Genomic DNA, 113,619 nt, shown 5'->3' with positions numbered 1-113,619 from the left:
ATTGGATCTCACCTCACGGACTTGCTGATTGAGAAGGGGCACGACGTTGTTGTCGTGGATAACCTGTCTCGCGGCAGTTTGCAGAACCTGGAGCAGGCGAAGCAGTCGGGCAAGTGTACTTTTGTTGAGGCTGACATCCTTGAGTTGGATTTTGACAAGTTCCTGGCGGAGCACCGCCCTGAGGTGATTTTCCACCTGGCAGCGCAGATCGACGTGCGTGAGTCCGTGGCTGATCCGATTCACGATGCAACCACGAACATTATTTCCACGATCCGCATCGCTGAGGCTGCGCGGAAGAACAGTGTGCGCAAGATTGTGTTCACCTCTTCCGGCGGTTCGATCTACGGCACCCCAAGCACGTTCCCGGTAGACGAGTCCTTCCCGATTGATCCGCATTCGCCGTATGCGGCGTCGAAGAGCGCAGGCGAGATCTATTTGAACACGTTCCGCCACCTGTACGGCCTGGATTGCTCCCACATCGCGCCGGCGAATGTGTACGGCCCACGCCAGGATCCGCACGGCGAGGCTGGTGTGGTGGCGATTTTCTCGCAGCGTCTGCTCAATGGTGAGCCGACGAAGGTGTTCGGCGATGGTGGCAACACTCGCGACTATGTGTACGTCGGTGATGTGGTGCGCGCGTTCTACCTGGCTGCGGGGTCCAACGGCAGTGGCATGCGCTTCAATATCGGTACCTCGGTGGAGACCTCGGACCGTCAGCTGCATTCTTTGGTCGCCGAAGCAGCGGGTGCGCCGGATAATCCGGAGTTCGCGCCCGCACGGCTTGGCGACGTCCCTCGCTCGGCCCTCTCGTTCCAGCGCGCTCGCGAGGTGCTGGGATGGCAACCGGAGGTCACCATCGAAGAGGGCGTGGCCCGGACGGTTGATTACTTCCGTGGTCTAGTCTCTGCGTAACCTCTTTCCTGTGGCTCGCTTAGCTGCTGGCGAGTTGTTTTCCGCCTCGCCTTTGCGGTCTGACCAGCAGCAACCTTGCTGGTTTTTCTTCATGTGAGGCCCCGATCTGTCATCGTGATTCTTCCGGTGGTGGGTCCTGCACATGAAGGCCAGATTGCTCAGCGCGGTTTCTTGGCACATGGACCACGGCGTGACGTGGTGGGCATCGCACTGGCCTGCATGGATGTCGCAGCCGGGGTATTGGCACACCAGCTGCTCGGCCAACATGGCTACGCGCTGTTCAAACGAGGCGCTGCGCTTGGCCGTGATGAGCTTTTTCACGGCCCCTGTGTGCGTGTGGACGGCGATGTAGTCGGTGATTCGATCGGCGCCGAGTGCTGCGATCTCCAGGAGGTTGAGCGAGAAGGCTGTGTTAGTGGGGAAGCGCTGCAGCAGGTCAAGGTGGTCGTTTTCGGTGATGGACACGACCAGGGATGCGTGGCCAGTCCTTTCCACTTGCTCGCTGCTGGCGCGCTGTACAACTTCGGCAAAAGCGTCATGTTGGCGCTGGCGAACTGTGCGGAGATCGCCTTCCTGCTTAGACGCGGTGCTGAAGGCCTGGTCCATGAGTGATTGCAGTAGTGCCCCGATCTCTGGGGTGCTGTAACCGGAAAACTTGGCGCCTCCGTGTTCGTCAGGTTTGTGAAGCGTGAAGCGGCGCTGGGTGCGCGCCTGCAGGGGGTCTGTGGCAAGGCGCAAGTTTTCGGCAGCAACCAAGTCGCGGGTGAATCGCCAGGTTTGTTCTGGGGAGGTGGGACGGTTGTACCCGAGCACCTCGGCGGCAGCTTCGGTGTAGATTTCTCCGCCTCGGTCAGACGTCGGGCTAAGGCTGGAAAGTGCGCGCAGGATCTCATCCTGGTGCTCAGCCTCAACGCCGTCTTCCCATGTGCTTTCGGCGCGTTTGAGGAGAACACGGGCGTGGCGCGGATTGACGCCGGCGCCTGTGAGATCCGTGAGGTCGAGGTGGAATGCGAGGGAAGTTTCGAAGCGGGCAATGTCCTCGCGCAGTTGCTGGAGCTGCGCCATCGTTTCGGACAGTTCTATGTGGTTGTAAGGGTCTACGTCTGCCGCCGCCACGGCGATGTGACAGCGTGCTAGTTCTAAGTCATTCAAGGCTGGTGCTCCTTAAAGAGCGCTGGTCTGAAGCTGTTTCTTATGAACGTGACTACAGACTAACAACCGCGAAGGACACCAAATTAAGCCCTTAGAACATATGTTCCAAACCTACTGAACTGTCGCCGCCAACTGCTCAGAAATAGCAGTCTCAAAGGCCTCCACCGGCTGCGCACCTGCGATGAACTTGGTGCCGATCAAAAAGCCCGGGGTACCGGTGATGCCGATGCTGCTTCCGTACTGGGTAGCCTGCTCAATCGCAGCGTCGTACTTATTGGACTTGGCATCGGCCTTGAACTTCTCCATGTTTGGTACGCCTGCCTTCTGAGCAAAACGCTCGAAGTCAGCATCGCCGAACTCTGGGTGGCCATTCTTGGTGGCAGCCTCCGCAAAGAGGGCTTCCTTGAACTCATGGAACTTACCCTGCTCAGCAGCTGCACGGCCCGCCTTGGCAGCGGCTACCGCATGTGGGCCGTTGATTGGCAGGTCGTTCCATTCGATGCGGACCAGGCCCTTTTCCACGTAGTCCTGCATGATCTTCCCCTCGGTTTGAGTGGAGTAGCGGGCGCAGAATGGGCATTCGAAGTCGGAGAACTCAGAAATAACCACTGGCGCGTCGATGGCACCGATGGCGAATGGATCTTCCGCATTACGGCGGTGGACCTTGATGATGTCTTCCTTGGTCTTCAGCTCGCCACCAGGGCCCTGAATCGTGGCATTGTAGGTGCCATCTGGACGTGGCGTCGCCTCACGTGCACCGGCGCCTGGCTTGACCTTTGCCAGCTTCGACTTAATTGCGGTCGCGGAAGAAGGGTTATCTGCAATGAACCGCTCCTCGGCCACCTTTTCGCCATACATGTAGCCCGAAAGGCCGGAAATAGCAGCAACGAGGAGGATGATGGCGGAAAGGAGGGCGATGCGGGACCGGGACACTTAATTCAACTCTTCTTCAGGCTTAATGGCGTTCTTCAAAGCGATCGCGCGGGCAAGACGGGCGTAGCGCAGCTCCTGCTCGCGGAAACGAATGTAGGAGGACAAGGTAGTGAACATGAAAGCGACCACCAGGGCGTAAAGCAGCAGGTCAGTGCCGCGAGAGACACCGACCCAGTTCGCTACGATGGTGAGGTCGTCCGGGCGCAGCACGGCCCAAATGCAGGCGAACACGAACACAACGAAGCCGAGCTTCACGCCGGCCTTGGCTCGGGCTTTACGACGGTTCCCCAGGAAATAAATCACCAGGAAAGCCGTGGCGAGCAGCAACAAAATCTGGATAACGATGGTCATGGCAACTTCCTTGCGAGGAATCCGTCGGCCAGAATGTTCACGCCGTTGATCAGGGACTGGCCCTTGGACATCGAGTATTCGGTGTAGAGGATGTCCACTGGCTCTTCGGCGACTCGCCAGCCCAGTTCATCCATGGTGGAGACGAACTCGGATGCGTGGCTCATGCCGTTCATTCGGAGGTTCAGTTCCATGGCCACCTTCTTGTTGAAGGCGCGCAGGCCGTTGTGGGCGTCGGTAAGCCCGAGGCGGCGGGTGCGTGGGGACAGCAGCACCACGGTCTTGAGCACGACTCGTTTGATCCATGGCACCTGGTCGTCGGCGGAACGTGGGCGACCGAAGCGAGTGCCGACGATGATGTCGACCTCTTCGTTGCGGAGGCGGTCCACCATCTTGACAACGTCTTTGACCTGGTGCTGACCGTCGGCGTCGAAGGTGACAAAGTACTTCGCGCCCGGCTGCATGCGGGCGTATTCGACGCCGGTCTGGATGGCAGCACCTTGGCCGAGGTTGACCGGATGGTTCACTAAATGGGCGCCGGCGGCGTGGATGCGGGCGGCGGAGTCGTCGGCGGAACCGTCATTGACGGCCACGATGTTCGGGAAGGTTTTGCGCGCGTTCTCGATGACGTCCTGGATAACGGACCCCTCGTTATAGCACGGAATAACCAGCCAGGTGTCAGTGTTTTCCATGATGGCTAGTAGCCTAACGCACTTTCCTAGCGACGGTGGAACAACGCTCCGTATGCGCGCTGCAACGCAGCAGCAGGCAGTAGGCGATACGCCGTCCGCACCACGAGGTTCAGCGCCGCGCGCGGCTTGGAGACCAGTCCGTACGCCGCGAGGTTGCGCTGCATATGACGCTCCGCAGCAAACATGCCCTTGCCGGTGCGGCGGGCAAACTGGCTTTGCGACGTCCTAAAGTACGTCAGCGGCTCGGCAAGATTATGGAACTGTGCCCCCGACATCAACAAGCGCGCCCAGAGGTCGTAGTCCTCCATGTGGTGCACCTTCTGGTACCCACCAGCGTCCCGCACAGCTGCAGTGCGCATCATCACCGAAGGATGATTCACCGGCGTATTGATCCGGGCGTACTTCAAAATTGCTTCGTGAGTTTCCGGCAGCGCGCGAACTTTGCCCACCGATTGTTGCAAGTCACCGGTCTGGGTGAAGGTGCTGTCATCGAATTCGGTCACGGCGGTTCCGAGCACAGTGAGGCGTGGGTGCTGCGCAAAATAAGCCAGCTGCTTCTCGATGCGCTCCGGGTAGGCGAGGTCATCGGCGTCGATACGCGCGATGAAATCGGTGGTGATGGTTCCGAGCCCTGCTTGCAGCGCGGGACCTGCACCCTGGTTGCGGGCGAGACGCACGCGGCGCAGTTCTGGGTGGGTGGCCTGCGCGTCGTCGAGAACGCGCTCCAGTTCGGTGGTGAGCGGGCCGTCCTCCACCACAACTACCTCCTCGGCGGGCCGGGTCTGCGCCCACAAGCTGTCCAGCGTGTGCTGGAACTGGGTGGCGTCGGCGCCTGCGTAGACCGGGATGAGGAAGGAAACGGTGGAGGTCATGGTCCCTATCTAACCATGTCGATTGCTGCGCAACGCGCTGACATGAACGAATGCTCCAGTCAGCGGGCCGGCGAGCAACGCGGCGCACACATTGGTGGCGAGCGTGAACGGCAGGAGCAACACTGCGAACGCCACAGCGGAGGCCACAACCCAGCCGAGGACGTAGGCGCGGTGTGACTCGATGGCGAGGGTTGCGGTACCGGTGATCATCAATGCGCCGGTGCATGCGCTCGCGATGGTGAGCAACGCCAAATTAAGTCCCGGGACTGCGTAGTCCGGTCCCCACAGCGTCTCCATGATCCACGGTCCGATCAACCAGGCCAAAGCGCCACCGATGAGGCCAAGCCCGAACACAGCGCCAACCGGCTTGACCAAGGTCTTGAGAACGGCGTCGCGGTGCGTCACAAAGTTCACGATGAGCGCCGACTGGAATCGCTGCAACGGCACCAGAATCGGCGCCCTGGTAAGTGTCACCGCGTACATCACAGCAGCCATGGTTACCCCGCCGACCGGTGCGGGATCTTGGGTGGCCTTGATGAATGTCGGGAAACCCGTGATCAGCAGCGCCGTTGCGCCTGTAGCGAGCATCGCCGAGAAAGTATTGCGGCGAAAAACCTGTTGCACACAGTCCGTCGGAGCGCGCAGCACATCACGCGCCCAAAACAGGACCAACGCCCAGCTCAACGCGCCAATCACGGTCACGACCAGGAATGCGACGAGTCCCCAGCCAGCCCACCAAGCAAGCAGCACGAGCCCTAGGCGAATACCTGAATCAAGCGTGAGCAGCAGCGCGAAAACGGGCCACTTCTCCGTGCCACTCAAAATTCCCGAAAGCAACGCCTGGAACACATAAGACACCAGACCAATCGCCAACAGCGCAGTTGCCAGGCCAATGTGCTGAGTCAGCAGATGCGTCCACAACGGCGACGTCACCACGGCAATCAGTGCCAACGCCCCCGCAATCCACGATGCCGTCAGCCACGGATTCGCCCGGTCACCCATCTCTGAGGGAGCCTGCCGAGCGGAAGATACCGACCTGGTGGTTTCCTGCATGAGGCCGTCGATAAGCCCGGCGACGGCGAAGAACAGACCCCAGAACGCCATAAACTCCTCGACCTCGGCACGCGGCATGGCGTGTGGGGCGATGAAAATGACGGCGAAGCCCGAAAGCGCCGCGAAGATGGTCGCGAGGGAGAGGGTTTTCATGTGCGACACCTAGTGGGTAGGGAAGGACGGCAGGGGGACCTCGTGCAGCCAGCTGGACCACAGCTTGTCCACCGCGTGGGCGTCCGCGCAGCAGCCGAGGACTTCGCGACGCAGGTCGTGCGGTTCCACCACACCGTGCCGGCCGAACTCGACATAGGTGCGCAGCATGCGGAAGAAGGCCTCGTCACCGAGCAAAACCCGCAGGGAATGCACGGTCAGGGCGCCCCGCTTGTACACGCGGTCATCGAACATGTCGCGCGCGCCGGGGTTGGAAAGCAGCAGGTTCTGAGGCTTGCCGGCCAGCACCTCGTAATGCTCTGTGGCGAACTCACCTGCTGGCCTGCCCATTGAATGTTCGAACCACAGCCACTCGGCGTAGCAGGCGAAGCCTTCATTGAGCCAAATGTCGTTCCACTGCGCGAGCCCCAGCGAATTGCCGAACCACTGGTGAGAAAGCTCATGGGCGATGAGGCGTTCCCACTTCGGATCTCGGGCGTGGTTGGCGCCGAAAATCGACAGCCCGGCCGCCTCCAGCGGAATCTCCAGATCATCGGCAGTGACTACCACGGTGTAGGTGCTGAAAGGATAGTCGCCGAAAAGCTCCGAGTAGAGCGCGAGCATGTCCGCCTGGCGGGCAAACGTCGTGCGGAACTCGGGGATCAGCTGAGCTGGGACGTAACCAATGACGGGGACTGGCCCCTCGGACAGCACAACGCGCTGGTACTCGCCGACCATCACAGTGGCCAGGTAGGTGGCCATCGGCTGATCTAGATGCCAGTGGAAGGTGGTGCGGGAACCGGATCGGCTGGTCGAACGCAGCACACCATTGCATACTGCCGTGAACGGGTTATCCACCGTCACGTGGAAATCGTAGGTCGCCTTCTCATCCGGGGTGTCATCGCACGGGAACCAGCTTGGCGCGCCGCACGGCTGGTTTGCCACGAGGGAACCGGAGGAAGTCTCCTCCCAACCGATCTCGCCCCACGCTGTGCGTAGTGGCCGAGGCGTGCCCGCGTAGCGGATGGACAGGGAAAACTCGGTGTCCGCAGGCAGCGCCTCCGCGAACGTAATCCGCAGCTTGCCACCGGACTGCTTGAAACGAGCAATCTTGACCTGCGAACTATTGACCTTGGCTACCCGCAGCGAATCAGCCAGGTCAAGAGTCATTCCAGACAGTGGCTCGTAATTCTCGATGTCAATCGTCGCCACTGCATCCAACCGGTTCGGCATCACCCGATAGTCCAGGGTCAGGTCATAGTGGCTGACGTGGAATCCGAGGTTGAAGTCGACTCCCGTGTACTCGTCGCGGGTGCCGGGGATAGGGGTCGAACGCAGGCGCTGTGTGGTCATCGTTTACTTAGGGTACTCCACAGCCAGTTGTAGACGAGCGCCTCCATCAGCGCTACCTGCGCATTATCCGACGCCCCAGCGTGCCCGCCCTCGGTATTCTCGTGGTAATCCACCGATTGACCTGCATCTTCCAAGGCGGCGGCAAACAAACGTGCATGCGCCGGATGCACACGATCATCGCGCGTCGACGTGGTGACCAAACATGGCGGGTACGCGGGCTGCTTTGCGACGCCGTGCAGCGGCGACCACTTTCTAATCTGCGGATCTTTCGCTGGATCGCCATACTCAGCCATCCACGAGGCACCCGCACTCATGGTGTGATAATTCAACATGTCCGTGAGCGGGACTTGGCTGACCACTGCCCCCATCCGCTCCGGATACTGCACCAACGCTCCTGCGGTGAGCAGGCCACCATTGGAGCCACCACGAACGGCCAGCAGTTCTGGGGCGGTATAACCCCGAGCCACGAGGTCTGTGAGCACAGCCTCATGGTCTTCCCACACCTTGTGCCGATTCGTCTTTGTCACCTGGGAGTGCCAAGATGGGCCGAATTCACCGCCTCCGCGCAGGTTCGCCTCCACAAAGAGCCCACCCTTTTCCAACCAGCCCAATCCGCGCAGCGAAGAGTAGTAGGGAAGCAACGACACTTCGAAACCGCCGTAGGCATGCACCAATGTTGGCAACGGCCCCTCGGAGAACCGGCCCGTCACAAAGTAAGGGATCTTCGTTCCGTCCTTCGATGTTGCCCAGTGCTGCCGGGTTTCCATGCCGGAGGTGTCGAAAAGCGCGGGCGCATGCTTCACCGGCACGATGTCGCCTCCAACATGACCGTGGGAGAGCGTGGTAGGAGTGGTGAAACTCGTGGTGGTGAGCCAGATTTCGTCGTCGCGAAGCGGGCTCGTCCCGGCGACGGTGGTGGTTTCGAGGCCGTCGCGAAGCACGCTGTGTTCGGACCAGGAGCCGAGCGGGATGGTGACGATTCTGCTGGCAACATTGTGCAGCAAGCTTAGAACCGCGTAGTTCTTGGTGAATGTCAGGCCCTGCAGCGAGGTTTCGCTGGTTGGGGTGAACACGGGCGTGATGCTGCGATCCCCGGCGAGGAAGCGCTCGAACTCGATGACTCCCAGGCCTCCGGCTGGGATGCCTGCAAAATCGGTGCGGGGCGCGATGAACATCCATTCCCGGAAGGTGTTGAAACCGCAGTCCTCGGGGATGTCGATGAGCTGCAATCCATCGCGGTCGAGATAGGTGAGAGAGCGATAAAAGTCCAGGGAGCGGGTGACAAAGGTGCGCTCGAACCCGGGCATCGAATCATGCCAACCGCCGACCGCAACGTCCGAGGTCTCGCCCGCAAAAAAGAGCTCAGCCTGCTCCAACGCGTCGCCACGACGCAACAGGTAAACGCGCGCCGGGTAACCCGAATCAGTCAGCGACCCCTCGCCCATGTCGGTGCCGACGAGCAACGTGTCCTGATCCAGCCAGCTCACATCCGTCTTTGCCTCCGGAATGTGAAAACCACCCGGAACAAATCCCCCGCTGATCAGGTCAAACTCGCGAATCTCCGTAGCGTCGGCGCCACCCCGCGACAGCTTGACCAGGGCGCGATCATAAAACGGCGAGCGCACGTGCGCGCCCTTCCACACCCAATTTTCGCCCTCCGCTTCGGCGAGCTTATCGACGTCAATGAGCACGCGCCACTGTGGGTCGCTGAGATAACTTTCGAGCGTGGTGGTGCGCCACACGCCACGCGGGTGCGCAGCGTCGCGCCAAAAATTGAACAGCAGCTCGCCACGCCGACGAGTCATCGGAATGCGGGCATCGGTGTTGAGGGCCTCGAGGAGCTGTTGTTCCAAGGCCGGGTCCTGGTAGCGAGCCTTCGTCGCGTCTGAACGCTCGCGCACCCATTCGAGTGCGAGCGGTGAATTTATGCTGCGGAGGAAGTCATGAGGATCCGACATGACCCCAGTCTACTGAGGGGGCTGTGCTAGCCGAACGCCACTCGGAAGGTCTCCCAGGATCCGCGCAGATCTTCCTGCCAGTATGACCACGAGTGAGTACCCATTGGTCAGAAAACCCAGTCGGCCCCGATGCCCTGGCTGTCCAGCTTCACCTTGAGGTCGTGGGTGCATACGTTGGTGGCAGCTTCAATTCCGCCGCCCTCAACAGTGAGCTGGGTGACCTCAACAGAATTGCCCTTGGTGCGCGGGGAGAACCAGAGGTCGATATCGCCAGCGAGGCCGGAAGCGTTGGAGATCTACATGGCGGTTCCGCGCAGCTTCTCGGAGTTCTCCAGCGCGTCGTTCGCCGCCATCGCCGCCGTTGAGTCCGTACACGGTTGGACGTCCTGCGTTGTTCGCCTGGAGCACTACCAACGGCACCCAACGATCCATAGGTGGGGAGTACACCCACATTTCCTTAGCGCGCGGATCGCTCTCAACCTTCGCCCGCCAACTCGGAGCATTCTCGCCACGTGGGCCTTCGGGGATCAGAGGAAAATCCTGTGCCACTGCCATTGGGGCTGCTCCGAAAAGGGCGTCGCGCAGGTGAGGGTTGCGAGGATGAGTCGTGCCTTAGTCGTACGAATAACAAATTCCATAAAAATAACCCCCGCCAGGGAATTGGCGAGGGTTACTTGGTGAGGGGCTTAGATGCCGAAGGCTACGCGGAAGGTCTCCCAAGAACCGCGGAGGTCTTCCTGCCAGTAGGACCAGGAGTGGGTGCCAACTGGACGGAATGCCCAGTCAGCGCCGATGCCCTCAGCGTCGAGCTTGGCCTTGAGGTCGTGGGTGCACTTGTTGGTTGCAGCCTCGATGACGCCGCCCTCAACGGTCAGAACTGCAACGTTGGCGGAGTTGCCCTTCACGCGTGGGCTGGACCACAGGTCGTTCTCGCCAGCAAGGCCGGATGCGTTAGAGATGTACATTGCGGTGCCGCGCAGCTTGGATGCGTTAATCAGGGCATCGTTGTAGTGCCAGGTGCCGGTGCCCAGTGGGCCCCACATCTGCTCCTTGGTGACGCCACCGCGCTGCAAGGTCAGGTCAATTGCGGTCAGGCCAACACCCTGAGAGGTCTGAGCACAGCCGGAGAAGGAACCGATTGCATCGTAGAAGCCTGGCTGGTGCTGAGCGTAAAGCAGGGTGGTGGTTGCGGTCATGGACATGCCGAAGATCGCGCGCTGGGAGTTAGCGTTCAGGTGAGGCTCGATGCCTGCTGGGAGCTCCTTGGTCATGAAGGTTTCCCACATCTGCTTGCCACCGAGGTTTGGAGCTTCCTGCTGCCAGTCGGTGTAGTAGGAGAACTTGCCTTCCATAGGGATGATGACGTTGACGTCCTTGTCAGCGTAGAAATCAAGGATGTCGGTCTGCATGACCCAGTTCGCACGGCCTTCGCCACCGTCGCCACCGTTCAGGGCGTAAACGGTTGGGCGGTTAGGGCTGGTAGCGCGGATGACCACGAGTGGTACCCAGCGATCCATAGCTGCGGAGTATGCCCACATTTCCTCGGCACGTGGGTGAGCATCGACAGTGGCGCGCCACTTAGGGATGGTCTCGCCCATTGGGCCTTCGTGAATGTTGGCAGGGGTTACGCCAGCGGCAACTTCTGCAACAGGGGTGCCAGCGACAGCTGCAGGAGCGCCTGCGAGCAGGGTTGCGGTTGCGGCCACGCAAGCGGCGATGCGACGGAAGTTCTTCATTTATCCAGCTTTCCTTAAGACGGTGGGCAGTGGAGCTTCACGTTAAGTGTCGCAAAATGTTGCCCTAGCGTTAACAAACGACAATCTTTCCTTGGATTCAGGAATTTTTCAATAGGAATGGGTGGGAAATCATCCCTTTGGTTAAATTAGCACCATTTGTGTGGCGCGTGGGATTTTTGTGAACTATTGTTATAAATGTTGTTTGTGGGGCGCGTGTGATTCGCGTGTAACGAACCCGCGACACAGCACGTATAGATAGAAGTAAACCCCGTTCGACGCAAAGGAAATTCCATGCAGATCTTCGAAGCTCTGATCCTCGCCATCAACAACATCCTCGGCCCAGCTCTGCATGCTGGCTCTTCCGGATCTAGCCAGCTGTCCCTGGCCCTCGGCCTGATCTAGTTTTCTCTTCTTTAGACGTCGAAAAGCGCAGCTTACGTGCTTTTCGACGTCTTTTTTTCGCCTACTCTCCACATAAGAAGTCATGTTCAGTATCCTTGGGATTGTGACTGAACATTATGACGTAGTAGTACTCGGCGCTGGCCCTGGTGGCTATGTGTCCGCCATCCGTGCATCTCAGCTTGGCCTGAAGGTTGCAGTAATCGAAAAGCAGTACTGGGGCGGTGTCTGCCTGAACGTGGGCTGCATCCCATCCAAGGCGCTGCTGAAGAACGCAGAAGTTGCGCACATCTTCACCCACGAGAAGAAGACCTTCGGTATTTCCGGTGACGTCTCCTTCGACTTCGGTGCAGCTCACGCGCGTTCCCGCAAGGTATCTGAGGGCATCGTTAAGGGTGTCCACTACCTGATGAAGAAGAACGGCATCACCGAAATCGATGGCTGGGGCACCTTCAAGGACGCCAAGACCATCGAGGTTGACGGCAAGACCATCACCTTCGACAACTGCATCATCGCTACCGGTTCCGTCGTTCGCTCCCTGCCGGGCGTCGAGCTTTCCGAGAACGTTGTTTCCTTCGAAGAGCAGATCCTCAACCCTGTCGCACCGAAGTCCATGGTTATCGTGGGTGCCGGCGCTATCGGCATGGAGTTTGCGTACGTACTGTCCAACTACGGCGTTGACGTAACCATCGTCGAATTCATGGATCGCGTGCTGCCAAACGAGGATGCTGACGTCTCCAAGGCAATCGCCAAGGAATACAAGAAGCTCGGCGTTAAGCTGCTCACCGGCTACAAGACCACTGCAGTTCGCGACAATGGCTCCTCCGTCGAGGTCGACGTTGAGTCCAAGGACGGTTCCAAGAAGGACACCCTCACCGTTGACCGCGTCATGATCTCCATCGGCTTCGCACCTCGCACCGAGGGCTACGGCCTCGAGAACACTGGCGTTAAGCTCACCGAACGTGGCGCCATCGAGATCGACGATTTCATGCGCACCAACGTTGACGGAATCTACGCAATTGGCGACGTCACCGCGAAGCTGCAGCTCGCACACGTCGCTGAAGCTCAGGGTGTTGTCGCAGCTGAGACCATCGCAGGCGCTGAGACCATGGAACTCGGCGATTACATGATGATGCCACGCGCAACCTTCTGTAACCCACAGGTCGCATCCTTCGGCTACACCGAAGAGCAGGCAAAGCAGAAGTGGCCAGATCGCGAGATCAAGGTCGCTACCTTCCCATTCTCCGCAAACGGCAAGGCTCAGGGCCTCGCTGAGACTGCCGGCTTCGTCAAGCTCGTTGCCGACGGTGAATTCGGTGAACTCCTCGGTGGACACATGGTCGGCGCCGGCGTCTCCGAAATGCTCCCAGAGCTCACCCTGGCCCAGAAGTTCGACCTCACGGCGGAGGAAATCGGACGCAACGTCCACACCCACCCAACGCTCTCCGAGGCAATGAAGGAAGCTGCAGAAGGCCTCATGGGCCACATGATCAACCTGTAGTTCTTCCAGTTGGAAGCAGCCGCACCTGAAGGTTTTCGGGTGCGGCTGTTTTGTTTTCTGGTGAGGTGTGAGTTTAGGAACCTGAGTTTCGGAGGAAAACGGGCGATTTTGCTGCCTTTTCGACGGCTTTCGCCCGAAACTCGGGTTCCTAAACTCACGCTTTCCGGGCAAACTTGCCCACACCGAATAAACGGTGCAAAATAAACTCATGAATTCGGTTAGGAAGCACCATAATCCCAATCCGCAGTGCCCTATCCGATTCGGCGAACCCTGCACTGCCTGCCAGCCTGGCACCTCCGGCCCTAACGACTGTCAGTTAGTGCAATTGGTTCGTGAAGATCCGGACCTGAAGGAACTCATGGTCCGAATGATTAAAGATAAGCGTTCTAGTATGGCGCGATAGTCGACTCGTGTGCGTCGATGTGAATGCCGCGATGCACTGGCGGGAATGCGCGCTGCGCGCAATTGTCTCGCGTGCAAACTCGGCAGCCTGCGCCGATGGGAGTCGCGGCAGACATGTCTTCGATGTCGAGGCCCTCTGCGTAGACGGTTCTATCGGCATGCCTTGCTTCGCAACCAAGTCCAATGGCGAACAGCTTTCCGGGTTCGCCGTAACGACCACGGTGGTGACGAACCGTGCGGGCGACCCACAAATAGTTGCGGCCGTCTGGCATCTGCGCGAGTTGGCGCATGATCGTGCCTGGATTGGTGAAGGTCTCGTACACATTCCACAGCGGGCAGGTGCCACCCGAGTGGGTGAAGTGGAAACCGGTCGCTGACTGTCGTTTGGACATATTGCCTGCTCGGTCCACGCGCACGAAGGTGAATGGAATGCCTCGTAAATTGGGGCGTTGCAGCGTGGAGAGTCGGTGGCAGATGGTTTCGTATCCGACGCCGTACAGCTGGCAGAGGTATTCGATGTCGTAGCGGGAGCGTTCGGCGTCGCTGTGGAAGCTGCGGTAGGGGAGCATGAGTGCTGCGGCGAAGTACTGTGCGACGCCACGAAGGGCCAGCTCATAAGATTCAGGCGAAGTAAAGTGCCCGTCTTCTACGTGCTCGCGGATGGTGTCGGCCGCCTCTAGTTGGCCGAGCTCTGAAGCCATGCGGAATGCGCGCTGACCTGGGTCAAGTCGGGTGGACAAGGTGAGCTCGCGAGTTTCTGGATCGTAGCGGTGCAGAATTCCTTCTGCATTGCCATCGAACGTGATGTTGATGCCATGAATGCTGTGTAGGCGGTTGGCGATCGCGTCTTCGGTAGCGCGGATGTCGTGCGGGCCGATCTTCAATTCTTGCGCGATGCGCTCGGCCTGCGTGTCCACGCTGTCTAGGTAATTCTGGCGTGCGTAGAAGAAGTCGCGCACCTCCTCATGTGGCATAGAAAGTGCCTGCGCGCCCGGGGTGGGCGCGTGGCGCGTATCGACGGCCAAGTTCAACTTATCCCGGACATTTCGGTATCTCCGGTGCATGTCAACCATGGCTTTGGCCAGGGTTGGGTGGTTGTAGACCATCTCGGAAATTTCCTGCAGCTCGATTGAGGTCGGGCAAATTTCCTTGTCGAGCACCACATCCTGCACCTCGGCGAGGAGACGGGAATCGTCATCGCGGGAAAAGAAGGTGGCATCGACGCCGAAGGTCTCCGTAATGCGAAGGAGAACCGGGACGGTAAGAGGACGCACGTCGTGCTCGATTTGATTGACGTAGCTTGCCGAGAGTCCAAGGGTGGCAGCAAGTGACGCCTGGCTCAGATCTCGTTCGCGGCGCAATTGGCGCAGACGCGAACCCACATAAGTCTTTCCCATGAGCTCACCTTAGCGTGATGGGGGTCACCTTTGCATGAAAACTTCACAAAGTTTTACAAAGTAAATCTTGCAATGGAGGAAATTAACAAAGCTCCAGCTAGAAAAGGGAATTAGCGAGCAAAAACGTTGCTAAATTCGCAGCCTACAACTTCCATCTTTCGATTGAGTTAGAACGGGGGGTGGGCGGATATGTGTGACCAAGCGCACATTTGCGAATAATTTCACTAAAAGTGCCAGGAAGGTCGCAATTGTTACAGGTGAGACACGGTGCGGTTAAGAGAAGGGTTGCCTTCGGCCGTTGAAAAGCGCTGTGCCTGAATTCACATAACTCACTATTGAGTGGTTGTTTCTAGATCGTAGGCCTTAAAGTAGTTACGACACTGGAGGTGCCATGACTGTTAAATTTGATGACCGTGACGCAGTCGCTCACGGCAAAATTACTGAGAAGCCGCTTCGCGAGAAGCCAACCTTCCCAACTTGGGCGCTCAAGCTGACCATGGCGGTCACGGGCGTTATCTTTGGTCTTTTCGTACTGGTCCATATGATCGGTAACTTGAAGATCTACCTTCCTGACGTAGACGGCAAGAAGGACCTTGACATCTACGCAGCATTCCTTCGTGAACTGCTCGTGCCAATCTTCCCGCACGGTCTGTTCCTCTGGATTTTCCGCCTCGTGCTCCTTGCCTGCCTCGTGGCGCACGTCTACGCTGCATTCGTGCTCGTCGGACGTGCACACCAGTCCCGTGGCAAGTTCAAGCGCACCGGCCTCATGGGTGGTCTGAACTCCTTCACCACTCGTTCCATGATTGTCACCGGCATTGTGCTGCTGTGCTTCATCATCTTCCACATTCTTGACCTCACTGCTGGCGTCACCCCAGCTGCTCCAGAAACCTTCGAGCACGGTGCCGCATACGCAAACGTGGTCGCATCCTTCAGCCGCCCAGGCGTAGCGATCTTCTACGTCGTCGCCATGGTCGTGCTGTTCCTGCACTTGTCCCACGGCCTGTGGACCGCGGTCTCTGACCTCGGCATCACCGGCAAGCGCTGGCGTGCAATTCTCCTGTTCGTGTCCTACCTGATCCCGGCTGCCGTGCTCGTTGGTAACAGCACGATCCCACTGGGCGTCTTGTTCGGCTTGATCGGTTAGGTCGAAAGGAAAGAAATATGAACCTCAATAATGCAACCGCTGTAAAGCCAGAGTTCACCGCTCCTGCTTCCGTCGTTGAAGGCGTTTCCATCGGTTCCGTCCTTGAGAGCCACCTTCCAGAAGGCGTCTCTTCCAAGGAAGCATGGGAGTACCAGAAGGATCACTACAACCTGGTCTCTCCTCTGAACCGTCGTAAGTTCCGCATCCTCGTCGTCGGCACCGGCCTGTCCGGCGGTGGCGCAGCTGCAGCTCTCGGCGAGCTCGGCTACGACGTCAAGGTCTTCACCTACCACGACGCCCCACGCCGTGCGCACTCCATTGCTGCACAGGGTGGCGTCAACGCCGCTCGTGGCAAGAAGGTCGACAACGACGGTGCATACCGCCACGTCAAGGACACCGTCAAGGGTGGCGACTACCGCTCCCGCGAGGCTGACTGCTGGCGTCTGTCCTACGAGTCCGTTCGCGTCATCGATCACATGAACGCAATCGGTGCTCCATTCGCTCGTGAATACGGCGGCGCACTGGCTACCCGTTCCTTCGGTGGCGTGCAGGTCTCCCGTACGTACTACACCCGTGGCCAGACCGGTCAGCAGCTGCAGCTGTCTTGTGCTGCCGCTCTGCAGCGTCAGATCCACAAGAAGACCGTTGAGATCTTCACCCACAACGAAATGGTCGACCTGATCATCAACGAAGTTGATGGCAAGAAGGTCTGCCAGGGCGTCATCATGCGTAACCTGATCACCGGCGAGCTCACGGCTCACACCGGCCACGCTGTGATCCTGGCTACCGGTGGCTACGGCAATGTGTTCTACATGTCCACGCTGGCAAAGAATTCCAACGCTTCCGCCATCATGCGTGCATACGAGCGCGGCGCATACCTCGCTTCGCCTTCCTTCATTCAGTTCCACCCAACCGGCCTGCCGGTTAACTCTGAGTGGCAGTCGAAGACGATTCTGATGTCTGAGTCCCTTCGTAACGACGGCCGCATTTGGTCCCCAATCAAGCCAAACGACGACCGCCCAGGCAACGACATCCCAGAAGAAGAGCGCGACTACTTCCTCGAGCGTCGTTACCCAGCATTCGGTAACCTCGTCCCTCGTGACGTCGCATCCCGTGGCATTTCTCAGCAGATCAACGCTGGCCTCGGCGTCGGTCCACTGCACAACTCCGTGTACCTGGACTTCCGCGATTCCATCCAGCGCCTCGGCGAGGATGTCATCCGCGAGCGCTACTCCAACCTCTTCGAAATGTACGAAGATGCCATTGGTGAGAACCCATACAAGGTTCCAATGCGTATTGCGCCAACCTGCCACTTCACCATGGGTGGCCTGTGGACCGACTTCAACGAGATGACCTCCATCCCTGGTCTGTTCGCAGCCGGCGAGTGCTCCTGGACCTACCACGGTGCAAACCGCCTGGGTGCAAACTCCCTGCTGTCCGCATCCGTCGACGGCTGGTTCACCCTGCCATTCTCCGTTCCTAACTACCTCGCTGAACACCTCAACGAGCCAGTTCTGCCAACGGATTCCCCAGCTGCCGTTGAGGCACTGAAGAAGGCACAGGCACGCATCGACAAGCTCATGAGCATTCAGGGCGAGCACGGCCCAGAGTTCTTCCACCGCAAGCTCGGCGATATCCTCTACTTCTCCTGTGGCGTTGCCCGCAACGTCGAAGACCTGAAGAAGGGCATCGAAGACATCCGTCAGCTCCGCAAGGAATTCTGGTCTGGCCTGCGCATCACCGGTTCCCCGGAAGAGATGAACCAGGTTCTGGAATACGCAAACCGCGTTGCAGACTACATCGACCTCGGTGAACTCATGTGTGTCGACGCTCTCGACCGCGACGAGTCCTGTGGTGCTCACTTCCGTGAGGATCACCTCTCTGAAGAAGGAGAAGCAGAGCGCGATGACGAGAACTGGTGCTTCGTCTCCGCTTGGGAACCAGCAGGCGAGGACAAGTTCATTCGCCACGCTGAGCCTCTCTACTTCGAAGCCGTCCCGCTGATGACAAGGAATTACAAGTAATGAAACTGACTCTTGAAATTTGGCGTCAGGCTGGACCGAACACTGAAGGTCACTTCGAGACTGTCCAGGTCCCTGATGCAGTTGAGCAGATGTCCGTCCTCGAGCTCCTCGACCACGTCAACGAAGGCATGATCGAAGCTGGCAAAGAACCATTCGCATTCGCATCTGACTGCCGCGAAGGCATCTGTGGTACCTGTGGCCTCAACGTCAACGGCCGTCCACACGGCGCTGACAAGAACAAGCCTGCTTGCCAGCAGCGCATGTACAACTACAAGGATGGCGACACCCTCAAGATCGAGCCACTGCGCTCCGCCGCCTTCCCTGTGATCAAGGACATGGTTGTTGACCGTTCCGCTCTGGACCGTGTCATGCAGCAGGGTGGTTACGTTTCCGTGGATGCTGGTACGGCTCCTGATGCAGACACCCTGCACATGAACCACCAGACCGCAGAACTGGCACTCGACCACGCAGCCTGCATCGGCTGTGGCGCATGTGTTGCTGCTTGCCCTAACGGCGCAGCACACCTGTTCACCGGTGCAAAGCTCGTTCACCTCTCCCTCATGCCAATGGGCAAGGAAGAGCGTGGCAAGCGTGCCCGCCAGATGGTCGACGAGGTCGAAACCAACTTTGGCCCATGCTCCCTCTACGGCGAATGTGCCGATGTCTGCCCTGCAGGCATCCCACTGACCGCAGTGGCTGCAATCAACAAGGAGAGGGCTCGTGCTTTCTTCTCCGCGAAGGACCACTAAGCTGTAAGCAATTGCAGCTTGTATGAAAGGCGACTAGCACCAATGAACGACAGCAAAGCACTTCAGGATTTCCCAGTGTACGAGGGAAGCATCGAGTCTAACTACGTGGAGGGCTACCTCCCAGTAAGCTACGAAGCTCCGCACTCCTCGCTGCACAAGTCCGCTACCTGGGTAGGCATGGGCCTCGTCCTCGCTTCCCTGGCAGGCTTCGGCACCCTGATCTTCGGCCTGGCATCCCAGACCGTCGGATCTCAGGACAACTGGGACATGTACGCCATGATCGGTGGCGTAATGGCCGCAGTGTTCCTGATCGGTGGCTTTGGTGCTATCGCCGTGGGCCGCAAGGACGTCAAGGCTTGGCGTGCCCGCACTGGTCGTAACGACTAGTTCGTAATCCTTCTCTGTAGCCCCGCTCGCGCTTGTCGCAGCGGGGCTACAGTGGTTTCCATGGACAGTCGCGCACTCATCATGATCCTGATTACCCTCATCACCTTGCTCTCCGTTTACCAGATCGCCACGATGGTGTTCTAATCAGCAATAATGGCAGGTATGTCTTTCACTGCCATGCCAGAGCCCGCGGACGCAGCCGAGCGTCGGGTCACGCTACGCAAGTACAAACTTCTGGCCACATCGTTGCTCATCCTTGCGGCGATCATTTTTCTCACCTGCCAATACCTCCAGCAAAAGCTCGGTATTGATAACTTCTGGATCGGCCTTATCCGGGCCGGTGCCGAAGCCGGCATGGTCGGCGGCCTCGCCGACTGGTTCGCAGTCACCGCCCTGTTCAAATACCCAATGGGCCTGAAGATCCCGCACACGGCGATCGTGAAGAACAAGAAAGACCAAGTCGGGGCAGCAATGTCCGACTTTGTGGGCGACAACTTCCTGAACGCCGAACTCATTACAGAAAAGGTCCGCGAGTTCGGCCTCGCCGAATGGGCAGCGAACTGGACCCAAGATCCTGCGAACTGCGCAAAGGTCTCGCATGAGGTCGGCCAGGTCATTACGTTCATCCTGGAGCGCATGGAGCCCGCCGAGGCCGAGCGGTTGATCAAGGCTCTGCTCGTCGACAAGGCAACGGAACCAAACTGGGGACCGCCACTGGGGCGCCTGCTTGAGCAGCTCATTGAGGACGGAAAAACCGAACCTCTGGTGGAAGAGGTCGCGCAGTGGATGCACCGTAAGGCAATGGCGTCGGAGGCCAAAGTCGTTCATGTGGTGGATGATCGGTTGCCGACGTGGGCGCCGCGATTTGTCCAGGACCTGGTTGGTGACAAGGTCTACCGCGAGCTCGTCGCGTGGACTTCCGCAGTTGCTGCGAACCCCGAGCATGAAGCACGGCAGGGGATTAGGCGGTTCATCGGACAGCTCGCGCATGACCTGCAAGAGGACGAGGCGCTCATTGCCCGCGTTGAGGATTGGAAGGGCGAAATCGTGGGATCCAAGCCCGTCCAGGCGCTTCCCGCTGCGCTGTGGGCCTCGGCCTCCCAAAATTTGCTGGCTGCAGCTCAGGATCCCACGTCGCTGCTACGCAGGAAGCTGGAGCTGTTCACCCAATCCATCGGCGATAAACTTCGCGATGATTCCGAGTTCCGCGAACAATTCGACACGTGGATAACGCGCATCACCCGCGCGGTGGCTGATTACGGCGCCCCGCACATCAAGGAGATCATTTCCGAGACTGTTGAACGTTGGGATGCCGATGAGGCCTCGGACAAGATTGAGCTCATGGTGGGCAAGGATCTGCAATACATTCGCCTGAACGGTACGGGTGTGGGTGCGCTTGTCGGCATCCTGATTTTCACGCTCTCGCAGCTTCTGTTCGGCTGACTGTTACTATGAGCTTTTGATTGATGAAACACTCTTTGAGGAGGCCACAGCCATGCCTGTTATCGCAGCGACGATCCTCTGGTACGTAACCGTTGGATTTAGCTTAGCTATCGCGGTCGCAGGCATCATTGGTGCCATTGAGGCGGCCACCACTCGTGAGGACGCTTTCGAAGCCGCTGACCGTCAACCAAAGTGGGTCTGGTGTGGCATTTTGGTCGCCTCGGCCGCAGTAGTGAGCTTCCAGATGCCGTTGCTGAACTGGATCGGCATGGTCGCCATCGGCATCTACTACTTTGATGTTCGCCCGCAGGTAAAAGACATCATCAACGGTACGTACCGCTGGTAACTGGGGGAGATAAACATGATTGAGTGGGCTGTTCTGGACAAGTTCGCCACGCCAGCGGACGTCGTGAAGCGCGCGGAGGAGGCGCAGGGCGCTGGGCTGTGCGTGGCTCCTCACCTGCTCGCGTCGGTGCCGGAGACGGTGGCGCGGGTGTCCTCGGTGTGCGGTTACCCGGACGGCACGCACCATCCGCTGATCAAGGCTACCGAGGCGCGGTTCGCGGTCCAGAATGGGGCGGTGGAGATCGCGCTCGTGCCTAATCTCGGTGCGGTCCGCGCGGGCGATATGAACGCACTGCTCGCGGAGGTCGTCGCGGTCCGTGAGGCCATCACCGAGCACGTGGAACTCACCGTCATTTTGGAGCCGGACCCGAACCTGCGCGACGCGATCGACATGGTGGCCAAGGCAGGCGCGACCTGCGTGCAAGCAGGCACACGCTTATCGACGCCCACCGCCCTCGCGCCCTACCTCGGCAAGCTTCCTGTCAAGGCAGTTGGTACCGCAGCACAGGCCGAGGACTTGCTCGCTGCCGGCGCTAGCCACGTCCTGATGTTGGACGCTGTGGCTCCCCGGTGCCCTGAAGATCATTAAGAGGGACATTGTCGCCTGCTAGGTGAAGCAGAATCTTGTCATCCTGCACATCCATGCCCTGAACCTTCAGCAGACCAGAAAGCTCCGTGGACTGGCGCTCCAGGCTCTTTGTCAGCACATCGGAAACCTCGCCGGGGAGATTCATACCAAGCAAGCTGGCGTCCTCCGCAGCGAACTTCAGCGTGCCATTCTCCACCTTCGGACGCAGCGTCAGAGTGGCAGCACCGTCCGTGAACTCCACCTTCAAAGACTGGTCCGCTGCGACGGTATCTACCTTCGTGATCTTCACCAAGCCCTGAATCAAGTTCGTAGCCAAATCACCACTTTTCACCTTGTTACCCGCCATCGACGCCTGCGCCTGAGCCAGCAAGAAATCCTCCGGCAACTCAGTATTGACGTCCAAATGGCCCGCAACAGGATTGTTCTGATCCTTGATATTCAAATCCTTGATATCAACCTTTGTCGCAGGAGCCCCCGCCACTCGCGGCGCCCCATTCGGGCCATCAGCGATGCTCACCGTGGAAGGCGTATCCAACACAACATGCGGAATAGTGCCCGTAATCTGAGACAACAGCACAGGGGTAGGACCGAAAGAAATCTTCGGCTCCTCACTGGCCTGCCCCGTCGCAGCGAAATCATTCTTCATCTGATCACTGATCATCCAGCGAACACCGAACTCCGCGGCAACAACAAGCAGCAGCACAACGAGTGCCAGGCTGACGAGAACTTTCCAAATTTTTGTAGTCACGCTAAACCAGTGTGGCAAAAGCCGCCCCAGTTCGCCAGGAAATCTTTCCCGTCTAAGGGATGCTTTTCTGGTGTTTTCCCAGGACGCCAGGCACAAATAGGGGATGTTTTTTGGGGCGGGGGAAATCCTTCCCGTCTAAAGGACGCTTTTCTAGCGTTTCCCCAGGACTGCCGGTTCAAATACGGGAAAGATTTCCCTCTTGCCGAAATCCTTCCCCCAGAAATCCCGCCTGAAACCTATTTCCCCAGGACGCCAGGCCCGAATACGGGAAAGATTTCAACTGACTAGATCCCAGGGAACGGTGATTACGTTGTCCCTGATGCGTCGCCGGATGGGTTCCATGGGTAGGTCAAGGAGTGCGCGGGTTTCGCGCCAGCGGACGCGTGGTCCGAAGGTGGCGTAGCCGGCTGCGCGTTCCCAGGCGTCGTCTAGGGCGGTCAGGAAGTCGTGTACTGGGGTGCCGGGGTGGTTGAGGTGGATGAGTTTCTTGGGGAGTCGTTCGGCGAGGTCGCTGGGTTTGGAGACGTCGAAGGGGTCCCACGCTAGGGTGAGGGAGAGGGGACCTTTGGCGTCGAGAAGCACCCAGGTGGAGCGGCGGCCGAGTTCGTCGCAGGTGCCTTCGACGAATAGTCCGCCGGGGGCGAGGCCGGAGCAGACGAGGGCCCAGGCGTCGTCGACTTGGGCGACGTCGTATTGGCGCAGCACGTTGAAGGCGCGGACGAGTTGCGGGGTGTATCCGGCGAGTTCGAAGCCGCCGAGTTCAAAGGTGACGCCGTCGCGTGGTGGTAGGACGCGCTCGGGGTTGATTTCGAGGCCTTTGACCTGCACGGATGGGTTCACTCGGCGTAGCCAGCCCGCCCATTCGACCGTGGTGGTGTGGGAGGCGCCGTAGCCAACATCCAGTGCCAAAGGTGAGGAGCCGGACAGCGCTGAGGTAACTAGTGGGTTGTATCTGAGCCAGCGGTCGCAGCGACGCAGGCGGTTGATGCCGGTGGTGCCACGGGTGATAACGCCAAGAGGCCGACCACGCGATGCGGAAAACCGCAGATTGTGTGCGTGATCGGCCATGGTTAAAGCTGGAAATTAGCCCTGAGTGGAGATCCACTTTTCGGTGAGGGCTGCCTCGTTGTTGAAGAAGTCGACGAGTGCTTCGGCGACCTTTGGCTCGATGGCTGGGCCCATGAATGGGATGTCCACGGTGACGACGTTCTCGTAGGTCAGGGTGGCGGTGTCTTCGCCGGAGAGGGTGATGTCGCCCTTGAACTCGACTGGGGTGCCCTTGACGTCGGCAATGTAGGTGCCCTTTGCTACGCCGTCGACAAACGGGCCCCAGGTGATGGTGCGCTTGACCTTGAGAGCCTGCGAAATCATGGCGCGGGCTGCTTCTGGCATGAGCTCCTGTGGGAGGATTTCGTACAGGACAACCTCGACGCCACTGTCGGTCTGGTTGAACTGGTTGACTTCGCCTGGTTCGGTGGAGAAGTTCGCCACGTTGTACGCCCAGTAGTCGGCGGAAGTGTAGGCCTCGAGGACCTTTGCCGGTGGGAAATTAATGATTGCGGTGTTCTCGCTACGCTTAGCCATGCATACAGACTACCGTTATTGGTGTGCATGACCTACTGCTGACCCAGAAAATCGCCGAGATTCGTCCTGAGATCGACAAGATTGCCGAGCTCACCCTGTCCGACACGCCCCTCGCAGACCTCACCACGCTGCATCTGGGCGGTCGGCCGGTGCTCACCGCGCACTGCCAGTCACAGGCGGCCGCGACGCAGCTTGTCACGCTTCTCGACGCCCATTCGATCCCCCTCCTCATCGTGGGCGGTGGCTCAAACCTGGTTGTTGCCGACGGCGACCTAGATCTCGTGGCGGTCGTCTTGGAGTTTGACGACATCTCCGTCAACCCATCCACCGGCGTGATCCGTGCCGAAGCGGGTGCCATTTGGGATGACGTCGTGTCTGTCGCAGTGGACGCAGGATTGGGCGGCATTGAGTGCTTGTCCGGCATTCCGGGTTCCGCGGGGGCTGTACCCGTGCAAAACGTCGGTGCATACGGAGCAGAAATCTCCCAGGTGCTGACGCAGGTGTGCCTGCTCGATCGCGCTACCGGCACCGTTGAGTGGTGCCCGGCGTCTTCGCTGGAGCTGTCCTACCGATACTCCAATCTAAAGTTCACCGGACGCGCGGTAGTTCTAGGCATTGAATTGCAGCTGAACCCGGACGGGCTGTCTGCACCACTGCGTTTCGGCGAGCTGGCTCGGGTACTCGGCGCAACTGAAGCAGGGGAGCGCAAGCCTGTGGCCCAGGTGCGGGAAGCCGTGCTCAACCTGCGTCGCGGCAAGGGCATGGTGGTGGATCCTGCCGACCACGACACGTGGTCCGCCGGCTCATTCTTCACCAATCCGACCGTCGATAATCGCGTTGCTGACTACGTACGACGCGTGACGGGCGAGACTGACATGCCGTGCTACCCGGTGGCGGGGACGGAGGAATCGAAGCTTTCGGCGGCGTGGCTCATTGAGCGGGCAGGCTTCCCAAAGGGATTCCCTGGTGGCGATGCGCGGGCGTCCCTTTCGACCAAGCACACGCTGGCTCTGACCAACCGCGGCTCAGCCTCAACCGAAGACTTGGTGGCGCTGGCGCGCACGATCCGCGACGGCGTGGACGAGAAATTCGGCGTCCAGCTCGTGCCTGAGCCCGTGTGGGTGTGCGTCGAGCTGTAAGAAGGCTAGTCATGGAACTTTCTGATCTTTCCACGAGTCACCAAAATTACGTTAAGGCCATTTGGGGATTGCAAGAATGGTCAAACGAGCCGGTGACCAAGAGCGCCCTCGCGCAACGGGTAGAAGTGAAACTATCTACGGCTTCGGATGCTGTTCGTAAGTTGACCGAGCTGGGGCTGGTGCAAGATACCCGCTACGGAGCCGTCTCCCTGACCGAGGTGGGCGAAGCTATTGCACTGCAAATGGTCCGTAGACACCGCTTAATCGAGTCTTACCTCGTTCAAGAATTGGGTTACAGCTGGGACCAAGTGCATGTGGAAGCCGAAGTTCTCGAACACGCTGTCTCTGATTTCTTGGTGAATCGATTGGAAGAGAAACTAGGCTTTCCAATTCGTGATCCGCACGGAGATCCAATTCCGCGTGCCGATGGAAGCATCGAAGAGGTAAAGGCAATTAACCTCGACGAGCTACGGGTGGAAACTCCGGCAAAGGTTGAACGCATTAGCGACGAAGATCCAGAGCTGTTGAAGCATGTGGCGCGCATTGGATTGAAGCCAGGGACTGTTGTTGAAAGAGCGGAAACCGGTAGATTTTCTCCAGGTGTGAGCATTCGATTCGCGGGAAGTGGGGAATCGGCTGTCCTCAATGCAGAGGTTGCCCATTCGGTTTGGGTACGACCTCTTTAATGCTGGCCTCGTAGGATAATGATTCCTTCAGTCGTGAGGTGCCCGGGAAATCGATAGGAGCTTTCCTGATTGCATGGATCGACAAAGATAACCTCGACTTCCGTTCCGCTGTAGCTTTCGGCTACCAGTTGTGACGATGGGGGAAGTTGTAGCGTGTGGTTATTGATCACTGCCAATTCGGGTTCGTGGAAGACTCTGTTTTCATCGGCAATTAATGCGATGTGTGACGACGCTAGTTCACTTATGGATGGGGCATGGGTGAGCGATGGGGGAATGCAGGGTGGAGGCATTTTCCGTGCGGTTTCTGCAAAAGCCTCAATCACATGTCCGTCAACTGTGTTGAAAAAGCAATGGAATAGGCGGCCGAGGCCGTAGAGGGCCGTGGCGGGGTCGGATGACGAATCTAGGAGGGAAAAAGCTTCCTCGTAGTTGCCTTCTCTTATTTGCTCGAAAAGAGTGATCGATTCGAGCCAAGTCCCTTCACCGGTTTGCATAAAAGACCTTTCTCTCAAACAAACTACGTCTTGCCGTACTTTTAACTACGAACTACCGTAGTGTAAGTTCTTATTGAAATCCAGTGAGATTAACGGGAGGTGAAGGGAATTAAGTCAGGCACCGTAAAAGGCAGCATTCTCGAACTGCCACGAGAGGAGTCGCCAGAACTGGTGTACTTTTCCAGCGTCTCTGGCAATACCCATCGTTTTGTGGTGCAGCTTGAGAAAACTGCGAAGCGAATACCGCTGAACCTCAGAACCGAACCATTGTTCCGGGTGTCTCGCCCATATGTCCTCATCGTGCCGACCTATGGCGGCGGGGACCGCAGAAAAGCGGTTCCAAGGCAAGTAATCGCATTCCTCAATGACCAGGTCAACCGGACTTTTCTTCGGGGTGTGATCACATCGGGAAACACCAACTTCCACGACGACTACTGCATCGCAGGGCCCATTATCTCGGCCAAGTGTCAGGTGCCGGAGCTTTATCGATTTGAATTACTCGGCACTTCGGAAGACGTCAGCAAAGTCAAAACAGGACTCGACGAGTTCTGGAAAAACAATCCACGCTAGAAAGGAGAAATTGGTGTCTGAAGATCGAGGAAAGAGCTCAATTTCGCCACCTCAATTTCGCCGCTGGCCGCATGCACCCATGCGTCCCATTAACTGGAATCGCATCCAGGATGATAAAGACCTCGAGGTATGGAATCGGCTGACTGCAAATTTTTGGCTGCCGGAAAAGGTACCGCTCTCCAATGATCTTGCTGATTGGAACCGGCTCAGCGCGATTGAACGCACCCAAACAATTCGTGTGTTCACCGGCCTTACGATGCTCGATACCGTGCAGGCGACAGTCGGCGAAGTATCCCAAATCTCCGATGGGCTTACCGATCATGAACAGGCTGTTTACACAAACATTTCCTTCATGCAATCGGTTCACGCCAGGTCGTATTCGTCGGTCTTCTCAACCCTGACCAGTACCGCGGACATCGACGATGCGTATCAATGGGCGATACACAATGATGTGCTTCAAGAACGAGTACGCGCAGTAATGGTCCACTATTTCGGAGCCGATCCGCTGAAGCGAAAAGTGGCGACGACGCTGTTGTCTTCCTTCTTGCTTTATGCCGGGTTCTACCTTCCGCTTTACTTTGCCGCGCATGGGAAACTCACGAACACGGCGGACATGATTCGGTTGATCTTGCGAGACAAAGCGGTGCATGGCTACTACTCAGGGTACAAACTGCAGCGCGGTCTGGAATTGCACGGAGCACGCCGAACAGGCGAAATAAAGGATTTCACCTTCGATCTCCTTGACCGGCTGTATCACCTTGAACTGGAGTATTCCGAGGAACTCTATGAGCCTCTCGGGCTCTATTCGGATGTCGCCAACTTTGTGCGATACAACGCCAATAAAGCGCTCATGAACCTGGGCTATCCGACCCGGTTTAGAGCGACGGAAACAGAAGTAAATCCCAAGGTTTTGGTCGCCCTCGCCCCTGGTGCCGATGAGAATCACGATTTCTTCTCGGGTTCTGGCTCCTCCTACGTGATCGGGCAAGCCGAACTTACATCTGACGAGGACTGGGATTTCTAACCTCAATGAGAAAGGAAAGAGAAATGAAAGACTATCAAGTAAGTGTGTTGGTGGGAAGCTTGCGAAAGTATTCGTATGCTCGACAAATTGCCCGGAACGCCATCGCGATGCTGCCACCGAACGTCGAGGGGAGCATCGTTGAAATTGGGCACCTACCGCTGTACAACTTCGACTACGACGATCCAGAAATGACGGAGTTTTCCGTGCCAACTAGCTACACGAGTTTTCGGGAAACCATCAAGAATTCCGACGGGATCCTCTTCGTGACGCCAGAAAACAACCGCACCATTCCAGCATGTTTGAAGAATGCGATTGACATCGGCTCAAAGCCCAATAGTGATGTGGCGTGGAAGAACAAGCCGTGCGCCATCATCAGCCATTCAGTGGGAAGAATGGGCGGATATTCATCGCAGAAAAACTTGCGGCTCGCGCTGTCCTACTTCGACATGCGCATGCTCGGCCAACCAGAGGTATTTCTGCCTCAGTCACCGACTTTGCTCGGGGAAGATGGCAGGTTTAACCAAGAGAGCACCGAGCAATTTGTCCGAAAGCATGTGGGCAGGTTTGCCCAGCTCATTCAGGAAGACAAGTGACACAACGCTCCCGAGGGCACAACCAACGCCCAGCAGCTACTTGGCGTAGCGCTGAATCAGCTGCTCTCGCACTTCTCGACGGCGAATCTTGCCCATCTGGTCCTGTGGCAGATCCTCGAAGTGGTAGAACGTGCGAGGCACCTTGTAGCGAGTCAGCTGCTCGCGGCAGTAGGCCTTGAGTCCTTCTGGATCCATCGCTGCGCCCTCAACCAGGGTGACGGCGGCGCACACGTTTTCGGAACCGTCAGCGCGTGGGATGCCGACGACAGCGCATCCTGCGACGTCAGGGTGGCTGTTCAGCACTTCTTCAACTTCCACTGGGTAGACGTTGAAGCCACCGGTGATGATCACTTCCTTGATGCGGGCAACCAGCTTGATGAAGCCGTCTTCCTCCATGATTCCGACGTCACCGGTGCGGTACCAGCCGTCGTGGAAGGAGTTTGCGGTGGCTTCTGGCTGGTTGAGGTAGCCCTGGAACACCTGTGGTCCCTTGGCCAGGACTTCGCCTTCGACGCCATCTGGCTGGGTTTCATCCAGGTTGTCTGGGTTTGCGATGCGGATTTCCACATCAGGGAACGGCAGGCCGATGTAGCCGGGGCGACGTCCACCGTCCATCGGGTTGCCCACGAGAATCGGGGAACATTCGGTGAGCCCGTAACCCTCGACGAGGCGGCCACCAGTCAGCTTTTCCCAACGCTCGACGATCGCCACTGGCAGGGTTGATGCGCCCGAGAAGGAGTTGCGCACGCCGGTGATATCGACGTTCGCCTCCTCTGCAGCCTCCGCGATCTTCTCGTACAGAGTTGGTACGCCTGGCAGGAAGGACGGGGTGTCCTTGCGCATGATCTTCATGATCAGACGCATGTCTGGCGATGGCAGCAGCATAAGCTCAGCGCCACAGCTGATGCCGATGAGAATGTTCGTGGTCAGGCCGTAGGCGTGGAACATCGGCAGCGCAGCGAGGAAGCGTTCTTTGGAATCGCCGAGTCCTGGCACCCATGCCAGCGACTGAATCACGTTGGACATCAGGTTGCCGTGGGAGAGCTGGGCGCCCTTCGGAGCGCCAGTTGTGCCCGAGGTGTAGAGAATCAGAGCGATGGTGTCCTTGGTGACCTCAGGGGAGTTCTCCAGCTGAGTACCACTGCCACCAATCGCATTGCCGATCAGCAGCTCCCATGGCACCGTGTTTGGCGCTTCCGCAGTGAGCTTGTCGCGCATCTTACGCAGCTGAGGCACTGGCAGGCGCAGCGCGAACTTCTGGGCGTTCGGCATTGCCTCAATCATGTTGACGGAAACGATGGTTTCCAGGGACGTCGTCCCGCGCAGCTTCTCCAGGGTGGAGGCCGCCTTGTCCCAGCAGATGGCGATGCGGGCGCCGTGGTCGTGGAATGGGTGCTCGAGCTCGTGCGCGGTGTAGAGCGGGTTGTGCTCGACGACGGTCGCGCCAAGCTTCAGCACGGCGTAGAACGCAGCGACGTGCTGTGGGCAATTGGGCAGAGCAATGGCTACGCGGTCGCCTGGGCGAACACCGAAGGCCTTGAGGCCTGCGGCTGCGCGACGCACCGTCCGGTCAAGTTCGGCGTAGGTTTGGGTGCGGCCGAAGAAATTCGTGGCGATGCGGTCGGCGTGTTCCTTGACGGTTGCCTCGTAGGAATCCAGCAGCGTAGTGTCGCCGTATTCGAGGTTGTGTGGGGTCCACTCCGCGTAAAGATCGAGCCATGCCTTGGATTCATATGCAGACAACGCGAGCTACCTTTCCTGATCAGTTTTCTGCAGGAAAGTATAGCGCTTAGCGATTGTGGCGGGCGAGGAGCTGCTCTTGCACCTCTCGACGACGAATCTTGCCCAACTGGTCGGCCGGAAGCTCCTCGAAGTGGTAGAACACGCGAGGGACCTTGTAGCGGGTGAGCTGCTCGCGGCAGTATTCCTTAAGAGCATCCGGGTCCATGGCTGCGCCTTCTGCCAGCGTAATTGCTGCGCAGACGGTTTCCGAGCCATCGGAACGAGGCATACCCACGACGGCGCACTTCTCGATGTCAGGATGTTCGAGGAGGACCGCTTCCACTTCGCCCGGGTAGACGTTGAAGCCGCCGGTGATGATGACTTCCTTGATGCGTGCGACAAGTCTCACAAAGCCGTCTTCTTCCATGACACCGATGTCGCCGGTGCGGTACCAACCGTCGTGGAAGGACTTTTCTGTGGCTTCGGGCTGATTCAGGTAGCCCTTGAATACCTGTGGGCCCTTGACCAAAACTTCGCCCTCCACGCCGTCAGGCTGGGTTTCATCCAGGTTGTCAGGGTTTGCGATGCGCACCAACGTGTCTGGGAATGGCACGCCGATGTACCCAGGGCGACGGTTCCCATTCATCGGATTGCCGGTGACAATTGGGGAGCATTCGGTCAGGCCATAGCCTTCCACCAGGCGTCCGCCGGTGAGCTTCTCCCACTTCTCCACCGTGCTGACTGGCAGCGAGGATGCACCGGAGAACGAGGCCCGTACGCAAGAAATATCCACGTCGTTTTCTACCGCTGCCTCGATGATCTTTTCGTACAAGGTAGGTACGCCTGGGATCCAGGTCGGGCGGTACTTCTTCATCGCCTTCATGATCAGGTTCATATCTGGTGAAGGCAGGAAAATGATTTCCGCGCCCACGTAGACGCCCTCCAACACGAGGAAGGTCATGCCGTAAGCATGGAAGAACGGCAGCGCTGCCAGGAAGACTTCCTTTTGCTCGCCAAGGTTCGGCACCCACGCCTTGCCCTGGATGACGTTGGCCATCAAATTGCCGTGCGTGAGCTGCGCGCCCTTTGGAGCGCCGGTGGTGCCGGAGGTGTAGAGGATCAGCGCAGTCGTGTCCTTAGTGACGTCCTTCGGAGACTCGATTTCACTACCGTCGCCTCCGATTGCCGAGCCCACCAGGGCCTCCCATGGCACAGTGTTCGGGGCATCGGCGGTGATCTTGCTGCGCATCTTTCGCAGCTGCGGGATTGGCAGTTTCAGTGCGGTGCGCTGCAGGGCAGGCATCGCCTGCGTCATGTCCACAGAAATGATCGTCTCGAGTGGCGTCGTTCGGCGCAGCTTTTCCAGCATGCCGGCAGATTTGTCCCAACAAATCGCGATGCGTGCGCCGTGATCCTGGAACGGGTGTTCCAACTCGTGAGCGGTGTACAACGGATTGTGCTCCACCACGGTCGCGCCAAGCTTCATCACGGCGTAAAACGCGATGAGGTGCTGCGGGCAGTTCGGCAGCAGGATCGCCACACGATCACCCGGGCGCACACCGAAGGCCTTCAAGCCCGCTGCAGCCCGGCGTACCTGGCGATCCAACTCCGCATACGTCTGCGTCCGGCCGAAGAAATTCGTCGCAGTCTTATCCGGATTCTTGGCCAGGTTGTTGTCGTAGCAATCCAAGATGGTGGTGTCTGCGTAATCCAGGTGGTGAGCGACCCAATCTGGGAAATACTTGAGCCAAGCTTCGGATGCGAGGGCAGACATGAAAAGACCTTTCCGTAGGGTGTCCTATCAGTATAGGAACCTATCAGCCGAATTTGGTTAAGCAAACAGTCAAAACCTGGGTATTCCTACGGTCTGCCTTACCAAATCCGTGCCCACTACACTGGACTCATGCGTATCGCCATGATCTCCATGCACACCTCGCCCCTCCAGCAGCCCGGTTCCGGGGATGCGGGCGGCATGAACGTCTATGTCCTCAATACCGCGAGGGAGCTGGCCGAGCAGGGGATTGACGTTGATGTATACACCCGCGCGACGCGTCCGAGCCAGGGCGAGATTGTGCAGGTCAGTAAGCATCTCCGGGTGATCAACATCGTGGCTGGTCCCTATGAGGGACTGGCGAAGGAAGAGCTGCCGACCCAACTCGCAGCGTTTGCCGGTGGCATTTTGGTGTTCGCGCGCTGCCATCACCTGGTGTACGACCTGGTCCACTCGCACTATTGGCTCTCTGGCCAAGTGGGTTGGCTGCTGCGCGATGTGTGGCGAGTGCCCCTCGTTCATACGGCTCACACCCTTGCTGCTGTGAAGAATGCGCATCGCGCTGACCATGACACCATGGAGTCGGAGGCCCGCCGGATTTGCGAGCAACAGATCGTCGATAATGCCGATTTGCTGGTGGTCAACACGCACGAAGAAGTCAAGGATCTGATCAGTCACTATGACGCGGATCCGGACCGGATTTCCGTGGTCGCGCCGGGCGTGAATGTGAAGCTGTTCAACCCGGGCAACGATCGTGCGACGGAGCGTTCGCGCCGCTACCTGGGCATTCCGCTGCACACGAAGGTGATCGCGTTCGTGGGGCGCTTGCAGGTGTTCAAGGGGCCGGACATTTTGATTCAGGCGGTGGCCGAGATGGTGCGTCGCGATCCGGAGCGCAATTTTCTGGTGCTCATTTGCGGTGGCGCGTCCGGTTCGGCGGCGCAGGCCAATACCTATGTTGACCTGGTGCATTCCTTGGGACTTGGTCGCTACATTCGTTTCCTGCCTCCGCGCCCGCCGGAGGAGTTGGTGAGCGTGTATCGCGCGGCTGATGTCGTCGCAATGCCAAGCTACAACGAGACGTTCGGCCTGGTTGCGATGGAAGCGCAGGCCTCGGGCACGCCGGTTGTTGCCGCGCGCGTGGGCGGCCTGCCGATTGCGGTCGCGGAGGGGGAGACCGGCATGCTCGTCGACGGTCACGACCCCACCGACTGGGCCGATGCGCTCGAGAGCATGCTTGACGACGACGAAGCTCGCATTCGAATGGCCGAGGACGCCGTCGATCACGCATCGCAATTCTCTTGGGAAGTGACGGCCGAGCGTCTGACCAGCGCCTACAACGATCTCCTCACTGAATCCCCGTCCGGCTGCTACGACAGGCAAGCTGAAGGGGCCTAGTCCCGGCGGGATTCCAGCCGGGGGCATTCCTCAGCGCGTCACCCCAATCCCTGGCAAAATAGATCCTATGACTACTGGAAAGCTGATTTTGCTGCGTCACGGCCAGTCTGAGTGGAATGCTTCCAATCAGTTCACTGGCTGGGTGGACGTGAACCTGACTGAAAAGGGCGAGGCTGAGGCTAAGCGCGGTGGCCAGATGCTCAAGGAGCAGGGCATTCTCCCTGACGTTCTCTACACGTCTCTCCTGCGTCGTGCGATCCGCACCGCTAACATCGCTCTCAACGAGGCTGACCGTCACTGGATCCCAGTGATTCGTGACTGGCGTCTGAACGAGCGTCACTACGGCGCTCTGCAGGGCCTGAACAAGGCTGAGACCAAGGAAAAGTACGGCGAGGAGCAGTTCATGGCGTGGCGTCGTTCCTACGACACCCCACCACCAGAGCTCGCTGAGGATTCCGAGTACTCCCAGGTCGGCGACGTTCGTTATGCAAACCTGGACAAGGTTCCGAACACCGAGTGCCTGTTGGACGTTGTGAAGCGCTTCGTACCTTACTTCGAGGAGGAGATCCTCCCTCGCGCTAAGCGTGGCGAGAACGTCATGATCGCAGCGCACGGCAACTCCCTGCGTGCACTGGTCAAGCACCTCGACGGCATCTCCGACGAGGACATCGCTGCCCTCAACATCCCAACCGGTATCCCACTGGTCTACGAGATCGATGAGAACGGCAAGGTGCTGAACCCAGGTGGCACCTACCTGGATCCAGAGGCTGCTGCTGCCGGCGCTGCTGCTGTGGCAGCTCAGGGTGGCAAGTAACCCCTTGTAGATGTCGGTCTTCTTCGGATTTTTAGCGGGCGTAGCTGTGGCTGCGCTCGCTTTTCCGGCTGCCGATTTTCTGAAGAAGCGCTACCGGCGCGCCAAGGTTGCGAGCACCCTTTCGACTAACCAGGTCACCACGGTCAGCCAGGTGCTGCACCTTGCGGTCCAGGGTTCACCCACTGGTGTTGTGGTGGTGGATCGCTCGGGGGACGTGATCCTCTCCAATGGCAAGGCTCATGACATGGGCATTGTCCACGAGCGAACCGTGAACCCGCAGGTCTGGTCGGTGACGCAGGAGGTTTTCGAAGATCAGGAAACCCGCACGGTTGACCTGACCATTCCGAAGCGTCGAACCGGCTCCCGCGTGACGGCGGTGCAGGCGCACATTCAGCCCCTCACCCTCGTTGACCTGCGCTACAACGTCATCTACTCCACCGACGAATCCGAAAACGTGCGCATGGAGTCCGCGCGTCGCGACTTCGTGGCTAATGTCTCCCATGAGCTCAAAACGCCCGTTGGTGGCATGGCTTTGCTCGCCGAGGCGCTCCTCGAGTCCTACGACGACCCCGACTCCGTCCAATACTTCGGCACCCGCCTGCACAAAGAAGCCCACCGCATGGCGGACATGATCAACGAGCTCATCTCCCTGTCCAAGCTGCAGGGCGCCGAAGCTCTGCCGGACATGGAGCCTGTGCTTGTCGACGACGTCGTCACTGATGCCATTGCCCGCACGCAGCTCGCTGCTGACAATGCCAACATCCGCATCGGGGCGGGGCGACCTTCCGGCGTGTATGTGCTCGGCGACCATAGTCTCTTAGTAACTGCTGTGGCGAACCTCATCAGCAATGCGATCAACTATTCGCCACAATCGACGCCGGTGACTGTGTCGCAGAAAGTCACTGGTGACGGCACTATTTTGATCCGGGTTACTGACCGAGGCATTGGCATTAGCGCTGAAGATCAGGCACGTGTATTCGAGCGATTCTTCCGCGTCGATAAGGCGCGGTCCCGCAGCACGGGCGGAACTGGCCTTGGACTCGCTATTGTCAAACATGTGGCGCACAACCATGGTGGCACAATTAAGTTGTGGTCGCGGCCCGGCACCGGGTCGACGTTCACATTGGAACTTCCGATCCACGATCCCGATTCTGAGGCTCAGCAGGCCCCTGAATTGGCTCCTGAAATTCCTGCTGCTCGGCATAGTCGCGTACTATCGCGACGAAAGGACGAAAGCGTAAATGACTAGCATCTTGATTGTTGAAGACGAAGAGTCTTTGGCTGACCCACTTGCGTTCCTGCTGCGCAAAGAGGGATTTGAGACCACGTGGGCTCCAGATGGTCAGACTGCGCTTGTTGAGTTTGAGCGTGGCGATTTTGACATCGTCCTGCTGGACCTGATGCTCCCAGGCATGTCCGGCACCGATGTATGCAAGCAGATCCGCACGACCTCCACGGTTCCAATCATCATGGTGACGGCTCGTGACTCGGAGATCGACAAGGTTGTTGGCTTAGAACTCGGCGCCGACGACTACGTCACCAAGCCATATTCCTCCCGCGAGCTCATCGCCCGCATCCGCGCAGTCCTGCGCCGTGGCGGGGAACAGGAATACATGGACGAGGTCGACGACCAAATCCTCGAAGGCGGTCGCGTGCGCATGGACGTTGAGCGCCACATCGTCACTGTTGCCGGCGAACAGGTCCCAATGCCGCTGAAGGAATTTGACCTGCTGGAATACCTGCTGCGCAACGCCGGTCGTGTCCTCACCCGTGGCCAGCTCATCGACCGCGTCTGGGGCGCCGACTACGTCGGAGACACGAAGACCCTGGATGTGCACGTCAAGCGTCTGCGTTCCAAGATCGAGGAAGAACCATCCCGTCCTCGCTACCTAGTGACCGTGCGCGGCCTGGGCTACAAGTTCGAGGCTTAATTCGCGCTAGGTTCGCGTACTCGCGATGTAGTACTACTACGAAAATCGCTTGAAAATAGGTGTTTTTAGCCCGGAACGGTAGTAGTACTACTTCCTCGGTACATGCCACGGCCCTTCTAACCATTGGGAGCCGCGGTTGCGCGACGCTCCACGTATTTTTGCTTCTGCCTGCAGGCTGTGGTGGCGAGTTTGTGTACTTGCGATGTAGTACTACTACGAAAATCGCTTGAAAATAGGTGTTTTTTAGCCCGGAACGGTAGTAGTACTACTTCTTGAGTACGCCCGAAACGCCCGAAACACCCGAAACACCTGAAACACCCGAAGCGGCAGCCGCAGTCGCGGGATGCTCAGCACCCTTGAATCCGGTCTCAGCCCGCGCCTCGCAGTAGGCGGCCAGTTTCTTGTAGGACGCCTCGCCGATGAGCGCAGTCAGCTCGGCTGCGCAGGACTTCCAGATCGGCACCCCAGAGGTGTGGCAGCCTGGCGCGGTGGTGCAGTACCAATCGAAATCCTCGCCACCGTTGCCCCAGCCCCGGCGGTCGTATTCCGTGATCGTGGTGCGCAAAATTTCGACGCCATCGGCGCGATCTTCGTAGGCTTCCAGGCGACGCAGCGGTAGCTGCCAACACACTTCTGGCTTCACGACGGTCAGGTCTTCACCGGTTGCGACCGCCCATTGGTGCAGGGCGCAGCCCGCTCCGGATCCCCAACCTGGGCGGTTCGCGAAGATGCAGGCGCCGTCAACCAAAACGGTTTTGAGAGCTGGTTCGGGGTTGCCGTCTTCGTCGTCGAGCTCGTCCCATTCCAACCAGGGCTCTAGGTCTCCGGACTCTAAGTCAGCAGGGCGGTGTTGCCAGAAGGATGCGGGCATTCGATTCACGGCGTCGACAAGCTGGGCACGGTCGGTGTCATCGGTGAGGAAAGCGCCGTGGTTGCAGCAGCCCACGGACGGGTTGGTCGACAAAATTCCCTTGCAGGCGGGCGTGCCGAATCCGCATTGCCAGTGAGATTCAACCCAGGTGAGGTCGATGACGATCTGGTGGAGTGGGTCCTCGGGATTTGTGAATTCATACCATTCGCGGTCGAAGTCCGGCGGGAGCTCGTCGCCACGCCGAATCGAATCGGCGGCAGGGGACTGGGCCGGAAAACCAAGAAATACTGGGGGATTCACACTTTGACAGGGTAGACCGTCTAATCTGGAGGGGTGCGATTAGGTGTATTAGACGTGGGCAGTAATACGGTCCACCTGGTAGCGGTCGACGCCCGCTCCGGTGGCCACCCGACCCCAATGTCCGACTGGAAGACCACGATGAAGCTCGTGGAGCATCTCGACGCCGATGGCAACATCGACGAAAAAGGTGTGAAGAAGCTGGTCAAGGCCGTCAGCGAAGCCGTTGAACTGTCTGAGACGCTGGGCTGCGGAGAGATGATCCCGTTTGCCACCTCGGCGATCCGTTCGGCAACGAACGGCAAGGACGTCATCGATCTCGTGGCCAAGGAAACCGGTGTGCGCCTGGAAGTGCTCTCTGGCGCGGATGAAGCTCGCCTGACATTCCTGGCTGTACGACGTTGGTACGGCTGGTCTGCAGGGCGGATCACCAATCTGGACATCGGTGGTGGATCCCTCGAGCTTTCTACCGGCACAGACGAAGAGCCAGAGGTCGCGTTCTCTCTCGACCTCGGCGCCGGACGTCTGACCCACAACTGGTTCGATACCGACCCACCTGAGCGCAAGAAGATCAACATCCTGCGCGACTACATCGACGCTGAGCTGGCCGAGCCTGCTCGCCAAATTCGCGCAGCTGGAACCGCAGACCTCGCGGTCGCAACCTCGAAGACTTTCCGCACTCTCGCACGCCTCACCGGTGCGGCCCCGTCTTCCGCAGGTCCTCGCGTCACCCGCACCCTGACTGCACCAGGTTTGCGCCAGCTCATCGCATTCATTTCCCGCATGACCGCTGCCGACCGCGCTGAGCTTGAAGGCATCAGTTCGGACCGCTCGCATCAGATTGTCGCGGGTGCTCTGGTCGCGGAAGCGTCCATGCGTGCACTAGGTTTGGAACAGATCCAGATTTGTCCCTGGGCTCTAAGAGAAGGCGTCATCCTGCGCCGCATTGATAAAGGTTTGGAATAAGGAACATGTCTGAGAAACAGCTCACCGTTGCTGAATTGATGGCGCGCGCCGCTGCTGAGGGGCGCTCTGATGCCCCGAGGCGTCGTCGACGTCGCAGTCTGGAAGATGGTGGCATTTCCGTTGCTGAGCTCACTGGCAGCTTGCCGAAGGTTCAGGCCAAGCCCGAGGAGCCTCGCCACACCAGCGAGCCAATCGACGCGCCGAAGGCTGAGCCTGCAAAGCCTGAACCAGTAAAGGAAGAGCCAGCTAAGCCTGAACCTGTAAAGCCGGAGCCGGTTAAGAGCGAGCCTAAGCAGTCGGTTCCTCCGGTGAGCGTCATTCAAGACAATGATCCAATCCGCCTCACCACTGATTCCTTCCCAGCACAGAAGGCGCCTGAAAAGCCTGCTGTGGAAGAAAAGCCTGCTGTAAAGGAAACTCCAGCTCCAGCGGTTGCTTTCAAGGAAGCCCCTGAGGAGCGCACTGCGCAGATCCCTCCGGTAAAGGAGGCAGCGCAGCCGATTTCGCAGGATGCCGAGGACACCGGTGTCATTCCGGCTGTGGTTGAAGAGCCTTCGGCCGTCGAAAAGCCTGTGGCCGTCGAGGATGAGGACGAGGATGACGAGCGCGTCTCCATCGTGAGCGTCCTGCTCATGGTCGTGGCTGGTCTGGCGATCGGCGCAGCGATCTTCCTTGGCTTCAAGGAGCTGTGGGCAAATGTGAATCCGATGCTGACCGGCGCGCTTGCTGGCGTGATGACGCTCGGCATCGTGGGTGTTGTGCACGCGCTTCGCACCGAGCGTGATGGCCTGTCCATGGCGCTGGCCGCGGTAACTGGCCTGGCGGTAACGTTTGGGCCACTGCTGATCGTCGGTCTGTAAGGTTCCTGCTGGCCGTTGTATGGTGGTCAGCATGACAAAAATTGCGGTAATCGGCGGCGGTAAGATCGGCGAGGCTCTGATTTCGGGCCTCGTCGCGGGCGGTCACAGCCCGAAGGATATCCACGTCGCTAATCGACGCCCAGAGCGAGGCAAAGAGCTGGTGGAAGCCTACGCGGTCACCGACTATGCCGACGTCAAACAGTGCGCCGAAGAAGTCGATGTCGTGTTCCTGTGCGTAAAACCAAAGGACACCCTGTCACTGCTCGCTTCGCTGTCCGACACGCTGGACAACAATTCCCAAGACACAACCGTCATTTCCATGGCGGCCGGCATCACGCTCAAGGCGCTGGAAGAGGTTGTGTCTGCGGGCACCCCGATCGTGCGTGTAATGCCTAATACGCCAATGCTGGTGCGTCGAGGCACCTCTGTGGTTAGCCCGGGCCGTTTCGTGGGGGAGGAACAGCTTGAGGCGATTAGCGAGCTGCTCGGCGCCGTTGGCGACGTTTTTGTGGTCGATGAAGCACACATGGACGCAGTAGTAGCGCTTTCTGGTTCCTCTCCGGCCTACTTCTTCCTGTTTGTCGAGGCAATGATCGATGCCGGAATCAATCTGGGGTTGCCACGCGAAGTAGCGAAGAATCTCGCTATCAGCTCGCTCGTCGGTTCTGGAGCGCTCATGCAGGAAACTGGCGAGGAGCCAGCTGCGCTGCGCGCCAACGTGAGCTCGCCAGGAGGCACCACGATTCGTGCCATCCGCGAATTCGAACAGTCCGGCATGCGAGGCATGGTGTTCCGCGCCACCGAGAAGTGTGCGCAGCGTTCCGCAGAATTGGGGACCATGCGCACCACTGTTGCGGATGAGGATGCTGATTAATGTCATTGCTGTTGAAGATGTGACAATTTTTATATTCTGCGCACTAGCTGGGCAAACGGTTCGGAAACATGAGTTTGTTTCCGAACCGTTAGATTTTTTTTAGCACTCATGTCGCAATAGTCACATGCTTCACGGTAAGCTGACACAAGCACGTGCGTGAAAGTTCTGCGGGAGGGGAAGCCTGCAGCGCGTCTCGTGTGCGAAGGGTTAGATGAATTATGGCTAATGAAGACAACGGCACGTTCCTGACAGTTGCTGAGGTTGCGGACATCATGCGTGTTTCCAAGATGACCGTTTACCGACTCGTTCACTCCGGCGAGCTTCCTGCCGTTCGCGTAGGTCGCTCCTTCCGTGTGCACCAGAGCGCTGTTAACGAATACCTGGATTCTTCCTTCTACAACGCTGGCTAAAACAGCGTCAGAAGCGCTCCTTACGAGATTCGTGAGGAGCGCTTTTGTATATCGTTCCCGCGCAATTGCCGAAATTGCGCAGAATTCAGCAACTTCACGGGGACGATTCGCGCGCCCAAAAGTCAACAGGGGCAATTTTTGAACTCAGCGGGCCAGGCGGTAGGATATAACGCATTCGTGTCAGCGAGCCGGTTCGGTGTGCGCGCTTAATAAACCAGGCGTGCATTTCGACGGGCGAAGTGCACTCGGTCGTCGGCAAGTTTGTTTCAAGCCGAATTGCACGTTGGCAGGTTTTGTACGTACAACTTCTATCAAAGCGAGGTAGCCCTATGGGTTCCGTGATCAAGAAGCGCCGCAAGCGCATGTCCAAGAAGAAGCACCGCAAGATGCTGCGCCGTACCCGCGTTCAGCGTCGTAAGCTCGGCAAGTAAGCCTTCCTGGCAAAACGCCCCCGCCTCCCCATCAACATGGGAAGCGGGGGCGTTTTCGCGTTAAGCAAAGATATGTGTGTCCGGGTGGCGTGTTGTCGGCCGGACGATGTGTGTCTTTAGCCGAGTTTAGGAACCTGAGTTTCGGGGGCGGAAGCGGTTGATTTGCCCTCTGCTGGAGGGATTTCATCCCTAAACTCGGGTTCTTAAACTCAGGCTTCTGAGATAAACCCTGAGGCCAACCCTGTGTTTAGCAATGAAAAGTGCGTCTAGCTGGTGGTGCAGTTTCTGCGAAAGTGCGGGGTCACCTGTGCGGTTTCAATCGCGGAATCTAGCAAGATGTGTACGGCTATGACACCCTGCGCAACATGAAGCACGCATGCAGGATCTACGGACACACTTTCCGCTGCTTATACGGACTGCTTGCCCTTCCACCACCGGAACAGGCCAAATGCGGCCGTCGCGAGGGCGGGCAAGCCAAAGGTGCGCACTGCCTTGCGGACGGAGCGGTAGTCGCGAATCTCCCAGCCCTGCAGCTTGGCCACCTTGAGTAGGTCGCGGTCCGGGTTGATTGCCACTGCCGTGCCCACCATGGAGAGCATCGGTACGTCGTTGATGGAATCGGAGTAGGCGGTGCATCGGGACAGGTCCAAGCCTTCTAGCGAGGCAAGTGCCGCTACCGCGTGCTTCTTGCCGGGGCCGTGCAGAATATCGCCCACGAGGCGCCCGGTGAACCTGCCATCCTTCACCTCGGCCACTGTGCCCAGGGCGCCGGTGAAGCCGAAGCGTTGTGCCAGGATTTGTGCCAATTGCACGGGCGTTGCGGAGACGAGCCAGACCTGCTGGCCGGCGTCGATATGCATTTGAGCAAGCGCACGGGTGCCCGGCCAGATTTTTTCCAGCATGTTGGTGTCTACGATGTCTTCGCACAGCTCGACCAGTTCTTCTACCGTGCGGCCCTTGATAAATTCCAGGGCTTGCTGGCGGCCTTCCGCCACGTCGGCAGCGTTTTCGGAGCCGGTGACGCGGAACTTGATCTGCTTCCAAGCCACGGGCGCGATGTCGCGGACGGTGAAGTACTTGTGGCGGTACAGGCCAATGGCGAACATGATGATCGAAGCGCCCTGGATAAGCGTGTTGTCAACGTCAAAGAACGCAGCTGCGCCGGTGTCCTGCGGAATGTCAGGATCCGGGTGTGTCACGAGGCGGCCGCCAGCGGCTTCGAAGGCGCCTCCGACGGAGTCCATGCCGGCGGTGAAGTCGGAAAGGTCGATGTCATAGACCGAGCGGACGGCGGAAGCGACGGCTGCTTCACCTGCCACCTTCTGGCTTGCCTCATCAACAGGAGGTAGTGCGCGATCTTCCAGGAAGCGACGCAGGTTGCCCCGGGATGCGCTCCAATTGGCGAGGAATTCCTCGGGTGTGAGCGCGAAACCATCCATCGGGGTCCCTTTCAAGCGTGTCGGAAGTACGATATTCAATCGTAAAACAAAAGTATAAAGAATAGGGGTGCGCATGCTGGTTGAACTCATGGTTCGCGAGTCCTGCGGCTCGTGCAAGCGAGTGAAAGAACAGATCGAGCCGGTCGTGCGCGACGCGGGGGCCAAGTTGCTGGTCGTGGACGTCGATGAGCAGGGGCTCGCAGCGGAATATGGGGACCGGGTGCCCGTCGTCGTGATCAACGGGGAGGAATTCGCGTGCTGGGAGGTCGACAACGACGAGTTGAGGGCAGAACTCGGGGGATAAACTTGGACTCCCGTCATCAATAGGGCTACTGTGAAAGATCGAATGTTGAGCCTGTCGGGGTCAATCAAAGGTTTGATGGGAAAGCGGTGAGAGTCTAGCGTGAGCGTACTGGTTGTCGGTATGTCCCACCGGTCCGCGCCTGTGAAGGTGCTGGAACAAGTAAGCATGGACGACGCCGTTCGTGATCAAACCGCGATGGCGCTGGTAGATCAGCCATCCCTGTCGGAAGCGATGATCGTCTCCACGTGCAACCGTGTCGAGGTATACGCGGTCACCAACAGCTTCCACTCCGGCGTCAACGAGGTCGTGGAGGTGCTCCACCAGCGCAGTGGCGTGGACATCGACACCCTCCGCGAGCACCTCTACGTCCGCTATGCCGATGCCGCCGCCGAGCACATGCTCACCGTCACCTCGGGCCTTGACTCCATGGTGGTCGGCGAGCAGCAGATCATCGGCCAGGTCCGCACCGCCTACCAGCGCGCCGGGGAGATCGGCACCGTGGGACAGGCCCTCCACTCGCTGACCCAGGTCGCCCTCCACACGGGCAAGCGCGTCCACTCCGAAACCGACATCGACGACGCCGGCGCTTCCATGGTCAGCTTTGCGACGGCTAAGGCCCTCCAGCTCATGGGCCTGCCGGAATCTGACAAGCCACTGGTCGGCAAGCGCGCCCTCGTCCTGGGCGCTGGCGTCATGTCCTCCCTTTCTGCCTCGCACCTGAGCCGCTTGGGTATCTCTGAACTAATCTTTGCTAACCGCACGCGCTCTCGCGCCGAGGTATTGGCTGAGCGCTCTAGGGACCTTGGCATCGATTCCCACGCGGTGGATTTTGATGATCGCGCGGAGGCTATTGCGCACGTGGATCTAGTGGTGTCCGCAACGGGTGCTGACGTTTACACCATCGATGCCCGCCACATTCCGCGCACCGCCATGCCCCTGATGCTCATCGACCTGTCCATGCCTCGTGACATCGATGATGAAGTCGCCGCCGTCCCAGGCATCCAACTGGTCAACATTGAACGCCTCCACGAGGAAAAGGAGACCAAAACTAATGGCGCGCAGCAAGAAGCACGTGCCATCGTGGATGCCGAGCTCAAGCACTACATTTCCGAGCAGCGCGTGCGCAATGTGGTTCCCGCCGTCGCAGCGCTGAGAAGGCACGCCAATGAGATCGTGACCGTGGAACTCGATCGCCTGACAACTCGCACTCCGACGATGGGGGACGAGGAACGCGACGAGGTTGAGCGTGCGGTGCGACGGGTCGTCGATAAGCTCCTGCACCAGCCAACCGTGCGGGTCAAGGAGCTCGCGGTGACCTCCGGCAGCGTGTCCTATGAGACCGCGCTGCAGGAATTGTTCGGTTTGGAACCGACCAGATCCGCGCACGTTGCTGCGAAAGACCTGCCCAAGGAAGACATTCCGAAGTCCGCCACCACTGTGAACGAAACGCAAGGGGAGAAATGATGCTGAAGATCGGTACCCGAGGCTCGAAGCTGGCCACCACTCAGGCTGGCCACATGCGCGATGCACTGATCGCCGCTGGTTATCCTGCGGAGCTGACCATCATCACCACCCCGGGCGACGTCAACATGTCCCCAGTCGAGCGCATCGGCGTGGGAGTGTTCACCCAGGCGCTGCGCGACGCGATGGAAAAGGGCGAATGCGACATCGCGGTGCACTCCTTCAAGGACCTGCCAACCGCACCCGAAGAGCGTTTCCACCTGGTCGTGCCAAAGCGTTCCTACCCTTTTGACTGCCTGATCTCGCGCGATGGCCTGAAACTGAAGGAACTTCCGGAGGGCGCGCGCGTGGGCACCTCCGCTCCTCGACGCGTCTCTCAGCTGCGCGCCGTACGCCCTGACCTGGACATTCAGCCATTGCGTGGCAATATCGATACCCGCATGGGCAAGGTCACTTCTGGCGAACTCGACGCAGTGATCCTTGCAGCTGCCGGCCTAGCACGTATCGACGTGCTGGATCGCGCGACGGAGATCCTAGATATTGACGTGATGGTTCCAGCCCCAGCTCAGGGTGCGCTGGCCGTGGAATGCCGGGCAGCCGACGCCGAGATCGTCGAGGCATTGAATACCTTGGCCGATCCGCTTGCAATGGCGGAAGCAACCGCCGAGCGCCAGGTGCTGCGCACGTTGGAAGCCGGTTGCACCGCTCCAGTCGCAGCTTATGCGAACGCCTCCGGGGACCAGATGCTGCTTGTCGCTGGTGTATTCGCGGAAGATGGCTCTCGCCAACTGCGCGAGCAACTCACGGGTCCAACCTCCGAAGCTGCAGCGCTCGGTGAAAAGCTCGCGCAGCGCCTGCTGGAACTGGGCGCCGCGGATCTGATGAGCTAAGTAGAGGTTTTCCTAAAACTCGTCCCATGCTTTAGGGTTGACCTAGCATACGAGGACCCCGCGGTTACGCATGGGGTCACTGTCCGGTTTGGTAAAGACGCTAAAAGTTTAGAAAAGACATACATGAGCAAGGCCCCACAGGCTGAAAAGCACAATGAACTCGGCACGGTCATTTTCGTCGGTGCCGGTCCTGGCAATCCCGACCTGCTGACCGTCCGCGCCCGCGAGGTGCTGGGCGGAGCCAGTCTTGCCGTTGTCGACGCCGCAGTCCTAGCGGGCGTTCGGGGGGTCGTGGGCACTGACCTGCCCATTCCGGAAGAAAAGCAGAAGGCCTTCGACGAAGAATACGAGCGGATCTGCGCTGAGGCGAAGGCCAACGGCGCTCGTCGACGCCCACCGAAGCCTCCGGGGCCGTCGGCCGCCGACATCGTTGAGGTCATTAATGGTGACGCAACCGCGGTAGCGCAGCAGCTCGCCGAGCTGGTTGCCACAGGCGTAAACGTAGTTCGCCTGGTCACCGGCAATCCGCTGTCCAGCAATGCGGTTCTCGCGGAGATTAATGCAGTCTCCGCTGCCGGTCTGGAATTCAATGTGGTGCCGGGCATGTCCCTGCCTGCCACCGTGCCAACCTTCGCGGGTATCGCACTCGGCTCTACCTACACGGAAACCGACGTGTCACAGGACGATGTCGACTGGGACGCCCTCGCCGTTGCACCGCAGCCACTCGTGCTGCAGGCAGAAGCTGGCGATCTGCCGACCATTTCTGCAGAGCTCAAGGCACGAGGCCTCACGGCTGAGCTGCCAGCTACTGTGACCGTCAACGGCACCACCCGCCTGCAGCGCACTTACGACACCACGCTTGGCACCCTCGGCAAGATCGACGGCGAACTGCCGGGACGCATCGTGGTGACCCTGGGCAAGGGCGTGGACAACCGCTCCAAGTACTCCTGGTGGGAAAACCGCAGCCTCTACGGCTGGCGCGTGTTGGTGCCACGCTCCAAGGAGCAGGCCGGCCCAATGTCCACTCGTCTCGCCAGCCATGGCGCGATCCCACAAGAAGTGCCAACCATCTCCGTGGAGCCACCGCGCAACCCGGCGCAGATGGAACGTGCCATCAAGGGCATCGTGGAGGGCCGCTACCAGTGGATCGCGCTGACCAGCGTCAACGCCGTGAATGCGCTGTGGGAGAAGGTCACCGAATTTGGCCTCGATGCCCGCTCCTTCGCTGGCGTTCACATCGCCTGCGTCGGTCACAAGACCGCTGAGGCCGTCAGTGCGCTGGGCATCACCCCAGAGCTGCTGCCGAAGTCCACGGAGCAGAACGCTCAGGGCCTGGTGAACGTCTTCCCTGAGTACGACGAAGAACTCGATCCAGTTGGTCGTGTGCTGCTGCCGCGCGCTGACATTGCCACGGACGTCCTCGTTGATGGCCTGATCCAACTCGGCTGGGAAGTAGACGACATCGTCGCCTACCGCACCGTGCGCGCCGCCCCGCCTTCTGCGGAGGTGCGCGACATGATCAAGTCCGGTGGTTTCGACGCGGTGTGCTTCACCTCGTCTTCCACCGTGGCCAACCTGGTAGGCATCGCTGGCAAACCACACCAGCGCACGATCATTGCCTGCATTGGCCCAATGACTGCCGCCACTGCGAAGGAACTTGGTCTTAGAGTAGATGTAGTTCCAGAAGTCGCGGGCATCCATGAACTGGTGGATGCACTGGCAGAGCACGTAGCTGGACTGCGTGCCGCCGGTCAGTTGCCGCCACCACGGAAGAAGCGACGCGCGCGTCGAAAAGCTGCAGAATAGGAGAAACAATGTCACGATCCATCACCCGCCGTCCTCGCAGGCTCCGCACTAGCCCAGCGATGCGCAGTTTCGTGGCAGAGACCTCCCTGCGCCCGGCGGACCTGATCCTGCCGATGTTCATCGCTGATGGCATCACCGAGCCGAACCCAATTGCGTCCATGCCGGGCGTTGTCCAGCACACATTTGAGTCGCTGCTGGACGCCGTGGCGGAGGCTAGGGAAGTGGGCATCAAGTGCATCGACCTGTTCGGCGTGCCGCTGGATATCGATAAGGACGCCGAAGGCAGCCAGGCTTGGGCCGAGGACGGCGTGCTCAACCGCGCGATCAAGGCTGTGCGCGAACGCTTTGGCGACGACATCCTGGTCATGGCCGACACCTGCCTGGACGAATTCACCTCCCACGGCCACTGTGGTGTGCTGGCAACGGATGCTCATGGCGCGACCATCGTGGACAATGACGCCACCCTGGAGCGCTACCAGAAGATGGCCGTTGCCCAGGCGAAGGCCGGTGCCCACATTGTGTCCCCATCGGGCATGATGGACGGCCAGATCGACGCGATCCGCGAGGCGCTCGATGAGGCGGGCTACCAGGACGTAGCCATCATGGCTTACTCTGCCAAGTACGCCTCCGCGTTCTACGGCCCGTTCCGCGACGCCGTCGGCTCCTCCCTTGAAGGCGACCGACGCACCTACCAGCAGGATCCGGCGAACATCCGCGAGTCCCTGCTTGAGGTCGAGCTGGATATCGCGGAGGGCGCGGATTTCATCATGGTCAAGCCTGGCCTGCCGTACCTAGACGTACTGCGCGCTGTTGCGGAGATCTCGCCGGTGCCAGTTGCCGTGTACCAGGTCTCAGGCGAGTACGCGATGATCAAGGCAGCTGCGCAGAATGGCTGGCTCGATGGCGACGCGTCCATGATGGAGGCGCTGGTTTCGCTTAAGCGCGCCGGCGCGAACCAGATTCTGACCTATTTTGCAGTCGAGGCCGCGCGGATCCTGCGCGCCCAGTACTAAAGGGCCCGTAGTGGAAGAAAAGAAGCGCCCAGAGGCGGTTGATCTCGCCTGGAAGTTGTGGCTGGCCGTGGTCGCCGGTGAGTGCCTGCACCAAATTCTCAACGTGGTGACGGGCTTCTTCGGCATCGGTGAAGTCAAGCAGGCTGCGCGCGAGTCTATGAACTCGCAGCAGCTGGAAATGCTCAGCGAGGCCCAGCTCACCACCATCGCAGGCTTCGCCCTCATCATCGCAGGACTCATCGCCATGACCGTGATGGTCGTGGTCGCCTGGACGGCCCGCACCTTCCTCAAGGGTGGCCCGAAGGCTGAGGGCTCTCGGCGCTTCCTCACCTTCTTCGCCGCCTACTTCGCGTTCCGTGGCGTGTTCGTTTTCGAGCTCGCGCTCACCTCAACCGTCCCGCTCGCCCTGGTGCTTAGCGACGGCATCGCCCAGCTTCTGGTAGCCGTGCTCGCGGTGCTCGCAGCCCTATTCGGTGGTAAGAAAGAATCCGTTGAGTGGGCACGCGCAACGCCTGCCGAGACCCCTTAAGGATCCCTGCAATGCCAAACATGTTCCCCACGATGTACCGTGGCGACGACGATCGCGCTGGACACCCCCAGACGGAATCAGATCCCCGCGTTGAGCCGAAGGCCCTGCGCGTGGGCTACTGGTGGTTGATCGTCACCGCAGGCATCACCATCTTCTTTGGCCTCGTGGTGGCCACGGCTGGCTACACCGGCGATCCGAACGTAGATCCTCGGCTGATGGCTGCCGTGGAAGCGAATCAGCGCGTGGTGGGCATCATCAACATCGTTGCGGGCTTCGTGCTGGCCATGCTGCTGACCCAGGTGCGTCGCGCCGCCAAGTACGCCCGCCGTTGGACTGTAGCAATCATCTTGCTCTTGGTGATCGTTGACCTCGTAGCTTTCACCGTGAAGGCCGCTGGCGTGGGCATCGCGATCATTCCGCTCCTGCTCACCATCGGCGCCCTGATCATTTACCGCCCGGCAGTAAACCGGTATGTCGCCTACCGAAACGACGAGCTTTTCTATGAGTAGCACCGACGAAACCCCAACTCACCTGCAAAACTCGGCCCGCCAGGTCGATGAAGCCATCGCCGAGGCGAAGAAGGCCGCCGTTGAGGCAGGTATTGAAGGTACCCCGGAATCCAACGAGTCGGCGCATGTGCGCCTTGCTCGTCGACAAGCTTCCGCACACACCTCCTTCGCGCTCGAGCTCGAGGGGCTGGAGTCGGCGCTGCACGTCAAGGACATCGAGCAGCGACTCAGCCAGAACCCGGGCATCCGCGCGACCGTGGTGTACGAGTCCGCTACCGCCTGGATCACCGCGCCCGATGACGTCAAACCCGACGACATCATCGCGATCTTCGCCGATTTCGGGGTGAAGGCGAACCTGACCAACGCGTCGCTGCGACGCCGCGCCGAACGACTCAGCCAGCAGAAACGACCGGTTCCAGTGCGAGGCCGCAAAGAATCGCTGTCGGTGCGTGCCGTGCGACTGCAGCGCAACCGACGCCGCCGGGCCGAGCAACAAGTCGACCAGGCTGCCAGGCGTGCGGGCAGGCTTCACGACGTCCATGTGGTCCGCCAACCCGATCAAGAACCCACCGAGGTGCTGTTTACCGCCAAGGAGCTGCTGACCCGTGGGCGACTGATCGTGAGCTTCCTTTGCAGCTTGCCGATCTTCGTGCTGTCCTACGTCACCGACCTGCAGTTCGACTACTGGCAATGGGTGTGCCTCGCATTCGCAACCCCCGTGGTCACCTATGGTGCGTGGCCGTTCCACCGCGCGATGGCAGGTGGTTTGCGCAGGGGCATGTCGGCGCTCGATGCTGCTAGCTCTGCTGCTGTGCTCACCTCGTACATCTGGTCCGTGTTCCTGCTTGTCTTCACAACGGCTGGGCACCCTGATTGGCGCTTTCAGCCACAATGGCTCGCGCACAATTACAACCGCGTGGCCCAGGGCGAATTCTTCCTCGACGTCGCCTGCGGCGTGACGCTCATTATGCTGCTCGGCAGTTTGTTCACCAGGCGCACGCGTCCGGACCTTATGGACGAGTACAACGCCAACATCGTGGGCGAACTCAAGACCGTGACCGTTGTGCGCAAGGATGCTGCGACCGGCAAGTCCGTGCACGTGGAAATTCCGCTGCAGGAAATCCGCGTGGGCGACGACATCATCGTTCCAGGTGGATCCACCATTCCAGTGGACGGGCGCGTCATCGGTGGCGCTGCCGAGGTCCGGCCCGGCATGTTCTCCGACTATGCCGGTGGCACCGAAAAAGTAAAGGTGAATTCCACCGTCCACGCAGGTGGCTTCCTGCTCAGTGGGCCGCTGAAGATTCGCGTGCAAAAGACCGGCTCACAAACGCGCATCGCGGCCATCCACCGCTGGGTGGACGAAGCGTCCTACCAGCAAAACCGATCGGCTCAGCTGGCGACCAAGACTGCATCGCTGCTCGTGCCGTGGGCGCTCGGCCTCGCGCTGTTGGACTTCTTCCTGTGGTGGCTGATCGGCGCCAACATCAACGCCGCGGTTGCCTCCGCCTTGGCGATTCTCTCCGGCGTCGCCCCCGTGGCACTTGCGCTGTCCACCAACCTGGCGATGAAGCTCGGCATCGAACAGTTTGCCCGTCACGGCGTGCTCGTCCGCAATGCGGAAACCATCCGCGAGCTGGACGAAATCACCGCCGTGGTGTTCAACCGAGTGGGCACGCTCACCGAACGAGACATGTCCGTTGAGACCATTTCCGTTGCCGAGGGCGAGAACCCAGAACTCGTGCTGCGTGTTGCTGGCGCGCTCGCAATGGAAAGCGAGCACCCAGCCTCGAAGGCCCTGGTCCGTGCTGCTCGCGAGGCCCGCGACGCAGGCACCGGCGGCGAAGAGATCCCGCACTGGATTGAGGTGGGCCACCCGCAGGTCATGGAAGATGGTGGTCTTACCGGTGGTATCGAAATCCCAATGAAGGACTCCTCCGGCGAGATGGAGATGCGCCAGGTGGAAGCCACCCTCGTGCGACCACACGACCTCTCCGGGCTGTCCAGCCGCCTGTCCAATGTGGCAGTGTCCGGTGGCATCCCTATTGTGGTCAGCTGGAAGGGCCAGGCTCGTGGCGTGATCACTTTGCGCCAAGACAATAAGCCTGATGCGCTGGATGCGATTGGTTCGCTGGAAGACATGGGCATCGAAACCATCATGATCACCCGCGACATGTACCCAGTCGCCCGCCGCTTTGCTGACAACCTCGGCATGAGCCGCGTCCTCGCAGGCATCGCCCTGAAGAAGAAAGTCCTGGCAGTGCGCTCCGTTCACACCCAGGGTGAACAGGTAGCAATGGTAGGCGGCCTCGGAGTGCGCGAATGCCTCGACGTGGCTGACGTGGGAATCTTGATGCAAAACAACGTGTGCCTTGACGCCCGCGAAGCCGACGTCGTCCTCCTGCGCACTGACGTCAACGTGATCCCAGAAACCATGGGCCTAGCCCGCCGAATCTCCGCCCTCGTCGACCGGAACATTCTCCTGGCCTGGGGCTACAACGCCATTGTCATGGTCCTCGCGATCGCAGGCCTGCTGCACCCCATGGCAGCAACTCTCCTCACGATCGCAATCACCCTCATCATCGAAGCCCGCGCGAACAGCGTGAGGAGGTTCTAGCTTTTACCCATCAGGATCATTACCGTGAGGTTGCCGGATTTCTTGGGGGCGTGCTCGAGCGACTAAGACTCTGAAAAGCTCCCAATCTTCTCAATGCAGTCAATAGACCCGAGATTCCTATTGGCAACAGAAGCAATATGATAAAACCCCCGGCCAAGATAGGGCTGCCACGGTATCTCACCAATACTGCCAGTGCAACTAATCCTAAGGCAGTCAGCGTCAAGTCAAACTTGAAATTATTCACAGCGATTAAATTGAGGCTAAAAGAACTGACTAAACTTATTGGGCCAAGAATTAGGCACACGGCGGCTAAATCACTGATAGGGTTTGTCAACCCAAAGTATTCAAACAATTGACCTAGAACGCCAAAGAGAATGGCCGCAAACTCCACAAATGGAATGCGCCACCCCTTTATTGATGCCAGCGGTTTCGCGTCGATCGAATGTGGGTGTTCTTTCAAAATCGATTCACCAGCCATTGCTAATTCTTGACCGTTTGATACATTGCATCAGCATCGTTTCGGCAAAATTGTTTCGTTTCACGATGGACATACGTCAGGGAACAAACCTGTTTTAGATTCTCTCGAAGAAGCTTGTCACAATTTTCGACCCTGTAACCATAGTCGGGATTTGCGTAGCATATGTCGTGGATTGCGCATGGCCCCCTTCATCTCCGAGATCAAGCGTGTTGCCGGAGCTCAAGAAGGTGAAGCTCGACATCGTCTAAGCTCTGCCTGACTTTTCGGGCATTCTGATTGCTCCAGACGAGCCGGGCGTGTGCGCCGAGGCCTTCGCTCTGGCTTCTAAGAAGGGGCCACACCTCGGTGAACGTGGGGAACGCTCGTGCGTGCCTCCTTCGGGCGCTTTGGCGACGATGCCCTGGTCCGCGCCGACGAGGATGACCTTGTCGACTACGCGCTGGATGACCTACAGAAAATCACCGGATTTGATGGTCGTGCAGCCGGGCTTTCCGAGATTTTCGTGCAGCGCTGGTTCGACGGCATCCCGTGCTACAACGACACCCACCTGGAAACCGTGGCAGCTGTGCGCGCTGCACTCGCAGATGTAGAAGGCATCGAGGTAGCCGGTGCCTGGGCTGACGGTGTCGGAATTCCGAATGTTATTGCTGGTGCTCGCGCTGCGGCTGGGCGGTTGGTTTAGTCTCGGGGCAGTGTTCGCAGTGCGCCAAATCTCCTGAGCAAGGTCAAGAAAGCGGAAATTGGCGAAGCAAGAAAAGGGAGGATAAATAAGAACCCTGTTTGTGCCGTTTCGTAATTGAATTGTTTGGTCGATACCCATGCGATACTGCCGAAAATGAATAGGAATAAATCGTATCGAAACTTGCCGATTGCAATTTTGTTCAAAAGTAGCGATTGGATAAGGCATATCGGTGCGATCATGAATCCAAAGACTTGAAAAAACATCGAGATTTCATCTTCGTAACGCATTACTGACCCAGTACCTATTGAAGTCAAGACCGCAATGATGATGAAAAGGATTTCGATGACCGGGACTCGCCAATATCGAACTGAAGATAGCGGCGAGTTTCGAGTCGTTGGCGCTAGAGACTCTACCAATTTGAGACATACTCTCCGGTCTGTACTACTGCAAATCGGGTGTGGGCTTCCGCAATGCATTCCTGTGCAACTGACTGCGATGTGTACACTCCTCGGCAATTTTCAATCCTAAGTTCCTTGAACTTAGGATTGCAGAACCTTGTTCTGTTTTCTCAGTCGTCATATCTGATGAAGCATTGATCGTGGATTGCGCATGGGCCTCGGAAATCTGCAATTAGAAGAGCTTGTGGGGCTCTCCCTCCCCAAAGGTCCGTCGACCAAGTGCAGAAATCATGCACTTTCCTGCGAATTGCAGGCAAGGTACTTGGCTCAGCTTGGCTGTGATGCACCCTCACCATGAAAAAGGTTGGCAATTCCTGGCGCTCCTTGAGTTGTATAAGGTACGCGCCATCGGAATAGAACAATAAGAATCATTTGGCGAACTTCGCGCGGCATTGACCGGCATCGGTTGAAGTTTCGGATATGTCAGTGGCGGCCCGAGTCTTCACATTCCGATCAGTAAGAAGTTTTGAGCTCGGTCGAAAGACGCGCCTTAAGTTACCATTCAGCTTGAGAACCTCCAGTTGTCTGGAAACGTACGTGGTCTTTCCAACTTGAAAGGTGAGAGTGCGAAGGTGCTGATCCAGGGAACTTTGAGGACCCATACATCTTCCCATTCAAATTCAGTTGATCTAGATATGTATGCCTCGCAAGCACATTTAGAACTAAAAGCAATGATTCCAACTGGGTCAGAAAAGTCAAGGGCTTCGCAATCATCTTGAGTCATTCCTCCCTGAAAGACAATGAATACTTTGTTGTCGGGATCTGGTTGTGTACCGTGGCAAATTAATGGAATTGTTTCCCAGGTAATGAGGTATTTGAATTTTCGAGCTTTGCGTTCAAGTTCTATGGCATCGCTTTCTTTGGGAAAAGCGGCGCAAAAGACATCGAATCGCTGATCGGAGACAGCACGGCCTTCCTTAAAAGCAGTTCTTCGCCTGTAGCACAGATGAAGATCCATTTTTATCTCGTGCATTATGGAATCTCGCATTCGAGCCGAGTAGGTGAGCTGTACGCCCGGGCATAGAAGACTCCTTCTGCGGTTTGAATTGTCCCTTCAGTCACGCCAATCAGGCTTGTCTTTACATTTCCTTCGCATTGCTGTTCAACGTCCTTAGAAATGTATTGAACTGTGAATCCTCGCTGCTGATGCTTGGGTTTCGTACTTGTGTATTTCGTAACAATGGCTGTTTGATCTGCTGCGTCGGGCGCTTTCTTCCACAGATGATAATATTTGTAACGGAGGGTGCTCTTGTGTTGAACAGAGTTAATCGGATACTCGCACCTCGTAACCGGTTTGAATCCGACCTTGTTCCAATCTCCACTCTTTCGGAAGTGAATGTTTTCAACTTGAAGCTCACAAGGACCGTATCTTTTTGTTCTGGCTCCGGCCGTTTGGGTTAGGTAATTTGTGGACGGTGTTGAACTGCTTATTCCTAATTCGGACAGAGGAATAAGCCCTTGCTCCAAAGCATCAAAGAAGTCGTGTGCCTCTTTTTCGCTGGGAAATAAGAGGTAAGGTATGTTTCCGATGCTGGCCAAAAGATTCACCCAAGGAACTTCGAGTGTCCCATTTTCGAAAGACTGAACGAAGTAATCCTCCTGTTTTTGCTGATCGCTGGTTGGATATCCAAATTCGCTAATTTCATAACCGGCCTCAGACCAGGTCCTTAGAATGGGTTGCAAGATTGGGTGTGCTCCGTGTTGTGGGTGCCAGTAGATCATGCCGAGGGCGAAGCGGTTGAAGCGTCCTATTCCGTCTGGGGTGCCTTCTTCGTCGGTTGCTGGGTATCCGAGTGGGCCCTTTTCTTCTCCGGTTTCGATCCATTTTTCCAGGATTTTGCCTTCGATAGAGACGTGTCCGGACAGTGTGCCGTAGATGCGTCCGCGTTGGAAAGATTGTTTGCGGCCGACGTTATCGCCGGTGCCGATTTCATCGGAGGTGGGGTAGCCGAGGCGTCCTTGTTCCCAGCCGTTGCGTGCCCAGACGATGGAGTTATGTGTTGTTACTGACCATGCTCCGGTGTCGGGGTGCCAGTAGATGAATCCGTTGTCGAATTCGGTGCGTTTGCCCACTCCGTCAGGATTGGTAAGTTCATCAGAGCGGGGAAGCCCAAGGAAGTTGATGGGGTTTTGGCCAGCCCATGCAATGGCCATGGATTCGTATTTTTCCCGGATGGCGCCGCAGACTTGGTGTTCTCTGGGCCAGTAGGTGCGGCAGTTCTCTGCTGCCATGGGCTGGATGAGGGGTTCTTCTCCTGGTTTCGTGATGCCGCGTTGCTTGGCTTCTAGGACTTCTGCTTTGTCTGCTTGTTCTTTCGTGACGCCGTCGGGAAGTGGGATTCGATCTGATCGCATTTTCCCTGGGATGATTTCCGGCTGTGGTTCACCCAAATCGGTCGGAAGGGCGTGTTCGTAGTAGTGGTTGTCGATGTTGTTTTTGTTCATGCCGGGCTCATTGAAGTCCCAGTCAGAGGTGTCAACATCGTAGATGTCCCGTTCACCAGGGGCGCGCAATTCATCGAGGTTGGTGGTTGGCGCGACGGGGTCTGCAGTGGCCGGGTCAAACGCCTCTGGCGCGGTTACCTGTGTGGTGAGCTCTGTTTCCTGCGCTGACGCAGGAACAGGATTAAAAGCAATTGTGGCGAGCACGGTTATCGTGGCACCGAGTTTTTTTATGGCGGCTGTCATGAGCTGGTCCTAATGGAATCCGATGGGCTAGTTGTTGACGTATTGACATTAACTGTCGTTAGTCAATTTCCGACTATATAGTATTGCCATCAAAAGTTCTTGCCGATGAAAGCTGAACTTCCTAGGCTGCGACCCATTCACCGGTGATACGCCAGGTAGGGCACAATAGAGGGCATGACAAAGAACGCCCCGCTTCTCGATGCCATCGCAGGCAAGACCCCTTCCCGAACCCCTGTCTGGTTCATGCGCCAAGCTGGACGCTCCTTGCCGGAGTACCGCAAGGTCCGCGAGGGAATTTCTATGCTGGATTCCTGCTTCATGTCGGAGCTGCTGGCGGAGATTACGCTGCAGCCGGTGCGCCGTCATGACGTTGATGGCGCGATCTTGTTCTCTGACATCGTGGTGCCACTGAAGGCTGCGGGTCTGCCGATCGATATTGTTCCTGGTCGCGGCCCTGTTCTTGCCGATCCGATTCGCACGATGTCAGACATTCAAAATCTTCCGATCTTGGAGCACGACGTAAAAGAGGTGCAGGAAGGTATTCGCATCATCCAGGAAGAACTGACGGATCAGCAGACCCTGATCGGTTTCGCCGGCGCGCCATTTACCTTGGCCAGCTACCTGATCGAGGGCGGTCCTTCCAAGAATCACGAAAAGACCAAGGCCATGATGCATGCTGAGCCTGAGGTGTGGCATGCCCTGATGAATCGTCTGACACCGACGATTATCAATTGGCTGCGTGGTCAGATCGATGCTGGCATTGAAGCGATGCAGCTGTTCGATTCTTGGGCTGGCTACCTCACCGAGCGTGACTACCGTGAATTCGTCTTGCCTTACTCCACCGAAATCCTGGAGTCGGTGAAGGACATCCCGCGCATCCACTTCGGCGTGGGCACGGGCGAAATCCTCGGCGCAATGAGCGAAGCAGGGTCCGAAGTGATGGGTATCGATTGGCGAGTGCCACTCGATGTTGCCGCCAAGCGAGTGCATGCAAAGGTGCTGCAAGGCAACCTAGATCCGGCAATCCTTTTCGCAGGCACCGAAGCTATGGCCAAGGAAATCAACCGGATCAAGGACGAAGCGCAGACCGCCATTAATAATGGTGACGCCATCGGCCACATCTTCAACCTGGGCCACGGCGTCATGCCAAACACTGACCCAGATGCCATCACCGAAGCAGTCCGCATTATCCACTCCTAGGAGAAACAATGAAGTACGCCATCATCGGAGCTGGCCTCGCGGGTCTCACCGCTGCCTACGAGCTGCGCCAACTCGATCCGCAGGCTGAAATCGACGTGTTCGAAGCCGATGAGCGCATCGGTGGCAAGCTCTACACGGTGCCATTCGAATCCGGTCGCACCGATATGGGCGCCGAGGGCTTCCTGGCGTTCCGCAAGGATGCTGTTGAGTTCTTTGAAAAGCTCGGCCTCGGGGACGCCATTGTCGCACCATCCGGCCTCAAGTCACTCTTCTACTGTGGTGGCGAGCTTCATGCGATTCCGATGGGCGGTGCAATGGGAATCCCCGCGAAGTCTGACGGCCTCGACGGACTTATTTCAAACGAAACCGCCCAAAAGATCGATGCAGAAAAAGACCAGCCAGCCATCGATTGGCAGCGGGGCAAAGACATGTCGGTAGGCAAGCTCGTCCGCGAGCGCTACGGCGATGACGTTGTTGACCACATCGTGTCCTCACTCCTCGGCGGCGTGTACTCCTCTGCAGCAGATGACCTCGGCATCCGGGCAACCATTCCGCAGCTGGCGATGGTGTTCGACAAGATGGTCGCCGAAGGGGAAAAAGTGACGCTGGCGGGAGCCGTCGAAAAGCTTGATGCTGCGCGGGCCAAGAGCACGAGCACCGGGCCGGTTTTCGGGGCGTTCAAGGATGGCTACGCGCAGCTGTACGAGGAGCTTGCTGAGCAGTCCGGTGCGCGGATTCACCTGGACAGCTTCATTTCCGGCATCAAGCGTGTGGCGGGCGGTTTCCAGCTGGAGAAGGCGGAGGGCACCTTTGATCGCGTCCTGGTGACCACCCCGGCACCGACAGCAGCCGCGCAGTTGCGCGCAATCGCGCCGGAAGCTACCGCTGCGCTGCGGAATGTGAAGCTCGCGTCGTCCGTGGTTGTGGGCATGAAGTTCGACTCCGCCGAAGGACTGCCCGACAACTCCGGCATCCTGATCGCCGCCGACGAGCCCGGCGTGCACGCCAAGGCCTTCACCTTGGCGTCCAAGAAGTGGCCTCACCTCGGCGAACGTGGGGGAGCGCTCGTGCGTGCCTCCTTCGGGCGTTTTGGCGACGACGCTCTTGTGCGCGCCGACGAGGATGACCTTGTCGACTACGCGCTGGATGACCTACAGAAAATCACCGGATTTGACGGTCGTGCAGCAGGGCTGTCCGAGATTTTCGTCCAGCGCTGGTTCGGCGGCATCCCGTGCTACAACGACACCCACCTGGAAACCGTCGCTGCGGTGCGCGCGGCACTCGCAGATGTGGAAGGCGTCGAAGTAGCCGGAGCCTGGGCCGATGGCGTAGGAATTCCGAATGTTATTGCTGGTGCCCGCGCTGCGGCGGGGCGGTTGGTTTAGCGTCGGGGCAGTGTTCGCAGTGCGCCAAATCTCCTGAGCAAGGTCAAGAAAGCGGAAATTGGCGAAGCAAGAAAAGGGAGGATAAATAAGAACCCTGTTTGTGCCGTTTCGTAATTGAATTGTTTGGTCGATACCCATGCGATACTGCCGAAAATGAATAGGAATAAATCGTATCGAAACTTGCCGATTGCAATTTTGTTCAAAAGTAGCGATTGGATAAGGCAGATCGGTGCGATCATGAATCCAAAGACTTGAAAAAACATCGAGATTTCATCTTCGTAACGCATTACTGACCCAGTACCTATTGAAGTCAAGACCGCAATGATGATGAAAAGGATTTCGATGACTGGGACTCGCCAATATCGAACTGAAGATAACGGTGAATTTCGAGTCTTCCGCTCGAGAGGATCAACCATGGCTCCAGCCTAGGCGAATCCCAAAAGAGCAGGGCACGAACTGGAGAAACGTCTAACCTATAGGTATGTCCCAAAAAGCTCTGCTGATCCTCACCTTCGGCCTCCAACTCCTAGCGGGCGTGGCCTTCTTCGGCTTTAGCGATTCGGTCAAGACCACGAATTGGCTCGTCGCGGGAGCTTTTGGCATCGTGTCCGGGTTTTTCGGCATTGCCTACGCGCTGAAGCGGAAGTGGGATAAGGCCAGCCGGTTCTGGTTCATCATCGGCAGTATCGGCGTGATGATCGGCTGGGGTTCCTGGGTTTATATCGCGCAGAATGCGACCCCAAGCGACCCGATCATCAACATCACGTGGTTCGCAGCAACGCTGGGCTGTTTCATGCAATTCCTCCTGGCTAGCCAGAAGCCTGCCCAGGGCCGTCGATAAGCCCGCGCGTTTGCCCGCGTCTACAACTTTTGGATAGGGTGGTACACGCTTAAGCTGCGCCAACTTTAGGAGCCTTCATGTCTGTGCCTACCTCTGCAAATACCGCACAATCGGCCGCGTGGTTTGACCGCGCCCGCCTGCTCACCCCGGGTGGCGTGAACTCGCCGGTGCGCGCGTTCGGCAGCGTCGGCGGCCAGGCCCGCTTCATTAAGGAGGCGAAGGGCAGCACGCTTATCGACGTCGATGGCAACGAATACGTTGACCTCTTCTGTTCTTGGGGCCCGATGCTCATGGGCAACGCTCACCCAGAGATCGTCGCAGCGGTTCAAGACGCTGCGACCAGGGGATTGTCCTATGGTGCGCCGACTGTCGCTGAGGTTGAACTCGCAGAGATGGTTGTTGAACGAACCAGCGTAGATGAGGTGCGCTTCGTCAACTCCGGTACCGAGGCCACGATGTCGGCAGTGCGCCTGGCACGCGGTTTCACGGGCCGTCCGAAGATCATCAAGTTTGATGGCTGCTACCACGGCCATGTCGACGCGCTGCTGGCTTCTGCTGGTTCCGGCGTTGCCACCTTCGGTCTGCCAGATTCCCCGGGCGTGACCGGCGCTGCTGCTGGCGACACCATCGTGGTGGAATACAACAATATTGAGGCTGTCCGCGCTGCATTTGAAGCGCATCCTGGCGAGATCGCAGCCGTGATTACCGAGGCCGCCGCGGGCAACATGGGTACCGTTGCGCCACTGCCTGGTTTCAATGCTGCGCTCAAGGAACTTGCTCACGAGCACGGCGCGCTGCTGATCATGGATGAGGTCATGACTGGTTTCCGTACCTCCTACTCCGGTTGGTACGGCGTCGACCAAGTTGCTGGCGACCTCACTACCTTTGGCAAGGTCATCTCCGGTGGCCTGCCTGCAGCTGCGTTCGGTGGCCGCAAGGACATCATGGAGTACCTCGCACCAAACGGCCCGGTCTACCAGGCAGGCACCCTCTCCGGAAACCCTGTCGCGATGGCTGCGGGCATGACCTCGCTGAAGCTCGCGACCCCTGAGGTGTACGAGACCGTGAATCGCAATGCGGATCGTATCGCTGCCCTCATCGGCGATTCCCTAAATAAAGAAGGCGTTGTCCACCACATCCAGCGCGCCTCCAACATGTTCTCCGTTCGCTTCGCAGAGGGCGAGGGCCACAACTTCGCGGACATGAAGAACGCCGATACCTTCCGCTTCCCAGCCTTCTTCCACGCCCTGCTGGATAACGGCGTGTTCGCCTCCCCGAGCGTGTTCGAAACCTGGTTCGTTTCCTCGGCGCTCACCGACACCGACTTTGAAAAGATCGAATCTGCCCTGGCAGTGGCCGCAAAAGCAGCCGCAGCAGCAAAGAAAGAGGCCTAAGTACATGACCGCCACTATCGTTCACCTGCTGCGCCACGGGGAGGTCTACAACCCAGACAAGATCCTCTACGGTCGTCTGCCTGGCTACCACCTCAGCAACCGTGGCCACGAAATGGCAGAGCGCGTTGCCGAAACCCTGAAGGACCACGACGTCACCTACCTCGCAGCATCTCCGCTGCAGCGAGCACAGGAGACGGCACTGCCACTGTCTCGTGTTCTCGGCCTGGATGTGGACGTCGACAAGGGCCTCATTGAAGCTGGCAATCGATTCGAGGGCCTGCGCGTGAAGTCCTGGAAGTCACAGCTGTGGAACCCGGTTCGCTGGCCTCTCATGGCCAACCCAAGCGAGCCAAGCTGGGGCGAGCACTACGACGTCATCGCAGCCCGCATGATGGACGCGGTGGAACGCGCCCGCGTCGCAGCGGAAGGCCACGAAGCGGTGCTGGTCAGCCACGAGTTGCCGGTGGTCATGGTGCAGCGCACCGTGATGGGCAAGCCTCTGGCACACAACCCAGCGATGCGTCAGTGCCGCCTCGCGTCCCTGACCTCCCTCGTGTTCAAGGACGACGAGATCACCGACATCTACTACTCCGAACCAGCGCAGGACCTCTACTGATGAAGCGAGTTATCGCTGCCACGCTCGTGGCCCTCAGCCTTGCCGGCTGCTCCAAGGACGACACCGCAGGTCAGGACGCTGTCGCTACCGGCGGCACCTGGACCTTCGTGGCGCCGGGCGGTCAGACGGACATCAAGTACCCGGAAAACGAACGAAAGCCGATCAAGGAGTTCTCCGGCGAATCCCTGCAGGGCGGCACCATCAACCTGTCTGACTACAAAGACCAGGTCGTGGTGATCAACGCGTGGGGCCAGTGGTGTGGTCCGTGCCGTTCCGAATCGGATGACATGCAGGAGATCCACGAAAAGCTGCAGGAAACCGGCCATGGCACGGTGCTCGGCGTCAATGTGAAGGACTACCAGTCGCAGATTTCCAAGGACTTCATGAAGGACAACGGTCTGACGTACCCATCGCTGTACGATCCGCCGTTTAAGACGGCTGCAGCCATGGGTGGCCTGCCGGCATCGGTCATCCCGACCACGATCATTCTGGATCGCCAGCACCGCCCAGCTGCCGTTTTCCTGCGCGAAGTTACCGCGAAGGACATCCTTGAGGTCGCATTGCCACTGACCAACGAGGCATAAATGGGGCATCAACTTGCAGAGATCGCCACTAGTGGCCCTCTTCTACTCGGGGTGCTCGCGGCCGCGCTTGCCGGACTCGTGAGCTTCGCCAGCCCGTGCGTCGTCCCACTGGTTCCGGGCTACATGTCCTACCTCGCGGGCGTCGTTGGTTCCGATGTGGAACTGAAAGATGGGGAAGTAGTGGCCACGAAAAAGTGGCGCGTCGCTGGTGCCGCATTGCTGTTCATCGCTGGTTTCACTGTCATTTTTGTGCTGGCCACAGCCACGGTGTTCGGCGCGATTTCCACGCTGATGCTGAATCAAGAGCTACTGCAGAGGATCGGTGGCGTGGTCACTGTCCTTATGGGCCTGGTGTTCATGGGACTCGTCCCAGCTTTGGACAAGGACACCCGGCTTCAGCCGCGACGCCTCAGCACCTGGATCGGCGCGCCCCTGCTCGGAGGCGTCTTTGCGCTGGGGTGGACGCCATGCCTCGGCCCAACCCTCGCGGCGATCATCTCTGTTTCCGCAGGTACCGAGGGGATGACGGCGTTGCGTGGTGTCATTCTGATTATCGGCTACTGTCTCGGTCTTGGCCTGCCCTTCCTCTTGGTAGCGCTCGGCAGCGCGAAGGCGATGCGTGGCGTTGGCTTCCTGCGACGCCATTCCCGCACCATCCAAATCATCGGTGGCATCGCCCTCATCATCGTTGGCCTGGCCCTACTGACTGGTCAATGGGCACTGTTCATTAACGTGGTTCGTCAATGGACCGTCAACTACGGCACGACCCTGATCTAGGAGAACAGACATGTTGAAACTTGCTTGGCGCTGGCTAACCAGCATGCGCACCGCTCTCATGCTGCTCTTCCTGCTTGCTCTCGGTGCGATCCCAGGCGCGCTCCTGCCGCAGCGCTCGCTCAACGAGTCCAAAGTAGACGAATACATCAAGAACAACGGCGAGCTCGCCCAGTGGTACGACAAGCTCCAACTCTTCGACGTCTTCTCCTCCCACTGGTTCACCGCCATCTACGTCCTCCTTTTCGTCTCCCTCATCGGCTGCATCCTGCCCCGCTCCTGGGATCACTACAAGGCGTGGAAGGCCGACCCGGTTAAGGCTCCCAAGAACTTTCAGCGCCTGCCACATCATGGGGCTGGGGTCGTCGATAAGCCACTTGAGCAGGTGGAAGAGGAGGTCCGTGCTGCGCTGAAGGGCTGGCGCGTGGCGTCCTACACCGCCGAGGAAGACCGCGACGGCAAGCGCTCCTTCGCCGCCGAGCGTGGCTACTCCCGCGAGCTGTTCAACCTGATCTTCCACCTCGGCCTCGTCGGCGTGCTCGCCACGGTTGGCGCAGGCAAGATGCTGTACTACGAAGGCCAGGTCATCGTGGTCGCGGGCGCGGACAACAGCGAGTTCTGCAACACGGCCGTCGCCAACTTCGACAGCTTCCGCGCCGGCACGCTTGTCGACGGCACCGGCCTGACTCCCTACTGCGTGAACGTCAATGACTTTTCCGCCGAATACCTGCCGAACGGGCAGGCCAAGATGTTCACCTCGAATGTGGACTACGCTGCGGGCGATGACATCACGAAGCCGCACTCTGAGTGGGACAAGTACACCCTGAAGGTCAATCACCCTCTGCGCATCGACGGCGATCGCATCTACCTGCAAGGACACGGCTTCGCGCCACGATTCACGGTGAAGTGGCCGAACGGCGAAACCCGCACCCAGATGGTGCAGTTCCGTCCCGATGACCCGACGTTCTTCCTCTCCTCCGGCGTGATGCGTTTCGACCCACCGGCCGGCATGTACCCGGACCTGCAGGAACGACGCACCAAGGGCATCGCCATCCAGGGCCTGTTCGCACCGACCGCGCAGTGGACGGGCGAAACTGGCTCGCTGTTGCAGTCGGCCTACCCGGCGATGAAGGACCCTGCCGTTGCTATCGATATTTACCGCGGCGACGCCGGCCTCGACTCCGGTCGCGGCCAGTCGATCTTCACCCTCGACCCAACCCTCATGCATACCGGCGCGCTGCAGAAACTGGAGCGCGTGAACCTCAAGGTAGGCGAGTCGATCACGCTTGACGACGGCACAGTTGTCACCTTCGATGGCGCCAACGAATTCGCGAACCTGCAGATCTCGCACGACCCGACCCAGTTCTGGGTACTGGTCACCACCCTGATTTCCCTCGGTGGATTGGTTGGTTCTCTCTTTGTCAAGCGCCGCCGCGTATGGGTACGCCTGTCACCTTCCGGCACTGGAACGCTGATCGAAACTGCAGGCCTCGCGCGTACCGACCGTGCGGGCTGGGGCGAGGAATATGACCGCATTCACCGCCGTCTCCTGGGGCTACCGGAGCCGGAGGAGGATTAAGGCGCGTACTCAAGATGTAGTATTACTCCTTCCAACGCCCAGAATTGCCCAAAATTTTGCCCTTGAATGTAGTACTACTACATCGCCGGTACCCCATTGCGTCTGTCGGTCACCTATCAGAACTTGAATCCCCAGGCTATGCCCCGCTAAGGTACCTTTATCCATCGAAAGTTTGATTTCGTCTCCAGGAAGGCCCCATGCCGGTCAATCACACGCTCGCGAATTACTCGGACCTTAGCTTCAAGACGGCTTTTGTTATTTACGTTTTCGCGCTGATCTTGTCGATCGTGTACTACGTCAAGCAGTCTCAGGTACTCGCAGAACCAGCGAAGGAGCTTGTGGGCGCGGGTGGGCCTTCGGTCGTCGAAAAGCCAGAGCCTGCAGATAGCGGCGAGAAGTGGGCGGGCATGACCCAGTCCATGATCTGGCTGGCCATCATCTTCCACGGGGTGTCGGTGGTGTTGCGCGGTATGTCCGCGTCGCGTTTCCCGTTCGGCAACCTGTATGAGTATGTCGCGATGGTGACTTTGGTGGCCATGGCGATCGCCGCGTGGGTAATCCAGCGACGTGAACTGCGTGCGATGTGGCCATGGGTGCTCACACCGGTCATTGTCCTACTGTTCTACGGAGGCATGAAGCTCTACGCGGCCTCTGCGCCGGTGGTGCCTGCTCTGCAGTCTTTCTGGTTCCCGATCCACGTCTCTACTGTGTCCATCGGCGCTGGTGTCGGCATGATTTCCGGTATGGCATCGCTGCTGTACGTGCTGCGTATGCACCAGCCAAAGGGCTCTGAGCATGGGATTTTGGGTGCGATTCTGCGCCCGCTGCCGTCCGCAAAGACCCTTGACGGTCTTGCCTACAAGGCCGCTGTCTGGGCGCTGCCGATCTTCGGTATTGGCGTTGCACTCGGCGCCATCTGGGCCGAGTCCGCATGGGGACGCTTCTGGGGCTGGGACCCAAAGGAAACGATCTCCTTGGTCACCTGGGTGCTCTACGCCGCGTATCTGCACGCTCGTGCGACCTCCGGCTGGAAGAACTCCGCCGCGGCGTGGATCAACATTGTCGCCTTCGGCATGATGGTGTTCAACCTGTTCTTCATCAATATGGTGGTGTCCGGCCTGCACTCCTACGCGGGGCTGAACTAAGCACGAAATTTGGCGCGCGGATGGGACGCAGTCGTCCTGTTCGTGCGCTTTCGTCATTTAGACTCGGTGGTGAATAGAGGTGCATTATGACTGAAAAGCTTTACGCCCCGATTCATCCGGGTGAGGTGTTAATGGAGGATTTCCTCAAAGAGTTTGAAATTACGCAGCACAAGCTCGCGGTTTCCATTGGTGTCCCTCCGCGCAGGATCAATGAAATTGTTCATGGCAAGCGTGCGATTACTGCTGATACCGCGCTTCGTCTTGGGAGGTTCTTTGGCGTGGAACCTCAGTTTTGGTTGAACCTTCAAAGCCAGTATGAGCTGGAGCTCGCCGAAGAAAAGGTGGCAGATCAGCTGCAGGAAATTCAGCCAGTTCAGGTTGCCTAGCATCCGGCGGGATATCCTAGAACCATGAAAATCCTGGTCACCGGCGGCGCCGGCTTCATCGGCTCTAACTTCGTGCACCGCACTCTCGCGACGCACCCCGAACACGACATCACCGTGCTCGACAGCTTCACCTACGCCGCCAACGAGGCCAACCTCCCAGCGGACATCGAGGTCCTCCGCCAGGATATCCGCGAACCCCTGACCGGTCGCTTCGACCTCATCGTTCACTTCGCCGCCGAGAGCCACAACGACAACTCCCTCCGCGACCCCTTACGCTTCATCAAGACGAACGTCGAGGGCACCGCTCAGCTGCTCGAGTACGCACGCCTTAACGACGCCCGGTTCCACCACATCTCAACGGACGAAGTCTTCGGGGACCTGGCCCTCGACGACCCTGCCCGCTTCACCCCTGAAACTCCGTACAACCCGAGCAGCCCCTACTCAGCCTCGAAGGCTGCCAGCGACCACTTGGTGCGCGCCTATGTGCGTTCCTTCGGGGTGCAAGCCACGATCTCGAACTGCTCCAATAACTACGGCCCGCGCCAGCATCCGGAGAAGTTCATTCCGCGCCAGATCATTAACCTGCTGCACGGGGAGAAGCCACGACTGTACGGCGATGGTTTGAATGTGCGCGACTGGATTCACGTGGACGACCACAATGACGCGGTCTGGACGATTATCAAGAAAGGCTCGATCGGCCAGACCTACCTGATCGGAGCCAATGGCGAGCGCTCAAACAAGCAGGTCGTGGAGGACTTGAACCGAGCCTTCGGTCGCTCCCCAGACGACTACGTGCACGTGACTGACCGCCCGGGCCACGATCGTCGATACGCCATTGATCCAGCATCGACGAAAAGCTTGGGTTGGAGCGCGTCGCGCACCTTTGACCAGGGTCTGCGGGAAACCATCGACTGGTACCGCGAGAACCCTGAGTGGTGGGCGGAGTCGCGTGCGGCGTCGGAGGCAGGCTACGCAAAAGTAGAGCGCGAACTACACTAGACAGCATGTTGAAGCCTGTTGCTGAAGTTCAAGGTGTGTTCCTCTCCGAGCCGAAGATTTTCCCGGACAACCGGGGGACGTTTAACGAATGGTTCAAGGCCTCCGAGTTTGAGGGAGCAATCGGTTATCCGTTTGACCTGCAGCAATCGAACATTTCTTTCTCTAAGAAGGGTGTGCTCCGCGGCCTGCACTTCGCGGACATTCCTCCTGGACAGGCCAAGTTCGTTACCTGCATGTCCGGCGCCATCCTGGACGTGGTGTTTGACTGTCGCGAGGGGTCGCCGACCTTCGGCAAGTGGTTTGCAGTCGAATTGACCGCGGAGAATCGCAAGAGCCTCTACCTGCCGATTGGCGTGGCCCATGGCTTCCTGGCCCTGGAGGATGCGACGGTCGCGTACCTGGTGTCCAGCGAATATGAGCCGGCGCTGGAGCACACGATTGACCCATTTTCGGTGGGCATCGACTGGCCACAGGCGGACTACATCCTCTCCGACAAGGACAAGGAAGCACCTTCCCTGGAAGAAGTGCAGCTGCCACAGTTCGCGGACTGCGCCGAGTTCGAGAAGATGCTGCGCGAAGGCTGGGCCGAGTGAAAGGCATCATTCTCGCAGGTGGCACGGGTTCGAGGCTGCGCCCGATTACGCTAGGCGTCTCCAAGCAGCTCGTCCCGGTCTATGACAAGCCGATGATCTACTACCCGCTGTCCACGCTCATGCTCGCGGGCATCCGGGACATCCTGATCATCACCACGCCCGAGGACCGACCTTCATTCGAGCGCTTGCTTGGCGACGGCAGCCAGTTCGGAATCAATCTGACGTTCAAGACGCAGGACGCGCCCCGCGGTCTCGCGGAGGCATTCATCCTGGGGGCCGACCACATCGGCGATGACTCCGTCGCCCTCGTCCTCGGCGACAACATCTTCTATGGCGCAGGCCTTGGCACTCAGCTCCGCCGCTTCCAAGACATCGATGGTGGCGCCATCTTCGCCTATTGGGTGGCCGAACCATCCGCTTATGGCGTTGTGTCCTTCGACGAGGAGGGACGTGCCACTGGCTTGGAAGAAAAGCCCGCCAACCCAAAGTCGCATTACGCGGTACCCGGCCTGTACTTCTACGACAACAACGTGGTCGACATCGCCCGTGGCCTCACCCCAAGCGCTCGTGGCGAATTGGAAATCACGGACGTCAACAACGCCTACCTCGAGTCCGGAAAACTGCAGGTGGAGGTGCTCCCGCGGGGGACTGCATGGCTGGATACGGGAACCGTCGATATGCTCATGGCCGCCGGCGACTTCGTCCGCACCATCGAGCAGCGCCAAGGCCTCAAAATTGGAGCGCCGGAAGAGGTGGCGTGGCGCATGGGCTTTATCGACGACCACCAGTTGCAACAGCGCGCGGAGGCCCTGAAGGCGTCCGGCTACGGCGATTATCTGCTGCAGGTGCTGCAGCGGGGCTAATTACTTAATGATGTCCGAGGCGAGCGTCTCGATACACGTAAACAGGCGCTCGTTCACGGAGTAGTAGGCCCACTTGCCGCGCTGTTCGCGCTTTACCAGGTTCACCGCGATCAGCTTCTTCATGTGGTGAGTGACAGTTGGTGCAGAAACCCCAAGAGCTTCAGCGAGCTCAAGCCCACACACATCTTCGCAGCCCTTCTGTGCAACGAGATGGAGAAGACGAAGACGGGTTGGATCGGCCAGCGCCTTGAAAACTCCCACGATGTGGTCGAAATCAGGGTTGTCCGAAACAGGCCGCCAAGGTCCATTTATTGTCGCCGTGGCGAATGGGCTTGCAGTCATATCATCGATACTACGCCTCTGGGCCCTGCTCCTTTTTGCGCTCCTCTTCACGACGCTTTTTGAAGCGTTCCTTCTCCAATTTCCAGAGGAATTCCTCGTCGTCATCCGGGCCCTTGATCATCGGAGGTTCAGGGCGAGAGGCGCCACCAAGAGACTGAGGAGCAAAGGCCTTCCAGAGCAGGACGATCGCCACAATGATCAACAGGAGTAGAAGTAGTCGTCCCAAGGTTTTAGCTCCCTCGTAGGCCTCTAGTATGGTCATGGATGTGAATCAAGAACCGATCCTCGATAAGTCCCTGCGAAACAGGGCATGGCGAGACATCGCTCTCTACGGGCTGGCACGATTGGGCCTCTTCATCGTGCTTACCATTGTCATTCAGTCTGCAGCAATCCTCATCGGCGCGCCAGTACCCCTGCTCATCTCATCATTGCTGGCGCTGCTGGTCGCGTTCCCGCTGTCGATGTTCGTATTCAAGGGACTGCGCCTGCGTGTGAACCAAGAAGTCGCCGCCTGGGATGAGCAGCGTAAGGCTCACAAGGCATGGGTCAAGCAGGAACTAGCCGAACGTTAGTTTTCCAGTTGTCCCTCCCGGAGGAATGTGTGCCCTAGGTGTAGGTTCCTCCGGGTTTTTGCGTCTTGTGCTGGGGAATGCGTTGGAAAGCCGGGGAAATTTGTCTTGCGTTTTAAATTCCTCCGGGTGGTGACAGCCCAGAGGTGGTTTGAAGCCTGGCGAGGTTTCAGATCCTTGGCGTCCCGGAGGAATGTGTGCCCTAGGTGTAGGTTCCTCCGGGTTTTTGTGTCTTGTGCTGGGGGAACAGTTCCAAAAGCCGGAGGAATTTGTCTTTGAGGTCAGATTCCCCCGGGCAGGCCCCCGGGCAGGCCCCCGGGCAGGCCCCCGGGCAGGCCCCCGGGTGAGCCCCCGGGCAGGCCCCCGGGTGAGCCCCAGCCAAGCCTCCCTAAACCCCGATGCTTACTGCAGTCAGCACTGCCCACACCAGCATGGCTCGTCCGGTCAGACCCAACACGGGGATGAGGGCGGGGCCGACCGCACCGGAAGTGATCGGCTTAGAAGCCGGTACCAGAAGAAGTCCGGCTGCCAGTCCTACCAGGGCCCACGGAGTGCACAGGATCGCCAGGATCACGGTCACCACTAGTGGCATCGACGCGAGAACAAGCCATAGGCGACGGGTGCCGGCATCGCCCAGGCGCACCGCCAGGGTGATCTTCCCAGAAGCAGTATCGGAGGGGATGTCGCGGAGATTGTTGGCCAGGTTGACGGCGGCGGAAATAGATCCGACGGCTACGGACGTCGCAAAGCCCGCCCAGCTGATCCGGCCCGTTTGAGTCAGCTCTGTGCCGCAGACGGCGACCAGGCCGAAGAAGGTGAAGACGGCGACTTCGCCAAGTCCGCGGTAACCGTACGGGTTTTTACCGCCGGTGTAGAACCAGGCGGCGAGGATGCAAAGCAAGCCGACCAGGATCAGCCACCAGTAGGAGGCTAAGGAGAGGGCGATGCCGAAGACTCCGGCGATGCCGAAGGAGATGAATGCCGCGCGCTTGACCGATGCGGGGGCAGCGAGTCCGGAGCCGGTGAGACGCAGGGGGCCGGTGCGGTCATCGTCGGTGCCCTTGATGCCGTCGGAGTAGTCGTTGGCGTAGTTCACGCCGATAATCAGCGCCCAGGCGACACCGGCCGCGAGCAGCGCGCGCCACCAACTGAATCCGCCTTGGAAGGCTGCGACGCCGGAGCCGGCGATGACGGGTGCGAAGGCATTCGCCCAGGTGTGAGGGCGGGCGGCCTCCCACCAGTCGGCAACAGTTGCTTGTGACATAGCTACCATTGTGCCCGTCGCGGTAGTGTGTGTAGAAATTGGCCACTAAATAAGAAAGCGAGCGTGTTCGAAGCGATGATGTGGATCGGCTATACCCTCGGGCAGATCGCCAGCTTCTTCCTCACGTGTTTTCGCATCATCCCGCTGTGGCTTGCGAACCGCCTGTCGCGCACCCGCATTCCGCAGGACGGCGATGTGGTCATCTCCCTCACCACCTATGGCAAGCGCCTGCCGAAGGTATATCTAACACTCGAATCGATCGCCCGCGGTTACGTCAAAGCGCCGATCATCCTGTGGCTCGACGAGCCCGACTTCAACTCCGAATACCCAGACACCCTCAAGCGCCTCATCAAACGTGGCCTGCAAGTGCGCTGCTCCGACGGTCGCTACGGCCCCCACACCAAATACTGGGGCCAATTCCGCGAGGTCTACGGCACCAACACCCGCGTCGCCACCATCGATGACGACATGATCTACCCAGAGTGGTTCCTACAGAACCTCCTCTTCATCGGCGACCTGCGCAACGACGTCGTCATCGCCTACCGTGCTCACCGCATCGAGCTTCGCGACGGCCACATGCTGCCCTACGCCAAATGGAGCGCCGCCGACACCTGCCAGGCCTCCTACCTGCACTTTGCCACTGGCGTCTCCGGGGTCCTTTATCCGCCAACCTTCATTTCCTACGTGGTGGCTCAGGGCGATGTCTTCATGCAGCTCACCCCACGGGCCGATGATGTCTGGCTCCACGCCTGCGCCCTACGCTCGGAACACCCAATCCGCCAGGTGTACGCGCAGCCCCGCCACTTCGCAGTCATCCCATCGACACAGGTCGGAGCCCTCGTCGTGGGCAACACCCTGATGGGTGGCAATGACGAGCAGATCAACAAGGTCTACACGCAGGAGGACCTGGACAAGTTGCTGGAGGCCTCGTCTCGGGAGGACTAGGGGGTTCTTTGAGGGCCCCGCGGCAGCGATAATCCCCTTTAGATATTGGCCACTTCAAGAGTGCTACTGGCCCATTATCTAACGGGGATTATCGTCCTCGCGGAAAAGGCTGCCCGCCGAACCCCCCCCAACCGAAAGCCTCTAAACACCTACCCAAACATCTTCCCGACCTTCACTCGGTCCACTTTCCCGGGACCCGTCAGTGGCAACGCCTCTACGCTCTGCAATTCCCGGGGCAACTGCCATCTAGGCAGCTCGTCCAACGCTGCGATAACTTCCCCCGGATTCAAGGAGCCTGTGTAAGCAGCCACGATCTTTTGCCCAAGTCGCGGATCGGGCACTCCGACTACGCATGCTCCGGTAACTCCCGGCACATCCAGCAATGCTTGTTCCACTACTTCGGGGTGGATTTTCAGCCCGCCGGTGATGATGACATTGTCGAGTCGCCCAGTTACTCGCAAAACACCGTCTTCCAAGACTCCCGTGTCAGAGGTGGCGAACCACCCCGGTTCTTCAAAAGCCGACGAAGAGGGCACATTCCGGTATCCCGAGGCGATCATCGGCCCGCCGAGGTGAATCCTTTCGCCCACGAGGCGGATTCGCGCGCCGGGAATTGGGCGCCCGTTGTAGACACAGCCTCCGGAAGTCTCCGAGGACCCGTAGGTGGTCACCACGTTGATTCCCATTTCGCGGGCTGCCCGGAGGATGTCGCGGGAAATGGGTGCGCCGCCGACCAGGATGGCGTCGAAAAGCCTGAGGGCGTCGATACCTTGCAGGGTGTCCATCGCTTTGATCAGCTGGTTGGGCACGAGGGAGGTGTAGCTGCGGTCTCCGGTGGAGGCGAGTTCGGCGGCGGCGCTGGCGAAGGCGGGGATGGAAAAGCCGGCGCTGACGTCCTGAAACGTCGGCTCGATTCCCGCGACCAGCGAGCGGATGAGCACTTGAATCCCGGCGATGTGGTGGGCCGGCAGCGCGAGGTGCCATTGTCCGGTGCCACCGAGGAATTGGTGGGTGGCGTCGGCGGAGCTCACGAGGTTGGCCGGCGAAAGCAGTGCGCCTTTGGGAGTGCCGGTGCTTCCCGAGGTTGCCATGACGAGTGCGGCCTCGCACTCCTCGCCCACGCTTTGCGACGACCGAAGCGTTGCCGCGCGCCCCTGATCATGGTCGGGGAGGGGCAGCAGGGAGCGAGTTCCGGAGATGGCGGCTTCGAGGTCGTCGAGGATCCGAACGGGGTTGTCGCTGGGTACGACGAGGGGCTCGAGAATTAAGTTACTCACGGCTTTCAAGTGTAGTGGCCCCCACAATTGCGGTCACTATTCAATAACGTTTGCGAAATGTCCCTATAAGCGCAGTGGGGGAGGGGTGCCACTCAAACTGAGTCCGAGGCCAACTCAAGGTAAAACCCCAGGTGTGAGACCTTTTCGTGACCTATTGAAAATGAGTTAATTCATTCACCTGCTTAACCTTGTCTTAAGCAAGCGGCGTTACTGGGCGTCGCACAGACATAAGGGAATAACCGTGTTTAAGAAGTCCATAAACATTGCTATGGCATTCGTCGGAGTTGTTGTTGGCGCAGGTTTCGCCTCGGGTCAGGAAGCGCTCCAGTTCTTTGTCGCGTTCGGCCCGTGGGGCATCGTGGCTGCCGTGTTCGCCGGAATCATGCTTGGAATCGCCGGCATGATCGTGCTCAAGTTCGGCTCCTACTTCCTCGCCGATGAGCACAACGCTGTGTTCAGCAAAGTGACCTACCCAGTGCTGGCCCGAGTCATCGACTATGGCATCATGGCCACCCTGTTCGCCGTCGGCTTCGTGATGTTCGCTGGCGCCGGCGCCAACCTGCAGCAGCAGTTCGGCCTTCCGATGTGGATGGGTGCGGTGATCATGCTGGTGCTCGTGGTCGCAACCGGATTTCTTGATGTCGATCGCGTCAGCCAGGTGATCGGCGCGGCCACCCCATTTATCATCTTCTTCCTGGTCCTGGCCATGTACTTCGCTATTCGCCAGGCACCGGCCGACCTGTCGACCCTGCAGCCGTACACGGAGCAGGTGGCAACGGAGCTGCCTAACTGGTGGGTTTCCAGCATCAACTACATCGGTTTCAGCATCATCGTTGCCGCATCTATGTGCATCGTGATCGGTGGTGCTCATCATGACACCCGCGCCGCCGGTTGGGGCGGACTGCTTGGTGGCGCCATCTACGGCCTGCTTCTGACCGGCCTGGTCGTTTCTCTCTGGGTGGCGCTGCCAGTCGTTGGAAACCAGGCAATGCCAACGCTCGCCCTGGTCGATAGCGTAAATCCTGTGCTCGGCGACATCATGGCCATCGTCATCTTCGCCATGATTTACAACACCGCGATCGGTATGTTCTACGCGATGTCGCGCCGATTGACCGTCGCAAAGCCTACGCGTTTCCGCGCGGTATACGTCGCGATGTGCCTCGTCGGTTTCGTCCTCAGCTTCGTCGGCTTCAAGACTCTCGTGTCTTACCTTTACCCGCTGCTCGGCTACGTCGGCGTGGTGCTGATCGTGGTGCTTATTGTTGCCTACCTGCGCGGACGCTCCCGCATCAACGCCGAAATTGAGCGTCGTGAAACCATCCGTGGCCTGCTGATGCGCAAGCTGAACCCTAAGGTCGCGTTCACCAAGATCCACGCGCGCAAGCTCAAGGCCGTGGTCGCCGCCTCCCCTGCGGAGGACGCCACGCTGGAGGAATCCATCACCAGTGACGTCACGCAGGAGCTTATCGACGACGGGCACCTCGAACTCGCGGATATTGAACCCGTCGACGAGGCGCCGAAGAACTTGGTGACCCGCTAGTAGTAGTACGGGAACTCGGACCAGTCCGGGTCCCGCTTTTCCAAGAAGCTGTTCTTACCTTCCACGGCCTCATCGGTCATGTAGGCAAGTCGGGTGGCCTCGCCCGCGAAGACCTGCTGGCCCATGAGGCCGTCGTCGGTCAGGTTGAAGGCGAACTTCAGCATGCGCTGCGCGGTAGGGGACTTGCCGTTGATCTCTCGGCCAAGCTGGATTGCTTCGTCCTCGAGGTCTGCGTGATCAGCGACGATGTTGACGGCACCCATGCGCTGCATCGTTTCGGCGTCGTAGGTGCGGCCGAGGAAGAAGATCTCGCGGGCGAACTTCTGGCCCACCATCTTGGCCAGGTAAGCCGAGCCGTAGCCGGCATCGAAGGATCCGACATCAGCGTCGGTCTGTTTGAACTTGGCGTACTCGCGGGAAGCAATCGTCATGTCGCAGACCACGTGCAGGGAGTGGCCGCCGCCGGCCGCCCAGCCATTAACAACAGCGATAACGACCTTCGGCATCGTGCGAATCAGGCGCTGCACCTCGAGGATATGCAGGCGTCCGCCTTCAGCCTTGGTGCGCATCTCATCTACCGTGTCAGCGGTTTCACCGGAGGCGTAGCGGTAGCCGGAACGTCCGCGAATTCGTTGATCGCCGCCGGAACAAAACGCCCAGCCGCCGTCCTTTTCCGATGGGCCATTGCCGGTGAGCAGCACCGTTCCCACATCTGGGGTGCGGCGGGCGTGGTCGAGAGCGCGGTACAGCTCATCCACGGTGTGTGGGCGGAACGCGTTGCGCACCTCAGGGCGGTCAAAGGCGATGCGGACGATACCGTCGGCACGCGTGTCGCCAATGAGGCGGTGGTAGGTGATGTCGGTGAGGTCTTCGAAGCCCTCGACGGGCTTCCATAGTTCTGGCTTAAAAGGATTAGTCATGCCTCTACTTTAGGTGTCCCCCGGCCTCTCGCCGCGGAAGCCTGATCCCCCGATGGCTTCCGCGGCGTGCATGAGAAAAGCATGTCCAGCTGGTTCTCCCCCGAGTCCCCCTTAAATGGCCTGCTGGCGCATGCGATCTGCGACGGTTTCTTGTCGGAGCACTCCCGCTTCCCCCGTGCGGCGTCGCTGTGATGCTCGTCTCTATTATGACTTGTTGATAACGCCTATCAGAGCTGCACCTTAGGAATTGCTTCAGTGTGATTTCTTTTCCCGCGGTGTTGGTGATGAAAATCGACAAGAAGCTGAGGAATGTTGAACCGAGGGGGTATGAAGCCCGATTATCGGGGGTGTAAAGCATCACTTGAGGGTCCTGCTTAGACTTAATGACATGACAATAAACCCTGCTGATGCCCACGACATTATCAAAGTTCGTGGCGCTCGCGTCAACAATCTCAATGATGTCGATGTGGACATTCCGAAACGACGCCTCAATGTCTTCACTGGCGTCTCCGGTTCCGGCAAGTCGAGCCTCGTCTTCGGCACTGTCGCCGCGGAATCCCGCAGGTTAATCGATGAAACCTACTCCACCTTCATTCAGGGGTTCATGCCAACTCTTCCTCGCCCCGAGGTGGAATCGCTAGAGAACTTAAGCCCCGCGATCATCATCGACCAAGAGCGCATGGGAGCGAATTCCCGCTCTACTGTAGGTACCGCGACGGATGCGCACGCCATTTTGCGCCTGCTGTTTTCCCGCATGTCCGAACCGCATGTGGGCACCTCCAGCGCCTTTTCATTCAACCTTCCCGACGGCTGGTGCCCGACCTGTGAGGGCTCCGGCCAAGCAGCAACGCTCGATGAATCCAAGATCATTGACGAGTCGAAATCGTTGAACGACGGCGCCATCATGGCACCCGGCCACAACGTGGGGGAGTGGTACTGGAAGACCTACGGCGAAACGGGCCTGTTTGACCTGGACAAACCGATTAAGTGCTTCAGTAAGGATGACCGCGACATGCTCATGTACGCGGAGCCCCAAAAGATCAAGGTCAACGGCAAAAACACCTCCTACGAGGGCCTGATCACCCGCGTGCGTCGCCTCTGGATTGATCGCGCCGAGCCACCAAAGGCGAAGCAGATCGTGAACTTCGTGGCCGAGATTGCCACCACCTCTACCTGTCCCGATTGCCAGGGCACCCGCCTGAAGGAAGCGGCCCGTACGGCAACCGTCAATGGGAAAACCATCGGCGAGTTGGCTTCCATGCAGGTGAGTGACTTGCTGGGCTTCGTCGAAAAGCTTGGGGCTGAGGTTGGGCCGGCGCGCGACAACCTGCTCGGCATCCTGCGGTCCATGGTTGATATCGGCCTCGGCTACCTCAGCCTGGATCGCGAGGCGGGCACCCTGTCCGGCGGCGAGGCGCAGCGCGTGAAGATGATTCGGCACTTGGGATCTCCGCTGTCGGACGTTACCTATGTCTTTGACGAGCCGACCATCGGCCTGCACCCGCACGACATCGCGCGCATGAATTCGCTGCTTCACGACATTCGCGACAAGGGCAATACCGTCCTCGTGGTCGAACACAAGCCGGAGGTCATCCTGGCCGCCGACAACATCATCGACATCGGTCCAGGCAGTGGTAGCGATGGCGGCACCGTCGTGTTCACCGGCACCCCGGAAGAACTGAAGAGCTCCTCTTCGACCACTGCGCAGTACCTGCACACGCCACTGGCGCTCAAAGAGCCACGCACCCCAACCGGCGAGCTGACCATCGAGCACGTCACCCGCAACAACGTCCGCGACGTTACCGTCACCTTCCCGCTCGGCGTCCTCACCGCGGTTACGGGCGTGGCAGGTTCCGGCAAGTCCTCTCTGGTCGCGGCCGCGCTGGAGGGGCGTGACGACGTCCTCGTGGTCGACCAGTCCGCTATTCGCGGTTCCCGCCGCTCGAACCCAGCTACCTACACCGGCATTTTGGACAAAGTTCGCGCGAAGTTCGCCAAGGACAATGGCGTAAAACCAGCACTGTTTTCTTCGAACTCTGAGGGCGCTTGTCCAACCTGTAAGGGCCTCGGCGTGGTGTACGTGGACCTCAGCTTTACCGCGGGCGTGTCCACCACCTGCGAGGAGTGCGGTGGCAAGCGATTCAAGGATGAAGTGTTGCAGTACAAGGTCGAGGGCAAGGATATTTCCGAGGTGCTCGACATGTCTGTCGGGCAAGCTGTGAAGGTATTCAAAACGGGCGAAATTAATAAGGTTTTGAAGCGCCTGATTTCCGTGGGTCTGCCCTACATTAAGCTTGGCCAACCATTGACAACCCTGTCTGGTGGTGAACGTCAACGACTCAAACTCGCAGCTCGCATGATAGAAAAGGCGCCTATCATCGTTTTGGATGAGCCAACCTCCGGCCTCCACCTTGCTGACACCCAGACTCTAATTCAGATGATGCATTCCCTCGTCGACGACGGCCGCACCGTCATCGCCATCGAGCACAATCTGGCCGTGATGGCCGCCGCTGACCACATCATCGACATCGGCCCAGCAGCCGGACACGACGGCGGTCAGATCGTCTTCGAAGGATCCCCGAAGGATATGGTGAAGGCACAGACCACCACTGCCGAATACCTAAAGAAAGCGATCTAAATGATCCCCAGCCTGGACGACCTCATCGAGCGCTCTCACGTTGTCAGCCTGCCCCTGCGCGTGAAATTCCGTGGCATCACCACTAGGGAAGCCCTGCTCATTGAAGGTCCCGCAGGCTGGGGCGAATTCAGCCCTTTCAAGGAATACGGCCCGTCGGAGGCCTCACACTGGCTCGCCTGTGGCATCGAGATGGCCTACCAGGGCCCACCTGAGTTGCAGCGCGACAAGGTGGAGGTCAACGGCACCATCCCAGCGATCGAACCGGAGCGAGTCCCCGAGCTGCTGGAACGCTACCCAGGCTGCATGACCATCAAGGTGAAGGTAGCGGAAAAAGGCCACACGCTGGAGATGGACCGAGCCCGCGTCGAAGCTGTCCGGCAGGCTCGGCCAGGCGCGAAAATCCGCATCGATGCCAACACCGGCTGGAGCATCGACCAAGCGGAAGAAGCGGCCAAGACCTTTGGCCCCCTCGACTACCTGGAACAACCCTGCGCCACCCTAGAAGAACTCAAAGAATTGCGCACCCGCCTGCAACGCCAGGGCATCTTCCAACGCATCGCAGCAGATGAGTCCATCCGCAAGGCCGACGACCCCTTCAAGGTGGTCGATATGCGCGCTGCGGATGTGGGAGTGGTGAAGGCCGCTCCGCTGGGTGGGGTGAGGCGCCTGTTGGCCGTCGCCAAGCACCTGCGCAGCCACGGTATGGATGTGACGGTCTCGAGTGCGCTGGATACCGCGGTGGGACTGAATGCCGGTATCGCTGCGGTAGCGGCGCTGCCGAGCCACGATGACGACGACCTCATCGACGTACCACCCGCACCCGCAGGACTCGGAACAGGCAGTTTGTTCTTGGAAGATGTGGCGGAGCCCCGCGAACTGTACGACGGATTTTTGGACGCCGCGCCGGTCGTGCCAGATCGTGCCCGGCTCGCCGAGTTCAAAGCTGACGCAGAGACAACGCGCTGGTGGCTCGAAAGGCTGCGAGCAACGCATGAGGAGCTCGCACGCCACACCCACTAAACTGGGGTCCCATGACTGCTGTGGATGTTGCTTCCGCCCTCGTTGCCGAACTTCGCGCTCAGGGGATGACCGACGTTGTTGCCTGCCCGGGCTCGCGAAATGCGCCGCTTTTGATGGAGCTCGCCCGCTCCGACCTGCGCCTGCACATGCGTATCGACGAGCGCAGCGCCGCCTTCCTCGCCCTTGGCATCGCCCGTGTTCAGCGTCGCCCGGTCGCCGTGGTGATGACTTCGGGTACTGCCGTTGCCAACACGTTGCCCGCTGTGATCGAAGCTCGCCTGGCCGGTGTTCCGCTGATGATCCTTTCCGCGGATCGCCCGCGCCACTTCGTGGGAACCGGTGCCAGCCAAACCATTGAGCAGTTTGGACTGTTTGAGCCGTATGCGACCACCTTCGGCATTGATGTTGATACCCGTCCAGAGGTGGCTGCCGCGACGCTTCGACGCGCGCTTTCTTACCCGCAGTCGCACGTCAACGTTGCGTTCCGAAACCCGCTGGTCGGCGCACCGGAAGAGACACCTGCGGAGCACCGCGAAATTGCTCAAGGTGCCACTGACTGGGGTGAGGTCGAGCTTGACCTCAGCGAAGACACCCTGGTCATCGCAGGCGATGGGGCGTGGTCCGTCCCAGGCCTGGAGGACGTTCCAACGATCGCCGAACCTACCGCTCCGGCGCCACACAACCCGATTCACCCGCTGGCTGCGTCTGTGTTCAGCAAGCAGCAGGTTTCCGGCGAAGGCTACGTGGTGGACACCAAGCCAAAGCACATCGTCATCGTGGGGCATCCGACCCTGCACCGCGAAGTGTTGGCATTGGCCCAGGACAAGGACATTGACATCACTGTGCTCACTCGCACGGCCGACTATCACGACCCAACTGGTGTGGCGCGCCGGGTAGCTTCCCGTGTGAAGGTCAGCGGTGAGCCGACGAAGCAGTGGCTGAAGATCGCCGAAGCAGCCTCGGAACTTGCCATCGAAGCAGTACGAGAAGGACTGGAAAAAGTCGAAGAATTTACGGGCCTGCACGCTGCGGCCGCTGTGGCCGATACCCTCGGCACCGGCGATACCATCGTGATCGGTGCCTCCAACCCGATTCGCGATATGTCCTGGGTAGGCATGCCTTTTGATGGTGTGAGTGCTTACGCTCCCCGTGGCGCCGCTGGTATCGACGGAACCGTTAGCCAGGCCGTCGGCGTCGCGCTTGCCACCCAAGCTATGCACCCAGCTGAGATCCGCGCCCCGCGCACCGTCGCGCTGCTCGGCGATGTCACCTTCCTCCACGACATCGGCGGCCTGCTCATTGGTCCCGATGAACCGCGCCCGGAGAACCTCACCATTGTGGTCGCCAACGACAACGGCTGCGGCATCTTCGAAACACTCGAACAGGGCGCCGAGGAGTACCGCGACCGCTTCGAGCGCGTCTTCGGCACCCCACACGACGCCCAGATCGAGGACCTTTGCACCGGTTACGGCGTCGCCTACTCTCGCGCCGAATCTCTTCCCGAACTCATCGAGCAGCTTGTCGACGCCATCGACGGCCCACCCGAGTTCCGCGTGATTGAGGCAGTGACGGTGCGTTCGGGCAGGCGCTCGTTGCATGAGTCCATCAAGAAGTCTGTGGCTTGGTAAGGCACGCATGCTGAGATTCCATCGTCGCCTTACCCAGCTGGTGCTCATTTTGTACCTGTGCATCGTGGTGGGCTGCTTTGCCCTGGTAGTGGGGCCACTCATTGGTGACCGTGAAATCAACGAACATCACGGCCGGGCGCTGGCCAGGGTGACGTCGGTGTCGGCTTTTCGCACGACGGTCGATTATCAGGATGAATCGGGTCTCTACCACTCGCCACGCACAGGCGTGCTGTATCCCGGTGGCCTTGGTGAGGGACAGCGAGTGTGGGTCGACTACTCGAAGAAGAACCCTGAGCTAGTCAAAGTGGAGGGGCGTACCTGGAAGCTCGCGCTGTTGCCTGCGACCAGTGTGTTTTTTGTCTCTTCTGCACTGTTTGCCCTGATCCTGGTTGCGCTTGGCCGTTGGCGACGGGCGCTGGAGCGCGTGGTTGAGGTTACCGCGCGGGGGTAGGGTCTAGGATGGCCTGGGTTCCAAAGCGTTTTCAAAAATTCGCTTGGACTTAACCTGCCGACAAGGTGTTGGTGGCTTTCAAAGGAGAATATGGCTCACATGCGTGTCGCAATTGTTGCCGAATCATTCCTGCCAAATGTCAACGGAGTGACCAACTCCGTGCTGCGGGTGCTGGAGCACCTGCATGCGAACGGCCACGAGGCCCTGGTTATTGCGCCGGGCGCCCGCGACTTTGAAGAAGAAATCCCTGAATACCTGGGTTTTGAGATCTTCCGTGTTCCGACCATCATGGTCCCACTGATCAACTCCCTGCCTGTCGGCGTCCCAATTCCGGCGGTTACTCAGGCACTTCGCGCTTTTGACCCAGACATCATCCACCTGGCATCCCCATTTGTGCTCGGTGGCGCAGGCGCTCTCGCTGCGCGTCAGCTGCGCATTCCAGCGATCGCGATCTACCAGACCGATGTCGCGGGCTTCGCCACGAAGTACAAGCTCACCATGCTGGCAGCAGCGAGCTGGGAGTGGACCCGCACGCTGCACAACATGTGCCAGCGCACCCTGGCGCCGTCCTCGGTCACCATTGCCGAGTTGGAGAGCCACGGCATCAATGAGATCTACCACTGGGGACGCGGCGTCGACACCGTCCGTTTCCACCCTTCGAAGCGTTCCGAGGAACTGCGCCGCGCCTGGGACCCAACCCGCTCCAAGCGCATCGTCGGCTTCGTCGGCCGACTGGCGGCGGAGAAGGGTGTCGATAGGCTCGAGGCCCTCGCACACCGCTCCGACCTGCAGCTGGTCATCGTCGGTGACGGCCCGGAGCGTCAGCGCCTCGAAAAGCTCTTGCCGACGGCCGTGTTCATGGGATCTCTCGGCGGTGAAGAACTTGCTCGCGCCTACGCCAGCCTCGATCTGTTTGTTCACACCGGCGAATTTGAAACCTTCTGCCAGGCCATCCAAGAAGCGCACGCCTCCGGCGTCCCAACGATTGGCCCTCGCGCCGGTGGCCCGATTGACCTGATCACCCCGGGCGTGGACGGCGACCTTCTGGACGTGGAAACCTTCACCGAAGAACTTCCTGACGCCGTTGACCAGATCCTCGATCCGCGTCGCTACGACCGCTACGCTGCCGCCTCCCGCAACACGGTGCGCACTAAGACGTGGGAGAGCCTGTGCGAGCAGCTGCTCAAGCACTACGCAGCCGTTATCGAAGAGTCCAAGCGCGTCCCTCTCACCATCTTCGGTCCTCGCCCAGAGCTACCACTGTGGGCAGCCAAGGCACTCGGCGCCCGCGTGGACTAGTACGCTTGAGGCGTGGCTAAAAAAGGAATCAAGGCAACGCTGGACAAGCAGCCTATCGACGTCGCTCGGATGTTTGACCAAGTAGGCAAAAACTACGACATCACCAACACCGTCTTGACGATGGGCATCGACGCCCAGTGGCGTCGCCGCACGCGCGAACGCCTAGCCCTCAAACCCGGCGAACTCGTTCTTGACCTCGCCGCCGGCACCGCCGTGTCCACCGAAGAACTCGCAAAATCGGGCGCTACCTGCATCGCCTGCGATTTCTCCCTCGGCATGCTCGCCGCCGGCACACACCGCGACGTCCCCAAAGTAGCCGGCGACGGCATGAAGCTGCCCTTCCCGGACAACACCTTCGACGCCGTCACCGTCTCCTACGGCCTCCGCAACATCCACGACCACGAAGCCGCCATCCGCGAACTCGCTCGCGTCACCAAACCAGGTGGTCGCCTCTGCATCGCCGAATTCTCGACGCCCATCATCCCGGTATTCTCCCAGGCCTACGCACTCGTGCTCCGCGTACTCCCAGCAATCGCACGAGCAGTGAGCTCCAACCCCACCGCCTACGAATACCTCGCCGACTCAATCCGAGCCTGGCCAGATCAAGAAGAACTAGCGCGCCGCATCAACCGCAACGGTTGGGAAGGCGCTGGTTGGCAGAACCTCACCTTTGGTGTTGTTGCTCTGCACTCCGCCACCAAGCCTGTATAAGGAAATCTTTCCCGTCTTTGGGCTACCCATCCTGGGGTTTTGCCCCAAAACCTGTCCAAACAGGGGATGTTTTTCCTTCCGCCCGAAATCTTTCCCGTCTTTGGGCTACCCATCCTGGGGTTTTGCCCAATTTCTGGTCCAATTACGGGAAAGATTTCCCCCACAGCGGCGCTTCGGAGCGCGCCCCGCTGAGATACTTCCCGGCTTTCCGCCAGCTCCAGGACACTACGTCTTTGTCTTCCTCGGTGACGAGGTTGCCCATGAGTCGCGCTGCTGATTGCATGAGCACAGGTACGCGCAGTCCGATTGGCCCGAATACAGGCAGGAATTGTGGGTAGGTGAGTGCGCGGGCGAGGGTGCGTGCCAGGAGGAATGCTTCGCCGTAGTGTTCTCGCAGCACGTGTGGCCATACGAGGGTCAAATCTTTTGTCGTGGTGCATAGCTGTGCTGCTAGTTCTGCGGTTTCGAGGGCGTAGTCGATGCCTTCGCCGTTGAGAGGGTTGACGCAGGCTGCGGCGTCGCCAATGAGCATCCAGTTAGGTCCTGCCACGTTGGTGACTGCGCCTCCCATTGGGAGCAAGGCTGAGGCGACGTTTTCTGGTGTGCCGAAGGACCACTCGGATTCCAGCGATAAGGCGTATTCGCGAAGTACCTTCTTGGTGTTCAGGCGTGCTGGTCGCTTGTCGGTGGAGAGGGCTCCGCAGCCGACGTTGGCGGTGCCGTCGCCGAGTGGGAAGATCCAGCCGTAGCCTGGTTGTGCGATTCCGTCGGAGCGTAGCTCTAGGTGGGAGTGGATCCATGGTTCGTCGGCAAGCGGGGTGGTGCAGTAGGAGCGGGCGGCGATGCCGTATACCTCGCCGCGGTGCCAGGTGCGTCCGAGTTGCTTGCCGAAGGTGGAGCGCACGCCATCAGCCACAATCACGTGCCGTGGTCGCACGCGCTTGTCGACGCCCTCGTGGGTCACCGTAACTTCCGTGATTCGGCTGGTTATGACGGGGGAGTGGACTGTTGCGCCCAGCCAGGTGGTGACTTCTGGTTGCGCTGCCGCATGCTTGACCAAGAGGTGGTCGAGTTCGGTGCGTCGGCAGGCGGAGCCTACTTGGCCGAAGGGGGAGTCGGGCCATGGGGCGGTGACGGAGCCGCCGAACCCGTGGAGTTTGAGGCCATTGGATTGGTAGCGCTCGGTGATGTGGTCGAGCAAGCCCATCTTGGCCAATTGGTGTGTTGCGCGTGGGGTGAGTCCATCGCCACAGGTCTTATCGCGAGGGAATTCTTCAGCGTCGATAAGCAATGCAGATAAACCCTGCTTGGCTGCAAAAAATGCGGCGGCTGATCCCGCCGGGCCCGCGCCGACAATGAGGACGTCTGTGTCAATGGTTGTGCTCACGGCTTCCATTGTGGCAAGGATTCCTGCAAAACACTTACCCGGGGTGTGTAAGCAGGAATTGTTTAAGCTACCGTAGATATCTAACTACTACATCCGTTTGACCCCTTGTCACCTTCACGAGGGGTTGCATGCAGAAATTCGAGGGCAACGACGTATGAGCAACGGCCAGGCCGGTGTGTCGACCACTGGCGACCAGCCAGCAGAGCTTATTACCCAGGTGACCGCGGCGGAAGGGAAATCTCCGCAGATTTCACTCGGAGATTCTGAGCTTGAGGTAGCCATCAACCAGGGATTGTCCGAGGTTGAAGACTACCTGTATGCCGAGCTTGCTCGCGGTGAAAGTTTTGTCACCGATAAGGTGCTGCACCTGGCACAGGCCGGGGGCAAGCGCTTCCGTCCGATGTTCGCCCTGATGGCCTCGCAGTATGGTCCGAAGCCGGGCTGCATGGATGTGGTGAAGGCTGCCACCGTCGTTGAGATGACGCATCTGGCGACGCTGTACCACGATGACGTCATGGACGAGGCGGACAAGCGTCGTGGCGTCGATTCTGCCAATGCGCGCTGGAATAACTCGGTTGCCATTCTCGCCGGTGACATCCTCCTCGCGAATGTTTCCCGCATCATGGCGGAATTAGGCGTGGAAACTGTCGCACACTTCGCCGAGACATTCCATGACCTGGTCACCGGCCAAATGCGCGAAACGGTGGGCCCTGAGGGGCGCAACCCCATTGATCACTACATGGACGTGATCCGCGAAAAGACCGGCGTTCTCATCGCCTCTGCTGGCTACCTTGGCGCACTTCATGCTGGCGCCACTCCCGAGGTGCGTGACGCCCTCCGAAACTTCGGCTACGACATCGGCATGGTGTTCCAGATCGTCGATGACATCATCGACATCTTCTCCGACTACTCTCAGTCCGGAAAGAACCCAGGCACCGACCTTCGCGAAGGCGTCTTCACCCTCCCCGTCCTCTACGCACTCGAGGAAGAGGGCCCAGTGGGCGACCAGCTGCGCGCCAAGCTCACCGGCCCAATCGGTGACGACGACGCCCTTCTCGACGAAATCCTCACCCTCCTCGGCCAGTCCACGGGCCGCCAGCGCGCGCTTGACGACGTCCACGCGCTCCTCGCCAAGGCCGAGGCGGAACTGGCGAAGTTGCCATCCGGACCTGCCACTGAAGCGCTGACCACTCTGGCCCGAATGACGGTCGCACGCGTCGGCTAATTTCTATGGGATGACCTGCCGATTTGCTTCCCGGTAGGTTGTTCATAGTAGAGTGTGTAACGCACCTTGGTGCACGCCAGATTGCCCGAGCGGCCAAAGGGAGCGGATTGTAAATCCGTCGGCATTGCCTACGTTGGTTCGAATCCATCATCTGGCACCCTGGAGAGCCCGCCTCACTCACATTGTTGAGTGAGGCGGGTTTTTCTTTGTCTGCACTTCCTGGCTTTCGAGCGTGTTTGCCTTGAGGGTTTGCCTCGCGTGTTTGACGAGTCTGTTTTGACGAGGATTGCAGGATGGCGGTTGGGGGCGGAGCGAACGACCTTGAATTCTCGTCCAAACGTTCTCGTCAAACATGGGGCTGCTGAAGTGTGTTGCAGGTGTTTAGCTGGGCTGGGTTTTCTCCTGAGCGTTTTGACGAGTCTGTTTTGACGAGGATTGCAGGATGGTGGTTGGGGGCGGAGTGAACGACCTTGAATTCTCGTCCAAACGTTCTCGTCAAACTAAGGCCACATGGAGCATCGCAACAGGCATGAAACAGATAGAGTAAAAACTGGCTCTGACCACCTGATTTGTAAAGTAAAGCAAAGTACGGTTATTCTACTCAAGGCTTCAACGGAGCGGGCAGGTAAAACTGCCAGGCACAAAGAAGCTGTGCCCCCTTAGCTCAGTCGGCAGAGCGTTTCCATGGTAAGGAAAAGGTCGACAGTTCGATTCTGTCAGGGGGCTCTGTTCTTTTTCTGGCTTAGGCTATGAAGATGAACGTGGCGGTGTAGCTCAGTGGTAGAGCAAACGACTCATAATCGTTGTGTCGCGAGTTCAATTCTCGCCATCGCTACTGAAGCTAGCGAAATTGTCCCTGGTGCCGTGAGGTGCGGGGACTTCTTTGCAAGATGCTTCATCGCAAGTCACCTTGGTTATTGTCTGAATTTTTGAAATGCAGACAGTTTGTAGCTAAAGTGGTTCCGTACTGCTCAATTTCGAGCGGTGCATGAAGGGGCGTAGCTCAATTGGCAGAGCAACGGTCTCCAAAACCGTAGGTTGCAGGTTCGATTCCTGTCGCCCCTGCAAGGAAACCTTCATCAGTTAATCAAGGAGCTCAATCGGTGTCTGAAGATCGACAGCCAGAAAACGTGGCGGCAGCTGCTCGCCCTGCTGGTAAGCGTCAGGTCACTGGAGCTTCCACGACCTCTACTGCTCAGCTTGAGGCTAAGAAGGTTGCCCGTACCTCTGATGACGAGAAGGTTGGTGGCGGTGTCGCTGCTTTCTTGCCAGAGGTTGGTTCTGAGCTCAAGAAAGTTATCTGGCCTACTGCAAAGCAGATGGCAACGTACACTATCGTTGTGTTCCTGTTCCTTATCTTCATGACTGCCCTGGTTGCAGGAGTTGACTTCCTGGCTGGCCTCGGAGTTGAAAAGATCTTCGTGCAGTAACTAGAATCAAATCTCAAACATCCCGCCGAATGCCCCCAGGGTACGGCGGGATAATTTATTGCCCTGGTCTTCGAGGGTAGACTTACGAACAAACCGGCTTCGAAAAGAAAGTACACAATGAGCGACGAATTCACTCCTGATACTGATCTCACTGATGCTGCACAGGCAGCAGAGGCGAAGGAACAGGCCACTGACGCTGAACTCGCACAGGCTGCTGAGGCTCTTGGCGATACCGACGTCAGCGCCGAGGATGCCGCTCTTGCCGAGTACAAGACCCGCCTGCGCGCGTACATCAAGGAGCTGAAGAAGCTCCCAGGCCAGTGGTACATCATTCAGTGCTACTCCGGCTACGAGAACAAGGTGAAGACCAACCTGGACATGCGTGCCCAGACCCTTGAGGTAGAGGACTCCATCTACGACGTCGTCGTTCCGATCGAAGAGGTCACCGAAATTCGCGACGGCAAGCGCAAGCTGGTCAAGCGCAAGCTGCTCCCGGGTTACGTTCTCGTTCGCATGGACGTCAACGACCGCTCCTGGTCCGTTGTTCGCGACACCCCGGGCGTGACTTCCTTCGTGGGCAACGAGGGCAACGCCACCCCGGTCAAGCACCGCGATGTTGCAAAGTTCCTCATGCCACAGACTGCACCTGCAGAGGGCGAAGCCGACACCACCAACGCCGAAGGCGAGAAGGTCATCGCTCAGCCAATGAGCGAAGCAAAGCAGAAGGCACAGACCGACTTCGAGGTCGGCGAAGCAGTCACCATCCTCACCGGCGCACTGGCATCTGTTTCTGCAACCATCTCCGAGATCGACGCAGACTCCGGCAAGCTCCAGGCACTGGTGTCCATCTTCGGTCGCGAGACCCCAGTCGAGCTTACGTTTGACCAGGTAGAGAAGATCTCCTAATTCAGTAAGTTCAGCGCCCGCCGTCGAAAAGCCAGCGATTTGGTTCGACGGCGGGCGTTGGCGTAGGGTAGAACCTCGCGTGTCCTAATCTGGCGCGCCCATAATCATCCCCGGTGGCTCATAGAAATAAGGGCATCCGGACGTTTCCTGAGGCAATCATCGAAGGCCTCAGGAGGCGGTACCACGGAAAGAAGGTAATTCGATGGCTAAGAAGAAGGTCACTGGCCTCATTAAGCTGCAGATCCAGGCAGGCGCTGCAAACCCAGCTCCTCCAGTTGGCCCAGCACTCGGTGCACACGGCGTTAACATCATGGAATTCTGCAAGGCTTACAACGCAGCGACTGAATCCCAGCGCGGCAACGTTGTGCCTGTTGAGATCACCGTCTACGAAGACCGCTCCTTCGACTTCAAGCTGAAGACCCCACCTGCTGCCAAGCTGCTGCTCAAGGCTGCTGGCCTGCAGAAGGGCTCTGGCGTTCCTCACACCCAGAAGGTCGGCTCCGTGACCTGGGATCAGTGCCGTGAGATCGCTACCACCAAGAAGGAAGACCTCAACGCTAACGACGTCGAGGCAGGCGCACGCATCATTGCCGGTACTGCTCGTTCCATGGGCATCACCGTCGAGGGCCAGTAATTAATCAACAACCGTGGTAGGGCCCGCTTCGGCCCGCACCACAGTTTTCTTGTAAAGGAAAAACCAAATGAGCACCAAGTCTAAGGCTTACAAGGCTGCTGCCGAGCTTATCGACGCCGGCCGCATCTACTCCCCACTCGAGGCTGCAAAGCTCGTCAAGGAGACCTCTTCCAAGAACTTCGACGCTTCCGTCGACGTTGCAATCCGCCTGGGCGTTGACCCACGCAAGGCTGACCAGCTCGTTCGTGGCACCGTTAACCTGCCACACGGCACCGGTAAGACCGTTCGCGTTGCAGTTTTCGCTGAAGGCGAGAAGGCTACCGAGGCTGAGGCAGCAGGCGCTGACATCGTTGGCACCACCGAGCTGATCGAGCAGATCACCGCTGGCACCATCGACTTCGACGTTGCTATCGCAACCCCAGACCAGATGGCCAAGGTTGGTCGCGTTGCACGTGTCCTCGGTCCTCGTGGCCTCATGCCAAACCCTAAGACCGGTACCGTGACCACCGACGTTGCTAAGGCAATCGAAGAGGTCAAGGGCGGCAAGATCTCCTTCCGCGTCGACAAGGCTGCTAACCTGCACGCTCTGATCGGCAAGGCGTCCTTCGACGCTGAGAAGCTGGCTGAGAACTACGGTGCGCTCATCGACGAGCTCATGCGCCTCAAGCCTTCTTCCGCCAAGGGCGTCTACCTGAAGAAGATCACCATGTCTTCCACCACCGGCCCAGGCCTCCCAGTGGACCCATCTGTTCTTAAGAACTACGCTGGCTAATCTTTAGCCGGGTCAAAAATGACCCCGTTGTGCAGTAACTCTGCGCAGCGGGGTCTTTTTGCTATTTCGGGAACAAAAAGTGGGTTATGCGACTCCTATGTACGAAAGGAGCGCAACGCATGTACCAACAACACAACTACCTTCCGCCACAGCCAAACTCTTGGCTCATCCCCAATATTTTGCTCACTATCCTCTGCTGCAACTTCTTCGGCATCATCGGCATTTTGTTCAGTGCTTTCTCCCGTAGCTCTTGGACTAGGGGAGATATCCATGGGGCTCGAAATTGGGCTCGCTGGGCGGCTCTTACATTCTGGTTTTTGCTTATCGCCACGATCATCTTCATCGCTGCCACGATAAAGGTGGAGGATGGCGCCGTGAGCTGGGGGTTTGATGTCGGAACCACAAAGGAATTCGAATTTTAGCTTAGATTTCAAAACGATATCAATGTTAGGGAAATCCTGTCTTCGCAATGCCGTGTCGCTGCAATCTTGTTACGGTTGGAAAGACATTTTTCGACATTCTATTCATTAAAGGAAGTGCAGGTTAAAAATGACCACGCCATACAACCCATACGGCAACGACGGCCAGAACGACGGCATCTCCGGTGGCGACAACTCTGCCAACAACAATGGCTACGATCAGGGCAATGCAAACCCTTACGGTGGCGCTTCCTCTTACGACCAGTCCGCTAACTCTGCCTACAACACCGCAGGTGGCTACCCAACCAACGACATGAGCAACCAGCCAGTAGGCCAGCGTCCAGAGAACTACCTCGTGTGGGCAATCCTGGCTACCGTGCTGTGCTGTCTGCCTACCGGTATTGCTTCCATCATCTTCGCTACCCAGGTGAACTCCAAGTGGGATGCTGGCGACTTCGCTGGCGCTGCTGAGTCCTCCAAGAAGGCAAAGCAGTGGGCGATTATTTCCGCAGTCCTCGGCATCGTTGTTACCGTTATCTCCATCGTGGTTCAGGTCATGGCCGGCGGCCTGGCAGCTACTTCTTCTTCCTACTAAGTGAAGTCTGTTAGTAACAATCCCATCGCCCCGATCATGGTCGGGGCTGGTGCAGTATGTGGCTGCATGGCCATCGCTGCGGCGGACCCTGCCACTCCAGGCGGGGTCATTCCCGTTTGTCCCACGAAAGCGCTCCTGGGCATCAACTGCCCGGGGTGTGGTTCGATGCGCATGATTCAGGCGCTCACGCAGCTGCGCTTTGACGACGCGCTTCGCTACAACGCGCTCGGCCTGCTGTTTGTCATCTTGCTCATCTGGGCCTGGATTGCGTGGCTTGGTAAGACGCTGGGGAAACGGATCCCCGACATCCTGCAACATCGGCGCGCTCCGCAGGTCATCTTTGTGCTGGTGGCTATTTGGTTCATTGTTCGACTGTTGCCGTTTGAACCGTTTGCATCCTTGCAGGTGTAGGTGGGGAAGCGGCGTCGAAAAGCGCCTGGCCTGGCGATTTGGAGAATGTGCATGTAACCACTAGGGTTAACCCCTGAAGTTTGAAGCGCTCTTTTGAGTGCCACTCAAGTTTCACCGAAGACCGTCGGTCACCTCTTAGGAGGTCGAAGGAGTTCCGATCCCGGGACCGGCCCACGCAGGAGTAACTAGAGTCCATCCTCACTATGTGAGTTTGTTCCCTGTGCTCTTGCACGGGGTTTTTTGTTTTTGCAGGAAACCTCGGCGGACAACGTACATATACATGAGGAAGGAGGCGAAGTAATGGCAAACGCAAAGAACACCGCTGCTCTGGCAGAGCTGAAGGAGAAGTTCGCAGCTGCTAACTCGATCGTTCTGACCGAGTACCGCGGCCTGACCGTGGCTCAGACCACCGAACTGCGTCGTGCTCTGGGCTCTGATGTCCAGTACTCCGTCGCCAAGAACACCATGATCAAGCTGGCTGCTAAGGAAGCTGGCATTGAAGGTCTTGATGATCTCCTTACCGGTCCTACCGCTGTTGCCTTCATTCAGGGCGAAGCTGTGGACGCTGCTAAGGCACTGAAGAAGTTCGGTGGCGACAACAAGGCATTCGTGGTCAAGGGTGGCTACATGGATGGCAACGCTCTGAGCGCAGCTCAGGTCGACGCTATCGCCGAGCTGGATAACCGCGAGACCACTCTCGCAAAGCTGGCTGGCGCCATGAAGGGCAACTTGGCAAAGGCTGCAGGCCTGTTCAACGCTCCTGCTTCCCAGGTCGCACGCCTCGGCGCTGCGCTCCAGGAAAAGAAGCAAGGCGAATAATTTCCCACCGCCGGGAAAACAAACCATTTACTTCCCTGACTCACCAGAGTCACACAAACGAAAGGACTTGCCATCATGGCTAAGCTCACCAAGGACGAGCTCATTGAAGCTTTCAAGGAAATGACCCTCATCGAGCTCTCTGAGTTCGTTAAGGAATTCGAAGAGGTCTTCGAAGTTACCGCTGCTGCTCCAGTTGCAGTTGCTGCTGCTGGTGCTCCAGCTGCTGGCGCTGCTGCTGCTGAAGAGAAGGACGAGTTCGACGTCGTTCTCGAGGATGCTGGCGCTAAGAAGATCGGCGTTATTAAGGCTGTTCGCGAGATCGTTTCCGGCCTGGGCCTGAAGGAAGCTAAGGAGCTCGTTGAGGGCGCACCTAAGGCTATCCTCGAGGGTGCTAACAAGGACGACGCTGAGGCTGCTAAGGCTAAGCTCGAAGAGGCTGGCGCAAAGGTTACCCTCAAGTAATCTCGCTTTACTCTTTGTGCTGCCCGCTGTTCTGGTTTCCAGACAGCGGGTTTTGTCTTTGTGCTGCCTTTTGACGAGATTGTTTTGACGAGGTTCGCTGGATGCGTGCTTGGGCCTGGGTGGGTGACCTTGAATCCTCGTCCAAACGGCTTCGTCAAAGTCGGATTTGGGTGGGCTGGGTGCCGTTTCATTTGCTTTTGACGAGATTGTTTTGACGAGAATCGCTGGATCCGAACCCGGCCGCCAACCAGTGTCTACGAATCCTCGTCCAAACGACTTCGTCAAAACCGAACCTAAAGCGACCAGACAGCCGCCTCGAGTTCTCATCACACAACGTGGAACCGGTAACATAGCCACCATGCTTCCAAAGTCCCGCATCTTTTCTGCTTTGACCATTGGCCTCGGCGTCATGCTTTTGGCCTGGGGACTTCTTGCACCCTTCTTCCTGCATTTTGATGGGCGCATACCGCTCAACCTCGGCAACACCACCTTCACGCTGTCTGATCCGAAGGCAAAGACCTATATCCATCAGCAGGACAAGGTGGTCACGGTACCAGTCACGCGGCAGTATCACTCCGAGTTCATGGATCCGGTGGATACCAATTCCGTCACCGCGCGCATCGGCGTGACCACGATGCGCGACAGCAACCAGTCTGATTTGGACCGCCTTATCGACGCCACAGTGTGGAGCTATCGCCTGGACCGCTTCACGGGACTGGCGTTAACGGAAGCAACGATGAACGATCAGCCGGCTAGCTCTTCCAAACAGGTGCCGATCGATTCCCTCTGGGTGAAATTCCCGGTTGGTGCGGAGCAAACCACTTACCAGGTCTTTGATGTGACGCTCCGCAAGGCCATCCCTGCCGAATTCCAGGAAGAGCTCACGATCGATGGCCGCACGGTTTACCGCTACCGTCAGAACATTGAGCCGACTAACGTCGCGATGAGCTACGCAGGCCCATTCAATACGAAGAAGTTGGGGGAGGAGACCACCTACCTCTTCCACTCGGGCACGCGCGACTACTTTGTGGACCAGAAGTCCGGCCTCGTGGTCGACGTCCACGAAAAGCTCGATGATTTCTACGGCACCAAGACCGGAGAGAAGAAGGAACAGGCGCTGCTTTTCGACGGCACCATGTCCGAAGAAGCTCGTAGCGAGAAACTTGCGCAGGCCGCGAACATCAATGATGGCTCGACTTTGAAGCTGATCAATTGGATTGCAACCGGGCTTGGTGCCCTGCTGATCGTCGTTGGACTCGCGGGCGTATTTGGATTGTTTGGGCGTAAACAATAGGCGTGTCGGTACTGCAGAGCGCAAAGTTGTGTTAGAGTCCCCGCAACGGCAATCGCTTTACTTCCAGGTGAGATTGATATAGGCTGTTTCGTTGCACTGGAATCTGTAACCAGTTTTTTGAAAGACCTTGGCAATCGGAATGAAAAAACCGATTTGACAAGGTCATTCCGTGCTATTCAGGCCCAGGTCTGATGGTGGAAAACTGGGGAGGATCCTAAAGCAGACCGAATGCTCAAAGTAAGTGACTAATGCTCCGTACCCACTTTTAGGGGTGTTAGTTGCGTGAGGTGCTGGAAGGACGCATCTTGGCAGTCTCCCGCCAGACCAAGTCTATGGCCGAAATCCCTGGAGCTCCGAAGCGATACTCGTTCGCTAAAGTAACGGAGCCAATCGAGGTCCCAGGTCTCCTGGACCTTCAGCTCGAGTCTTTCGCATGGCTGATTGGTACGCCGGAGTGGCGTGCCCGCATGCAGGAAGAAGTCGGCGAAGGCCAGCGCGTGACCAGCGGTCTCGAAGACATCCTGGAGGAATTGTCCCCAATTCAGGACTACTCCGGAAACATGTCTCTGTCCCTGTCTGAGCCTCGCTTCGAAGAGGTTAAGCACTCTATTGACGAGTCCAAGGACAAGGACATCAACTACTCCGCGCCGCTGTACGTCACCGCGGAATTCGTTAACAATGAGACCGGCGAAATCAAGTCGCAGACGGTCTTCATTGGCGACTTCCCAATGATGACGGACAAGGGCACGTTCATCGTCAACGGCACCGAACGTGTCGTTGTTTCTCAGCTGGTGCGTTCCCCAGGTGTGTACTTCGATCAGTCGATCGACAAGTCCACCGAGCGCCCACTGCATGCCGTGAAGGTGATTCCTTCTCGTGGTGCATGGCTGGAATTTGACGTCGATAAGCGCGACACCGTTGGTGTCCGCATCGACCGCAAGCGTCGTCAGCCGGTGACCGTTCTGCTGAAGGCTTTCGGCTGGACCACCGAGCAGATCAAGGAGCGCTTCGGCTTCTCCGAGATCATGATGTCCACCCTCGAGTCCGACGGTGTCGCAAACACCGACGAGGCACTCCTGGAGATCTACCGCAAGCAGCGCCCAGGCGAGCAGCCTACCCGCGACCTTGCACAGTCCCTGCTGGACAACTCCTTCTTCAAGGCGAAGCGTTACGACCTTGCCAAGGTTGGTCGTTACAAGGTCAACCGCAAGCTCGGTCTCGGCGGCGACCACGAGGGCCTGATGACCCTCACCGAAGAGGACATCGCTACCACCATCGAATACCTCGTGCGTCTGCACGCTGGCGAGACCCAGATGACCTCCCCAACCGGCGAGATCATCCCAGTGGAAACCGATGACATTGACCACTTCGGTAACCGTCGTCTGCGCACTGTTGGTGAGCTGATCCAGAACCAGGTTCGTGTTGGCCTGTCCCGCATGGAGCGCGTCGTTCGCGAGCGCATGACCACGCAGGATGCAGAGTCCATCACTCCTACCTCCCTGATCAACGTTCGCCCGGTTTCCGCAGCGATTCGTGAGTTCTTCGGTACTTCCCAGCTGTCCCAGTTCATGGACCAGAACAACTCCCTGTCGGGCCTGACGCACAAGCGTCGTCTGTCCGCACTGGGCCCAGGTGGTCTGTCCCGTGAGCGCGCCGGCATCGAGGTCCGCGACGTTCACCCATCTCACTACGGCCGCATGTGCCCAATTGAGACTCCGGAAGGCCCGAACATTGGTCTGATCGGCTCCCTGGCTTCCTACGCCAAGGTGAATGCTTTCGGCTTCATTGAGACCCCATACCGCAAGGTAGAAAACGGCGTTCTCACTGACCAGATCGCGTACTTGACCGCTGACGAAGAAGATCGCTTCGTCATCGCTCAGGCTTCCATCGACGTCGACGAAAACGGCAAGATCGTGGAAGACCGCGTGGTTGTTCGTCTGAAGAACGGCGACATCGAGGTCGTCGATTCCAAGACCATCGACTACATGGACGTCTCCCCACGCCAGATGGTTTCCGTGGCAACCGCCATGATTCCATTCCTCGAGCACGACGACGCTAACCGTGCACTGATGGGTGCGAACATGCAGCGTCAGGCTGTGCCACTGGTTCGTTCCGAGGCTCCTTACGTGGGCACCGGCATGGAGAAGCGCGCAGCATACGACGCAGGCGACCTCATCATCTCCAAGAAGGCCGGCATCGTCGAGAACATGGACGCCAACTTCATCACCATCATGGGCGATGACGGCATCCGTGACACCTACATGCTCCGTAAGTTCCAGCGCACCAACCAGGGCACTTCTTACAACCAGAAGCCACTGGTCAACATGGGCGACCGTGTTGAGGCTGGACAGGTGCTTGCCGACGGTCCAGGTACCGCTAACGGTGAAATGGCCCTCGGCCGCAACCTGCTCGTGGCATTCATGCCATGGGAAGGCCACAACTACGAGGACGCCATCATCCTCAACCAGCGCCTGGTGGAAGAGGACATCCTGACCTCTATCCACATCGAGGAGCACGAGATCGACGCTCGCGACACCAAGCTTGGTGCCGAAGAGATCACCCGTGAAATCCCGAACGTCTCCGAGGACGTGCTCAAGGACCTCGACGAGCGCGGTATCGTCCGCATCGGTGCAGACGTCCGCGACGGCGACATCCTGGTCGGTAAGGTCACCCCTAAGGGCGAGACCGAGCTCACCCCAGAAGAGCGCCTGCTCCGAGCCATCTTCGGCGAAAAGGCTCGCGAAGTTCGCGACACCTCCATGAAGGTTCCTCACGGCGAAACCGGTAAGGTCATCGGCGTTCGTCGCTTCTCCCGCGAAGAGGACGACGATCTCGCTCCTGGCGTCAACGAGATGATCCGCGTTTACGTGGCACAGAAGCGCAAGATCCAGGACGGCGATAAGCTCGCTGGCCGCCACGGCAACAAGGGTGTCGTTGGCAAGATCCTGCCTCAGGAAGACATGCCATTCATGCCGGACGGCACTCCTGTCGACATCATCCTGAACACCCACGGTGTGCCTCGTCGTATGAACATCGGCCAGGTGCTCGAAGTTCACCTCGGCTGGCTCGCAGCCGCTGGTTGGAAGATCGATCCAGAGGATCCAAAAAACGCTGAACTGCTGAAGACCCTCCCTGAGGAGCTCTACGACGTTCCAGCTGGATCCCTGACCGCAACCCCAGTGTTCGACGGTGCATCCAACGAGGAACTTGCAGGTCTGCTCGGCAACTCCCTGCCTAACCGCGACGGCGACGTCATGGTTGACGAAAACGGTAAGGCACAGCTGTTTGATGGCCGCTCCGGCGAGCCATTCCCATACCCAGTGTCTGTCGGCTACATGTACATCCTGAAGCTGCACCACTTGGTTGACGAGAAGATCCACGCTCGTTCCACCGGCCCTTACTCCATGATTACCCAGCAGCCACTCGGTGGTAAGGCCCAATTCGGTGGCCAGCGCTTCGGTGAAATGGAAGTGTGGGCAATGCAGGCATACGGCGCTGCCTACACCCTGCAGGAGCTGCTGACGATCAAGTCTGACGACGTGGTCGGTCGTGTGAAGGTCTACGAAGCCATCGTCAAGGGCGAGAACATCCCAGACCCAGGTATTCCTGAGTCCTTCAAGGTTCTCCTCAAGGAACTCCAGTCCCTGTGCCTCAACGTGGAGGTTCTCTCCGCAGACGGCACCCCAATGGAACTGGGTACCTCCGACGATGATGAGTTCGATCAGGCTGGCGCGTCCCTGGGCATTAACCTGTCCCGCGACGAGCGCACCGACGACATCGCGTAGCTGGTCTTAGGCGCTTATCGACGGCCATGAGTGGTCACCACCTGTGGCCGTCGATAAGGCGCAAAGGCGAAAACGAACAAGAACTTTTAAAACCCAAGACATAAAGGGAAAGGGAGTTACGTGCTCGACGTCAACTTCTTCGACGAGCTCCGCATTGGACTCGCAACCGCCGACGACATCCGTCGTTGGTCCAAGGGCGAGGTCAAAAAGCCTGAGACCATTAACTACCGTACGCTCAAGCCTGAGAAGGACGGCCTCTTCTGCGAGCGCATCTTCGGTCCAACCCGCGACTGGGAATGCCAGTGTGGCAAGTACAAGCGCGTCCGTTACAAGGGCATCATCTGTGAGCGCTGTGGCGTTGAGGTGACCAAGTCCAAGGTGCGTCGTGAGCGCATGGGCCACATTGAGCTCGCCGCTCCAGTGACCCACATTTGGTACTTCAAGGGCGTGCCATCTCGCCTGGGCTACCTGCTGGACCTTGCTCCAAAGGACCTGGAGCGCATCATTTACTTCGCTGCCAACATCATCACCTCCGTTGATGAAGAGGCACGTCACAACGACCTGTCCACCCTGGAAGCAGAAATGCTCCTGGAGAAGAAGGACGTTGAGGCAGACATGGAGTCTGAGCTCGCCGAGCGCGCTCAGAAGCTGGAAGAGGACCTCGCTGAACTCGAGGCTGCCGGCGCAAAGGCCGACGCCCAGAAGAAGGTTCGCTCCGCTGCCGAAAAGGAAATGCAGCACATCCGTGAGCGCGCAGAGCGCGAGATCGACCGCCTGGAAGAGATCTGGCAGACCTTTGTCAAGCTCGCTCCAAAGCAGATGATCATCGACGAGACCATCTACACCGAGCTCGTCGACCGCTACGAGGATTACTTCACCGGCGGCATGGGTGCTGAGGCTATTCAGGAGCTCATCCGTGGCTTCGACCTGGATAAGGAAGCTGAAGAGCTCCGCGAGATCATCAACAACGGCAAGGGCCAGAAGAAGATGCGTGCCCTCAAGCGCCTGAAGGTTGTTGCAGCCTTCCAGCGCTCCGGCAACGATCCTGCTGGCATGGTCCTGGACTGCATCCCAGTGATCCCACCAGAGCTGCGCCCAATGGTTCAGCTTGACGGTGGTCGCTTCGCAACCTCCGACCTCAACGACCTCTACCGTCGTGTGATCAACCGCAACAATCGTTTGAAGCGCATGATCGACCTGGGTGCACCAGAGATCATCGTGAACAACGAAAAGCGCATGCTGCAGGAATCTGTGGACGCGCTCTTCGACAACGGTCGTCGCGGCCGTCCAGTCACTGGTCCGGGCAACCGCCCTCTGAAGTCCCTGTCTGACTTGCTCAAGGGCAAGCAGGGTCGCTTCCGCCAGAACCTGCTGGGTAAGCGTGTCGACTACTCTGGTCGTTCCGTTATTATCGTTGGTCCTCAGCTGCGCCTCCACGAATGTGGTCTGCCAAAGCTGATGGCTCTCGAGCTGTTCAAGCCATTCGTCATGAAGCGTCTGGTTGAGAACGACTACGCACAGAACATCAAGTCTGCAAAGCGCATGGTTGAGCGCCAGCGTCCAGAGGTGTGGGACGTCCTCGAAGAGGCCATTTCCGAGCACCCAGTGATGCTGAACCGTGCACCTACGCTGCACCGCCTCGGTATCCAGGCCTTCGAGCCAGTGCTCGTTGAAGGTAAGGCAATTCAGCTGCACCCACTGGCCTGTGAAGCATTCAACGCTGACTTCGACGGTGACCAGATGGCAGTCCACCTGCCACTGTCCGCAGAAGCACAGGCTGAAGCTCGCGTGCTGATGCTTGCTTCCAACAACATCCTGTCCCCAGCATCCGGTAAGCCACTGGCTATGCCACGTCTGGACATGGTGACCGGCCTCTACTTCCTGACCCTGGAAAAGAGCCTGGACGAGTTCGGTGGCCAGGGCGCATACCAGCCTGCAACTAAGGATGGCATCGCTCAGGGCGTTTACTCCTCCATGGCAGAAGCCATCATGGCTTACGACCGTGGCGTACTCGGCCTGCAGGCTCCGATCAAGGTGCGTATCTCTCACCTGCGTCCACCTGCAGACATCGAAGCAGAGCAGTTCCCAGAGGGCTGGAACAAGGGCGACACCTGGTTGGCATCGACCACCCTGGGCCGCATCATGTTCAACGAGCTCCTGCCTTGGAACTACCCATACCTTGAGGGCGTCATGGTCCGTAAGGGTGGCGGTTCCGACAAGATCATGCTCGGCGACGTCATTACTGACCTCTCCGCTCGCTACCCAATGATCACGGTCGCTCAGACCATGGACAAGATGAAGGACGCCGGTTTCTACTGGGCAACCCGTTCCGGCGTGACCATCACCATGTCTGACGTGCTCGTTCTCCCGAACAAGGACGAAATGCTCGACCGTTACGAGGCTGAAGCTCGTACCATCGAGACTAAGTTCCAGTTCGGTAAGCTCACCGCCCGCGAGCGTTATGACCGCCTGGTTGAGCTGTGGAAGGACGCAACCGACGAGGTTGGTAAGGCTGTCGAGGAACTGTACCCAGACGACAACCCAATTCCAATGATCGTTAAGTCTGGTGCAGCAGGTAACATGCGTCAGATCTGGACCCTGGCCGGCATGAAGGGCATGGTTGTGAACTCGAAGGGTGACTACATCACCCGACCAATCAAGACCTCCTTCCGTGAAGGCCTGACGGTTCTCGAGTACTTCAACAACTCCCACGGTTCCCGTAAGGGCCTGGCCGACACCGCACTGCGTACCGCAGACTCCGGTTACCTCACCCGTCGTCTCGTCGACGTCGCACAGGACGTCATCGTTCGCGAAGAGGACTGTGGCACCCGTCAGGGCGTCCGCGTCCCAGTCTCCGAGAAGTCCGGCGACAAGTTCGTCCGCCACTCCCTGGTCGAGACCTCCGTGTCCGGCCGTGTGCTGGCTGCCGATGCCGTCGATAAGGCCGGCGAGGTTGTCCTGCCTGCAGGTACCGACCTGGGCGAGCTCGAGATCGACAAGCTGGTCGACGCTGGTGTTGAGCTGATCAAGGTTCGCTCCGTCCTGACCTGCCAGACCCCAACCGGTGTTTGCGCAAAGTGCTACGGCAAGTCCATGGCATCCGGTCACCAGGTCGACATCGGAGAGGCAGTCGGCATCGTCGCTGCACAGTCCATTGGTGAGCCTGGTACCCAGCTGACAATGCGTACGTTCCACCAGGGTGGTGTCGGTGGCGACATTACCGGTGGTCTGCCACGTGTTCAGGAGCTCTTCGAAGCCCGCGTTCCTAAGAACCGCGCGCCGATCGCTTCTGTCGCAGGTAAGGTCCACCTCGAGGACGAGGGCAACTTCTACACCCTGACAATCACCCCGGACGATGGTTCCGACGACGTCATCTACGAGAAGCTGTCCAAGCGTCAGGGCCTGGCCATGGTGAAGGTTCCAATGGAATCCAACCCAGACGCCATGATCGAGCGCACGCTGCGTGAAGGCGACCATGTTGAGGTGGGCGACCGCCTCCTGCGTGGCCCAGCCGATCCACACGACGTGCTCGAGGTCCTCGGCCGACGTGGCGTTGAGCAGCACCTGATTGATGAAGTGCAGGCCGTGTACCGCGCCCAGGGTGTGGCCATCCACGACAAGCACATCGAAATCATCATCCGCCAGATGCTGCGCCGCGGTACCGTCATCGAATCCGGTTCCACCGAATTCCTGCCGGGCACCCTGGTCGATCTCTCCGAAGCAAAGCGCGCCAACGCCCAGGCAATTGCCGACGGCGGCCAGCCAGCCGAGCTGCGTTCCGAGATCATGGGTATCACCAAGGCCTCCCTGGCAACCGAGTCCTGGCTGTCCGCGGCCTCCTTCCAGGAGACCACCCGCGTGCTTACCGACGCTGCCATCAACAAGCGTTCCGATAAGCTGATCGGCCTCAAGGAGAACGTGATCATCGGTAAGCTGATCCCAGCTGGTACCGGTATCTCGCGCTACCGCAACATCTCGGTCAAGCCAACCGAAGCAGCACGAAACGCCGCCTACTCGATCCCAACCTACGGCGATTCGATCTACGGCGACGACGGCTACGGTGAGTTCACCGGCGCCTCCGTGCCTCTCGACGAGACCTTCTAGGCCCTCGGTCTGCTTTAGATAAGTAAAACCCCGCTTCGCACAGACAACCTCCCAGTGGGTGGGAGGGCGCGAAGCGGGGTTTTCAGTATGGAAAAGCGCTAGCGGCGTACGCGCTTGATGGTCACCCCGCCCATCAGTGCTAGTCCAGTCACGCGCAACGTAGGGGAGTTTTCCGGAAGATCATTAAGCACGATGGTCACTTCTCGGTCATCCGTGACCTCAAATCCACCCATGACGGCCACGCCATCGCACCGAATTCGTACGTCTTCAGGCACGATGATGTCGATACCGCCCATAACAGCCCAGGCATGGATCGTGACGTCGCGACCAGCGAAAGTAGCCTTAGTCAGGTCAATGGTGTTGCCACCCATCAAGGTGATCGAGGTGTGGGAAGGAGCGATAGTCCATGCGCCCTTCTTCTCCGATCCTCCCATCAGTGAGAACGAGAATGAGTCACCCGCGGTAGAAGGTGAAATTGTCTGTGCAGACGTCGCGATGTCCGCATCGGGTCGCCTGACAATATCGGAACTGATCACTTTTGCTGGTTCGTGCACAAGGTCATGAAGTGGTGCCAGAAGCTCGTCCCGGTATTTTGCCTGCATAACGGCCTTGGATCGTTCGTCATACTCCGCGAAGTCAAGCTGGCCATTGGTGAGGGCTTGGCTCAGGACCGCAATGACCTGATTGCGTTCGTTATCGGTGGCACGAATCTGGGGTGGGTTCATAAGGCCCATCGTACTGGCGGATTTGGGAATTCGTAGGTCAGTGCGGTAGTGTTCGTTGCAGTCCCACGTTTTCATGGTGGGAGCCTTGCAAACGTCCAGTTCGGTGCGTTGCGATGGAAACTTACGGTAGCGGCCCCGGAAAGAGCCCCTTTTTTCGTTTGTCTACCCAAAGTTTCCAAGGCTGAAACTAACATCGTCAAAATCGAAAGACATTCAATGCCTACTATTCAGCAGCTGGTCCGCAAGGGCCGCCATGATAAGAGCACGAAGGTCGCTACCGCTGCACTGAAGGGTTCCCCTCAGCGTCGTGGTGTGTGCACCCGTGTTTACACCACCACTCCTAAGAAGCCTAACTCTGCACTGCGTAAGGTTGCCCGTGTGCGCCTGACCTCCGGCATCGAGGTTTCCGCTTACATCCCAGGTGAGGGCCACAACCTCCAGGAGCACTCCATGGTGCTCGTTCGTGGCGGTCGTGTGAAGGACCTCCCAGGTGTTCGCTACAAGATCGTGCGTGGCGCACTTGACACCCAGGGTGTTAAGGACCGCAAGCAGGCACGTTCCCGCTACGGCGCAAAGAAGGGATAAGTAAATGCGTAAGGGAAAGGCTCCAGTACGCCCGGTCGTCAAGGACCCGGTATACGGCTCTGAAACTGTTACCCAGCTCGTAAACAAGGTTCTGCTGGACGGCAAGAAGTCCACCGCAGAGCGCATCGTTTACAGCGCACTCGAGGCTTGCCGTGAGAAGACCGGCACCGACCCAGTTCTGACCCTGGAAAAGGCTCTTGGCAACATTAAGCCAGACCTCGAGGTTCGTTCCCGCCGCGTCGGTGGCGCAACCTACCAGGTTCCTGTTGAGGTTCGCCCAGGTCGTGCAACCACCCTCGCTCTCCGTTGGCTCGTGACCTTTACCCGCCAGCGTCGTGAGAACACCATGGTTGAGCGTCTCGCTAACGAGATCCTGGATGCTTCCAACGGTCTCGGTGCTTCCGTGAAGCGTCGCGAAGACACCCACAAGATGGCTGAGGCTAACCGCGCCTTCGCTCACTACCGCTGGTAGTAGCTGCGGTAACAAAGGCCCCGTCGCCGATCCACCCGGCTCCTTCAATAGGGGAGTTGCGGCGACTTCGGTGCGGGGCCTTTTGCCCTTAAGTCCGTTCTTAGGCTGTAAAACTGGCCAAAGAATGGCAGAATTGATCGAGTACCATATTCATCGGCGAATTTGGCCATCGATATGGCGTGTCAGACACAGCCGTCGAGAAGCTTAAATTGGCCACAACGAACGAGTTGGGGAACCACTGTGGCACAAGAAGTGCTTAAGGACCTGAACAAGGTTCGCAATATCGGCATCATGGCTCACATCGATGCTGGTAAGACGACGACCACCGAACGTATCCTTTTCTACACCGGCATCAACCGCAAGGTCGGCGAGACCCACGATGGTGGCGCTACCACCGACTGGATGGAGCAGGAGAAGGAACGCGGCATCACCATTACCTCCGCTGCCGTGACCTGTTTCTGGAACGAAAACCAGATCAACATCATCGACACCCCGGGCCACGTTGACTTCACCGTTGAGGTTGAGCGCTCCCTGCGCGTTCTCGACGGCGCTGTCGCAGTTTTCGACGGCAAGGAAGGCGTTGAGCCTCAGTCCGAGCAGGTGTGGCGTCAGGCTGCTAAGTACGACGTGCCACGTATCTGCTTCGTTAACAAGATGGACAAGCTCGGTGCAGACTTCTTCTTCACCGTTGGCACCATCATCGACCGCCTCGGCGCAAAGCCATTGGTTCTGCAGATCCCAATCGGCGCAGAAGATGACTTCGACGGCGTTGTCGACCTCATCAACATGCAGGCTCTGACCTGGCGCGGCAAGGTTGAGGTTGGTACCCCAGCTACCGTTGAAGAGATTCCAGCTGACCTCGTTGACAAGGCTAACGAGTGGCGCGAGAAGCTCCTCGAGACCGTTGCAGAGTCCGACGAAGAGCTCATGGAGAAGTACTTCGGTGGCGAAGAGCTCACCGTTGAGGAGATCAAGAAGGCCATCCGCAAGATGACCGTCAACTCCGAGGTCTACCCAGTTCTGTGTGGTACCGCATACCGCAACAAGGGCATCCAGCCTCTGCTCGACGCAGTCATCGACTTCCTTCCTAACCCACTGGACATCGGCGAGGTTCACGGCCACGCTGTTGGCGACGAGTCCACCGAGCTCGTTCGTAAGCCTGCTGACGACCAGCCATTCGCTGCTCTTGCGTTCAAGATTGCTGCTCACCCATTCTTCGGCAAGCTGACCTTCGTCCGCGTTTACTCCGGCGTTTGCGAGCCAGGCGCTCAGGTGATGAACTCCACCAAGGGCAAGAAGGAGCGCATCGGTAAGCTGTTCCAGATGCACGCTAACAAGGAAAACCCTGTTGACGCTGCACACGCTGGTAATATCTACGCCTTCATCGGTCTGAAGGACACCACCACCGGTGACACCCTCTGTGATGTCAACGACCAGATCATCCTCGAGTCCATGGACTTCCCGGATCCTGTTATCGAGGTCGCCATCGAGCCTAAGACCAAGGCTGACCAGGAGAAGCTGGGTACCGCTATCCAGAAGCTCGCTGAAGAGGATCCAACCTTCACCGTTAAGCTCGACGAAGAGACCGGCCAGACCGTCATTGGCGGCATGGGCGAACTCCACCTCGACGTTCTTGTTGACCGCATGAAGCGCGAGTTCAAGGTTGAGGCAAACGTCGGTGCACCTCAGGTTGCTTACCGCGAGACCATTCGCAAGGCAGTCGAGAACCTCGACTACACCCACAAGAAGCAGACCGGTGGCTCCGGTCAGTTCGCAAAGGTCATCGTCTCCATCGAGCCTTACGCTCCAGCACCGGAGGAGCTCGAAGAGGGCGAGTCCCCAATCTACAAGTTCGAGAACGCCGTTACCGGTGGTCGTGTTCCAAAGGAATACATCCCATCCGTCGACGCTGGCATCCAGGACGCAATGCAGTACGGCTTCCTCGCTGGCTACCCACTGGTCAACATCAAGGCAACCCTCGTCGATGGTGCATACCACGACGTTGACTCCTCTGAAATGGCCTTCAAGATTGCTGGCGCTCAGGTTCTGAAGGCTGCAGTCGAAAAGGCAAAGCCAGTTCTTCTCGAGCCAATGATGGCCGTTGAGGTCACCACTCCTGAGGAGTACATGGGCGACGTTATCGGCGACATCAACTCCCGTCGTGGCCAGGTCTCCGCAATGGAAGACCGCTCTGGCGCCAAGGTCGTTAAGGCTAAGGTTCCTCTTTCCCAGATGTTCGGCTACATCGGTGACCTGCGTTCCCGCACCGCCGGCCGCGCGAACTTCACCATGATCTTCGACTCCTACGCAGAGGTTCCTGCAAACGTGGCAGCCGAGATCATCGCAGAGCGTAACGGCAGCAAGTAAGCCGTATTTGCGCAAAGGGAGGGCTAGTTTTGTCAGTTACTCTGGCCCTCCTATAATGCGAATAGTTGCCCGAGTAGTGGCTTGCTGAGTGTCCTTTAAAAGGGGTGTTGAGCTGGCCATTACTCAAGGCATCGCTAGGGGTACCTAGGGGTTTGTTTTCTTGCCCTGGTAGCCCTAGTATCATGTAACTGGCAGAAATAATGCTGTGCCCATCTCAGGTCGCCTAGCGGCTTGCAGTGGGTTCGGATATAAACCACCAATGTGGCTGCGAAGGTCGTAGCCACCATGAAGTCCAGGAGGACATACAGTGGCAAAGGCGAAATTCGAGCGTACGAAGCCTCACGTAAACATCGGCACCATCGGTCACGTTGACCACGGTAAGACCACCACCACCGCTGCAATCACCAAGGTTCTGGCTGACGCTTACCCAGACCTCAACCAGGCTTTCGCTTTCGATGCCATCGACAAGGCACCGGAAGAGAAGGAACGTGGTATTACCATCAACATCTCCCACGTTGAGTACCAGACCGAGAAGCGCCACTACGCACACGTCGACGCTCCTGGCCACGCCGACTACATCAAGAACATGATCACCGGTGCTGCTCAGATGGACGGCGCAATCCTCGTTGTTGCTGCTACCGACGGCCCAATGCCACAGACCCGTGAGCACGTTCTTCTCGCTCGCCAGGTTGGCGTTCCTTACATCCTCGTTGCTCTGAACAAGTGCGACATGGTTGACGATGAGGAAATCATCGAGCTCGTCGAGATGGAAGTTCGCGAGCTTCTCGCTGAGCAGGAGTACGACGAAGAGGCTCCTATCGTTCACATCTCCGCTCTGGGCGCCCTGAACGGCGAGCAGAAGTGGGTTGACTCCGTTCTCGAGCTCATGCAGGCTTGTGACGACAACATTCCTGACCCAGTTCGTGAGACCGACAAGCCATTCCTCATGCCTGTCGAGGACATCTTCACCATTACCGGTCGTGGCACCGTTGTTACCGGCCGTGTTGAGCGTGGCTCCCTGAAGGTTAACGAGGAAGTTGAAATCCTCGGTATCCGCGAGAAGTCCACCACCACCACCGTTACCGGTATCGAGATGTTCCGTAAGCTCCTCGACTACACCGAGGCTGGCGACAACTGTGGTCTGCTGCTCCGCGGCATCAAGCGCGAAGACGTTGAGCGCGGCCAGATCATCGCTAAGCCAGGCGCTTACACCCCTCACACCGAGTTCGAGGGCTCTGTCTACGTTCTGTCCAAGGACGAGGGTGGCCGCCACACCCCATTCTTCGACAACTACCGTCCACAGTTCTACTTCCGCACCACCGACGTTACCGGTGTTGTGAAGCTCCCTGAGGGCACCGAGATGGTTATGCCTGGCGACAACGTCGACATGTCCGTCACCCTGATCCAGCCAGTCGCTATGGACGAGGGCCTGCGCTTCGCTATCCGCGAAGGTGGCCGCACCGTTGGCGCTGGTCGTGTTACCAAGATCATCAAGTAATAACTTGCTGATTTAACACATCAGAGAAAGAGCCCAGCCGATTCGGCTGGGCTCTTTTCTTGTCTTATATATGTGTACCGGCGCTGTAGTACTACTACGGAAAAGCGTCCCAAAAGGCAGGATTAACGGCGTAGTTGGTAGTAGTACTACATCGCCGGTACCCGTACGTGCGGAGCAACTAACCTGCCAGGCGCTCAACCGGAGCTACGTGAAACTGGAACACGGTAGCAATTGAGTCATCAGCGATGACTTGGGCGAGATCTTCTTCTACTGAAGCAGCATGCGCTGTCAGCTGCGACAGGTTTGCCGTAGCTTCCGCGTCAACAGTGATGATGAGCAGCTTTCTGCCACGGTCTTCCTTCACAACAGCCCGGCTGCGAATGACCTTCGGCACCTCGGCAAACGTCTGAGCGGCGGCGTCAGCAACCTCAGAGATATCGAAGCTAATCGTGCCGAATCGGTCGCTTTCCGGTGACTCAATTCGCCGAATTCTGTGGCTTTGCAGGTTGAGAGCGAGCCCGAAAAAGCCCAAAGCAAGCATGAAGACACCGAGCGAGCCCACGGTGAAAAGGAACCACGGTGAATTCGGTACGGCGCCCCATTCACGTGGCCGGAGGGCGTCGACAAAGCTTTGAGCTGCTGGTACATCGAAATAGAGACCGACGGCCAGCAGCCCTACGAACAACGCAGCGCAACCAACCACAAATACGAATAGTCGGTTCAGGAAATCTTCTAGCTTCGTCATTGTTCGGCCTCGCTTAGCGAATGCAGTTTAACTGTCAACGTGCGCTCGTCTGCAAGCTGATCGAGGATCGGCTGCACTGCTTCCGCGACCCGCTCGGCGAGATCCGCATGGCGGTCGCTTCCGGTGATGGTGACGGTCACGTGCCGAGGAGCAGCATAGGTGGATGCGGTGGCCACACTTGGGACTCGTTCAGCCGTTGCGGTGCAGAGGCGTGCGACGTCAACATTTCGGATCCAGAAATTCGGTGCTGCAGCCAACGCTTCATGCGTGCTTGGCCGTGGCTTCAGCGCGATGATGACCAGAACTAATCCAACGACGGCCGAAATTACCCCAGCGGGAAACATCCAGGATTCGAAGTGAGCGCGGGAGATGGTGTCGAAAACTGGACGAAGCCAGCTTTCCAAGGCGGTGCCGGTGCGCTTGGTCCACAGTTCGCGAGCCGCTGCTGCTGCGAGTCCGAAAGCTCCAAGACTGAGCAGGACAGCAACGACCTGTGAGGCAGGCATTGCCTTCGGCTTATACGGTTTCACCGGCGACCACCTACCGTAATTGGCTGCAGCCTCAGTGACGGGGGAGCGGGGACCGGGGCAGGCTGCAGCGCCGGCAGAGCCAGCGATTCCTTTGTGATGCGTTCCTTTGAAGGAAGGACAGGGCCGACCACCACGTTGCATGCCAAGACTTCAATGCCACAGAGCACCCCCACATGCTCAATGATGTGGTCGCGCACGGCGGCGGCTACGGCGCCGACTGGGCAAGGCCAGGTGACCGCTATAAATGCTTCGATGGTGGCTGTGTCTGCGTCTGGATCGAGCTGGACGTCAAAGCGTGGAAAACCGCGACCGGTGATCCGGCCCATGGACGTCGAAAAGCCAGTGGTGCCCGGTACTGAAGCTGTCGCCGCGGCCACCACCTTCGTCACCGCGCGCTCGGAGATGCGTACGGACATGTTAACCACGGCGTCCTCGGGTGATGGAGGTCCACAACTCGCGAGAGTCGATGAGGCCGTCGAATTGAGCGCCCAGCAGGCCACCAATGCTACCCAGCAGTAGCGCGACGAAGAATCCAGTCCAGCCACCAAGAATGCCGGCGAATGCAAGCGCGAGACCAAGCGCGATGCCGAGGTATACGTGATTAGTCATGTCAGTTCCTTACTCAATGTCACCGATGATGACCTGGACTGGGATGGAGGCGCGGGCGCGGATGGCAGATCCGAGGTCGTGGAGGTTGCCTGCATCGCGCTTTGCGACGACATGAACTTCCACTCCTTGGTCTGTGCACCGTACACCGGGGACCCGTTGCCCGGGAAAGAGCAGTGCGATTTCGCCGAACTCGCCCCGATGCATACTGGAGACGCCAGGGACCGAAAGCACCTGTTCCACGAGCTTCATGGCGTCAAACTGGGAAAGCGGGTACATCTACGTCACTCGGCCGTTTCCTCGACGGTACCCAAATAGATATCGTGCACAGTGATATTGACTTTGGTGACGCTGAGACCGGTCATCTTCTCAATCGCGGAGATGACGTTGTGGCGGATAACTTCCGCGAGTTCGTGAATGGCAACGCCATATTCCGCGACGATAGAAACATCCACGGTGGCCACGCGTTCCCCGACCTCAACCACGACGCCCTGAGTGAGTCCCGGGCCCTGTGCACGTCCGGCGCTGCCGAGAGAGTGAACACCGGACACTTCCCGGGTAGCCATACCAGCAATCTTTGCCACCACGGTGTCTTCAATCTGTGTCCGACCGTGGTCGAAATTGGCAGTGGTCATGACGCCTAGCTCCTTGGATCGTCGTAAAAGTTCTTGTCTTCTAGAGTACTAGCGTGGGCCAATTGTGGAACTGATAACAAATAGTCGAATAAGGGCTTGTGTTTTAAGTGCTGACATGGTTTACTATCCAGGTTGCTTTAACAACACGTGAACTTTTGGTGCAATCCAAAGGGAAGCGCTGATGGTGAGGCAAACATGAACTTCCTTCAAGGAGGTTGTTCAATCCCCTCGGGGATTGGAGGACCGATCTTTTGAAGGGGCATGGCAAATAAACAGCGGCAGTCGGCAAGGAACACGCTTATCGCGAGATAAGATCCCTTCCACTTGACGGTAAAGCCACGAGCATGGCGTGAGTAACACGGTGCTTGAAGCTTTCCAATCGAGGCTCGACATGCAGGTGATTAGGAGCTTTCAGCCCTTTCCTGGATCGAGTCCACATTTGATTGACAGTCAAGTAACTGGCGTTGTACGCCAAGCCCTTTGAAAAGGCTCGGACAACGTTATAGAGAAATCAGCGAACTCCCACCGCTCAGGAATTGATGTGGGACAGCGAAGGAAGAGGATAAGCGTGGCGGGACAAAAGATCCGCATTAGGCTCAAGGCCTATGACCACGAGGCAATCGACGCTTCCGCAAAGAAGATCGTCGAGACGGTCACCCGTACCGGTGCCCGTGTTGTTGGCCCAGTGCCACTGCCTACTGAAAAGAACGTTTACGCAGTTATTCGTTCTCCACACAAGTACAAGGACTCTCGTGAGCACTTCGAAATGCGTACTCACAAGCGTCTGATCGACATCCTCGACCCAACGCCAAAGACCGTTGACGCTCTCATGCGCATCGATCTTCCGGCCAGCGTCGATGTGAACATCCAGTAATCGACCAGAAGATACTTGGCGGAGAATAAACAATGAGTGTAAACGAAGTAAAGGGCATTCTGGGCACCAAGCTCGGCATGACCCAGATCTTCGACGAGGAGAACCGCGTTATTCCGGTTACCGTCGTTGAAGCTGGTCCATGTGTCGTCACCCAGATTCGCACCGTAGAAACCGATGGCTACAACGCTATCCAGATCGCTTACGGCGACATCGACCCACGCAAGGCAAACAAGCCTGCAACCGGCCAGTTTGCAAAGGCTGGTGTTACCCCACGCCGTCACGTAGCGGAAATCCGTATGGATGATGTTTCCGGCTACGAGCTCGGCCAGGACGTCACCGTCGACATCTTCGAAGGCATCACCTTCGTCGACGTCACCGGTACCTCCAAGGGTAAGGGCTACGCCGGCGGCATGAAGCGCCACGGCTTCGCAGGCCAGGGCGCTGCTCACGGTAACCAGGCAGCACACCGCCGCGTCGGTGGTATTGGTGCTTGTGCTACCCCAGGCCGTGTCTTCAAGGGCACCCGCATGGCAGGTCGCATGGGTAATGACCGCGTCACCACCCAGAACCTGAAGGTTCAGAAGATTGACGCCGAGGCAAACCTGCTGATCATCAAGGGTGCAATCCCTGGTGTTCGCGGCGGCCTCGTAACCGTTAAGACCGCAGTGAAGGGCGGTGCACACGCATGACCAATCTGAAGCTTGACGTCCACACCGCTGATGGTAAGACGAACGGCACGATTGAGCTGCCTGCAGAGATTTTCGACCGCGAGGCATCCATTGCTTTGATGCACCAGGTCGTTAACGCACAGCTCGCTGCTGCTCGCCAGGGCACCCATGCCACGAAGACTCGTGCCATGGTCTCCGGTGGCGGCAAGAAGCCATTCCGTCAGAAGGGCACCGGTCGCGCTCGTCAGGGCTCGATCCGCGCTCCTCACTTCACCGGTGGTGGCATCGCACACGGCCCACAGCCTCGTAACTACGAGCAGCGTACCCCTAAGAAGATGATCAAGGCTGCACTCTTCGGCTCCCTGTCCGACCGTGCACGCAACGATCGTATTCACGTGGTTACCGAGCTGGTTCCGGGTCAGACCCCATCCACGAAGTCTGCACGCGCTTTCATCGAGCGTCTGACCGAGCGCCGCAACGTGCTCGTCGTCCTCGGCCGTGAAGACATCACCGCATGGAAGAGTGTTAACAACCTGCCAGGCGTTCACACCCTGGCTGCTGATCAGCTGAACACCTACGATGTCCTCAAGTCTGACGACATCGTGTTCTCTGTTGAAGCTCTTAACACCTTCATCGACCGCGCAACTGGCGCGGCCAAGGAGGAGGCTAAGTAATGGCTACCATCGCAGATCCACGCGACATCATCCTCGCACCGGTCGTATCCGAGAAGTCTTACGGCCTCATGGAGCAGGGACAGTACACGTTCTTCGTTGCTCCATCCTCCAACAAGACTGAGATCAAGATTGCTATCGAGCAGATCTTTGGTGTCAAGGTTGCTTCCGTTAACACCATCAACCGTGAGGGCAAGCGCAAGCGCACCCGCACCGGTTATGGCCAGCGTAAGGCTACCAAGCGCGCCATCGTCACCCTGCGCGAGGGCAGCGATCCAATCGACATCTTCGGCGGTTCCGCTTCCTAATCGGGCGGAAAGTTAAGGACCAGAAAAACTATGGCTATTCGTAAGTACAAGCCGACAACCCCGGGTCGCCGCCAGAGCTCCGTTTCGATGTTCGAGGAGATCACTCGCTCGACTCCGGAGAAGTCTCTGCTGCGCCCACTGTCCAAGTCGGGCGGCCGTAACGTTCACGGCCACATCACTACTCGTCACAAGGGTGGCGGACACAAGCGCCAGTACCGCGTCATCGACTTCCGTCGCTCTGACAAGGACGGCATCACCGCAAAGGTCGCTCACATCGAGTACGACCCGAACCGTACCGCTAACATTGCTCTCCTTCACTTCCGTGATGGCGAGAAGCGTTACATCATTGCTCCTAAGGGCCTCAAGCAGGGCATGATCCTTGAGTCCGGCGCTAACGCCGACATCAAGGTTGGTAACAACCTGCCACTGCGCAACATCCCTGCTGGTGCAACCATCCACTGCGTGGAGCTCAAGCCAGGTGGCGGTGCCAAGATGGCACGTTCCGCTGGTACCTCTATTCAGCTGCTCGGTAAGGAAGGCAAGTACGCAATCCTGCGTATGCCATCTTCCGAAATCCGTCGCGTTGACATCCGTTGCCGCGCAACCGTTGGTGAGGTCGGCAACGCTGACCAGATCAACATCCGTTGGGGCAAGGCCGGCCGTATGCGCTGGAAGGGCGTTCGCCCAACCGTCCGTGGTGTCGTTATGAACCCGGTTGACCACCCACACGGTGGTGGTGAAGGTAAGACTTCCGGTGGTCGTCACCCAGTTTCCCCATGGGGCAAGCCAGAGGGTCGTACCCGTAAGCCTAACCGTCCGTCCGATCGTCTGATCGTACGTCGTCGCCGCTCCAACAAGAACAAGAAGCGCTAAGAGGAGGATAGAAAATGCCACGCAGCCTTAAGAAGGGCCCGTTTGTCGATGAGCACCTCCTCAACAAGGTCGACGCTCAGAACGAAAAGGGCACCAAGCAGGTCATCAAGACCTGGTCTCGCCGTTCCACCATTCTGCCTGATTTCATCGGTCACACCTTCGCCGTCCACGACGGTCGTAAGCACGTACCGGTGTTCATCGACGACTCCATGGTTGGCCACAAGCTCGGCGAGTTCGCACCAACCAAGACCTTTAAGGGTCACGTCAAGGAAGACAAGAAGGGACGTCGATAAGCGATGAGTGACCAAATCACCACCGCCCGCGCGACTGCGCGCTTCGTCCGGGTCACCCCGATGAAGGCACGCCGCGTCATCGATCTCGTTCGCGGCAAGTCCGTGTCCGAGGCACTGGCAATCCTGAAGTACGCCCCACAGGGCGCTGCAGAGCCAGTAGCAAAGGTCGTTGCATCCGCAGCCGCTAACGCTGAGAACAACTTCGGCCTGGACCCACGCACCCTGGTCATCTCTGAGGCTTACGCCGACGAGGGCCCAACGATGCGTCGTTTCCAGCCACGTGCTCAGGGTCGTGCATACATCATCCGTAAGCGCACCAGCCACATCACCGTGGTTGTCGAAAGCCAGAAGGAAGGGGCCAAGTAGTGGGCCAGAAAATCCATCCACACGGCCTACGCTTGGGCATCACTTCCGATTGGAAGTCCCACTGGTACGCCGACAAGTCTTACTCCGATTACATCGCAGAAGACATCAAGATCCGCCAGTTCCTCGCTAAGGGCCTCGACCGCGCCGGCATCGCCGACGTTGTCATCGAGCGCACCCGCGACCGCGTCCGCGTCGACATCCACACCGCCCGCCCGGGCATCGTGATCGGTCGTCGTGGTTCCGAGGCTGACCGCATCCGTGGCCAGCTGGAGAAGCTCACCGGCAAGCAGGTTGCTCTCAACATCCTCGAGGTTAAGAACATCGACGCTAACGCTCAGCTGGTGGCTCAGTCCATCGCCGAGCAGCTCACCAACCGTGTGGCATTCCGTCGCGCAATGCGCAAGGCAATCCAGGGCGCAATGCGTCAGCCACAGGTCAAGGGCATCAAGGTTGTATGTTCTGGTCGTCTCGGCGGTGCCGAGATGTCTCGCACCGAGCGCTACCACGAGGGTCGCGTTCCGCTGCACACCCTTCGCGCCGAGATCGACTACGGCACCTGGGAGGCTCACACCACGTTCGGCCGCATTGGCGTCAAGGT

At 58.6% G+C, this 113,619-nt stretch carries 112 protein-coding genes, 4 tRNA genes and 2 pseudogenes (2 of these 118 cut by a window edge); 84 read left to right on the top strand and 34 right to left on the bottom strand.

Annotated elements, in window-relative coordinates:
* Positions 1-912, top strand: partial view of an NAD-dependent epimerase/dehydratase family protein gene (locus tag WG939_RS05540; RefSeq protein WP_339983504.1) — the 3' portion only. It extends 33 nt beyond the left edge of the window; 912 of the gene's 945 nt are visible here — the last part of the coding sequence; its start codon lies off the left edge, out of view; it ends in the stop codon at positions 910-912.
* Here the strand turns inward: WG939_RS05540 and WG939_RS05535 are convergent.
* The 10 genes and pseudogenes from WG939_RS05535 to WG939_RS05490 all read right to left on the bottom strand — a co-directional run bounded on the left by WG939_RS05535 (position 898) and on the right by WG939_RS05490 (position 11,159).
* Complete coding sequence (locus WG939_RS05535; RefSeq protein ID WP_339983502.1) at positions 898-2,064, bottom strand: HNH endonuclease signature motif containing protein; 1,167 nt, start codon at positions 2,062-2,064, stop codon at positions 898-900. The two genes, WG939_RS05540 and WG939_RS05535, sit on opposite strands and share 15 nt — an antisense overlap.
* Before the next feature lie 111 nt (positions 2,065-2,175).
* On the bottom strand, positions 2,176-2,922 hold the full coding sequence (locus WG939_RS05530; protein WP_445227879.1) for a DsbA family protein: 747 nt from the start codon (positions 2,920-2,922) through the stop codon (positions 2,176-2,178).
* Between the two features lie 75 nt (positions 2,923-2,997).
* Positions 2,998-3,348 (bottom strand): DUF2304 domain-containing protein, encoded by a 351-nt coding sequence (locus tag WG939_RS05525; RefSeq protein ID WP_339983498.1) that lies wholly within the window; start codon positions 3,346-3,348, stop codon positions 2,998-3,000.
* Positions 3,345-4,037, bottom strand: coding sequence for a glycosyltransferase family 2 protein (locus WG939_RS05520; RefSeq protein ID WP_339983496.1), 693 nt, complete (start codon positions 4,035-4,037; stop codon positions 3,345-3,347). Before WG939_RS05520 ends, WG939_RS05525 begins: the two co-directional genes overlap by 4 nt.
* A gap of 26 nt (positions 4,038-4,063) precedes the next feature.
* Complete coding sequence (locus WG939_RS05515) at positions 4,064-4,909, bottom strand: glycosyltransferase (protein WP_339983494.1); 846 nt, start codon at positions 4,907-4,909, stop codon at positions 4,064-4,066.
* Positions 4,910-4,918: 9 nt separating this feature from the next.
* A complete protein-coding gene (locus tag WG939_RS05510; RefSeq protein ID WP_339983492.1) occupies positions 4,919-6,115 on the bottom strand; it encodes a hypothetical protein in 1,197 nt (398 codons plus the stop codon).
* A 9-nt stretch (positions 6,116-6,124) separates the two neighbouring features.
* Positions 6,125-7,465 carry a M1 family metallopeptidase gene (locus tag WG939_RS05505; protein ID WP_339983490.1) on the bottom strand — a complete coding sequence of 447 codons (1,341 nt, stop codon included), beginning with the start codon at positions 7,463-7,465 and terminating at the stop codon, positions 6,125-6,127.
* On the bottom strand, positions 7,462-9,423 hold the full coding sequence (locus tag WG939_RS05500; RefSeq protein WP_339983488.1) for a prolyl oligopeptidase family serine peptidase: 1,962 nt from the start codon (positions 9,421-9,423) through the stop codon (positions 7,462-7,464). The genes WG939_RS05505 and WG939_RS05500 overlap by 4 nt, the downstream gene beginning before the upstream one ends.
* 26 nt (positions 9,424-9,449) lie before the next feature.
* Positions 9,450-9,623 (bottom strand): annotated as a pseudogene (locus WG939_RS12050) (esterase family protein); the annotation flags it as partial.
* 486 nt (positions 9,624-10,109) lie between these two features.
* Positions 10,110-11,159: an alpha/beta hydrolase gene (locus WG939_RS05490; RefSeq protein WP_339983484.1), complete on the bottom strand. Its 1,050-nt coding sequence runs from the start codon at positions 11,157-11,159 to the stop codon at positions 10,110-10,112.
* A gap of 505 nt (positions 11,160-11,664) precedes the next feature.
* Here WG939_RS05490 and lpdA point away from each other — a divergent pair.
* Both lpdA and WG939_RS12045 read left to right on the top strand, forming a co-directional pair.
* Positions 11,665-13,059, top strand: coding sequence for a dihydrolipoyl dehydrogenase (gene lpdA, locus WG939_RS05485; protein WP_339983482.1), 1,395 nt, complete (start codon positions 11,665-11,667; stop codon positions 13,057-13,059).
* A 208-nt stretch (positions 13,060-13,267) separates the two neighbouring features.
* On the top strand, positions 13,268-13,462 hold the full coding sequence (locus tag WG939_RS12045; protein ID WP_445227874.1) for a DUF6767 domain-containing protein: 195 nt from the start codon (positions 13,268-13,270) through the stop codon (positions 13,460-13,462).
* On the opposite strand, the gene ramB is transcribed toward WG939_RS12045, so the two are convergent.
* Positions 13,446-14,858 (bottom strand): acetate metabolism transcriptional regulator RamB, encoded by a 1,413-nt coding sequence (gene ramB, locus WG939_RS05480; protein WP_339983480.1) that lies wholly within the window; start codon positions 14,856-14,858, stop codon positions 13,446-13,448. The two genes, WG939_RS12045 and ramB, sit on opposite strands and share 17 nt — an antisense overlap.
* Before the next feature lie 391 nt (positions 14,859-15,249).
* Here ramB and WG939_RS05475 point away from each other — a divergent pair, with 391 nt between their 5' ends.
* From WG939_RS05475 to WG939_RS05445, 7 genes are all read left to right on the top strand, one after another.
* Positions 15,250-16,005: a succinate dehydrogenase cytochrome b subunit gene (locus WG939_RS05475; RefSeq protein WP_339983478.1), complete on the top strand. Its 756-nt coding sequence runs from the start codon at positions 15,250-15,252 to the stop codon at positions 16,003-16,005.
* A gap of 17 nt (positions 16,006-16,022) precedes the next feature.
* Positions 16,023-18,029, top strand: a complete 2,007-nt coding sequence (locus WG939_RS05470; RefSeq protein ID WP_339983476.1) for a fumarate reductase/succinate dehydrogenase flavoprotein subunit — start codon at positions 16,023-16,025, stop codon at positions 18,027-18,029.
* On the top strand, positions 18,029-18,778 hold the full coding sequence (locus tag WG939_RS05465) for a succinate dehydrogenase/fumarate reductase iron-sulfur subunit (RefSeq protein ID WP_339983474.1): 750 nt from the start codon (positions 18,029-18,031) through the stop codon (positions 18,776-18,778). The genes WG939_RS05470 and WG939_RS05465 overlap by 1 nt, the downstream gene beginning before the upstream one ends.
* A 42-nt stretch (positions 18,779-18,820) precedes the next feature.
* Positions 18,821-19,165 carry a hypothetical protein gene (locus WG939_RS05460; RefSeq protein WP_339983472.1) on the top strand — a complete coding sequence of 115 codons (345 nt, stop codon included), beginning with the start codon at positions 18,821-18,823 and terminating at the stop codon, positions 19,163-19,165.
* A gap of 162 nt (positions 19,166-19,327) precedes the next feature.
* Positions 19,328-20,608, top strand: a complete 1,281-nt coding sequence (locus WG939_RS05455) for a DUF445 domain-containing protein (protein WP_339983470.1) — start codon at positions 19,328-19,330, stop codon at positions 20,606-20,608.
* Between the two features lie 52 nt (positions 20,609-20,660).
* Positions 20,661-20,954 carry a DUF2516 family protein gene (locus WG939_RS05450; protein ID WP_339983468.1) on the top strand — a complete coding sequence of 98 codons (294 nt, stop codon included), beginning with the start codon at positions 20,661-20,663 and terminating at the stop codon, positions 20,952-20,954.
* 15 nt (positions 20,955-20,969) lie between these two features.
* Positions 20,970-21,542: a hypothetical protein gene (locus tag WG939_RS05445; RefSeq protein WP_339983466.1), complete on the top strand. Its 573-nt coding sequence runs from the start codon at positions 20,970-20,972 to the stop codon at positions 21,540-21,542.
* Here WG939_RS05445 and WG939_RS05440 read toward each other — a convergent pair.
* From WG939_RS05440 to WG939_RS05430, 3 genes are all read right to left on the bottom strand, one after another.
* Entirely contained in the window at positions 21,487-22,290 is an 804-nt protein-coding gene (locus WG939_RS05440) for an LmeA family phospholipid-binding protein (protein WP_339983464.1), read from the bottom strand. The two genes, WG939_RS05445 and WG939_RS05440, sit on opposite strands and share 56 nt — an antisense overlap.
* A 276-nt stretch (positions 22,291-22,566) precedes the next feature.
* The gene (locus WG939_RS05435) at positions 22,567-23,358 is read right to left on the bottom strand and encodes a class I SAM-dependent methyltransferase (RefSeq protein WP_339983462.1); all 792 of its coding nucleotides are present in this window, start codon (positions 23,356-23,358) and stop codon (positions 22,567-22,569) included.
* Positions 23,359-23,373: 15 nt separating this feature from the next.
* Positions 23,374-23,874 carry a DUF2505 domain-containing protein gene (locus tag WG939_RS05430; RefSeq protein WP_339983460.1) on the bottom strand — a complete coding sequence of 167 codons (501 nt, stop codon included), beginning with the start codon at positions 23,872-23,874 and terminating at the stop codon, positions 23,374-23,376.
* A 23-nt stretch (positions 23,875-23,897) separates the two neighbouring features.
* Here WG939_RS05430 and WG939_RS05425 point away from each other — a divergent pair, with 23 nt between their 5' ends.
* Both WG939_RS05425 and WG939_RS05420 read left to right on the top strand, forming a co-directional pair.
* A complete protein-coding gene (locus WG939_RS05425) occupies positions 23,898-25,013 on the top strand; it encodes a UDP-N-acetylmuramate dehydrogenase (RefSeq protein ID WP_445227873.1) in 1,116 nt (371 codons plus the stop codon).
* Between the two features lie 11 nt (positions 25,014-25,024).
* Positions 25,025-25,699: a metal-dependent transcriptional regulator gene (locus WG939_RS05420; RefSeq protein ID WP_339983458.1), complete on the top strand. Its 675-nt coding sequence runs from the start codon at positions 25,025-25,027 to the stop codon at positions 25,697-25,699.
* Here WG939_RS05420 and WG939_RS05415 read toward each other — a convergent pair.
* Entirely contained in the window at positions 25,696-26,193 is a 498-nt protein-coding gene (locus WG939_RS05415) for a hypothetical protein (protein WP_339983456.1), read from the bottom strand. The genes WG939_RS05420 and WG939_RS05415 overlap by 4 nt on opposite strands.
* 108 nt (positions 26,194-26,301) lie before the next feature.
* On the opposite strand from WG939_RS05415, the gene nrdI reads away from it, so the two are divergent.
* The 3 genes from nrdI to WG939_RS05400 are packed head-to-tail and all read left to right on the top strand — an operon-like array spanning position 26,302 to position 28,380.
* Positions 26,302-26,763 (top strand): class Ib ribonucleoside-diphosphate reductase assembly flavoprotein NrdI, encoded by a 462-nt coding sequence (nrdI, locus tag WG939_RS05410; RefSeq protein WP_339983756.1) that lies wholly within the window; start codon positions 26,302-26,304, stop codon positions 26,761-26,763.
* A gap of 13 nt (positions 26,764-26,776) precedes the next feature.
* Positions 26,777-27,787 carry a class 1b ribonucleoside-diphosphate reductase subunit beta gene (gene nrdF, locus WG939_RS05405; protein WP_445227872.1) on the top strand — a complete coding sequence of 337 codons (1,011 nt, stop codon included), beginning with the start codon at positions 26,777-26,779 and terminating at the stop codon, positions 27,785-27,787.
* Positions 27,788-27,810: 23 nt separating this feature from the next.
* Positions 27,811-28,380, top strand: a complete 570-nt coding sequence (locus tag WG939_RS05400) for an NADPH-dependent FMN reductase (RefSeq protein WP_339983452.1) — start codon at positions 27,811-27,813, stop codon at positions 28,378-28,380.
* Positions 28,381-28,416: 36 nt separating this feature from the next.
* Here WG939_RS05400 and WG939_RS05395 read toward each other — a convergent pair whose 3' ends face one another.
* Positions 28,417-30,123, bottom strand: a complete 1,707-nt coding sequence (locus WG939_RS05395) for a long-chain-fatty-acid--CoA ligase (protein ID WP_339983450.1) — start codon at positions 30,121-30,123, stop codon at positions 28,417-28,419.
* A gap of 46 nt (positions 30,124-30,169) precedes the next feature.
* Positions 30,170-31,876, bottom strand: coding sequence for a long-chain-fatty-acid--CoA ligase (locus WG939_RS05390; RefSeq protein ID WP_339983448.1), 1,707 nt, complete (start codon positions 31,874-31,876; stop codon positions 30,170-30,172).
* A 129-nt stretch (positions 31,877-32,005) separates the two neighbouring features.
* On the opposite strand from WG939_RS05390, the gene mshA reads away from it, so the two are divergent.
* The 4 genes from mshA to WG939_RS05370 all read left to right on the top strand — a co-directional run bounded on the left by mshA (position 32,006) and on the right by WG939_RS05370 (position 36,016).
* Entirely contained in the window at positions 32,006-33,271 is a 1,266-nt protein-coding gene (gene mshA, locus WG939_RS05385) for a D-inositol-3-phosphate glycosyltransferase (RefSeq protein ID WP_339983446.1), read from the top strand.
* 67 nt (positions 33,272-33,338) lie between these two features.
* Entirely contained in the window at positions 33,339-34,085 is a 747-nt protein-coding gene (locus tag WG939_RS05380; RefSeq protein ID WP_339983444.1) for a phosphoglyceromutase, read from the top strand.
* A gap of 10 nt (positions 34,086-34,095) precedes the next feature.
* A complete protein-coding gene (locus tag WG939_RS05375) occupies positions 34,096-35,334 on the top strand; it encodes a sensor histidine kinase (protein ID WP_339983442.1) in 1,239 nt (412 codons plus the stop codon).
* Entirely contained in the window at positions 35,327-36,016 is a 690-nt protein-coding gene (locus WG939_RS05370) for a response regulator transcription factor (protein WP_339983440.1), read from the top strand. The genes WG939_RS05375 and WG939_RS05370 overlap by 8 nt, the downstream gene beginning before the upstream one ends.
* A gap of 265 nt (positions 36,017-36,281) precedes the next feature.
* Here the strand turns inward: WG939_RS05370 and WG939_RS05365 are convergent, their stop codons facing one another.
* Positions 36,282-37,187: a hypothetical protein gene (locus tag WG939_RS05365; RefSeq protein WP_339983438.1), complete on the bottom strand. Its 906-nt coding sequence runs from the start codon at positions 37,185-37,187 to the stop codon at positions 36,282-36,284.
* Between the two features lie 33 nt (positions 37,188-37,220).
* Here WG939_RS05365 and WG939_RS05360 point away from each other — a divergent pair, with 33 nt between their 5' ends.
* From WG939_RS05360 to WG939_RS05340, 5 genes are all read left to right on the top strand, one after another.
* Positions 37,221-38,150 carry a Ppx/GppA phosphatase family protein gene (locus WG939_RS05360; RefSeq protein ID WP_339983436.1) on the top strand — a complete coding sequence of 310 codons (930 nt, stop codon included), beginning with the start codon at positions 37,221-37,223 and terminating at the stop codon, positions 38,148-38,150.
* 5 nt (positions 38,151-38,155) lie between these two features.
* A complete protein-coding gene (locus WG939_RS05355; protein WP_339983434.1) occupies positions 38,156-39,010 on the top strand; it encodes a hypothetical protein in 855 nt (284 codons plus the stop codon).
* Positions 39,011-39,041: 31 nt separating this feature from the next.
* The gene (gene proC / locus WG939_RS05350) at positions 39,042-39,884 is read left to right on the top strand and encodes a pyrroline-5-carboxylate reductase (protein WP_339983433.1); all 843 of its coding nucleotides are present in this window, start codon (positions 39,042-39,044) and stop codon (positions 39,882-39,884) included.
* A gap of 218 nt (positions 39,885-40,102) precedes the next feature.
* Complete coding sequence (locus WG939_RS05345; RefSeq protein ID WP_182387045.1) at positions 40,103-40,294, top strand: helix-turn-helix domain-containing protein; 192 nt, start codon at positions 40,103-40,105, stop codon at positions 40,292-40,294.
* 329 nt (positions 40,295-40,623) lie between these two features.
* Entirely contained in the window at positions 40,624-40,725 is a 102-nt protein-coding gene (locus WG939_RS05340; protein WP_003855542.1) for a 30S ribosomal protein bS22, read from the top strand.
* A gap of 407 nt (positions 40,726-41,132) precedes the next feature.
* Here WG939_RS05340 and WG939_RS05335 read toward each other — a convergent pair whose 3' ends face one another.
* Positions 41,133-42,164: an HAD family hydrolase gene (locus tag WG939_RS05335; protein ID WP_339983429.1), complete on the bottom strand. Its 1,032-nt coding sequence runs from the start codon at positions 42,162-42,164 to the stop codon at positions 41,133-41,135.
* A gap of 73 nt (positions 42,165-42,237) precedes the next feature.
* On the opposite strand from WG939_RS05335, the gene WG939_RS05330 reads away from it, so the two are divergent.
* From WG939_RS05330 to WG939_RS05290, 9 genes and pseudogenes are all read left to right on the top strand, one after another.
* Positions 42,238-42,468 (top strand): glutaredoxin family protein, encoded by a 231-nt coding sequence (locus tag WG939_RS05330; RefSeq protein WP_339983427.1) that lies wholly within the window; start codon positions 42,238-42,240, stop codon positions 42,466-42,468.
* A 99-nt stretch (positions 42,469-42,567) separates the two neighbouring features.
* Entirely contained in the window at positions 42,568-43,932 is a 1,365-nt protein-coding gene (locus tag WG939_RS05325) for a glutamyl-tRNA reductase (protein ID WP_339983425.1), read from the top strand.
* Positions 43,929-44,819, top strand: coding sequence for a hydroxymethylbilane synthase (gene hemC / locus WG939_RS05320; RefSeq protein WP_339983423.1), 891 nt, complete (start codon positions 43,929-43,931; stop codon positions 44,817-44,819). The genes WG939_RS05325 and hemC overlap by 4 nt, the downstream gene beginning before the upstream one ends.
* Positions 44,820-44,942: 123 nt before the next feature.
* Entirely contained in the window at positions 44,943-46,625 is a 1,683-nt protein-coding gene (locus WG939_RS05315; protein ID WP_339983421.1) for a bifunctional uroporphyrinogen-III C-methyltransferase/uroporphyrinogen-III synthase, read from the top strand.
* An 8-nt stretch (positions 46,626-46,633) separates the two neighbouring features.
* Positions 46,634-47,638 (top strand): porphobilinogen synthase, encoded by a 1,005-nt coding sequence (gene hemB, locus WG939_RS05310; protein ID WP_339983419.1) that lies wholly within the window; start codon positions 46,634-46,636, stop codon positions 47,636-47,638.
* Between the two features lie 10 nt (positions 47,639-47,648).
* Positions 47,649-48,167 (top strand): hypothetical protein, encoded by a 519-nt coding sequence (locus WG939_RS05305; RefSeq protein ID WP_339983417.1) that lies wholly within the window; start codon positions 47,649-47,651, stop codon positions 48,165-48,167.
* 11 nt (positions 48,168-48,178) lie between these two features.
* Positions 48,179-48,676: a hypothetical protein gene (locus WG939_RS05300; protein ID WP_339983415.1), complete on the top strand. Its 498-nt coding sequence runs from the start codon at positions 48,179-48,181 to the stop codon at positions 48,674-48,676.
* Positions 48,669-51,293 (top strand): heavy metal translocating P-type ATPase, encoded by a 2,625-nt coding sequence (locus WG939_RS05295; RefSeq protein WP_339983413.1) that lies wholly within the window; start codon positions 48,669-48,671, stop codon positions 51,291-51,293. The genes WG939_RS05300 and WG939_RS05295 overlap by 8 nt, the downstream gene beginning before the upstream one ends.
* Before the next feature lie 729 nt (positions 51,294-52,022).
* Positions 52,023-52,453 (top strand): annotated as a pseudogene (locus WG939_RS05290) (protoporphyrinogen oxidase); the annotation flags it as partial.
* Between the two features lie 1,430 nt (positions 52,454-53,883).
* Here WG939_RS05290 and WG939_RS05285 read toward each other — a convergent pair.
* A complete protein-coding gene (locus WG939_RS05285; protein WP_339983411.1) occupies positions 53,884-55,599 on the bottom strand; it encodes an LGFP repeat-containing protein in 1,716 nt (571 codons plus the stop codon).
* Positions 55,600-55,773: 174 nt separating this feature from the next.
* Here WG939_RS05285 and hemE point away from each other — a divergent pair, with 174 nt between their 5' ends.
* A complete protein-coding gene (gene hemE, locus WG939_RS05280) occupies positions 55,774-56,799 on the top strand; it encodes a uroporphyrinogen decarboxylase (RefSeq protein ID WP_339983409.1) in 1,026 nt (341 codons plus the stop codon).
* 8 nt (positions 56,800-56,807) lie between these two features.
* The gene (locus WG939_RS05275; protein ID WP_339983407.1) at positions 56,808-58,184 is read left to right on the top strand and encodes a protoporphyrinogen oxidase; all 1,377 of its coding nucleotides are present in this window, start codon (positions 56,808-56,810) and stop codon (positions 58,182-58,184) included.
* On the opposite strand, the gene WG939_RS05270 is transcribed toward WG939_RS05275, so the two are convergent.
* Positions 58,181-58,600: a hypothetical protein gene (locus WG939_RS05270; RefSeq protein WP_339983405.1), complete on the bottom strand. Its 420-nt coding sequence runs from the start codon at positions 58,598-58,600 to the stop codon at positions 58,181-58,183. The genes WG939_RS05275 and WG939_RS05270 overlap by 4 nt on opposite strands.
* 65 nt (positions 58,601-58,665) lie before the next feature.
* On the opposite strand from WG939_RS05270, the gene WG939_RS05265 reads away from it, so the two are divergent.
* The 11 genes from WG939_RS05265 to rfbA all read left to right on the top strand — a co-directional run bounded on the left by WG939_RS05265 (position 58,666) and on the right by rfbA (position 67,958).
* A complete protein-coding gene (locus WG939_RS05265) occupies positions 58,666-59,025 on the top strand; it encodes a hypothetical protein (RefSeq protein WP_339983403.1) in 360 nt (119 codons plus the stop codon).
* Positions 59,026-59,102: 77 nt separating this feature from the next.
* Positions 59,103-60,419, top strand: a complete 1,317-nt coding sequence (gene hemL / locus WG939_RS05260; protein ID WP_339983401.1) for a glutamate-1-semialdehyde 2,1-aminomutase — start codon at positions 59,103-59,105, stop codon at positions 60,417-60,419.
* 4 nt (positions 60,420-60,423) lie between these two features.
* On the top strand, positions 60,424-61,035 hold the full coding sequence (locus WG939_RS05255) for a histidine phosphatase family protein (RefSeq protein ID WP_339983399.1): 612 nt from the start codon (positions 60,424-60,426) through the stop codon (positions 61,033-61,035).
* The gene (locus WG939_RS05250) at positions 61,035-61,619 is read left to right on the top strand and encodes a TlpA disulfide reductase family protein (RefSeq protein WP_339983397.1); all 585 of its coding nucleotides are present in this window, start codon (positions 61,035-61,037) and stop codon (positions 61,617-61,619) included. Before WG939_RS05255 ends, WG939_RS05250 begins: the two co-directional genes overlap by 1 nt.
* Positions 61,620-62,396, top strand: a complete 777-nt coding sequence (locus WG939_RS05245) for a cytochrome c biogenesis CcdA family protein (RefSeq protein ID WP_339983395.1) — start codon at positions 61,620-61,622, stop codon at positions 62,394-62,396.
* Between the two features lie 10 nt (positions 62,397-62,406).
* A complete protein-coding gene (locus WG939_RS05240; protein WP_339983393.1) occupies positions 62,407-63,972 on the top strand; it encodes a cytochrome c biogenesis protein ResB in 1,566 nt (521 codons plus the stop codon).
* 197 nt (positions 63,973-64,169) lie between these two features.
* On the top strand, positions 64,170-65,117 hold the full coding sequence (gene ccsB, locus WG939_RS05235) for a c-type cytochrome biogenesis protein CcsB (protein ID WP_339983391.1): 948 nt from the start codon (positions 64,170-64,172) through the stop codon (positions 65,115-65,117).
* 86 nt (positions 65,118-65,203) lie between these two features.
* On the top strand, positions 65,204-65,503 hold the full coding sequence (locus tag WG939_RS05230) for a HigA family addiction module antitoxin (RefSeq protein ID WP_339983389.1): 300 nt from the start codon (positions 65,204-65,206) through the stop codon (positions 65,501-65,503).
* 24 nt (positions 65,504-65,527) lie between these two features.
* Positions 65,528-66,502, top strand: a complete 975-nt coding sequence (gene rfbB, locus WG939_RS05225) for a dTDP-glucose 4,6-dehydratase (RefSeq protein WP_339983387.1) — start codon at positions 65,528-65,530, stop codon at positions 66,500-66,502.
* A 5-nt stretch (positions 66,503-66,507) separates the two neighbouring features.
* Positions 66,508-67,095, top strand: coding sequence for a dTDP-4-dehydrorhamnose 3,5-epimerase (gene rfbC / locus WG939_RS05220; protein ID WP_339983385.1), 588 nt, complete (start codon positions 66,508-66,510; stop codon positions 67,093-67,095).
* Positions 67,092-67,958: a glucose-1-phosphate thymidylyltransferase RfbA gene (gene rfbA, locus WG939_RS05215; protein WP_339983383.1), complete on the top strand. Its 867-nt coding sequence runs from the start codon at positions 67,092-67,094 to the stop codon at positions 67,956-67,958. Before rfbC ends, rfbA begins: the two co-directional genes overlap by 4 nt.
* Here rfbA and WG939_RS05210 read toward each other — a convergent pair whose 3' ends face one another.
* Together WG939_RS05210 and WG939_RS05205 are read right to left on the bottom strand one after the other, a co-directional pair.
* The gene (locus WG939_RS05210; RefSeq protein WP_339983381.1) at positions 67,959-68,300 is read right to left on the bottom strand and encodes an ArsR/SmtB family transcription factor; all 342 of its coding nucleotides are present in this window, start codon (positions 68,298-68,300) and stop codon (positions 67,959-67,961) included.
* A gap of 10 nt (positions 68,301-68,310) precedes the next feature.
* Positions 68,311-68,562 (bottom strand): hypothetical protein, encoded by a 252-nt coding sequence (locus tag WG939_RS05205; protein ID WP_445227871.1) that lies wholly within the window; start codon positions 68,560-68,562, stop codon positions 68,311-68,313.
* Here WG939_RS05205 and WG939_RS05200 point away from each other — a divergent pair.
* Positions 68,561-68,872 (top strand): DUF4229 domain-containing protein, encoded by a 312-nt coding sequence (locus tag WG939_RS05200; protein ID WP_339983379.1) that lies wholly within the window; start codon positions 68,561-68,563, stop codon positions 68,870-68,872. The two genes, WG939_RS05205 and WG939_RS05200, sit on opposite strands and share 2 nt — an antisense overlap.
* Before the next feature lie 385 nt (positions 68,873-69,257).
* Here the strand turns inward: WG939_RS05200 and WG939_RS05195 are convergent, their stop codons facing one another.
* A complete protein-coding gene (locus tag WG939_RS05195) occupies positions 69,258-70,133 on the bottom strand; it encodes a 1,4-dihydroxy-2-naphthoate polyprenyltransferase (RefSeq protein ID WP_339983377.1) in 876 nt (291 codons plus the stop codon).
* A gap of 78 nt (positions 70,134-70,211) precedes the next feature.
* Here WG939_RS05195 and WG939_RS05190 point away from each other — a divergent pair, with 78 nt between their 5' ends.
* A complete protein-coding gene (locus WG939_RS05190) occupies positions 70,212-71,078 on the top strand; it encodes a glycosyltransferase (protein WP_339983752.1) in 867 nt (288 codons plus the stop codon).
* Positions 71,079-71,227: 149 nt separating this feature from the next.
* Here WG939_RS05190 and menE read toward each other — a convergent pair whose 3' ends face one another.
* Positions 71,228-72,355, bottom strand: a complete 1,128-nt coding sequence (gene menE, locus WG939_RS05185; protein WP_339983375.1) for an o-succinylbenzoate--CoA ligase — start codon at positions 72,353-72,355, stop codon at positions 71,228-71,230.
* A gap of 241 nt (positions 72,356-72,596) precedes the next feature.
* Between menE and WG939_RS05180 the strand changes: the two genes are divergently transcribed.
* Positions 72,597-73,895, top strand: coding sequence for a YkvI family membrane protein (locus tag WG939_RS05180; RefSeq protein ID WP_339983373.1), 1,299 nt, complete (start codon positions 72,597-72,599; stop codon positions 73,893-73,895).
* On the opposite strand, the gene WG939_RS05175 is transcribed toward WG939_RS05180, so the two are convergent.
* Positions 73,892-74,815, bottom strand: coding sequence for a 1,4-dihydroxy-2-naphthoyl-CoA synthase (locus WG939_RS05175; RefSeq protein ID WP_339983371.1), 924 nt, complete (start codon positions 74,813-74,815; stop codon positions 73,892-73,894). The genes WG939_RS05180 and WG939_RS05175 overlap by 4 nt on opposite strands.
* A gap of 388 nt (positions 74,816-75,203) precedes the next feature.
* Here WG939_RS05175 and WG939_RS05170 point away from each other — a divergent pair, with 388 nt between their 5' ends.
* The 6 genes from WG939_RS05170 (at position 75,204) to WG939_RS05145 (ending at position 82,562) form a co-directional block, all read left to right on the top strand.
* A complete protein-coding gene (locus WG939_RS05170; protein ID WP_339983369.1) occupies positions 75,204-77,453 on the top strand; it encodes an excinuclease ABC subunit UvrA in 2,250 nt (749 codons plus the stop codon).
* Positions 77,454-78,473: an o-succinylbenzoate synthase gene (locus WG939_RS05165; protein ID WP_339983367.1), complete on the top strand. Its 1,020-nt coding sequence runs from the start codon at positions 77,454-77,456 to the stop codon at positions 78,471-78,473.
* 11 nt (positions 78,474-78,484) lie between these two features.
* Entirely contained in the window at positions 78,485-80,101 is a 1,617-nt protein-coding gene (menD, locus tag WG939_RS05160) for a 2-succinyl-5-enolpyruvyl-6-hydroxy-3-cyclohexene-1-carboxylic-acid synthase (protein WP_339983365.1), read from the top strand.
* 7 nt (positions 80,102-80,108) lie between these two features.
* Positions 80,109-80,552 carry a DUF3592 domain-containing protein gene (locus WG939_RS05155; RefSeq protein ID WP_339983363.1) on the top strand — a complete coding sequence of 148 codons (444 nt, stop codon included), beginning with the start codon at positions 80,109-80,111 and terminating at the stop codon, positions 80,550-80,552.
* A 99-nt stretch (positions 80,553-80,651) separates the two neighbouring features.
* Positions 80,652-81,851, top strand: a complete 1,200-nt coding sequence (locus WG939_RS05150) for a glycosyltransferase family 4 protein (protein WP_339983361.1) — start codon at positions 80,652-80,654, stop codon at positions 81,849-81,851.
* A gap of 27 nt (positions 81,852-81,878) precedes the next feature.
* Positions 81,879-82,562 carry a demethylmenaquinone methyltransferase gene (locus WG939_RS05145; protein WP_339983750.1) on the top strand — a complete coding sequence of 228 codons (684 nt, stop codon included), beginning with the start codon at positions 81,879-81,881 and terminating at the stop codon, positions 82,560-82,562.
* A 142-nt stretch (positions 82,563-82,704) separates the two neighbouring features.
* Here WG939_RS05145 and WG939_RS05140 read toward each other — a convergent pair whose 3' ends face one another.
* Positions 82,705-83,958, bottom strand: coding sequence for a geranylgeranyl reductase family protein (locus WG939_RS05140; protein ID WP_339983359.1), 1,254 nt, complete (start codon positions 83,956-83,958; stop codon positions 82,705-82,707).
* A 145-nt stretch (positions 83,959-84,103) separates the two neighbouring features.
* Here WG939_RS05140 and WG939_RS05135 point away from each other — a divergent pair, with 145 nt between their 5' ends.
* The 17 genes from WG939_RS05135 to WG939_RS05055 all read left to right on the top strand — a co-directional run bounded on the left by WG939_RS05135 (position 84,104) and on the right by WG939_RS05055 (position 100,805).
* Positions 84,104-85,174, top strand: coding sequence for a polyprenyl synthetase family protein (locus WG939_RS05135; protein WP_339983357.1), 1,071 nt, complete (start codon positions 84,104-84,106; stop codon positions 85,172-85,174).
* Positions 85,175-85,249: 75 nt separating this feature from the next.
* A tRNA-Tyr gene (locus WG939_RS05130) sits at positions 85,250-85,331 on the top strand.
* Between the two features lie 496 nt (positions 85,332-85,827).
* Positions 85,828-85,900 (top strand) — tRNA-Thr (locus WG939_RS05125).
* A gap of 37 nt (positions 85,901-85,937) precedes the next feature.
* A tRNA-Met gene (locus WG939_RS05120) sits at positions 85,938-86,009 on the top strand.
* A gap of 157 nt (positions 86,010-86,166) precedes the next feature.
* A tRNA-Trp gene (locus WG939_RS05115) sits at positions 86,167-86,239 on the top strand.
* A 38-nt stretch (positions 86,240-86,277) separates the two neighbouring features.
* Positions 86,278-86,604, top strand: coding sequence for a preprotein translocase subunit SecE (gene secE, locus WG939_RS05110; protein ID WP_339983355.1), 327 nt, complete (start codon positions 86,278-86,280; stop codon positions 86,602-86,604).
* A gap of 117 nt (positions 86,605-86,721) precedes the next feature.
* The gene (gene nusG, locus WG939_RS05105; protein WP_339983353.1) at positions 86,722-87,510 is read left to right on the top strand and encodes a transcription termination/antitermination protein NusG; all 789 of its coding nucleotides are present in this window, start codon (positions 86,722-86,724) and stop codon (positions 87,508-87,510) included.
* A gap of 202 nt (positions 87,511-87,712) precedes the next feature.
* Positions 87,713-88,144, top strand: coding sequence for a 50S ribosomal protein L11 (gene rplK / locus WG939_RS05100; RefSeq protein ID WP_339983351.1), 432 nt, complete (start codon positions 87,713-87,715; stop codon positions 88,142-88,144).
* Positions 88,145-88,211: 67 nt separating this feature from the next.
* A complete protein-coding gene (rplA, locus tag WG939_RS05095) occupies positions 88,212-88,916 on the top strand; it encodes a 50S ribosomal protein L1 (RefSeq protein ID WP_339983349.1) in 705 nt (234 codons plus the stop codon).
* A gap of 119 nt (positions 88,917-89,035) precedes the next feature.
* Positions 89,036-89,338, top strand: coding sequence for a CD225/dispanin family protein (locus tag WG939_RS05090; RefSeq protein WP_339983347.1), 303 nt, complete (start codon positions 89,036-89,038; stop codon positions 89,336-89,338).
* Between the two features lie 127 nt (positions 89,339-89,465).
* Complete coding sequence (locus WG939_RS05085; RefSeq protein ID WP_339983346.1) at positions 89,466-89,930, top strand: CD225/dispanin family protein; 465 nt, start codon at positions 89,466-89,468, stop codon at positions 89,928-89,930.
* A gap of 36 nt (positions 89,931-89,966) precedes the next feature.
* Complete coding sequence (locus WG939_RS05080; protein ID WP_339983748.1) at positions 89,967-90,341, top strand: DUF2752 domain-containing protein; 375 nt, start codon at positions 89,967-89,969, stop codon at positions 90,339-90,341.
* A gap of 300 nt (positions 90,342-90,641) precedes the next feature.
* Positions 90,642-91,160, top strand: coding sequence for a 50S ribosomal protein L10 (gene rplJ, locus WG939_RS05075; RefSeq protein WP_208768657.1), 519 nt, complete (start codon positions 90,642-90,644; stop codon positions 91,158-91,160).
* Between the two features lie 75 nt (positions 91,161-91,235).
* Positions 91,236-91,622, top strand: coding sequence for a 50S ribosomal protein L7/L12 (rplL, locus tag WG939_RS05070; protein WP_339983341.1), 387 nt, complete (start codon positions 91,236-91,238; stop codon positions 91,620-91,622).
* A 358-nt stretch (positions 91,623-91,980) separates the two neighbouring features.
* Complete coding sequence (locus tag WG939_RS05065) at positions 91,981-92,916, top strand: DUF3068 domain-containing protein (protein WP_339983339.1); 936 nt, start codon at positions 91,981-91,983, stop codon at positions 92,914-92,916.
* A gap of 287 nt (positions 92,917-93,203) precedes the next feature.
* Complete coding sequence (gene rpoB / locus WG939_RS05060; RefSeq protein WP_339983746.1) at positions 93,204-96,701, top strand: DNA-directed RNA polymerase subunit beta; 3,498 nt, start codon at positions 93,204-93,206, stop codon at positions 96,699-96,701.
* Positions 96,702-96,821: 120 nt separating this feature from the next.
* Positions 96,822-100,805, top strand: coding sequence for a DNA-directed RNA polymerase subunit beta' (locus WG939_RS05055; RefSeq protein WP_339983337.1), 3,984 nt, complete (start codon positions 96,822-96,824; stop codon positions 100,803-100,805).
* 98 nt (positions 100,806-100,903) lie between these two features.
* Here WG939_RS05055 and WG939_RS05050 read toward each other — a convergent pair whose 3' ends face one another.
* Positions 100,904-101,530 carry a DUF1707 SHOCT-like domain-containing protein gene (locus WG939_RS05050; RefSeq protein ID WP_339983335.1) on the bottom strand — a complete coding sequence of 209 codons (627 nt, stop codon included), beginning with the start codon at positions 101,528-101,530 and terminating at the stop codon, positions 100,904-100,906.
* A gap of 216 nt (positions 101,531-101,746) precedes the next feature.
* On the opposite strand from WG939_RS05050, the gene rpsL reads away from it, so the two are divergent.
* The 4 genes from rpsL (at position 101,747) to tuf (ending at position 106,452) form a co-directional block, all read left to right on the top strand.
* Positions 101,747-102,115 carry a 30S ribosomal protein S12 gene (rpsL, locus tag WG939_RS05045; RefSeq protein WP_047239507.1) on the top strand — a complete coding sequence of 123 codons (369 nt, stop codon included), beginning with the start codon at positions 101,747-101,749 and terminating at the stop codon, positions 102,113-102,115.
* Between the two features lie 4 nt (positions 102,116-102,119).
* Entirely contained in the window at positions 102,120-102,587 is a 468-nt protein-coding gene (gene rpsG / locus WG939_RS05040; RefSeq protein ID WP_339983332.1) for a 30S ribosomal protein S7, read from the top strand.
* Between the two features lie 240 nt (positions 102,588-102,827).
* Positions 102,828-104,954: an elongation factor G gene (gene fusA / locus WG939_RS05035; protein WP_339983330.1), complete on the top strand. Its 2,127-nt coding sequence runs from the start codon at positions 102,828-102,830 to the stop codon at positions 104,952-104,954.
* A 307-nt stretch (positions 104,955-105,261) separates the two neighbouring features.
* Positions 105,262-106,452 (top strand): elongation factor Tu, encoded by a 1,191-nt coding sequence (tuf, locus tag WG939_RS05030; protein ID WP_339983328.1) that lies wholly within the window; start codon positions 105,262-105,264, stop codon positions 106,450-106,452.
* Positions 106,453-106,630: 178 nt separating this feature from the next.
* Here tuf and WG939_RS05025 read toward each other — a convergent pair whose 3' ends face one another.
* Genes WG939_RS05025 through WG939_RS05000 form a run of 6 tightly spaced genes read right to left on the bottom strand, consistent with a single transcriptional unit; the run spans position 106,631 to position 108,968 of the window.
* Entirely contained in the window at positions 106,631-107,197 is a 567-nt protein-coding gene (locus WG939_RS05025) for a hypothetical protein (protein WP_339983326.1), read from the bottom strand.
* Positions 107,194-107,727, bottom strand: a complete 534-nt coding sequence (locus tag WG939_RS05020; protein WP_339983324.1) for a DUF6286 domain-containing protein — start codon at positions 107,725-107,727, stop codon at positions 107,194-107,196. Before WG939_RS05020 ends, WG939_RS05025 begins: the two co-directional genes overlap by 4 nt.
* Positions 107,724-108,143 (bottom strand): Asp23/Gls24 family envelope stress response protein, encoded by a 420-nt coding sequence (locus tag WG939_RS05015; RefSeq protein ID WP_339983322.1) that lies wholly within the window; start codon positions 108,141-108,143, stop codon positions 107,724-107,726. The genes WG939_RS05020 and WG939_RS05015 overlap by 4 nt, the downstream gene beginning before the upstream one ends.
* Position 108,144: 1 nt before the next feature.
* Positions 108,145-108,336 (bottom strand): hypothetical protein, encoded by a 192-nt coding sequence (locus WG939_RS05010; RefSeq protein ID WP_339983320.1) that lies wholly within the window; start codon positions 108,334-108,336, stop codon positions 108,145-108,147.
* Positions 108,337-108,345: 9 nt separating this feature from the next.
* A complete protein-coding gene (locus WG939_RS05005) occupies positions 108,346-108,612 on the bottom strand; it encodes a hypothetical protein (protein WP_339983318.1) in 267 nt (88 codons plus the stop codon).
* 5 nt (positions 108,613-108,617) lie between these two features.
* Positions 108,618-108,968, bottom strand: coding sequence for an Asp23/Gls24 family envelope stress response protein (locus tag WG939_RS05000; protein WP_339983315.1), 351 nt, complete (start codon positions 108,966-108,968; stop codon positions 108,618-108,620).
* Between the two features lie 568 nt (positions 108,969-109,536).
* Between WG939_RS05000 and rpsJ the strand changes: the two genes are divergently transcribed.
* The 8 genes in view from rpsJ to rpsC are tightly spaced (at most 32 nt apart) and all read left to right on the top strand, a layout consistent with a single transcriptional unit that may run on beyond the window.
* Positions 109,537-109,842, top strand: coding sequence for a 30S ribosomal protein S10 (gene rpsJ / locus WG939_RS04995; protein ID WP_003848085.1), 306 nt, complete (start codon positions 109,537-109,539; stop codon positions 109,840-109,842).
* Positions 109,843-109,874: 32 nt separating this feature from the next.
* Complete coding sequence (gene rplC, locus WG939_RS04990; protein ID WP_339983313.1) at positions 109,875-110,531, top strand: 50S ribosomal protein L3; 657 nt, start codon at positions 109,875-109,877, stop codon at positions 110,529-110,531.
* Positions 110,528-111,184, top strand: a complete 657-nt coding sequence (gene rplD / locus WG939_RS04985) for a 50S ribosomal protein L4 (RefSeq protein WP_339983311.1) — start codon at positions 110,528-110,530, stop codon at positions 111,182-111,184. The genes rplC and rplD overlap by 4 nt, the downstream gene beginning before the upstream one ends.
* Positions 111,184-111,489 carry a 50S ribosomal protein L23 gene (rplW, locus tag WG939_RS04980; protein WP_339983309.1) on the top strand — a complete coding sequence of 102 codons (306 nt, stop codon included), beginning with the start codon at positions 111,184-111,186 and terminating at the stop codon, positions 111,487-111,489. Before rplD ends, rplW begins: the two co-directional genes overlap by 1 nt.
* 30 nt (positions 111,490-111,519) lie before the next feature.
* A complete protein-coding gene (gene rplB, locus WG939_RS04975; protein ID WP_339983307.1) occupies positions 111,520-112,362 on the top strand; it encodes a 50S ribosomal protein L2 in 843 nt (280 codons plus the stop codon).
* 14 nt (positions 112,363-112,376) lie between these two features.
* Positions 112,377-112,655, top strand: coding sequence for a 30S ribosomal protein S19 (gene rpsS / locus WG939_RS04970; RefSeq protein ID WP_018023292.1), 279 nt, complete (start codon positions 112,377-112,379; stop codon positions 112,653-112,655).
* 3 nt (positions 112,656-112,658) lie between these two features.
* A complete protein-coding gene (gene rplV, locus WG939_RS04965) occupies positions 112,659-113,021 on the top strand; it encodes a 50S ribosomal protein L22 (RefSeq protein WP_339983302.1) in 363 nt (120 codons plus the stop codon).
* Positions 113,021-113,619 carry the 5' portion of a 30S ribosomal protein S3 gene (gene rpsC, locus WG939_RS04960; RefSeq protein ID WP_339983300.1) on the top strand. 148 nt of this gene lie beyond the right edge of the window, so the window shows 599 of its 747 coding nt (coding positions 1-599); the start codon lies at positions 113,021-113,023; its stop codon lies beyond the right edge, outside the window. Before rplV ends, rpsC begins: the two co-directional genes overlap by 1 nt.

It is taken from the genome of Corynebacterium sp. H130, from assembly GCF_037572395.1.
Classification (GTDB): domain Bacteria; phylum Actinomycetota; class Actinomycetes; order Mycobacteriales; family Mycobacteriaceae; genus Corynebacterium.
The sequence above is the reverse complement of the archived record's forward strand: the minus strand, read 5'-3'. Positions and strand labels throughout refer to the sequence as shown.

What these genes read in the sequence shown, in the direction of transcription:
- WG939_RS05530 (WP_445227879.1), bottom strand. Translation starts at nt 2,922, where the DNA reads ATGTATGGCGAAAAGGTGGCCGAGGAGCGGTTCATTGCAGATAACCCT.
- WG939_RS05525 (WP_339983498.1), bottom strand. Translation starts at nt 3,348, where the DNA reads ATGACCATCGTTATCCAGATTTTGTTGCTGCTCGCCACGGCTTTCCTG.
- WG939_RS05520 (WP_339983496.1), bottom strand. Translation starts at nt 4,037, where the DNA reads ATGGAAAACACTGACACCTGGCTGGTTATTCCGTGCTATAACGAGGGG.
- WG939_RS05515 (WP_339983494.1), bottom strand. Translation starts at nt 4,909, where the DNA reads ATGACCTCCACCGTTTCCTTCCTCATCCCGGTCTACGCAGGCGCCGAC.
- WG939_RS05510 (WP_339983492.1), bottom strand. Translation starts at nt 6,115, where the DNA reads ATGAAAACCCTCTCCCTCGCGACCATCTTCGCGGCGCTTTCGGGCTTC.
- WG939_RS05505 (WP_339983490.1), bottom strand. Translation starts at nt 7,465, where the DNA reads ATGACCACACAGCGCCTGCGTTCGACCCCTATCCCCGGCACCCGCGAC.
- WG939_RS05500 (WP_339983488.1), bottom strand. Translation starts at nt 9,423, where the DNA reads ATGTCGGATCCTCATGACTTCCTCCGCAGCATAAATTCACCGCTCGCA.
- WG939_RS05490 (WP_339983484.1), bottom strand. Translation starts at nt 11,159, where the DNA reads ATGAAGAACTTCCGTCGCATCGCCGCTTGCGTGGCCGCAACCGCAACC.
- WG939_RS12045 (WP_445227874.1), top strand. Translation starts at nt 13,268, where the DNA reads ATGAATTCGGTTAGGAAGCACCATAATCCCAATCCGCAGTGCCCTATC.
- ramB (WP_339983480.1), bottom strand. Translation starts at nt 14,858, where the DNA reads ATGGGAAAGACTTATGTGGGTTCGCGTCTGCGCCAATTGCGCCGCGAA.
- WG939_RS05475 (WP_339983478.1), top strand. Translation starts at nt 15,250, where the DNA reads ATGACTGTTAAATTTGATGACCGTGACGCAGTCGCTCACGGCAAAATT.
- WG939_RS05470 (WP_339983476.1), top strand. Translation starts at nt 16,023, where the DNA reads ATGAACCTCAATAATGCAACCGCTGTAAAGCCAGAGTTCACCGCTCCT.
- WG939_RS05465 (WP_339983474.1), top strand. Translation starts at nt 18,029, where the DNA reads ATGAAACTGACTCTTGAAATTTGGCGTCAGGCTGGACCGAACACTGAA.
- WG939_RS05460 (WP_339983472.1), top strand. Translation starts at nt 18,821, where the DNA reads ATGAACGACAGCAAAGCACTTCAGGATTTCCCAGTGTACGAGGGAAGC.
- WG939_RS05455 (WP_339983470.1), top strand. Translation starts at nt 19,328, where the DNA reads ATGTCTTTCACTGCCATGCCAGAGCCCGCGGACGCAGCCGAGCGTCGG.
- WG939_RS05450 (WP_339983468.1), top strand. Translation starts at nt 20,661, where the DNA reads ATGCCTGTTATCGCAGCGACGATCCTCTGGTACGTAACCGTTGGATTT.
- WG939_RS05445 (WP_339983466.1), top strand. Translation starts at nt 20,970, where the DNA reads ATGATTGAGTGGGCTGTTCTGGACAAGTTCGCCACGCCAGCGGACGTC.
- WG939_RS05435 (WP_339983462.1), bottom strand. Translation starts at nt 23,358, where the DNA reads ATGGCCGATCACGCACACAATCTGCGGTTTTCCGCATCGCGTGGTCGG.
- WG939_RS05430 (WP_339983460.1), bottom strand. Translation starts at nt 23,874, where the DNA reads ATGGCTAAGCGTAGCGAGAACACCGCAATCATTAATTTCCCACCGGCA.
- WG939_RS05420 (WP_339983458.1), top strand. Translation starts at nt 25,025, where the DNA reads ATGGAACTTTCTGATCTTTCCACGAGTCACCAAAATTACGTTAAGGCC.
- WG939_RS05415 (WP_339983456.1), bottom strand. Translation starts at nt 26,193, where the DNA reads ATGCAAACCGGTGAAGGGACTTGGCTCGAATCGATCACTCTTTTCGAG.
- WG939_RS05400 (WP_339983452.1), top strand. Translation starts at nt 27,811, where the DNA reads ATGAAAGACTATCAAGTAAGTGTGTTGGTGGGAAGCTTGCGAAAGTAT.
- WG939_RS05390 (WP_339983448.1), bottom strand. Translation starts at nt 31,876, where the DNA reads ATGTCTGCCCTCGCATCCGAAGCTTGGCTCAAGTATTTCCCAGATTGG.
- mshA (WP_339983446.1), top strand. Translation starts at nt 32,006, where the DNA reads ATGCGTATCGCCATGATCTCCATGCACACCTCGCCCCTCCAGCAGCCC.
- WG939_RS05380 (WP_339983444.1), top strand. Translation starts at nt 33,339, where the DNA reads ATGACTACTGGAAAGCTGATTTTGCTGCGTCACGGCCAGTCTGAGTGG.
- WG939_RS05375 (WP_339983442.1), top strand. Translation starts at nt 34,096, where the DNA reads ATGTCGGTCTTCTTCGGATTTTTAGCGGGCGTAGCTGTGGCTGCGCTC.
- WG939_RS05370 (WP_339983440.1), top strand. Translation starts at nt 35,327, where the DNA reads ATGACTAGCATCTTGATTGTTGAAGACGAAGAGTCTTTGGCTGACCCA.
- WG939_RS05355 (WP_339983434.1), top strand. Translation starts at nt 38,156, where the DNA reads ATGTCTGAGAAACAGCTCACCGTTGCTGAATTGATGGCGCGCGCCGCT.
- proC (WP_339983433.1), top strand. Translation starts at nt 39,042, where the DNA reads ATGACAAAAATTGCGGTAATCGGCGGCGGTAAGATCGGCGAGGCTCTG.
- WG939_RS05345 (WP_182387045.1), top strand. Translation starts at nt 40,103, where the DNA reads ATGGCTAATGAAGACAACGGCACGTTCCTGACAGTTGCTGAGGTTGCG.
- WG939_RS05340 (WP_003855542.1), top strand. Translation starts at nt 40,624, where the DNA reads ATGGGTTCCGTGATCAAGAAGCGCCGCAAGCGCATGTCCAAGAAGAAG.
- WG939_RS05335 (WP_339983429.1), bottom strand. Translation starts at nt 42,164, where the DNA reads ATGGATGGTTTCGCGCTCACACCCGAGGAATTCCTCGCCAATTGGAGC.
- WG939_RS05330 (WP_339983427.1), top strand. Translation starts at nt 42,238, where the DNA reads ATGCTGGTTGAACTCATGGTTCGCGAGTCCTGCGGCTCGTGCAAGCGA.
- hemC (WP_339983423.1), top strand. Translation starts at nt 43,929, where the DNA reads ATGATGCTGAAGATCGGTACCCGAGGCTCGAAGCTGGCCACCACTCAG.
- WG939_RS05315 (WP_339983421.1), top strand. Translation starts at nt 44,943, where the DNA reads ATGAGCAAGGCCCCACAGGCTGAAAAGCACAATGAACTCGGCACGGTC.
- hemB (WP_339983419.1), top strand. Translation starts at nt 46,634, where the DNA reads ATGTCACGATCCATCACCCGCCGTCCTCGCAGGCTCCGCACTAGCCCA.
- WG939_RS05300 (WP_339983415.1), top strand. Translation starts at nt 48,179, where the DNA reads ATGCCAAACATGTTCCCCACGATGTACCGTGGCGACGACGATCGCGCT.
- WG939_RS05295 (WP_339983413.1), top strand. Translation starts at nt 48,669, where the DNA reads ATGAGTAGCACCGACGAAACCCCAACTCACCTGCAAAACTCGGCCCGC.
- WG939_RS05285 (WP_339983411.1), bottom strand. Translation starts at nt 55,599, where the DNA reads ATGACAGCCGCCATAAAAAAACTCGGTGCCACGATAACCGTGCTCGCC.
- hemE (WP_339983409.1), top strand. Translation starts at nt 55,774, where the DNA reads ATGACAAAGAACGCCCCGCTTCTCGATGCCATCGCAGGCAAGACCCCT.
- WG939_RS05275 (WP_339983407.1), top strand. Translation starts at nt 56,808, where the DNA reads ATGAAGTACGCCATCATCGGAGCTGGCCTCGCGGGTCTCACCGCTGCC.
- WG939_RS05270 (WP_339983405.1), bottom strand. Translation starts at nt 58,600, where the DNA reads ATGGTTGATCCTCTCGAGCGGAAGACTCGAAATTCACCGTTATCTTCA.
- WG939_RS05265 (WP_339983403.1), top strand. Translation starts at nt 58,666, where the DNA reads ATGTCCCAAAAAGCTCTGCTGATCCTCACCTTCGGCCTCCAACTCCTA.
- hemL (WP_339983401.1), top strand. Translation starts at nt 59,103, where the DNA reads ATGTCTGTGCCTACCTCTGCAAATACCGCACAATCGGCCGCGTGGTTT.
- WG939_RS05255 (WP_339983399.1), top strand. Translation starts at nt 60,424, where the DNA reads ATGACCGCCACTATCGTTCACCTGCTGCGCCACGGGGAGGTCTACAAC.
- WG939_RS05250 (WP_339983397.1), top strand. Translation starts at nt 61,035, where the DNA reads ATGAAGCGAGTTATCGCTGCCACGCTCGTGGCCCTCAGCCTTGCCGGC.
- WG939_RS05245 (WP_339983395.1), top strand. Translation starts at nt 61,620, where the DNA reads ATGGGGCATCAACTTGCAGAGATCGCCACTAGTGGCCCTCTTCTACTC.
- WG939_RS05240 (WP_339983393.1), top strand. Translation starts at nt 62,407, where the DNA reads ATGTTGAAACTTGCTTGGCGCTGGCTAACCAGCATGCGCACCGCTCTC.
- ccsB (WP_339983391.1), top strand. Translation starts at nt 64,170, where the DNA reads ATGCCGGTCAATCACACGCTCGCGAATTACTCGGACCTTAGCTTCAAG.
- WG939_RS05230 (WP_339983389.1), top strand. Translation starts at nt 65,204, where the DNA reads ATGACTGAAAAGCTTTACGCCCCGATTCATCCGGGTGAGGTGTTAATG.
- rfbB (WP_339983387.1), top strand. Translation starts at nt 65,528, where the DNA reads ATGAAAATCCTGGTCACCGGCGGCGCCGGCTTCATCGGCTCTAACTTC.
- rfbC (WP_339983385.1), top strand. Translation starts at nt 66,508, where the DNA reads ATGTTGAAGCCTGTTGCTGAAGTTCAAGGTGTGTTCCTCTCCGAGCCG.
- WG939_RS05210 (WP_339983381.1), bottom strand. Translation starts at nt 68,300, where the DNA reads ATGACTGCAAGCCCATTCGCCACGGCGACAATAAATGGACCTTGGCGG.
- WG939_RS05200 (WP_339983379.1), top strand. Translation starts at nt 68,561, where the DNA reads ATGGATGTGAATCAAGAACCGATCCTCGATAAGTCCCTGCGAAACAGG.
- WG939_RS05205 (WP_445227871.1), bottom strand. Translation starts at nt 68,562, where the DNA reads ATGACCATACTAGAGGCCTACGAGGGAGCTAAAACCTTGGGACGACTA.
- WG939_RS05195 (WP_339983377.1), bottom strand. Translation starts at nt 70,133, where the DNA reads ATGTCACAAGCAACTGTTGCCGACTGGTGGGAGGCCGCCCGCCCTCAC.
- WG939_RS05190 (WP_339983752.1), top strand. Translation starts at nt 70,212, where the DNA reads ATGTGGATCGGCTATACCCTCGGGCAGATCGCCAGCTTCTTCCTCACG.
- WG939_RS05175 (WP_339983371.1), bottom strand. Translation starts at nt 74,815, where the DNA reads ATGACTAATCCTTTTAAGCCAGAACTATGGAAGCCCGTCGAGGGCTTC.
- WG939_RS05170 (WP_339983369.1), top strand. Translation starts at nt 75,204, where the DNA reads ATGACAATAAACCCTGCTGATGCCCACGACATTATCAAAGTTCGTGGC.
- WG939_RS05165 (WP_339983367.1), top strand. Translation starts at nt 77,454, where the DNA reads ATGATCCCCAGCCTGGACGACCTCATCGAGCGCTCTCACGTTGTCAGC.
- menD (WP_339983365.1), top strand. Translation starts at nt 78,485, where the DNA reads ATGACTGCTGTGGATGTTGCTTCCGCCCTCGTTGCCGAACTTCGCGCT.
- WG939_RS05155 (WP_339983363.1), top strand. Translation starts at nt 80,109, where the DNA reads ATGCTGAGATTCCATCGTCGCCTTACCCAGCTGGTGCTCATTTTGTAC.
- WG939_RS05150 (WP_339983361.1), top strand. Translation starts at nt 80,652, where the DNA reads ATGCGTGTCGCAATTGTTGCCGAATCATTCCTGCCAAATGTCAACGGA.
- WG939_RS05140 (WP_339983359.1), bottom strand. Translation starts at nt 83,958, where the DNA reads ATGGAAGCCGTGAGCACAACCATTGACACAGACGTCCTCATTGTCGGC.
- WG939_RS05135 (WP_339983357.1), top strand. Translation starts at nt 84,104, where the DNA reads ATGAGCAACGGCCAGGCCGGTGTGTCGACCACTGGCGACCAGCCAGCA.
- nusG (WP_339983353.1), top strand. Translation starts at nt 86,722, where the DNA reads ATGAGCGACGAATTCACTCCTGATACTGATCTCACTGATGCTGCACAG.
- rplK (WP_339983351.1), top strand. Translation starts at nt 87,713, where the DNA reads ATGGCTAAGAAGAAGGTCACTGGCCTCATTAAGCTGCAGATCCAGGCA.
- rplA (WP_339983349.1), top strand. Translation starts at nt 88,212, where the DNA reads ATGAGCACCAAGTCTAAGGCTTACAAGGCTGCTGCCGAGCTTATCGAC.
- WG939_RS05090 (WP_339983347.1), top strand. Translation starts at nt 89,036, where the DNA reads ATGTACCAACAACACAACTACCTTCCGCCACAGCCAAACTCTTGGCTC.
- WG939_RS05085 (WP_339983346.1), top strand. Translation starts at nt 89,466, where the DNA reads ATGACCACGCCATACAACCCATACGGCAACGACGGCCAGAACGACGGC.
- WG939_RS05080 (WP_339983748.1), top strand. Translation starts at nt 89,967, where the DNA reads ATGGTCGGGGCTGGTGCAGTATGTGGCTGCATGGCCATCGCTGCGGCG.
- rplJ (WP_208768657.1), top strand. Translation starts at nt 90,642, where the DNA reads ATGGCAAACGCAAAGAACACCGCTGCTCTGGCAGAGCTGAAGGAGAAG.
- rplL (WP_339983341.1), top strand. Translation starts at nt 91,236, where the DNA reads ATGGCTAAGCTCACCAAGGACGAGCTCATTGAAGCTTTCAAGGAAATG.
- WG939_RS05065 (WP_339983339.1), top strand. Translation starts at nt 91,981, where the DNA reads ATGCTTCCAAAGTCCCGCATCTTTTCTGCTTTGACCATTGGCCTCGGC.
- WG939_RS05050 (WP_339983335.1), bottom strand. Translation starts at nt 101,530, where the DNA reads ATGAACCCACCCCAGATTCGTGCCACCGATAACGAACGCAATCAGGTC.
- rpsL (WP_047239507.1), top strand. Translation starts at nt 101,747, where the DNA reads ATGCCTACTATTCAGCAGCTGGTCCGCAAGGGCCGCCATGATAAGAGC.
- rpsG (WP_339983332.1), top strand. Translation starts at nt 102,120, where the DNA reads ATGCGTAAGGGAAAGGCTCCAGTACGCCCGGTCGTCAAGGACCCGGTA.
- WG939_RS05025 (WP_339983326.1), bottom strand. Translation starts at nt 107,197, where the DNA reads ATGACGAAGCTAGAAGATTTCCTGAACCGACTATTCGTATTTGTGGTT.
- WG939_RS05015 (WP_339983322.1), bottom strand. Translation starts at nt 108,143, where the DNA reads ATGTCCGTACGCATCTCCGAGCGCGCGGTGACGAAGGTGGTGGCCGCG.
- WG939_RS05010 (WP_339983320.1), bottom strand. Translation starts at nt 108,336, where the DNA reads ATGACTAATCACGTATACCTCGGCATCGCGCTTGGTCTCGCGCTTGCA.
- WG939_RS05005 (WP_339983318.1), bottom strand. Translation starts at nt 108,612, where the DNA reads ATGTACCCGCTTTCCCAGTTTGACGCCATGAAGCTCGTGGAACAGGTG.
- WG939_RS05000 (WP_339983315.1), bottom strand. Translation starts at nt 108,968, where the DNA reads ATGACCACTGCCAATTTCGACCACGGTCGGACACAGATTGAAGACACC.
- rplC (WP_339983313.1), top strand. Translation starts at nt 109,875, where the DNA reads ATGAGTGTAAACGAAGTAAAGGGCATTCTGGGCACCAAGCTCGGCATG.
- rplD (WP_339983311.1), top strand. Translation starts at nt 110,528, where the DNA reads ATGACCAATCTGAAGCTTGACGTCCACACCGCTGATGGTAAGACGAAC.
- rplW (WP_339983309.1), top strand. Translation starts at nt 111,184, where the DNA reads ATGGCTACCATCGCAGATCCACGCGACATCATCCTCGCACCGGTCGTA.
- rplB (WP_339983307.1), top strand. Translation starts at nt 111,520, where the DNA reads ATGGCTATTCGTAAGTACAAGCCGACAACCCCGGGTCGCCGCCAGAGC.
- rpsS (WP_018023292.1), top strand. Translation starts at nt 112,377, where the DNA reads ATGCCACGCAGCCTTAAGAAGGGCCCGTTTGTCGATGAGCACCTCCTC.
- rplV (WP_339983302.1), top strand. Translation starts at nt 112,659, where the DNA reads ATGAGTGACCAAATCACCACCGCCCGCGCGACTGCGCGCTTCGTCCGG.